Below are 115,343 nucleotides of genomic sequence, written 5' to 3' on the forward strand. Positions count from 1 at the left end.
ATTGTTTTAAAAGAGTCACTAAGGTTAAAGTTATTCATTTTTCTAAAATATACGATCATTTATTGGATTATAGATACTCAAGATTGTTTTTCAGAAATACTAAGTTACAAGAAAAATGAGAACCATTTAAAGAGTATTGAAATGATATTAGACATAAATATAATAAATACAAAATCAAAAGAAATATTAAAGAAAAGATGCCAAAAACTTCTGTAAAGTTTTTGGTAAATTCTTTTAAGAAATCTCACATTGGCTTTAGCCCTTCTGTTAGTTCAGTGTATAAAAAGATGCAATCCTTACCATTTTATCTAGATTATGAACATATAATTAGAAAATCAGAAGGTAAATATATTAGGAAAACAACCAAGAAGACTAAATTAGTAACATTGAATAACGCTACCGAAATAACTAAGAGACCAAATTATATTAACGATAGATCAGAAATGGGCCATTACGAACTTGATACTGTAATGGGCAAAATTGATGATAAAAAGTGTTTAGTAACTTTGTTAGAAAGACAAACTAGAAAGTCATATGCTACAATAACCAAAAGAGGTTCAAAATATATTCATCAAGCTTTAAATAATATGATTAAAAAGTTTGGTTTAAATATTAAATCCTTAACTGTCGATAATGGTAAGGAAAATGTTTTATTACACAAAATCATTCCTAAAGACAGATTGTTCAAATGTCTTCCATATAGTTCATGGCAAAAAGGCTCCATTGAAAATATGCATAGATTAATAAGGTATTTTATTCCTAAAGGTAAAAGTCTTGACAATTATACTCAAGAAGAAATTGATTTTATGATGGAATGAATAAATAACTATAGAAAAATTATTAATCAACCTTAGATTATTTTAACCCCCCGCCCTTGATTTCAGACAAGGGAGCCTTACTTTTTGAAAAAGTAAGCAAAAGCGGCGAGAAAACTTTTAAAGTTTTCTATTTTCCTATACCTTTTTGTAAATTTAAAATTTGATAAAATTATTTTACAGTTTTTTTATTACATCCTTGCAAATGACTTTTAGAATATTCAAAAAATATTTTTTTTTTTTTTTGCATTCTAAAAAAATATACTATAATATTCTCAGTGGTCATAGCAAGAGGGATCACCTGATACCATTCCGAACTCAGTAGTTAAGCCTCTTTACGCCGACGATAGCCGAAAGGTGAAAATAGGGAGCCGCTGTTTTTTTATACTTTTTTTATTAGCAAATAAACTAATATTGTGCTAAAATTATATTTATGAGTAACAAAAGAGATTATTATGATGTTTTAGGTGTTAAAAAGAATGCAACTGAACAAGAAATAAAAACAGCTTATAGAAGCCTTGCAAAAAAATATCATCCAGATAAATTAAAAGACGGTACAAGTGATAAAAAAATGCAAGAATTAAATGAAGCTTACGAAATTCTTTCAAACCCTGAAAAAAGAAATATTTATGACAATTATGGTCACGATGCAGCAAATGGAGGGGCTGGTGCTGGAGGAGGATTTAACTCTTCTGACTTTTCTGGTTTTGGCGGATTTGAAGATATATTCGAAAATATCTTTGGTGGATTTGGATCTTCAAGAAAAAGGAATGCAAACCAACCAATGAAGGGTTCTGATGTTAAAGTATCAAAGAGAATTTCGTTTATGCAAAGCATTAACGGAGATGAACTGAAAGAAACCATGGATAAATTTGACACTTGTTTACATTGTGGCGGATCTGGCGCCGAATCTAACCATGATATCGAAACTTGTTTGACATGTAATGGTTCAGGATATGTTAGCAAAAGAATGAGAAGTTTATTTGGTCTCACTCAACAACAAGTGGCTTGCGATACATGTGGAGGAACAGGTAAAAAAATTCTTAAAAAGTGTACAGTTTGCAAAGGGCATAAATATGTTAAAACCCAAAGAAGCGTTAAAATACCTATCGCTCCTGGTACTGAAAATGGAACATTATTAAAACTTCAAGGATATGGTGAAGCAGGAACAAATGGTGGTCCATCAGGTGACTTATATATACAAATTGTAGTTGAACCTCATAAACATTTCGAAAGAAGAGGAAACGACTTATACTTAGAATTCCCTGTTTCATTTATAGATTTGATGCTTGAAAAAAATGTTCAAGTGCCTACACCATACGGTAATGTTATAATCGCACTAAAAAGAACTTATGAAACTGGTCAAGTTATACGCCTTGATAAAAAAGGAGTTAAATCTAAACATTTCACTGGTGATCTAAAAATTATTTTAAAGGTTGTTAAACCTGAAATAAGCAAGTCTAATTTAAAAGAAATGATTAAAGTATTTGAAACATTAGAAGACACAACAAACGATAGTTTTGTTAAAGAAATTAACAAAACACTAAAGTAAAAAAACTTAAGCTAAAGAAATTAATCCTTTAGTTTATTTTTTTACAAAAAAATATAAAATTTATAATATGTATAAAAGTAAATTAAATATAAAAGAAACTCAAAAGGCAATTCAAGACTTAAAAAAATTTTTTCAAAAAGAATTGCAAAGGGAGCTAAATTTAACTAGGGCTACAGCACCATTATTTATTGAAAGAAAAACAGGGCTAAATGATGGTTTGAATGGCGAAAAAGCTGTTTCATTTAATCCAAAAGGACATGATAATATTAACTTGGAAGTTGTTCATTCGCTAGCAAAATGAAAGAGAAATGCCCTTAAACAATATAACTATGATGTTTACGAAGGTATTTATACTGACATGAACGCAATAAGAAGAGAAGAAGATTTAGATGACACTCATTCATATTATGTAGATCAATGAGATTGAGAAAGAATTATAAAAAAAGAAGATAGAAATCTAACTTTTTTATTTGATACTGTCAGAAAAATTTACAATGGTATTTATAATACAAAGGAAATGCTTGTAAAAGAATTTAAAACATTAACTAATGACTTAGCGAAAGAAGTATATTTTATATCATCACAAGATTTAGAAAATTTATATCCTAACCTAACATTATCAGAAAGAGAAGATCAAATAACTAAGGAGAAAGGTGCTGTTTTTGTATACCAAATTGGACACAAATTAAAGTCTGGATTAATTCATTCTTTAAGAGCCTTTGATTATGATGATTGAAACCTAAATGGTGATTTATTGGTTTACTCAAATGTTTTGAATAAAACAATAGAACTTTCTTCAATGGGTATTAGAGTAGATGAAAGGTCAATTGTTGAACAAAGCCAAAAAAGTGAAAAAGAAGTGAAATTATTGTCTAATTATCACAAAGATGTTGTCGAGAAAACATTGCCTCTTACAATAGGGGGTGGAATTGGCCAAAGTAGATTAAGTATGTTTCTTTTAGAAAAAATTCATATCGGAGAAGTTCAAGCTAGCTTTTGACCTGATGAATATAGGGGTGAATTAAAGAAAAAAGGAATCGAGTTATTATAATGCACACTGTGCATTTTTTTATATTTTTACAAACATTATTTTTAAATTAAAATATATGTTAATTTATTTGGAAAAAATGCATATTTTAATATTATATATTAAACATAAAAAAATATGCACGTGGAGAAATATGAAAAAAAATAAAAAAATAGCAATAATTACAAGTTTTTTAGGATTAGCACCATTTGTCGTTTTGTCATGCTCTAATCAACAGGCGCAAACGATAGAGCAACCTAAAGAAAAGAAAAATATTGAAAAAAAATATAACCCAAATAATGATTTCATAAATAAACTAAATATTGAAAAAAGTGAGAATCAAGAACAAGATTCTAAAGAAGACTATAACGTTAAGTTTAATGAGTTTGTAGTTAAAAACATTATAAAACTACAAGAAGGTGAAAAAATCGAATCTTCAAAGTTGCCTTCTGAAGTTATTGTTTTTAACTCAAAAGGTTTATATGAATCAAAAAAAGTTACTTGAGAAAATGTACAAGATTTATATGCTTCTAACGAGATGAAAATAAGCGGATCAGTAGAAGGTAGCGACAATTTAAGGGCTTTTGTCGAAGTTATAACAACTCCAGCTTTTAACTCAAGTGATTCTGAATTTACTCTTTTAGATGATAAATTAAAAATCAATGAAGCAAAAACTACAAAAGATGGATCAAAAAGGGGTTCAAGCATATTCAATTTAGTTGATAGAAGCGATTCATCTGAGAGTACTGGATCAGTATGACATAATTGATGAGTTTTTAATGCTAAACAAAATAACATAATTGCTTTCAATTCAGATGAGAGTATAAATGTAAATAGACTAAAACTTGTTTTTGGTAAAATGGGTGGGCAAATAAGCACTGAAGCCCCTGCAGAAGTAAGGATTAAATATTCAAATGATGGCGAAGAGTGGTTTGACGTAAAAAATCAAGATAAAGTATTTGCTAGTGATTTTGGTCCATTAGGAGATCACCATGAATGAAGAGGATCTTCAAAAGTTTTCACAATTAATTTTTCATCAGTAAAAGCAAAATGATTCAGTCTAACATGAAAAGCTCCTAAGAATTCATCAAACCAAGATATGTCTATAGCATTGACTGATTTAAAGTGATTTGGACCTTATTCTTCTTCAGGTTCAATAATTAATAACTTTGATAACACTATTAGCGCTATTCAATTTGGTGATTCAACAATAAATGTAGACTCAAATAATATAAGTATAAAAACAAATTCACTCACAAATGATTTTAAAGTTATTTCTAATGCAACCTTTGTACAAAAAGAATTAGTATTTGAAAATAGTAAATTTAAAACATTTAAGATTATTGCTTTTGATGACTTAAGCACAAAAAATATTTATACAATTAAAATTTCTAAGGAAGACAAATAATGAATAAAACAAAAGTTAAAAACAAATTATTAGCAATTCTTGCTGGATCTTCAATTTTAGCTTTAACAGCATGTACAACAAATAATGCAATAAACCCAAGTAAGGAAAGCAAAAAACAAGAATCTCAAGAATACAATGAAATAACCGCATACTTTGATCAACAAGATCGTTCACTTAATAATATTAAAGAAGTTGTTTTAGGAGACTATTTTAACCAAACATTCAATCAAAAAGAATTTAATAAAAATTTAATAAATTTCTTAAATTTTTATAAAAAAATACTTAATTTGCCTATCGAAAAAGCTAACATTGATAGCTATAATGATGAATCATTTAACAAAGATGAAATAAATGCTTCTTTAAAAAAGTTTGATGAAATTGTAAATACTAATATTTTAGATTTTTCTACAATAACCCTATCTTTAGTTAATGAAATTACTGAAACATATAATAAATTATTAAGTAAAAACAAAAAAATCGAAAACTTTAACTCAAGTTTATTAGATTTCAAATTAACTTTGGTCGATTTTGGTATTGATCCTAAAACATTTGAAAAATTCATTCAAAAAAATTTTTCAGAAATAGTAGGTAAAAAAGAGGAAGTTTTAAACAATATTTTAAATATAAATGTATTGTATGAAGAAATTTCAAGTATATTCACTGAATTTAGTTCTAATAAAGATGTATTACAATCTGAAATTACAAAATTTTCTTTATTGCAAGAAAAATTAAAAGAAACTTCTAATTTAGAAGAACTCAAAACAGAATTAGAAGCACTAAAAAAAGATATTCTAAATAATTTAAAAAATAATAATTTGGTTTCTAATGATGCAACAAAACTCAAAAAGTCAGTTCTTGATTTGATAGAAGAAAATAATAAGTTGACTGAAGACCAAAAAACTGAACTAAAAAATAAGTTAGAAAATTCAAGATCTTCTATTGAAGTAAAAAATATTAGAAAAGAAATTGAAGTAATCACAAGTAATATAAACTCAAAAATTAATGAAATAATTGATAGTTCTGCTTCACAATTTCTTTCTGAAGAAAATAAACAATATTTGAAGATATATTTACAAACATTCGATAATTTTAACGAAATAGAATCATTTGAAACATCTTTTGCTTTAGTTTCCGAAAACTTTAGTCAAGTTTTAGACAAAATAAATTCAATAAAAAATAAAATAAGTAATTCTCAATTGAAGCCTCAATCAATATTCGAATTTTACAAATTAAAAGCAGAATACGATAAATATATCAAAGACGAAAAAGTGTATAGTATTAAATTCTCAAACTTAGATGAAACTAAAGAAAAACTAACTCAACTCATCACTTCTCTTTCAACATTAAAAGAAAATGACAATACAATAACGGATACTTCTAAAACTGTTGAAAATTTATTCTCTGAAGAAGCGCAAAGTAAACTAAAATACAACTTAAATGATAATCTTTCTAATTTTGATTTAAAAACATATTTATTTTCTGCATCTATTAATAAAGAAAATAATAAAATGTATTTAGTTGAAGGTGATACAGATTTAATTGACTACGAAGTAAGAAATATTGCTCTAAAAGAAGATGATAAAAACACTTTGGTATTAACAATAGAAGCAACTTTAAAACCAAACCCTTCTATAAGAGCTACTTTAACAAAAGAAGTTAACGGTTTTACAAATGACATAAATACAGAAATAAGTAAGATTTCTTTTAGCAATCTAGATGAACTTTATAACATTAACTATGAATATGCGCAAAGTTTTACAAATGAAGAGATTAACTCACTGACTAACAATGAAGAGATTAATAAAATTTTAGACTCTAAACTAAATGGGGTAGCAAACTTTTTTGGTTACAAACTAAAAGATAACAGGATTCAAGTAGAAGCAAACAAGTTAAAATCAACTGTTTTGATAACATTTGGTGAACAGACAATTAAGGAAATAGAATTATCTAGTCAAAACGATTTAACTTTTAGAGATGCTTCAAAAACTAAAGAGCAATATCAAGATGAAAAAAACTTAGAAAAAGTAAACAAAATAATTAACGGTACTGCTGATTTATTTTTATCTGAAATAAAATTTAAAGAATCATCAACAAAAAATCATAGCTACTACTTAGCTAGCCAAGCCAAAGAAGCATTTGAAAACGAATATTACATGCCTAAATTTGGTAAGTATGAAATTTTTATTAAAAATGTTGCTACAGCTAACAATCAAATTGGTCATGCACAAGTTGAATTATGATACAAAGAAAATGGTGTTGAAGCACCTTTACCAACCGAAAATTATTTACGTAATAAAAGAAAAAATATTTATTACTTTAGAAGACAAAGCATAGATGATATCCAACCTATTAATCATAAATTTTTTACTGCTGATGATTTTACAACTACAACAAATAGCAGTGTTCCACAAGCTGATATAGATATGTTCAATAACATAACAGAAGCTAACTTTAATTTTAGAAAAGCATTTGGTAAAACTTATAATGATAAAACTTCAATCGGATATAGATCATTAAATATTGACGATTTTATCGAACAAGAAGCATTTAGAAAATTTGAATACTTTATTACTTTAGATAGAGCAACAAATAGGTCTGGTGCCAATCTAGATCAAGAGGAGTTTGTTCCTTTTAATGCACCTTTATACTCAAAAGAAATAACCATAACTAATGATAACGACAGAATCAATAGAATTAAAAATAATTATTATGTTTATGCTTTTGATTTTGAAAAGGTTGGTCGTAGAGGTCTTAATTTTAAATTAGGATTTATTAATAAGGCAAATAATTCGATTAGATACAAACTTGATAAAACTTTTTCTTTAATTAATATCGTTAATGATTATGAACAAATTTTATACCCTGAAATAATCTTAAACAATATAAAACGTAGCGATTTACAAATAAATAATGAATTACTTTCATCTAAGAGTGCCTATGACTTTTCAAATGACTTAGAAGCTTTAAATCAAGCCATTACAATTAATGCTCAAGATGGATTCTTAAAACACAATAACTTCAAAATCAAAAAAGATAAATTCAAAATTGTTGAAATTAAAAGAATTAACAATAATACAGCATTTGTAAGATTCGGGACAGAAAAATATGATCATTCTCTAAAAAATAATGAAGTTGTTCATGAAAAAGTAGATATCAAATCAAAAACTTGATTCAAAATATCAGGGTTTAAAAATTCTTTACCTGAACAAAATAACCCTATACAAAATCTTGATTTTGAAAATTCTAATCTCGAGACTACAGTCACTGAAACAGGCATTTTAAGAAAAAGAATTATTGAACAATATTGAAAAGATTTAAATTGAACATTAAATGAAGAAAAAAATATTGCTTCATGAACATTTGATAAAAAATATATTGAAAAAACATTTTTAAATAATTCTAGAAAAAGAAAATTAAATCTACATATATATGGATACAGATTTGTTAATGACTTCAGAAAAAACGATCGTATCAAATCGGAAATAGATGGACTTAATTTCCAACTTGATTTTGAAGAATTATTAACAAAACAAACAGTTATTAAAGAATATACAATACCATCAACAACAATTAAATCTAATCAAGTTCCAGAAATCAAGGTAAAAATTGTGTTTATTTGAAATCCGGAAAAAGGAATCGATGTTTCATTGATAATTCCTGGACGCGATAATAAAATCGTAATCTCACAGCCTGAAAGTGTTAAATTCTCAAGCGATACAGAAGTATTTAATAAGGATCGCGCCTTTGTAATGCTTCCTGGTGGTTCAAAAGTAAGTATAGAATATGAGAACGATGTTGAAGATGAAGATTTTGGGTTGATAACAAACAAATTTGATTATAATGATGTTGATTATAATCAATTAAACCAACCTATATTATTCTCAAACAAAATTGAAGACTTAATGAATAGAACAACTTATAATCCAAATCAAAATGTTAGCTTCAAACTAAATAATGGGTATAAAACAAATCTTGACCACATTAGACTAAAAGACCATAGAAAAGATCCTTATATAGCTAGCGTATGAGCAAGAACTATGAGATACACTCAAGGTACAGCTACTATGATAGGTAAGGTAAGTAAAGATCCAAAAGACGGAAGATTCTATATGCTTACAAATCACCATGTTCAAGGTATGGATGACAAGGTAAATAATTGAGAAGACTATAGCGGAGAGAATTTCTTAAAAGAATACACAAATACTGCTGATCGTCGCTTAAAACTTTACTTTAATGTTCCGTATGAATATGTTGGAAACAATATAAATCCAGGCCCAAACACAGATGGTAGAGGGTGAGGATATAGTTATGTTAGTGATAATGTTAGAAACCCTGGATTTAGCGTTTCTACAACACTAGTTTGAACAGGTAGAAAACAACTTGATAAATATACAGGAACAAAAACTATTGATGCAGACTTGACCGTAATTGTTTGAGATATTAACCCTATAATTAAAGCCTTAAAAGCTAGAGGTATGATGCATGTTGCTAAACATATAGAAAATTGATTTAATCTACCAGAACTAAAATTCAATTGACAAGGATCAAAATATTCATTCATCCCTGGGCCACACACAAAGGATATAGTTCATATAGGGTATCCACTTGGTGATCAATCAGGATATATTAACCATAGAGCAAAAACAACAGAAAATTCTGTTGCTGTGTCAATTCAAAATGATTATAGTTTTGTTCGTATTACTGGTGGTAATTCAGGATCAGGATTCTTTATCGGAGAAAATGAATATGCCTCAACTCTTTATGGTGGTCATTTAGGTAGAGAGCTTTATGGAAGAAATTATGATACTGAAGAGTTCAATTATTTTGGAATTAACTGAAATAATGAAGATCCACTTACATTAAAAAATAAAAGATCTTTTGGTTCAATGATATTAAGAGCGAATGTTAAAGATCCTAATGCATATGCATTACCATGATTTTTTAAAGAAGTAAAATAGAAAAAATGCACAAGAGTGCATTTTTTTATTTAATCTTTCATTCTAATTTTTCATCAGGGTTTCCCAATCTACCAAAGTAGTATGATCCAAAAGAATCCCTATCTTTTAAAATTATACTTTGTAATCTTAATTCTTTTGTTTCTGAATCAAGTAGTTTCTTAGAAGGTTTAATTTCTAAAATTGTATTTTCTTTATCCCCATTTGCCTTTGTAAGAACAGTTACATCAATTTCATCATCGTTCGCATTATTCCCTGGAGTTAAATCTTTTATAATTCCTAAAGCAAATTCTTTAGATTTTATATTGTCACTAAACTCTAAATATATCTTTTTATCAGAAATATAAGAGTCTACTATATTAGGGAATAAAGATTCTTCTGTCTTTGTATTTTTTGTAACAGGGTTTTCAAAAACATATTCTTTATCCATGTATTTTATACTTTTAATAAAGAAATCAGTAACTTTTTGCGATTCAGCATTTCCTTTTTGTGAACTTGCAGGTACTGGTAATATGCCTTTAGCAATCAATTTACCTTCATTTCATGATAAAAGAATGTCAATTGGTCTTTCTGTCTCATATGTTGGAACATTTTCATCCCCTACTTTTCCTAGACCATAAATTATTTTTGCAGGCTTCTCGGTTGGTGTGCTTGTTAAACCTTCTACACTTTCTGCATTAGAAACCCCATTAAAGTCAATTGTTACTAATTTTAAACTTCTTAATCTTTTACTTTCTTCGCTAACTCCCGGTAAATCCACTAATTTTAAATCATCTTTCAAATTAATGCGTAATTTAGATTTATCATTTTTAAACATTGGATCATCAAATAAATAAATATGATAATTTCCTGATTTTCTTAAAATAATTTTGTTCAATTCTGCATATAATGCCTTTTCATCTTTATAATTCTTGCTTACAGAAAGTTCCAATACAGAGTTTTTGTCTGATCCTTTTCTTTTTACAACTTTTCATGTTAAATCATCAAAACCAAGTTCTGATTTTTTATTACCGTTTTTCAAAGCAGTTAATGAAAATTCGTGTTTAGAAATATCCTCATCAAATTCTATATAAATTTTCTTGTTAATAGAATAAATATCAACAATATTGGCCGCATTTTCATAAGGCTTAGCAAGAATTTCGTTAGATACAACATATTTTTTGTTGTTGTATGTAATAGATTTTACTTTATATTCTTTCAAATCTAAAACTTTGCCATCTATATAAGATTGTTGTGGCAAGGAAACTATCCCTTTTACTTCTAGTTTGTTAATATCCTTTTTATATGTAAGGAAAACATATTCTGAAAGATCGATATTTTTTAATGTCTCTTCTTTATTATTTACCTTAACTTCAAAAGAAATGGAAATTTGTTTCTTTGAATTTGTTAATTGCTTTACATCTTCGAAATCATCTCCTTCAACATTAAATAAAAAATCTTTCAATGTCATTCTCAACGACTTAAACCTTGATGACTCATCTGCTAAATCTGGTAAGTCTACGCTATCATATGTTCTTGTTGGTGTAGATGATGAAGTACCTGGATTCTCATGAGTATTCCCTCCATTTGTTGGTGGTTGAGGTGTAGGTTTTGGTTCTTCAACAGGGGGTTGAGGCTTTTCAACCGGTGGTTGAGGTGTAGGTTTTGGTTCTTTGTCTTTGTTTGTTTCCGTTGGGCTACATGATATAAATAAAGGAAGTGAAGCACAACTTAAAGACCCTAATATTAAAATTTTTGATAATCTTTTTTTCATTTTTCTCTCCTATCATTATCTTTCTTTTTTATTATACGCTTTTTTCGATTTTTAAAACAAAACATGGAAATTACCATATTTTATAAAAAAGACCTAAAAACTTATTAATTTATTGATTTAAAAAGTTTTTTTGAATTAATTTTTAATTAATACTTAGATAAAAATAAAAGAAAATAAAAATATCCAGAATAATCTGAATATTTTCGTCCACTAAATAAATTTAATTATTTTTCTTTTTAGGCAAGTATTTTTTTACAAAAAAACCACCTAAAACACCTAGAGTGACAATCGTAAATAAAACCCCTAATACAATGAATGTTTTATTTGTTGTCTTGCTATATTCTTCATTCTTCGAATTTTCTTTATTATAAAGAATAATATCTTTTTTAATTTCATCTAATATATTATGATTATAAGCACGTTGAATTCTTTCCGAAAAAATATTATAAACATTCTTATTATCTATATTTTTTATGAGATTATTTAGAACTTCTTTATACTTAATTAGTTCATTTTTATAATTTATATCATTTAAATTATAAACATCATTTAAGAAGTTTAGAATATCATTTTCATTATTGCTTAAGCTATTTAATCTTTGAATCAATTGGTCTTCTATTATTTTATCTGAAATCATAGCTATCTTCGATCTAACAACATCTTTTTGAATTTTAAATTCTTTTTTAGAATTTTCGATTTCTTTTATAAAATCAAAAACCTTTTGTTCACTTATATTATTTTTTTGTATAGCGTTGTAAGCATTTGTTAAAGAATTATTATAACTAACTGTACTTTCTGGAACCATTAAATCAAAAAGGTGTAAATAATTATGTTCTAGATAGTTATCAAGCGGTTTTAATATACTTGTTTTTGTATTCTTATATTCATTTAAAGAAAGCACTAATTTGTTACTTTCTTGTTGAATAAAGCTTAAATCATTATTTTCTTTTTCTAAAATAGACTCTGTTTCAGATATTGCTTTATTAAGATTTCTAATTGCATTTTCTCAATTAACTGAATCTCTAGATGAGATTTCTTTTGCCTCTTTTAGTAACTTTTTAAGTGAAGATATCTCAAATCCAGTGTAGTTATACTCAAGAGAATTATAAACTCTATAATATTCTTGGATTAAATCAAAATAGTTAGCTGGCGTGAAATTACTTTCTAATAGCGATTTTCTCAAATCTTCTGCTTTAGAATCAAGTTCTTCTAAACCATTAGACTTATACATATCTCGGTTAATTTGTTTATGCATATTAAATAAATCACTAGCTATAGCTCTTTGTTTAACCGAAAATTCTAATGAATTCTTAGCTTCACCTAATAGATTTATACTTTCAGATTCATCATTGATTGAAAAATTGTCTAAATCTTTTAAAGATGTTTCTATCTTATTCACTAAATTTAAATACTTAGAAAAAGATTTTGATGTATAAAAGTTATTTTTATTGTTTATTTTTTCTTTGATTGCTTCTTCAAGTAAGGTTCCGTTAGATTTTAACTCCGCATGACTTATTATAAATCTTAAATTATTTTTTAAATCTTCAATTGAACTTTGAGAAACAAATCCAGAATCTATAACTTTTTTCGCTTTGTTTTTGACTAAATTAAACTTTTCTTTATCAACATTTATTCAATTAGTAAAATTTTCTGGTTCAGTTTCAATAAGATTTTGAAGTTCACTTTTATCAACAATTGATGAAGATTTATCAATAGGCAAGATTTCGTTAATAATTGGTAAATCATCTTTTCACGTTATTATTATTTCTAAAAGTTTTTTATTAATGTTAGTTGGTAATGCAAATGACATTAAATTGTTAACTATATATCCTAATTGGATAACCTCTTCAGAGTTAGTCTCTATATTAAATACCTTTGCACTTATAACAGTATCTAAAGATGTTTTCTCGCTAAAAATTTGGATATCCTTATTTTTAAATTTCTCATCATCAACTACAAGTTTTAGAATCCCGTTCGCACTTTCTGACTCAAAATTAGTTAATAAGTCTTTATCAAGGATATTAGAAGGATTTTTAGAAAGATCATTACCGATTGCATTTAGGTCAAAATCTTTTTCTGGCGAATCTTCGTTATTTATTATGATTTCATTAATCTCTAAATCACGATTCTCAGGATAATTTTCTCTAACTGATATTTTTATATATCTAATATTACTAATATCTAAATTGTCTTGGCCTCAGTATCTAAACCCAGTTTTATTTTCATCATATAATCCTGTAATTACGTTTTCAAGTTTTTCATTACTGTTATTTCTAGGTATTTCAAATACTCTTCATCAATTATTTTTATCCCTAGAAACTTCTACTAAGAGATTTCTGGGGAAATTATAGCTGTTTTCTGATGTGAATATTTTTAATGAATTTATATGGATATTTTGAGATAAATCATAAATAATATATTTTCCATTTGTTGGTGATTTAAAAATATTGCTTGTTTCTAAATCATTATCAAATTCATTATTTAATTTTGAGTCAATTTTATTATTAAAGTTTGTTTCAACAATATTTCCGAAATTTGTTTTTTCTGATGTTAGCACTTCTAAAGAATTAAAATTAATAGTAATTTGAGAATCTTGCGAATTCTTAATTATTAAATACCTTCCCTTAATACCTTTATATAGGTTATCTAAATTAGAAATTTCCTCTCAAACACTGCCGTTTGAAGAGACAAAGAATCTAAGTCCACTAGATTCAAAATTTGCTTTAATTTGATTTATTTTAAGTATTTGTTCAAAATCTAAACCAATAAATTCATTAGGTTGAATTGCAATTTCTTTAGATGTTGAAAAATCAGAATTTATAAGTTTATATAACCAAGCTTCCTTAATAGCACTAAATTCATTTTTCTTTGTTTCATCAGATATGTATACCAAATTATTTTGTGGTAGTTCTTTATCCACAATATCAACAGAACGTAACGCTCATCATCTATTACTATTTTGAGTAGAAAGAATCCTTATACCATTCATTTTTCCAACATTCTCTGGTACAGAAATTCATGTTTGAAGATTATCATTATCGCTAGATAACTCTTCAGTTATGTCAGTATAAGTGTCGTTTACGATTTTTTGTATTTTAAAATGTCTTAAAACTTCATCTCTACTTTGTAAAATTCTAATTGTTTTAATTTCTTTAAAATCATTAAACAAAATATCAAGATGATCATTTTGCATTATATTTCCATTATTACCAGCATGACTCATTCAAACGTATGATGATTCGTCGTTATCTGTTATGAATTCAAATCTATTGTTTCTTGCCGAGTCATTAATAGATGGGTTACTTGGTATAGCAAGATTTGTGCTTTTTACTGTAAAGGTTTGCTCTTGATGTTTTTGAGGACCCCCTGCTTTAAAGGTTCCTAAACGCCATCAAGCATTTCTCTCTGTATCAATAACTAATTTTATTTTTTGAGTAAAAGCATACCCAGTAACAATTTGTTTTCTACTACCATCTAGCTGATGTGATCCAAATCTTTTTCAACTATTTGAAGCTTCATCAAAATATTCAATATGAAAATTTGTGTGAACATCAGAAGATCTAGAAGCACCTTGTTCAACTAATACTCTAGTTATTTCTCTTTTTGAGGGGTAGGAAATACTTACTGATGAGTTTTGTCTCATTTTATCAATGCTATGAGATGTTAGTCATCATTCTGAATTAGGGTTATTATCAAAAATATTTCTATTTTCATGCCCGTTTCTCGTTTGTATATTTGGAGTATCTGCTGAATTGAGAGTTGCGTCAGTATATCATTTTTCCTCAATAATTTCTTGATCTCTATCATTAACTACAAAGTTAAATATTCTAATTCATCCATCATCGGGGTTTTGAGATAAGTTTCTAACTCTTACAGATTTAACATTTTTTATATTTAATGAATCAATAGTTACTGGACTAAATGTACCACGCGGAGCTCTCCTTACCTCTCCTATTTGTTGTCACTCTGTATCACCAAGCAATTTATATTCAAAAACATAATTGTAAAAGTGATCACTTCCATCGCCCATTTTAACATAAATTTTATTTAATGTGATTGGCTTTGAAAATTCGGTTCCAAAATAGTCGTTTTCTCTAATTTTATTTGAGTATCCATCAAAAACAGACACTTGATTATTAGATTTAAATAAAACTTTATCAGTTGAAGTACCATATGCTAAATTAGCATTTTTTCCTCTACTACTAATAAATTCGTGTTCAACCTCATCTATAGATCTATCGATTGAAAAACCATATGAATTCTTTATTAATACTCACAATTTTTTTAAGCTTGGTAAAAGTTTTTCTGCACCACCATTAAAGGTTAAGTTCTTTTTAGGTAACTTTAAATCATTAATTTCAGAAATTAATTTTTGTGCATAAAATACACTTTCATTTAATTCTGAAAAAAGATTGTTTTTATTGTATAAAAGTGCTGAGTCTAAGAATAAAAAGGCTTGACTAATCATTGATATTTTATTTAATCAAGGCTTAATAGAATCGGTGAACTCTACTTCATGTTTTTTTAATATATCAGTATCATTCTTTAATTTTGAAAAAATCTTTCTCAATTCTTTCAAGTCTTCTTCTTGATAGGTGTTGTTTTGAACTTTTTGATAAAAGACCTCAAAAAATGATTCAAAAGAAGAACTCTCAGAAACTGTTATAACTTCGTTTTCATGTTTGTTAAATTTTTTAATATGTTTTGAAACATTAATAAAACTATCTATTATAGGGTCATTAATGCTTTCAAGATTTAAAATTGATCTTATTTCTTTTCTAATTGAAAAACTAGACGTATCATTGTTTTCTTTAAAAATATTCGAAAACTGATGCACAAAAAAATCGTTAATTGATTTGTTTGATCCAAGATTCAATATATAAGAGTTGATATTTTCTAAATGGCTATATGAAAGAGAAAAAGAGTTGTGTAAATTTAGATTTAATAAACCTTCATTAAATGCTTCAGGCCAATTTAAGATAAGATTTGCCTTTTTATGTGTTTCTCTGTAAAAATTATCGATAAAGTCATTATTTATAACGTTATATTTCTTATCCCCAGACATTACAACAAATACGTTTTCATTGTAATTAGCTAAGTTACTTAGATTATTGATATCCGATTGATTATTGGTAAAGTAATAAATCTGATTATTTACGTGTTTTAAATCCTTAATTGAAGATAATCAATTTGTAATGTCATTTAAAAATCTTATTTCTAAATCACTATTAATTCTATTTCCATCAATTGAATTAAAAGCAAATGACTTAATACCAAGGTCAATTAATTGATTAATTTTACTCTTCACCAATTCTAAATCAAATTCATAATAACTGCCAGATGAAATAGGTTCGTTGCCAAAAACATTTAACCCGTAAATAAAATCAATATTCTCCGATAAAGCAAAATTATTTAGCTCTTTAACGTTCTTTAAATCTTCCTCATTGTAAAGAGTTCTTCAATCACTCCAGTTTTTTAAGTTTTGTTTATTAAAATAAGAATATTTGTTAAATCCGTGTTTTTTAGCATTTAAAATATTGCTTTTTATAACTTCATTAGAGAAAGTTGAAGAATCTTGAATTACTCTATTTTTTACAGCGAAGAAATCATTTAAAACAAAATCTTGAGTTACATTATTATCTAAACTTTCAATAATGTCTTTTATCTTTTCAAAAGAATAAAATAGACCATTATCACTATTTGATTGTATAAAAAATAAATTATTTTTAGATTCTATAAAGTACTCATCATTGTGTTCTGTTGAAAAATTAAATAAGATACTATTTGAAATGAATGTTGAATCAACAAGTTCGTTTTGGAAGCGCAAATCACTTATGAAAATGTTAGTTGCTTCATTATCAATTTTTTCTGAGATAGTAACATCAAATCCTTTAGAAGTTAAAAAGGCATTGAAAGAATCAAGTTCTTTTAGATTATTAGAAAATGCAATTATATTGATCTTATTTTTTAAAATGCTATAACTATTTTTATAAGAAATAGATTTTGCCAAAACATTTAAAGAAAAATTATTTTCTACATTTTTTTCAGATGAGTCGTTATTAGATGCGGAAATGAATAGTGGTGAAGCAAAAATTGGAGACAAAGCAAAAATAGTTTTAAAGATTCTTTTTTTACTAATTTTCATCTTATGCCTCCTTTTTGTCAACAATTATTGTATAAATTTTATATTCACCAAAATCATTATATGAAATAACTTTATAAGTTTTTTGCTTTTCTTTCTCACTAACCACATACTTAACTGTAGTTGTTGCATTTGTAAAAATCTTAAAGTTATCATCGAAATCTTGTGAATTAATATTAATTATTTCTGAATTACTTTTATATTTAACTCCGTTATACTCGTACTCGAAAATATCATTACTTTGACTGAAATTTAATATATCTTGTTTATCAATCCCTTTAAATGCAATATTTGTTATACCTAAAATGTGATTTCTTCCTTGGTTATCTTGAGCTGGTTCTCAATGAATTCTAATTCAATTTGTTTTAACGGTCTTAAAAGAAATTACCTTTGCATGAGCTGTATTTGCTAAAGTTCCGGACATTCCCACCATTGGCCCTAAATCTTCGTCTGTTATTTTATCTTGATTTTCTACATTAATTCAATTCTCTCCATCTTTTGAGTATTGAACAAAAATTCTCTTAGGTAACTTACCACTTGAGTTTCCTTGGCTAGCATGAAGTCAAAAATTTACTTCAAACCTCGAAATATTTGTTGGTTCTTCTCAATGAAAAACTAAATTTGTATCTTGTTCTTCACCAAATTTACCTCAGTTATCTCACCTAGAACCACTAAATCTATAATCACCTGAACGATCAATAAGCTTAGGTAAATTGCTACTATTACCGTCACGGGTGCTTTTTTCCAAATCAATAGTTCAACCTTCTTCCTTTGAAGAATAATCACTCTCATTTATATTTGATTTCAATTGAGTGATAACATAAGTTTTTACAGGAAAATCATGGCCTTCATAATTAACTATTCCATTAATAGTGGTATCAGAGAAAATTTGTATATCATTATCTACGGATCAGGAAACAGGATAGAACTTAGATTGATTTTGGCTATTAACAAATTTTAATTCTGAAGGTAATTTATCCTTAATTAGGATATCTCCACTAAATTGTTTTACTATAGGGAAAATAGGTATGTAGTCATTATTAGTGCTTTCCACTACTTCTGATAACTGTTTTTTAGGAGTTAAATTAGATAGTTTATTTGTAAATTTAATGTTTTCATCATATTCTCCATTATTTTTTTTATTGTGGTTACTAATTTCGCTATTTGAGCATGAAATAACCAAAAAAGAAGATACTGAGATTAAAGATGTAAGAGATAGAATTTTAAGCATTTTTTTCATGATAAGCCTCTTAAAATTTGAATATTTATAATATGTTATAAATTATAAAGAATTTTATGTTCTTTTTGATAAAAATAAATTATGAAATTTATAAAAGTTATCAATACTAAGAAAATAAAAATGATAAAATTTTATTATGAAAAAAATTAATAAAAAATTAGCTGTATATCTGCTCTTATCAGGAGCACTTATAACATCGACTTCTTTAGCAATATATTTCTATGCAAATAGTCAAAAGATTGAGAAAAAGAAGAAGAGCAATTCATTTTCTGATAGTCAAATTAATGGTTTTGAATTTAACATCCCTGAAAAAGATAATACTTTTGTTCCTAACAATAATAACCATAACGACTTTATTGAGCAACCTGAAAAAAGTGATGTCAAATTTTATAACTTTCAATTCAAAAAAAGTGATGTCGATGATTCTTCGTTTATAAGTTTAAATTTTGAAGGTACTAAACTTTTATCAGAATCAAGATTACAAATTGAACTTGAGGACAACAATAAAAATTTAGTCGTTTTAGATAAGTTTAAAATCAATAACGAGAACAAGGAAGTTATTTTTGATACTAGTGATCTAACTAATAATAGAAAGTTCAATGTCAAGACAATTACTTTAAATGATCAATTAATTAAAAATGATAACGACATTGATGATGATGCTGAGAAAATTTCATTTTCTACAATCCCATCAAATACTTTTATAGATTTCGAAAACAGTAGGATTATTGAATCAAATGAAAATTCAGCCACTATTGAAATAGAGTTAAAAACTCAAGATAATATAAAAGAAATTTCAAAAAGTGCAGTATCCCTTTCGTTTGCATACAAAAACAATAATTCTAAAAACTATCTTAATATAACTGGTATTTTAAATAAAAAACAAGACAAAATATTTATAACAGCTAATTTAAATAATTTAATACATGGGGAGTCATATTTTTTAGAAAAGGCAAAATTTATTAGTAAGCCAAAAGGATTGTTTTATAACATCAATAATAACTATGAAAACGCTTTTTATGACTTTAACAAATCAAATAATAAAGAACACGAATTCGTAATACACACAGATTCAGAAACATTGTTTAAAAATAACTCTAAATTTGAATTTGAGGTTATTGGTGAAATGAAAAGCGATCCATTTGAAAATGATCAAAATGAAATTAAATATCACTTAAGTGGTGTTGTTTTGGATAAAAGAAAAATTGATTTTTCTAAAATTAATGAAAATCTAAAACTAAAATTTTCTAAAGTCGGTAGCGAAGAAACTGATGTTTACGCCTCAAAAATAAGTTATGACCCAAATGAAAATAAGCTTTCTTTTGAGATAGAAAATTCAAATAGTGGTGACCAATTTATATTAAAAGAAATACAAGTAAAAAATAATGAAACAGAACAGTTTGAGAACTTAGATATAACTAATGTTGATAAAAAACTAATTATTGAATATCCGATTTCTAAATCGCTTGAAGTTGATTTGATAAATTCAAGATCATGAGAGTCTTCTTTATACCCGAGTTACGTATTTATTAATTTAAAATTAAAAAATAATTGAAATGATGAAAAAATCGAAAAGTTACTTGATCAATTAACGAAAGATGATTATTCGGAATCCAAAAAGAATTCAATAAAGAATGTTCTAGCAAATATTATTTATGATAATTATAAGAAAATAGTTAAGAATAATAATGTTGATATTGATAATAAAATAATAATTTTAAGACTTTCTGACCCAGCTGATGATAGCAACTTTTATAGTCAAGATAATAATATTTTTTATTTCCTATTAAATGAAACTAACAAACATTTCAAAAATACTAAAGATATTGACGAAAAATGAGATATAGTCAATAATAGCAACACAATTTCTATTTCAATGATTAAAAATCCATTTATAAGCAACAACAGAAATGGAACAGCAATTGAAAATGATCACTTTAAAATAAAAAGACTAAGTAGCGAAACATTATTTGCTCACAACGAAGACGGATCACACTCATATCGTATCCCAAATGTTACTAAACTTAAAAACGGAAAAATCCTTAGCGTTGTGGATAAAAGAGTAGAAAACATTAGTGACTATAATAACTCAATTTCACAAGTTTTTAAAGAATCATTAGATGGCGGAAAAACTTGAAGCCAAAATAAAGAAATCTTAAAAATAGCTGTTCCAAAGAAAAACAATCGTGGTATAGCTATAGATGGTATAATAACAGAAATTGAGTATTTTGATGAAGAAACACAAACTAATAAAACAAAGCTTCATTTTATTGTTGATATTTTTCCAGGAACAAATACTGGTGTTCCACATTTATCATCGGGTAACCCATGATTCTATATAGGTGATCAAGGTTATCTAAAAATGTGGACAAAATTAAATAACAGAAATAATTTTGATTCTAGATCATCAGTATTAAAGCGTGTAGAAGGAAGAGGAAATTGATTTAGAAGATATATACTACCAGCTGGTGTTTCATTTAACAATAATTTCACAGCAAGCACACAACTAGAAGAAACAAATACATATGTGGATATGAATTATCATCAAGATACAAAATCAATTTCTGGTAGAGTATATGAAAATGTCATGGAATCAGATTTTGATGATCCAATGGCATTAGATTCTAAAAAAACTGAGCACAGTGTTTTTGATGAACCAAGAAAAGTTACAAACGTAAACAATAATACATTTGAACCATTAAGAAATGAGCATGCTGTATATGCCTTAGCCATAAATAGCCACCTTGCAACACTAGAAAGTTATGATGAAGGTAGAACATGAACTAACTTACAATGGATTGATGAAAAACTTTCAAGACATAGAAATAATCATAAGTTTGTAGGTACTGGGGTAGGAAACGGAATACAACTTAAACACCAAGCAAATGCTTCTATAAATGGTAGAGTAATTATACCTATGTACTCTATGAATAACAATGATCATTATATGTTTTTCATATATAGCGATGATAAAGGAAAAACATGAACCAAATACACACCTAATGGATTTAAAACCAACCTATCTGAATCATCTTTTGTTGAAACAGAAGACGGTACTTTATATTGATTCGCAAGACATACAGGTAGTTTTGGACAAAATACATTTAGAACATTTATTTCAAAAAGTACAGATGGTGGTATGACTTGAAGCAGTCCTGATAATGACACATCTAGAAAAGGTAAAGATATGCAAATTGGTAATCCTTACGATGCAAATATTTTTTCAGGTATTGATCACTTTAGATGGAAAAATAAAGATTATTTTATTTTCTCTCTTTCAAAATCTGCAGTCAGAAGAAATGGTTATTTATTTATAGCAGATGCAACATTCGAGAATATTGTTGAACTATTTAGGTATGATGATAATCAAAGAGAGCATTTTGCTTATAGCTATGCGCTTGTTACTAATAAAACAGAAAACTATATAGATTTTATTAGTATTTATGAAGCTTCTGAAAGGTTTAAAATTATAGATGGTGGATTTGATAACTCTAGACCAAAAGGTGGAGAAATCCAATTAGACAAATTTAGATTATGAATTAAAGATTAACACCCTAATTATGGGTGTTTTTCTAATTAAAAACAACGAAATTTAGCTAAATTTATTTATAAATAAATAAAAAATAATATTTTATAATTTAAAGTATAAAAATTCTTTTATTGAGAGGCTTTAATAATGAAAAAACAAATTAAAAATATTTTTGTATTAACAAGTGGCGCAGCGGCTATACCAATGACTGCCTTATCTTGTTCTATAGATAACGCTCAGAACATTAATCAAAATAACGAAAATGCAAAAGAATTGCTCCAATATTTTGAAAAAGATGATAATAAAAGGTATTTCAAAAATATAGAAAATAACATTAAAAATAATCAAAATATCTCTTTATCTCCAAAACAAGTAAATACAATGATTTCGTTTTTGAATGAATATAAAAAAATAAATGATTTAAATATCGAACAAATATACGAAGGACTAGAAGATAATTTATTAAATAGCGACTTTATTTCAAATGAATTAAAAGCGTTTGATAAATTAATAAATACTAACTCAAATAGTTTTTTAGAGATTAATAATGAATCAGTAAAAAGAATTCAAGATGTATATAACTTGATTTTAGAAAGAAATGCAAGAGTAGTTAATAAAAATTCAGAATATGATCTTTTTATTAAAGAAATAAATAATTTGTCTCTTTCTAATAATTTAATTTGAAAATATCTTAAGAACCATTCTGTAGAAATATTTAACGACGTAAAACTAAAAAATGAAATCTTCGAATTAATTAAATCAATTGACATTAATTATAGTATTTTAAACAATTTAAAAAATCTATACAAAACTAAAGAAGAAGCTGAAATAAAAAAAATAATTGATGATATAGAAGTATTTTTAAATAATTCATTAACAAACAATTCATTAGTTGAATTTAACCCTAAAGCAAATGAATATATAGAAAAGTTAAAAAACAAAGTAATTGAAAAAGATTTAATATCTAATGACGTTAAACAAAAGAAAAATGAATTAACTGAAAAAATTAGATTATCTGAAAATATAGATGAAGAAAACAAAAAGTCTCTTTTAGAAAAAGCTGAAAAAATTGTTAGCCTTGCTGAAATATATAATTATAATGATTTATTTAAGAAGCTAGATTCAAATATAGAAGCAAAAAAAGCTGAATTTATACAATTTATAAATGATTCAGTGCTTAGTGATAAAAATAAAGAATATTTTAGTGAAATAATTCAAGGGTTAGAAGAAGAGACTGAATTAAAAAACATAAGCACGTCTTTCAAAAAAATGATGGATAAATTTAAACGTTTACAAAATAAAGTCAATGAGATAAAAGAAAAAATTTCAAACAATAACTTTAAATCTTCATATGCTCTAGAATTTTATAAAAAAATCACAAAATTTGTTGAATTATTTGATAATGACAATAAGTTAGAAAAAATTAACTTATTATATCCTGATGATAATCTTAAGTTGATTTCTGATATTTATATAGAAATCGAAAAAATCAACATTGAAGAAGAATTTGATATTAAACCACAAGAAGAAAGTGTTATAGATCTTTTCAAAAAAGAAACTATTTCTTTATTTAGTTTAAACACAACCGAAAATGGTACATTATATGATTTAGAAAAGTATTCTTATTCTGCATCATATAATCTAAAGAGTGCTGAAATTCTCTTTGATAATTTTGATACCGAAGAGGTTGATTACAAAATTGTTAATTTAAAGCTTGACGAAAGTAATTGAAATAATTTAATTGTTACAGTTAAAGTTTCGCTTAAATCAAATAGTGAAATTAACTATTTAATGGACATTTCAAAAGCATTTAGTGGTGATGTGACTCCCCAAATTAATTCATTAAATTTTAATAACTTAGACCAATTTTTTAATATTAATTATGATGATTTACAAAAACTTTCTTTGGAAGAATTTAGAAATTTATCAAATGATCAGAAAAAAGAATGATTCACAACTAATCAAACAAGAATTGGTAAATTCTTTAAGTTTGAATTAACTAATTATGAATACGTGAATAGAAAAGTTTTTGCTGATTTTTCTGTTTTATTCAATAAACAAGTTATTAAAAAATGAAGAATACCAACTATAAGAAATGTAAATTTCGTTAAAAATGAAGAGGAAAAAGAAAGCTATAGTGACGTTGTTGACAAAAGAAGAATAATGGAAATTATTAATGGGAATATTTCTACATTAATGACTAAAGTTAAATTCAAGGAAGGTGCAAAGCACTCTCACATGAATTACATAGCTTCTGATGTAAAAAAAGCTTTTGACGATTTATACATAATGCCAAAATATGGTAGATATGAAGTATTTATCAAGGATTATCATCATGTCAGTGATTACGATGGATGAGTCGACATTATTTTATGATACAAAAAAGATGGCAAAGAAGTTGAAATTAAGAACCCAGCTGATGTATACAGTAAAACTAAGAGATTACGTAGCTTTAAATTAATTAGCTCAGGTGATATAAAACCTACTGGAGAAATTTTTACCTCTGAAGACTTTCAAAGTAGTGAACAACCTAGCCAAGAATTTATTGATGCAATTAATTCAATAAATGAATCAAATTTCGGATTCAGGTATGCTGAAGCTCAAAATGGACAAAGAAACTTCAGAGCAGTTAATGTAAAAGACATAATTGACCAAAAAGCCTTTAGCGATATTGAGTATGTTTTACAAATCAAAAATACAAATAATAATAACTCACGTGGAGAAAGTCAAGATAATAACGCTTATGTAGAGTTAAATGCTCCATTATATAATAAAAATATTGAGTTTAATTCTACTAATTTAAACAACTTAAGGAATAACTTTTTTGTTTACTTCTATGACGTTAAACAAGTTGGTAAAAGAGGTATGTCATTTAAATTAGGATGAATTAACAAAAGAAACAAAAACATTCGATACACCAATAATCAAGAATACACTTTGATAAATATGGTGAATGACTATCAACAAACTCTTTATCCTGAAATAATGGTAAACAACATTAAATTAAGTGATATAGAAATAAATTATGAATTGCTTGCTCAAAAAACGGCCAGCGAATGAATAAATAATTTAGAAGAATTGAATAATGGAGTTATTCAACTTAAACATAACAAAAACAATGAAGTAGAATATCAAAATTATAGTCTTCCAGCTAATTTATTTAAGGTAGATCAAATTAAAAAAATATCAAATAATGAAGCTTATGTAAGATTTGCTGTTACAGGCAGAACTAATAATAAAATACTCGGAAATACTTGATACAAGATTAAGGGATTTGCTTTAAGTGAAATTAATACAATTAATGAAAATCTTGATTTTACTAACGAAAATCTAAAAACAATCCAAGAATCTGAAACTTCTATTATTCGTGAAAGGATTATTGAACCATTTTGAAAAGATCTTTTATGAGATTTAAACAAAAAAACCAACATCGCTTCTTGAACACTAGAAAAGAAATATTTAGAAAAAACTTTACTTAAAGAGAATTCTAGAAATAGAGTTATAAAATTTGAAATTCTAGCAAACTCATTATTAAATATACCAAGCAAAAATAGTAGAGTAAGAAACTTTGAAAGTGCCATCAACATTGAGGTTTCATTTGACAAACTAATAGAGCAAAAAACAATTAAAATTAAAAAGTCTGCAAGTGATGGTGATGGTGGCCGTTTCAATTATTTTGTTACTTTAAATTGAATCGAATCTCGTGGTGTTGACATTAAAATTTCAATGGAAGATAATACAAATAAAATAATAATTGATGAACCTGAAGTTCAAAGATTTTCAAATGGCGTTACATTTGATAAAGATAGAGCATTTATTATCTTGCCGGCCGCAGTTAAAACAACTATAAAATATACCAATGATGAAGAGCAAGAAAATTTTGGTATAAATCAAAATAGATTCGATTACAAACACATTGAAATGAATAGTTCTAATCAACCGATCTTATTCTATAGTGATATTGAATTCCAAAAAGATAAAACAGTATACTATCCAAATCAAAATGTTCATTATAAATTGCATGATGGATATAAATTGAACGTTGAATATTTAAGAGTAAGAGATTGAAGAGATTGAGATATAGTAGACTCTGCATATTCAAGGGCAGCACTAGTTGATGGTAATACTTGATTTGGTACATTAGGATTTTTAGGAAAAGTTAATGATGATCCAAATGATGCTACTTTTTACGTTTTAACTAATCGCCATGTCGAAGGTAGTCCAAATGAATTTTCCGGTATGCTAGATAATAATCTTCTGCAAGAAAGAGGAAATAAAGTTTTCACACTAGCGCCCGATAGAATAGGAAATTCTTTAGAAAGATATTATGATGTTAGAACTAGCGGAGAATTAAATTTAGGAAGAGGTGGGAGAGCTTTAACTATTAAATTGCTTTGAAGTGGTGTAGAGCAAATTTCTAAAGATGGAAGCATTAAAAATCGTGGTCAAGATTTAACATTATTTGTTGTTGATTTAAATCAAAAATTATCTGATGCGAGAGCAGCAGGTAATATGCAAATAGCTTGAAAAATAGAACATTTAATGAAAAAGGGAAATGTGAATATTGACATGAGCTACAAAAAAGGCGGGACAATGTCAGTGCCTAATATTAGAGAAATTTCTACATTAGGATGACCTGGAACACAATATGCTGGTTCAATCAATAGAAGACCAGTGACCCTAGGTGATGATGGAAGCCAATCTAGAGTAGTTATTGGAGCACCATACTTTAACCCTTACTCACAAATTTTTGTTGGTGGAGGGGCATCTGGAAGTGGTATGTATATTGTGGTGGAGATAATTATATAGCAACTTGAACAGCAGGTGCAAGTAATAATACACATAAGGCTTCACAAGGTTATGCTTATGACAATAGAAACTTTAACTTCTTCGGAGTTAATTGAGATAATGAAAATCCTTTAAAACTTAAAAATTACCATTCTATTGCTTCACAAATAATGAGAGCAAACTTAAGATTTCCAGAGAAATATGATCTTCCTTGATTCTTTAAAGAAATTAATGAATAAAAAAATCTGAACATTATTTGTTCAGATTTTTTAATATGACTATTCAATAACGTAATCAGACTCATTTAATTTTAGAGATCTAGTTTGTTCTTGTTTATCCATTGAAGAGTTAAATTTTGTTTTAATTTCTGTAAATAAAGACTTTATCTTTTCATATAAAGCATCAACCTGTTCTTTAGATGCTATTTGACTTTTATCTGATTTTACAATAGCTTGATTACCGTTCTCATCAAAAAAACTATTATTATATTCTCCACTTATATTATGTTCTTGAAATTTCTTTATAATTTCTTTCTCATCATTTTTTTGTTCTTCATTAAAAATATTTGATGATACATTTAGTTTGCTAAGAATTTCTTCCCCAAGTCTATCAAATATAAAATAAGATTTTCTTAATTTTGTTAAAGAATCAATATAGGATGAATCATTATTTTTGCTTGCAACGATTTCTACCCACTTAGATGCTTCATTCATAATATCAGATTGAGTGCGATCAGATTCTACTTGAATTTCTTTTGCTTTTTCTAAATCTTCGATTGAAATATTTGTATCTTTCTTAGCAATTAATTCTTCAATAACGAGTAAAATTCTTTTAAAATCCTCTGCTTCTTTATATAAATATTTTTTTGGTGTTAAATTAGTATTTATATAATTTGATATATCATTTTTCAAGGGAGTAAGTGATGTATCTACTAAGCTATTAAATTCTTTATTCCTCTCTTCTTGCTGGCTTTCTTGTGAACTATTTTGCTTACCTAAATTTGTGTTTCCTTCAGTTTTTGATAACTGTGAATTTCAAGTTAATACTTTATTATAAAACTCATTAGATTTTGAGTTGATTTCATCAAAATTTTTGTTTTCTTTGTTTAAAAAGTTACCTAAATCTGTTAAATAATTTGTAATTTCGCCTGTTAAAGCTCTTTGTTCATTTGAAGGGCTGTACAAATGATTAGAATTATATTTAAATAAAAGTTCTAAAGTCATTTTTTGTAGCATTTTTATTCCTACTAAACTTGTCTTAGCCTCAGGTTGATTAATTTTTTTAAGTTCATCTAAAGTTAAAAAACTAGATTGCTTCATTAGTTTATATGATTCATAAATATGACTCATGTTTTGTTCAATTGTTTGATTATCACTTCCTTCAACACCTTCATTAGTTAACATTGCTAAATTATTTAAAATTTCTTGATCAAAAGCTGGTATAGCAGCTAAAAAAATGTAATTTGACTTAATTATATTAGCTGCGTTTTTAAGATCTTTGATAAATGAATAAAATTTTTGTTTTGAATCATTAATTTGATCTGTTACTTCATTATTTTGTTGTTGACCAAAAGGTTTGTTAAATGTAGCGATAATTTGCTCATCAGTAACTCCGCTTGGTTCAGTTGTAACTTTTAATTTAGTTTCTAGTAAATTATCTAATTCTAATTTAGATAACTCAAGAGCAAAAGAATTTGTTAAAAAATCTAATACATTATTTTCTGCACCTTCCGACAAATCTTGATTATTCAAAGCTTCACTTAACTCTGTTAATTTTTGTTGAATAGAAGCATTATTTTTAAAAGATTCTTTGGCTGTTAAACTTGATAAATACAACTTAGCTATGCTATTAAATAAAACTGATTTTTCACTTTTATTTTTTTCTGGTTCCGGTTTATCTCCTGGTTTTCCACCATCCTCTGGATTCGAAGGATTTTCTACCGGTGGTTTAGGATCATTTTGCTCACCATTACCAGGGTTTATTGGATTAACATCTGGTTTATTAGTTTGATCTTTATTGTCTTTATTACCATTTGATTCTTTCGCTTGTTGTTGACAAGCAACAATTGTCATTGGAAGTATAATACTTGACATACCAAAGATACTAAACAATAAACTTTTTTTATTTTTTTTCATTTTTACCTCATTTTTTAATTTTCAAAATTATAGCACATAGCAAAAAAAGAATAAAAATTTAAAATCCCTTTTGTTAAGACATGAATTTATAAAAAAATACTTATACAAAGGACATATAATATTGGCTTTGATAAGTATTTTTGATCTATATTATTTTTGCTTTTTCTCTTTAAAGAATCAAGGGAGATCAAACTCAATTGGGTTTCTTAAGTTTGCTCTAACTATTTGAGCTCCAAGAGAATTTGTATTTTTAAGTGATAAAGGATCTTCTCCATCAAAGTTAACTCCAAAATAGTTATGGCTTCTTGTTCCGTATCTTGGTCCTTGTGATCAGTATCCGTCATTGTTTCCTGCTGAACCACTATTTCAAGCTCCGGCGTATGTTCCGTCTTCAAAGAATAAACCACTTCCTGATGCTCCTCCACCTCCAAAATATTGTGAATAGAAGTGTTTGTTGTTGTCAAACAATTCATGCATCACTAAAGTTTGTTCTACTATTTTGCGTAGAAATATATTGATTTTTTGAAAATCTTCTAAATATTTGACCAGCATATCTAATATTAGGTCATGAAACATTCGAGATTTCACGAATATTTGGCACTGACATAAACCCTTGCTTGTAATCGGCCTCAAGCTTTACATTAGGATTTTTCATTAGATTCTCAATTCTTCAAACAATTGTCATTGAACCATCTCTCTTAGCTCTTAAATAATCATCTTTAAGATCAATTACATAAACTGTAAAGTCCACTTGCCCATTTCCTACTTCATTACCGTTTTTATCTTTTTGAGATACTCCTGATCAAATAATATTAATTGTTTTTCTATCAATTTTATTTAAATTAGAATCTCTATAATTATGAGTTCTTAAAATATCATTTGTAGGACGGATTCAAGCAGAACCAGTGTTTATTCATGGTGAAGGTTGGAATAAACTTCCAACTGGTGCAAATGAGTATTTTTTATTTCTCACTTCTTTTAAGAAGTTATTTCCACTTATTTCATTTCAGTTAGAAACGGATTGAACATGCTTATTCGTTGAAACATAGAATTTATAATCATTAGGATCATTATTTACCTTACCAATAATTGATACAGTACCAAAAGAAGTGTTTTGATCATCGACTAAACTCCTTGAAAGAGCAACTTTAACTAAATCTCAATCTTTTTGTTTCTCTTTACGCATTTGTTCAATATTCATTTTAAATCCTTCATGTAATTTATAATGAACATTTTGGTTTGGATAGTAAACTGTCTTATCTTTTAGGAATGATAAATCGTTACTAAATAGAATTGGCTCTTGAAACTCTGTATACTCAACCTCATTATAATCAAATTTGTTAGATTCGATTCCAAAGTTTTCGTGTTCTCTATTATTTGTATATGAAATATAGATTTTTGAAGCTGCAGGTAGAATGATAAGAGCTCTGTTTCTGTCGAACTTAGTACCACTTGAAAAACTTTGTACTTCAGGTTCATCAAGAATAATTTTGTATGAAGAGTCTTCAGTATAAACTTTGAATGCAATTCCTGCATCTGTTCATTCAGCAATAACGTTATATCTAAATTGATTACCCTCAAGGTTTGGGGAAGTAAATTCAGTTTTTATTGCTTTATGCTTAATTAATTCGTTTAAATCTATATTTATCGAAATTACTTGATCTTCATTTCTAATTCTATTATTTTTATCTCCATCATTGAAAAGCATATTTCCAAAGATTTTAACAGTTATTTGTCTATCTTTTGTGTTTTCTTGTAATAAAGTTTTGTCGATATATTTTTTGTCCAATGTTCATGATGCGACATTGTTATCTTCATCTAGTTTTCATAAAAGATCTTTTCAATACGGCTCAATAATTCTTTTTCTCTTAATTTCAGTCGTAGATTCAAAAACTGTTTCTAAATTATTATCTCTAAATGATAAATCTTCTTTATTTGTTTTAGTTGAATCAGATTTGAATCCTGATATTCTATATCAAGTGTCACCAATCGCATTTCAATTATTTGCTGTATAAAGTGTTCTTGTATTGAATCTTATATAAGCTTCATTTTCATTGATACGCTTAATTTCATGCACATTAAATGAATCTCTATTCATTCAGAAGTTTTTGTAAACAACTCTGTTTCTTTCGTCACCTCTTACCTTAATATGTTGTCTTAAGGTGCCCATATTGTTTTTATATCATTCAATAGTGTGAGTAGCAAGCTCTTGAGTATTTATTTCAATGTCAGACATTTTAATATTATTAACCATGATTTCTGGATATAAAGTTTGCTCAAAATCATTAACTAAGTTGATTAAAGTAAATCTCTTATCGTTTGTATATCTTACTGAATTATTAGTCTTTTGGATATAACCTATTCTAAAACTTAAACTTCTATCATCTTCTAATCTAAAGTCATAGTAATATCTATAGAATTGTTCTTTTAATTTATTAATATTAGTTGGATTAACAGTTATTTCCTTATCGTAAAGAACTTGGTTTGCTCCAATAGGGTCATATTCGTCATTAACTCTATTTGTACCTTTAGAATTTTTTCCATTAACTAGTGTCATAAAGTACTCAAATCTTAGGTATGCTTGTTGGTCCATAAATGTTTTAGCATTTAATGTTCTAAACTTTCTATTTGAACGGTTATTTCAACCTCAAAACTGACCTGTTGCATATTTTCATTCAAAGTTGCTTTCATTTATGCTGTCAGCCAATGTTTTAATATCCTGACCAGGTTCTCTGAATTCATTTGATTTAAAGTCTTCAGCAGCAAAGTGTGTGCCTTTTGGTCTTATATCATAGAAGTTTTGCGCATTAAATCCACCAATATTGACTTTTCTGGATTTTCTTTGTTCAAAGTTATAACCTTGCGCTTCCACACCATCTATTTTATATCATAGCGTAAAATCAGCTCTACCATTTGCATGGTCTACATTATAGTAATCTTTTAAGAAAATTTGGTATCTACCAAAAGTTGGTAAGTTATAAAGATTATTAAATTTATCTATAACATCTGTTACAACATAATCGTTGTGTACTTCCATATTATTAAGATTTTTAAATGAAATGTTTTTAAAGAACAATTCTCTTCTTTGTCCTTCATTTGTGTTATTAATGATATTACGAACTTTTTCTAAGTTAATTCTATCTCAATAAGCTTCTCTTGTTTCATTTGAATTTCTGAAAGTAATATTATTGTTTGAACTTAAATCAATTACTCTAACTGTTTGATTGTTGAATAAAATTTCAACAGATGGTCTTATTTTATTTCCTGAAAGACTTGATTTTCTCTTAATTTCATAATTAAAATAATTGTTTAAACCAGGTTTATTCTTCTTGAATGCTTTACCTTGTTCTTCTATACTCAAGTTATTTCATTCTGCTTGTGTATATGAATTTATTAAATCATAATCAACATCAAACACTTGATCTAAATTTGAAAGATTAATTGCATCTAGTTTAGCTTTAGTCCCTTGAGAAAATGTTTTTCTCTTTGTAAATGTAACTTTTTTAGTTCTGTCAGATTTTAAATAAACATCAACTGTTACATTAAGGGTTTCTAAATTATTTCCAGTTAAAGTTAAACCACTTATTTCAAAGTCATATGTATCATTATCATAATGGTCAAATAATAATTTTGAATTTTTGAAATTAAATGATCCAGCATTCTCAAATTCGGATAAATTGTATGCTCTAGCACTTTCGGTTGTTTCTAAGTTAAATACATTTTCTGTTTCTTCAAGCATTAATTGGCTTCAAGTTTTTTGTGAACTTGAATTAGCTGCATTCCCTAGTCTTTCTAATGAATTTTTAAGATTATTTATTTCATTAATTGTATCTTGAATATTGTTGTAATTAATTTTTGCTAATTTATTATCTTTTGATAATTTTGTATATTTTACTAATTCTTTGTTGAAATTAAGAACTTTTGTTCCGTTTGTATTTGAAGGAGCTAAACGATTCTGAACTTGGTTCTTTGTTGCTACTAAACTATTGAATGCAGTATTCATTGTTTCTAATTTTGATTTAAATTCTCTAAATACTGCAATATCAGTATGAGACCTTACAATAGAAATTAATATTTTTGAAATTTCACTTTCAATTTGTCAACCAGAAATAGCGCTAATAAGTTGTGCTTTTAATTGCTCTAATTCACGATCATTTCTAACTGCGTTAAAAATATTATCAATTTCTACAAGTTTAGCATCATTAGGTAGTTTATTAGGCTCTACGTTTTGAATACTATTAATTTGTGCATAAATAGCATTTTTTTGTTCATCAGTTAGATGATTCATTGCTCTAATTTCATTATTTCTTGTAACTTTTTTAGTTTCTAAAACTTGGTACTCTAATTGAGTAATTGAAAAGTCATCTGTTCTCTCAGGTCTTGTTTGATCTAATCTTGCCAAAAGACCGTGGCTTGCACCAAAATGAGCTGTAATAATTCTGTTATAAGCTTCTAGATCAGCGGCTCAATTTTGTGGTAAGGCATTATTTACTGCTGCTGCGGTTGTAGCCTCATTTAGTAATCTAATAATAATATTTTTAGACTCTCTACCATTATCTGTATTTCTATATGCTAAGGATCTAGCTATAGCCGCTTTACCAGACATGGCACTTTCTAATTCATTAATAATTGTTTCCTTAGAGTTTAATGATTCTAGAGTATTAAGAGAATCAATTTCATTAATTAAAGTAGTTGCTGCTCTAGCATTGCTTCCATTAGGGAAATCAATTCTTCTTACCGTAGCTTTAAGAGAATCTTTCTTTTCTTTTATAGATTTAATTGTTTGAGCTCTTGAGATAATGCTATCTAGTTTTGGAATTTCATTACTACGTTCATTGTCATTTAATTCATTCTGTAAATTAGTTTTTTCTGTTCCATCACTTAACTCATTGATTAAGTCTTGAGCCTGGTTTCTCTTTGTATCCAGTGATGTTTTTTCGTTTACTAATTCATTTTTAAGAGCTTGGAATTGGTTATCGTTTAGATTATTTCTAATTCTACTTTCTAAATTAGCTTTTTTAGCATTTCCAGAAGGCAATTTATTTACTGCTGCTCTTAAAGCCTCATTATAAATGGAATCCATTTCTTGAAGTTGATTAGGTGCAGGTAAAATATTATTTCCAGTGTTATTGATGGCATTTAATCTTGAAACATAGTTAGCAATTTCTTCTTGAGTTAAAACAGATAATGCATTAATTCTAGTAACTAATGGATTTCTTTTTGTTGCTAAAGTTTGCAATATAAGTTCATTAATAGAGAAGTCATTTGTTATTTCAGGCTGCGTTTTATCAACTCTTACTAATAATCCGTGGTTTCTTCCGAATTGACTAGAGATAAGATTATAGTAACCACTTAATTCTGATTGTCAACTAGCAGGAAGAATTTGATTTACTCTTTCAGCAGTAGTTGCTCTATTTAAAGCATTTCTTATTGCACTTCTTGATGCATTACCGTCACGATTTCTTCTATATGATAAAGAATTTACTGCATCTCTTTTTCCCGACATTGCTATCTTTAAAGCATTAATTTGCTCTTCTTTTGTATTTAAAGAGTCAAAGCTATTAAGACTCTCTACTTCAGAAATAAGGGTATTAATTGCTGGGGCATTATTATCCGGGAATTGAATGCTTCTAATAAGTTGTTTTAAAGTTTCTTTCTTTGTTTCTATAGAAGCTGAGTTTAAAGCTCTATCTTTAATTCCTTGTAATTTATCAATCTCATTACTTTGCGAATTGTTATTTAACTCAGCTTGTAATTGTGTTTTTAAGGAACTATTTTGCATTGCTTCAACTGCTTGTGTAGCTTCAGAACGTTTGGTATCTAGGTTTCTCTTTTCAGTAACTACTTCTTGTTTTATAGCTTCAATAGCAGTTGAATTAGGGTTATTTGAAATTCTACTTTCAATATCAATTCTCTTTGCATTTCCCTCTGGTAACTTGTGAGCAAGAGCTCTTAAAGAATCTAAAAATATAGAATCAATTTCTTGTAATTTATCTGGTGCAGGTAATCTGTTAGGACCAATATTAGAAATAGCATTAATTCTACCAATGAACTCAGCTTTTTCACTATTTTCAAGTAAAGGAACTCCGTTTACTTTATCTCTAAAGTTAACTTTTTTAGTTTCTAATATTTGATGTTCAAGTTGTGAAATTGAATAATCATCATTTCTATCCGGTCTTGTTTGATCTAATCTTGCAAAAAGACCATGATTTGCGTCTCAATGAGTTGTTATTAAATTGCTATATGCTATTAAATCGTTTGGCCATGATTCAGGTAATACTTGATTTACTCTTTCGGCAGTAGTTGCTTCATTTAACAATCTTATAATTGTTTGTTTTGCTGCATTACCATTATCATTATTTCTATATGATAAATTATTAGCAATTTCTGCTTTATTACTCATGGCTTGTGATAAAGCTTGTATTTCTATTTCTTTGTTATTTAAATCTTGAATACTTGTTAAATTATCAATCGAAGTTTTTAAAGTTGCTTTAGCTTGTGCTGTTTCACTTGGATAAGCAATTCTATCAACAAGGTTTTTCAAGTTAACTTTCTTATCTTGGATTGCTTTTTCATTATTAGCTCTATTTTTTATTTCTTCAAGTTTTGTAACTTCATTTGTTAAAGAAATATTATCTAAATCTCTTAGTAATTCTGTTTTTACATTGCCATCTTCTAATCTTTCGATTGAAGCCCTTGCTAAATTTCTAGCTTGATCTAAAGCAGTTTTTTCTGTAATTAACTCTGCTTTAATAGCTTCTATTTCTGTATTATTAGAATTATTTGTTAATCTACTATTTAATTCGTTTCTCTTGTTATTTCCTTCAGGTAATTTTTCGATTGTGGCTCTAACTGCTTCGATATAAATATGATCAATTGATTGTAATTTTACACCTGAAGGTAATGGATTTACATCATCAATAGTTACTCCATTAACTCTTTCAGTAAAGTTTGCTCTTTCAGAACTTGTAAGTAATGTTAATCCCTCTAGTTTTGAATTAATTTGTACTTGTTTTGTTGCTAAAATTTGATTATTTAATTCATGGACTGTAAAGTTTTCGAATGTAATAGGTCTTGTTTTATCTAATCTATATAATAGACCACTAGACGCTCCAAAGTGACCAACAATTAAGTTTTTATATAGTGTTAAAGTACTTGCTCATGTAGAAGGTAAAATAACCCCTACTCTTGAAGCATCAGTTACATTATTTAACTCATTTCTAATTGCTGTTTTAGATGCATTACCTTCAGAGTTTGATCTGTAAATTAATGAGTCAAGAAGAGCTCTTTTCCCGTCCATAGCTCTTTTTAATGCATTAATTTGTTCCTCTTTTTGATCAAGTTCATCAGTTGTGCTTAATCTATCTATTTCATTATTTAATGTAGTAATAGCAGGTGCATTTCTATTAGGGTAATCAATTGTTGCTACAAGAGCTTTTAGGACATTTTTTCTATCATTTAAAGTTCTATTGTTTTGAGCTCTAACTTTAATACTTTCTAATTTAGAAACCTCATTACTTTGCTCTTCATTTGCTAATTCAGAAAGCAATCCTGATTTAACAGAACTCTCTGCTAGTAAATTAACAGCAGCTTCAGCTTCTCTTCTCTTTGAATCTAGCTGACTTTTCTCACTATCAATTTCATTCTTAATCTCTTGTAACCCTGAATATTGTGTGGCAGAGTTAAGTCTTTGTTCTAATTGAGTTCTCTTATTATTTCCTCTTGGTAACTTGCTTAATGAACTTCTTATTGCATTAATGTATATATTGTCTATATCATTTAATTTATTTGGATTTGGCAATAAGTTTTGACCAGTATTAGATACGTTTTCTATATTAGAAATGAAATTTCTTCTTTCTAAATCTGTTAGTAAGTTTAATTGATTTAGTTTTTGTGTAACTTCATTCTTTTTAGAAGTTAATATATCATTATCGAAAGTTTGAGCACTATTTTCTCTTTCGCCAGTAGGATATATTTGATTTAGTTTTTGTAATAGGGAATCTTTTGTTTCTATGTGTGAGTTAATTAAAGTTCTATATTGATTTAATTTAGAAGCTCAATTCTCAGGTAAAATTTGGTTTATAGATTCGATGTTTGTAGTTGAATCTAAGGCAGATTTAATTCTGTTAATAGCTATAACATTATTTCCGCCTGGATAATTTAAACTACTTGCTTCAGTTATTTTAGATTCTAAGTGTGATTTAAAAGCTATAATAGTATTTTTCTTATTTTCAACATCGCTAATAGTTCTTAATTCTTGAACTTCTTGCTTAAGTGTGTTTTTAGAATTTAAAGAAGTTGAATTGTTGTTTGGATAGCTAATTGTATCAATGATTCTTTTAACTTCTTCTTTTTTACCTTGGATATTGGCTTCTTCTTTTATTCTATTGATTGTTTCTTCGTTTTGCGCTTGATTAATTCTAGATCTAAAGCTATTTAAATCTGAATTTTCTAGGCTTAACGTTACTAAGTAATCTATAGTTCTTGCTTTTATAATTTCAAAATTAATTGCATCAAAATCATCAATATTATCTACTTGATCTAATAAATTATTTGCATTACTTAAAGCTTGTTGATCGTTTATATTAGAAATAGAAGCAACAACTTCAGCAATTCTTTGTTTAATTCTCTCATTTTCTAATCTTTTTGAATTTATCTGATTTAAGTTTAAACTTGCATCAATAGCTTGTTTAAGGGTGTTTCTGGCTGTAGAAGAATTGCTTTCTGAAGGATAACCAATTGAATCAACATGCACTTTTGCGTTTTCTTTTTGCGCCTTAAGTATAACAGCATCTAAATTAGCAATTTTTGCATTAAAATCATTGATTGGTTGAGTTTTACGTGACTCAGGAATTGTTTCGGCTTCTGCTTTTAATGATGTTTTTTGATCGCCTGATAATAAATCTAATCTATCAATAATCGGATTTAATGTGCCTTGTCTTTTGGTTTCGTAAAGATTTCACATTAAAATATTTTCATCTTCAGAATTAATGCTCGAAAGATTATTTATTCTAGTTTTAAGCCCGTATTCTCTTGGTTCACTAGGGAATGGATTTAATGGGGTATTTAAAATATCTTTATAATTTTGAATTCTGCTTGAAAGCTCTGTCAAGTTTAAATTTTCAATTTGATCTTGAGAAATTACGCCATTTAATCTGTTGCGAAGGGAAGTTGCTCCTGCAGCACTTCTTCCATCAGGGTATGGTAATTGATTAATTTGTTGCAAGGCAGCTTCAACGGAGGTTTTTAATTCTCTAATTTCTCTTAGTTTATTTTCTAATTCAGGGAGGTTATTTATCCCTTGCACAGAGTTTGTTAAATTAGTTTTTGCGCTAGCTGTAGAGTTTGGATATCCTATTGAAGTAATAATTGATTTTATTTCTTCTTTTTTATTTTGAATATTGGCTTCATTTTTTATAGATTCAAAACCTGATTCATCTGAAGCATTAATTCTATCAATGAAACCATTTCTTTGCGAAGTTGATAAATAAGTTAAGGTGCTTAAAAATTCAATAACTTTTTCTCTTTTAGCTCTAAGTATTAGTGAATTTGCATTAGTTTCTGATGTTTCTGATGCTATCAATTCTCTTAATCTAACTTTAACATTATTAGAATTTGATAACTTATTAATTTCAGCAATAGCTTTACCAACAGCGGCTGATAAATTTTGATTATTTTGTTTTAATACATTTAACTCATTAACATCTGAAGCATTATCGATTTGATTTTTCAATATAGAAACAGATGTATTTTTATTTTGCTGTTCGGTTGGTGTTTCGTTCGGAAAAGGTATATTATCAACTATATTCTTTGCTTCATTCTTAGCTTGATCCAATGAAAATAGTTTTAAAACAACATCTTCCTTAATTCTTTCAATAGTTTCTTCGTTTTGAGCAGATTCAAGATTTCTTTGGATTTCAGATTTTTCACTATTTCCGTTAGGTAGTTTGTTTAAAAATATGTTAACAATACCCTTGCGAATTTTTAACCTTAATAGATCTGCAGACTCTTTATTTTGAACAAAATTTAATTCTCTTAAATAACCACTTGCTATATTAGGATCATAATCAGTTGTTGATACATAATCATCATATGCTCTTTTTGTTAGTAGATATGAATCTTTAAATTCATTAACTTTTGTCTTTAATTCATTAATTTTATCAATATCAGCAGCTTGATTAATTAATGAATTCATTTCGCTTCTATTTGTTGATTCACCAAAAGAATCCAACGCTACTCTTGTTAAACGAATAATGCTTAAATATTGGTCTAAATCATTAGATACTTGATTAATAATGCTTGGTGTATCACTGCTCAATACTCTTGATGTAAAAGAGTTAATAGCTACTTGCGGTATTTCTGTTTTATCTTTTTTGCTAAACTCAATCATAGCCCTATATAATGGCATTTTTTGTAAGATATTTCTAATACCTTCGGCGGTAGTTTGGGTTTTTAACTCTCTTAAAAGCTCCGCATAACTCTTAAACTTATTTGATTCAGTTAAAATATAATTTTTATTATTATCAATAAATTCATTTAGATCAGATTGATTTCATCAAGTTTGTATTTCATTGAAAATTGGTAAAACTTTTTCTTTAATAACATTTACTTCGTTCGCATTTGAAGCGCCACTTAATTCTTGGGCAATTCCTTTTATTAATAAAGTATTATTAGGGTTTTCTGTAAATTTTTGTTTAGTAAAATCAAATGCAACTTGTATATTTTTTATTAATTCCAATAAGGTTCTTAAAGAAGCCTCTGAATCAGTGTTATTTGCTTTTTGAATTAATGAGTTTCTTAAGGATCTAATGCTTGAATTTACTTCATCAGCATCAGAGCTATTATTTTCAATATCAGTAAGTAATTTTATTTGTTCTAAAACTTCTAAATACTTATCTATTTCTGACTCTACACCTTGTAATTCTGTATGATTTGCAAGTGATAAAAGATTTTTAAAATAATTCTTTTTGTTATTATCAACAATTTGATTAAGTTTAGTGTTGATAGCATTAATTTTTTCTTTTATCGAATTTAATCTTCCTTCTAATTGGGCAAATCCGTTTAATGAAGAAATTGAATTAACCAAAGCTTGTTTAATTTCTGATTTTGACTGAGAAACGTTGTTTGCTAAATTGCTGTCTTCAGGGTATGAAAACGAGTCTATAAGGGTATTAAAGTTAACCTTATTTGTGTCAATTAAAACATTATCTATCGCAACTAAATAATCATCATTAAGCAGTACCCCATCATGATTATTACCAATTTGATTTACTTGATTAGTAAATCTTTCCTTATCTTCAGGAGATAAAGTTTTTAAATTCTTAATTACATTATTAATTATTAATTTTTTTGCTTTAAGAATTTCATTATTTAGTTGATTTACTGAGTAATTATTCTCTTTTGTTGGGTGTGTTAAATCTAATTTAGCAAATAAATCACTTGTATTAGGGAAGTGTGATGAAATAATTCTTTTATATGTATTAATTTGATTAGATCATGATGAAGGTAAAATGCGATTTAAGTCACTTTCATTTTCGGCTGTATTAAATAGGTTTTTAAGTTCTCTTTTTGCCGTTGCATTAGTTTCATGATAAGGTAAGGAATCTACCTCATTAATTTTAGCACTCATTAAGTTCTTAAAGCTTGTTAACTCATTTTGCTTATTATTTAGTTCATCAGAAGACAAGTTGTCAATTTCTGATTTTATTTTTGAAATAACATTCGAAGCATCGATCAAGTCTTTATTTGGATATGGAATTAAATCTACTAATCTTTTAACTTTTTCTCTTTCATTTTGTAAATTAGCATTTAACTTAATTCTTTCAATTTCTGAATTATTATTGCTTGAATTTATGTTTTGTGAAAAATCATTAACCTGTTCACTTGTTAAATAAGTTAGCGAAGTTAAATAATCCACAGCACGAGCTTTTTGGATTTCTAATTCGATATTATTAAAATCATCTATATGGTCAATATTGTTTAAAATATTTCTTAATCTTCTTAGCGCATTATCATTATGAATATCACGTATGCTATTCACAACTGAATGCATTCTTTCTTTAATTCTCTGATTTTCAGTTTTCTTAGAATTGATTTCAGTGATATCTCTTGCATTATCTATAGCTTGCTTTAATGAATTTCTTGCTTGAGCAGATTCGTTTGTTGATGGATACTCTATTGAATCAATATGAGCTTTTGCATTTTCTTTTTGCGCCTTGAGTATAATAGTATCTAGCTTTGCAATTTCTACATCAAAATTATCAAAGTTTTGTTCTTTTAATTCATCTCTTATTGAGATTACTTCATTTTTTAATGATGCTTTTTGTGTTGGATTTAATGAATCCAATCTATCAATTAGGGGCACAAAGGTATGTCTTCTTTTTGTTTCATATAAGTTTCACTTTAGAACATTTTCATCAACTGAATTAATGCTCGAAAGATTATTAATTCTTGTTTTAAGTCCGTATTCTCTTGAATCAGAAGGGAATGGATTTAAGTTGGTATTTAAAATATCTTTATATTTTTGAATTCTTTCGCTCAAGCCCGCTGGAACAAGATTCTCTATAGCAGTTTTATCCGTTAAAGAGTTTAATCTATTTTTGAGTTGACTAGCACCATTTGCATTTTGACCAGAAGGATAAGGTATTGAGTTAATTTGTCTTAATGAATTTTGAATTGCGATTTTAAGTAACTTGATCTCATTTAGCTTATTAGTAATTGCTTGATCATCTGATACCGAACTAATAGAAGATAGCAAACTAGCTTTTGCAGGCGCTGCTGTATTTGGGTATGGTAAATTATTTATCGCAGTTTCTAAGTCTTCTATTTTAGCTCTTTTTAATAATTGAGTTAACTCTTCAAAAGATTTATTATTAAGTTGACTTATATAATTATCTTTTCTAGATCTTGATAAAAATTCTAAGTTATTTATTTCTGTAAGAATTCTACCTTTTTCTTCATTAACCTTAGAATCAATTAATGAGTTTAAATCTCTAAAATTTTGATCAGTAAAAGCATTATTTAATTGGACATTTAAAAGATTTTGATTTTCTGATGATAATTTATTAATTCTTGAAATGGCATTAAGTATCTCATTATTTATGCTTGTAATTTTTGAATCCATTTCGGCTATATTGACATCACTAGTTATTAAAGCTTTAATATCATTTATAGCTTGAGCATTGCTACCTTGTGGGTAAGGAAGTTGATCAACTCTACTTCTTAATCTTTGTAATTCGCTATTTCTAAATTCCTCAATTGATTTATTTCTTGCATTTTCAATATTTCTTCTTAATATTTCAAATTCTTCGTTTGTATCGGCTCTATTTAATTCATCCTTAAGAACTTGTTTTCTTCTATTATTTTCTTCTGTAGAAACATTGCTATTTATTGAATCAATTGAATTTAATGCTTCTGAAATTTTGTTTGGAAGGCTAGATAAATCTCTTCTAAATGTTTCTAAGCTTGCATTAGAATCAATTCTTTCTATTCTTCTAAATAAATCAGTAACTGCTACAACATCCTCAGATTCATTTTTCCCTGGATATAATAAATTTTTTGATTCTTTTTTAAGCTTTTCTTTTTCAATCTCAATTTTAATTAGCTCAATATCATCAATAGAAGTTTTTGAACTCAATATATTAAATAATTTTAATTTGGAACTTTCTAAATTGATAACATCATTTGATGATAAATTATTAATTAAATCTCTAACTTCGTTTAATTTAGATTTTAATGAATTAAGTTTTGTTTCTTTTAAAGATAAGTCAGATTCATTAGTATTTTCTATATTAGATGAAATAATTTCAAGTGATGAATCTATTTTTTGATTAATCTCAGAAGATAATGCAACATCTGAATTATAATAATCAGATTTAACAATTATTTTTCTTAATTTGTCTTTTTTGTCAGCTAGTTTTGAAGCAGATATTATTTGTTCAATTCTTGAAAAGTTTTCTGAATCAATTATTTGATTTTTAAAATTAGTTTTCTTTGCTTCTGCTAAATCTAATAAGTTATCAACTGCTTGCTTAGCTTCAACTTTGTCTTTCTCTAATGCTGCATTTACTTTTGTTATTAAATCGCTAAATTCTTGAGCGGTATATGCATTTCTTAGCTCATTATACAAATTAATAGAATTTGAATTTGTGCTTCCATCACTAAAATTAAGTTTGTTTTTGCTTGAAACTTTTAATAATTCTGTTTTAGCATTAGCTATAGAATCTTTTATTCTTTGCAAATCATTTATAACAATATCCATTTGTTGTTCAGAATTATTTGCATAAATCTCTTTAATTCTAGTTATTGCTGGGGCATCATTATCACCTGTTACTTCATTACCGTTTGAATCCGGATAATCCAAAGCATTAACTTGTGCATCTAATTTAGACTTTTTATCAGCTAATCTTTGTTCTTCAAGAGCTCTTTCTAATAAAGAATTTAGATTTTCAAACTCTTCGTTTGTATCTGCTGAATTTACTAATCTAGTTAATTCTGCTGAAGGATTTAAAATTTCATCATACTTAGAGTTTAGTGTTAAAATTCTAGAATTAATTCGTGAAATTTCATTACTAAAACTCTCTATTTTATCTAGCGTATCAATTGCATTATCGCCTGTAGCATTAATTCTTTGAATAATATCTTGTATCCCTTGGGCAGTTACCCCCATTTTGTAACTAATAGTTTTAGACTTTAATTCCAAAGCTTTCTTTTGGTCGTTGAAACGTGCTTTTTCAACAATATCTTGTATTTTAGAGAATGTATTAGTTTTTGGATCATCAATTTTATTAATTTCTACTTGTTTTGCAGATGTATCAAGGCTAGTTAAATTTCTAATTATATTCTTAGCAGATTCTTTTTCAGAGTTTTTAGCAGAAGATATTGCGTTAAATAGATTATCAAACTCAATATTTGAATTAATTGAATTATTAGATATTAGGTTTGTTCTATTTAATTGTTCATTCAACAGATTTTGGTTTTCAGGTGAAAGTTTTATTATTTCGTTAATAGCAAAATTGACTTTATCTTCTAAAGCATAATATGTGTTTTTAATTTCATTTACAAGTCTAAGCTTTTCATCATTCTCTAATGATTCATTACTCTTGATTTGATCAATTCTTTCAATAATTTCTAAAATTGCAGGAACATTTGAGCCACCTGGATAAGGAATCCTAAAACCAAGAAGTCTTATTTGCTCTATATCATTAGCATCCTCAATAGCTTTTGCTTTTTTGGCATCATCAATAATTTCGTCTATACGAATTCTTGCATCACTTTCATTGTTAATAACGTTTTCTAGCCTTATTAATAATGCGTTTTTATTGTCTTCATTTCTTAATAAGTTAATTAACTCTAAAGCTTTTACTTTTTTGTCAAGAATATTTAATATTGCCACATTTGGAGAATCATTAATTTCGTTTATTAAATTAACATAACCTTCTCCGTTGGTTTTTATGTTTTCGTAAGAACTTATGATTTCGTTTTTTCTATTGTTATACAATAAAATTGCCCTATTAGAAATTTCTAATAGTTGGTCTTCTGCTAAGTCTGGAAGATTTGCGCTATTTACTAATTCGTCAAAAGATTCATGTCCAAATGCAATTTTAATGTCAATTAGAACTTTTTCTTTAAGGTTTTTTAAATATAAAAGAATTGAATCTTCAATTTCACTTAATTGGTTATCTTCTAATTCGCTCTCTAACATTTGGGTAAATTTGTTTTTGTCTAAGTTAGAATCTGAAAGTTTAGCAATTAGATTTTTAATTTTTTCTATTCATTCATTTCTTTCGATGTTGTTTTGTTCCATTGCTTGCGATTTAATTTCTAAAATAGTTTTTTGAGATCTAGCATTTTTTAATTTTTCGCTCAGCTCATTTTTTATTAAGTTATCCTTGATTCTTTGTATTTTTTGATTAACATCATTTTTTAAGTCTTCAATTATCTTCTTAACACTATTAACAATTAAATTTCATTCATTATCACTTGATTTAGGATCGTTTAAAATAGAAATATAGTTATCTTTAGTTTCTCCATCAAGCAATAAACCTACCGCTTCTTCCGCTTCTTCTCTTAATTTACTTTGCTTAAATGTATCTTTAAGTTTTGTTATTTCTTCGTTTATTGTTATTTCAGCAAAAATAAATGAAGAAAAGTTATTTATATCATTTAGTGTCTTGATGAAGTTTTCTTTTTGTTTATCGTTAATAAAACCTCTTCTTTGAGACTCTATAATCTTAAGGGTAAGAGCTTCTTTTTTAAGATTAATTAAAAGGGAAGAATCTAATGATACTAATTCACTATCTATTTTATTTTTAAATTCGATAAGATCATCTGCAGAATATTTAGTATATAAATTAAAATCCAAGTTTTTCAACTTGTTCCGGTTTTTTAAAGCATTTAATAGTCAAGATATTTCAATTTTTTCCAAATTGTAATCTAAGTTCTTTATAACTGAAATTAATTTCTTAGTATTGGATAAAATGTTTTCTCTCTGTAAATAATTTTCGGCTTTCTTTAATTCTTCAGATAAAGTATATTTGGTTAGTTCAATTGATACTTTATTTAATTCACTAACTATTAACTCAGTTTCGCTTAAAAGTAAAGATTTTAAATGATTGCTTAATTCAATCAATGAGTGCCAATTGTTATTTGAATAATGTTGAAAACTAGGCTCATCTAATTTTTCTTGAGCCTGATTTCTTTCTGTATCATTCATAATCAATTTACTTAGTTTTTTAGTTTCTTCTAAAAGTAAATTATAGTCATGTTTGTTTTTCTTTGATTTATTATTTAGCAAAATACCAGTAGTTGTCCCAGTACCTATAGAACCCAAAATACTAGCTACAATAATTCCTGCAATAATCTTCTTTTTAATCATGTTTTTTCTTCCTTATTTAATAAATAAATATATTATATATTTATTTCTAGAAAGTAGAAATATCGCAAAAACTAATGTTTTTGCGTAAAAAAACTTACTTTTATTCCGTAAAGCATAATTCTTTTAAGGCTTAAAAAAATACTTTTAACCCGTGTATATAATGTTAAATTATAAAAAAAGAATACGTTATTATAATTCGTTTTGTATAATTAAAATAAGTACTAAGGAATAAAAGATGAAAATTAGAAGGATATTAAAAACTGTTTTCAGCTTATTGCCAATAATTGCACCAATAAATTTTATTTCCACAATTACAGCTAATAATGAGAACAACTCTGACGTTTTAAAAAATAAATTAAATGAATTATTGAAAAATAATTTAGCAAAAGAATCAATAGGATCAAATTATAGTTTTAAATGAATAAACGGAATTGATTCGGTCAATTTTAATGGACTAAAGGTATATAAAACAGAATTGGAGGATAATTCAATTTCTGGATATTTATACCTTGAATCAAACGGCCAAGAAAAATGGTTCGATGCAAATAAAAATAAAAACGATATAGATCAATGACTATGTACTGCAGCTGTAGTATCAAATAGTTTGAATTGATTTGTTCAACAAAATAAATCAAATATTGAAAGTTTTTATAATGAAGATTTTAATAAAAATTCCGGAAAAAATATAACTAAATTATTCAAGTATAATTACGAAAATGGAGATAGTGGATTTTTTGAATATTTTCAAAATATCCTAGGAAAAAGAAGCTCTAATTATGACATATTAATTGATACAATGATTAACGGATATTCTTATCCGTATAATGAATATAAAGAAATTCCTGACAAAAAAGGTGGGTTCTTTAGGGATGTTTTCGAAAGAAACAGATTAACATCAAAAAGCGGATTTGGATTTCTAAGTGTTAAAGCATTGGATAATTATATTTCTAATGCAATTGATAGAAATAGCTCACTTGCATTGTCTTATAAAATAAATAATAATTTTGGACATATAGTTTCGTTATGAGGTGTCGATTACAAAAATGGAGTTTTAGACGCTGTTTACATTACTGATTCTGACGATAAATTAACACATGAAAAACCTACTTTAAAAAGATATCCAGTAAGGTTAATAAATGGTAAAATGCACATTTCCACCAATTACGGAAGTGACGGTCAGCAACTAAATGGAGCAGAAATTTACTGAGTTCATGAATTATCAAATGGTAAAAATTATTTTAATGATTATTTCAAAAATTTAGATAATAATAGAGAAAAATTCGTTCAAAAATATTCTCAAATGACAATGGAATTTAATAATAAAATTAATAATGATATTGAAAAATTCGAGAAAAAAGTCGATGAAATAAAGAATAATCCGTTTTTCTCTAGTTTAGAGCCTGAATTTGTTGAAAGACCTAATGATATTGAAAAATTTATAAAACTCATGAATGATCTAAAAGGGTATGCTTTTGAACCTTATGAATATAGTATATATACAAGTAAAATAAATGCAATTATACTAAAGTACGAAAATTTCTTTTCAACAAGTAAATCTCATTTAAATTGATTAAATGAATCATATAAAAACTTAATGACATTTTTAGAAAATATTTCTGTTTCTGAAGATGGTAACGATATACCAAAATCAAAAACATGAATACATAAAAAAGACAAAGAATTACTAGACAGTTTTAAAGAAAATGTATTTTTAAGTTTAAATGAATTGAAAACAATGAATTTTCAAACAAGCTTAAGTGGATACGAAAATAAAATAAGAAATTTTGAATTTGAGTTTGAAAATAATTTGAGAAGCAAAATATATTACGGATTCCAAGAAGATTTCAAAGAACAATACTTAAAAGAAGTTGATTCTATATGAAAGAATTTTTTATCCTACACTTTTATTTTTGATAAGTTTTTTGAAAACGAAGCAAACGATATTTATCAAACTTACTCAAAAAAGAAAAAAGATTTTGTTACAAAAGAAGAATATGAAAAATACATAGAACAGTATATATTAGAGCTCAAAAAAATGCTTTTATCATCCATTTATAGTGAAGCTCAAATTAAAATAAAAAGCTTAAAATATGAAAGTAATAAAACAGAATTTAATAATGAATATAATGATTTAATAAAATATATTAATGAAAACTTCGAAAATAATAAAGATGAAACTAAACATAAAGTGAAGGACTTTAGAAATAAATTTCAAATTCTTAAAAACAATGAAATAAATTTGGAAAACTTTAAAGATAATCAAATTAATATTTTAAGAAAGTATTTAAATTCAGTTTTCTATGAATATAAATCTGTAGATAGAAGAAATATCTTTTTAGCATTTAAAAATTGCGCCAATAAAATAGATTATCTTGAATCTAAAAGCGAAGTACAAAGAGAAATAGAAGAATTTAGTAAATACTTAAATAAAAAGAAACTATCAAAAATTAATCTAAGTATTTTTACAAAAATGTTTATCACTCTTTTATCCTTATTAACATCTTTATTAATATGTTTATTTGCAATTTATTTACGAAAATTAAAATAATTAAAGTTTTAATAGCCAAATAAAATTACTAAAAAGTAGACCACGAAAAATCATCCGGGGGTAGCGTAGATAATTTTGTGTAAATCTCCAAATAACAAATATTTATAATAAAATATTTAATATTAGGAGATTTTTTAATTTATGAAAAAAAGTGAAAATTCTTTAATGAGTTCTAAAGAACTTTATGAAAAATTTAAGCCAACTACAATAGAAGAAGTTTATGAAATAGTCAAAAATAATACTAAGAATCTTATTCAGCCGATTCTTTAAGAAAAAATGAAGAAACACCTAGGTTATGATAGATATGAACATGAAAATAAAATTAAGAATAATTATAGAAATGGTTCATATAAAAAATCAGTTAAATCTAGTTTTGGAAATGTTGAATTAGAAATCCCAAGATATAGAAATTCTGAGTTCGAACCTCATATTATTCCAAAATATCAGTATGATATTTCTAAAATAGAGAGCCAAATTATAAACTTATATTCAAAAGGTGTATCAACAAGAGATATATCTGATACCTTACATGAAATCTATGGAGTTGATGTTGATCCAAGTTTTGTTAGCAGAGTTACCGACAAAATAATACCACAAATAGTTGAGTGACAAAATAGACAGCTAGAAAGAACTTATGCAATGATATTTATTGACGGAATCAGATTTAAGGTTAAAGAAGAAAATAGGCTTGTAGAAAAGTCAGTTTATATTGTTATGGGTTATTCAATTGATGGTTATAAAAATGTTTTAGGGTTTGGATAGGTAAATCAGAAAGCGCAAAGTACTGAATGCAAGTGTTTAATGATATAAAATTAAGGAGTGTTCAGGAAATATATTTAATGTCTTATAAATACTCTTCTCCTTTTAAATATTTGAAAAAAATCATCCGGAAGTATCCGAATGATTTTTCATAGTCTAATTTGTTTCTTTTTTAATATAAAACCCAAAAACTGCTACTTTATTTTCGTTTTGATTAACAAAGTAATCTTCACTTAAATCATTAGATGTTACAACATCATCTTTTATATTTGTTCCATTATTATAAGCAGTTGTTAAATTTAATGAATTTAAATTATTTCTTTCGTTTTCATTTAAAGCATACTCTTTCGCACCTGCAACGAATACTGTAACATTATTGCTTCCCACTTGTCTATATAAAACAATACGTAAGATTATTGCTTTTGTTTCATCATCCGAAACCGCTGCGGTAAAAAATACATGTTTATGAGTTGCATTACTTTTTCTCGATGCAAAAAAGTCAGTTTTAAATGATCACTTATATCTCATTTCTCCATTCGCAAGTCTTGGGGAACCAATTAAAAGTCTTTTTTCTCTTGTTTTAAGAATTTCAAAAGCTTCATCCGAGTTAGGGTTCATATTTAAAAACTCTCTTGCATTAAATGAAACTCTTCAATTATTTTGGCCAGTGTCTGGGTTTGGATAATAAAATACATCACCATCATTGACAACTCCGGGTCTTCCTGAGACATTATATATACCCATTGTTGCGCTCTTTATAGAATTATTTGCAAAAAATGTTTGACCACCAGAAATATCTCCATTTATTCCAGTTAGAACTTTATACTCAATTTCGCCCTTTGATATAGTAACTTTATACTCTGTACCATATTGAAGATATTGAGTTAAGTCTTTTTCAAAATAATTTGAATTTTCTTTTGTTATTTCAAAAGTTTCAATTATAGGCTCAAAAGTTGGTTTTTCAGGTGTTGGGAAATAAATAGGGTATTCAACTTTTAATTGATAAGTTCCTATTGGCGCATTAATAAGTTTAATTTTTCTTGTTGTACTTTCTTCGCCTGAAACTGATTCTAATTCTGTAATTGGTTGAGTATCTTGAGGATTAGTAAAAGTATTGGTTGAATTACTATTAGCTATAAAACTCTTATCTTTAGTAACGAAACCAATTCCCGCAATTGCGGTACCATTAGAATTTAAATTCATGTATTTGTGAACTGAGTGTTTTGAAGCAAGTGTTATGAATTGGTCTCAAGTTATTGATTTAATATTTTGATTTGAATTTATGTCTAAATAATAAACAAAATCATCTAATTGACCAAGAACGGCACCGTCTCCGTTTTCGGCATCACTTAAAGTAATCCTTAACCCCTTCAATTGGTTACCATCTTTCCAAATTAATCTTTTTGCAAGAGGGAATTCAGTTAAATATTTTTCACTGTATGCATTAAATTCATCTTCAAACATAATAATGTCCTCACTATTTAATGAAATTCAATTTTTATTACTTACATCTGAACCATCAAATTTTATTTTTCCATTTTCTTTAAGTAATCTAAAAAATGTTTCTCTTAAATTTGGACCATATTCAATACCGGGTGTATAAATATTTTTGTCATTTTTTGCAAAATCACTATGCGGATAAATAGAAGCGTTGATTAAGAAATTACCGGTGAATGGTAATAATTTTCCGTTTTCAGAAATGTACTTATTATATGCGACATCATAATTCTCATCTAAATTACCATATTTTATCTTTTGTTTAGCGTTATTTAATTTGATAAATGAACCTGTTGTACTATTACCTTTAGAAACAGTAAATTTATTTGTGGCAATTTTTGCTGACTCTAAATTATATCTAAATATTTGTGGTACACTAAAGTCTCTAGGACTACGTTTTGCTGTAGATGCTTTAAATTTAAATCCTGATAAGTTTATATATCTACCAGGTATATCACCGTTACCTTGGTTTACTACACCACTTGTTGCTCCATAAACTAAATCATCTGTTAAATCACTTCAAGAATAATTTGATACAACTACACGTTTATCAACAACTTCTGGTTTCACTTTTGCTTCTATAATTTTTACTTGAATTGTATTACCTAGAAGTTGCAACATAAATTTAATACCCTTAACCTTGGCATTTTCACTTCCTACAGGTTGATTAGCTGTATCAACGAAAATGTATTCATAAACTAAATTACCATTTTCTTCTTTATAATATCTATGATTGCTTCCTTCTGAAATTAATTTATGTCATCCATATGCAGGACCTGCAGAGACTTGAGTACCAAAAATAGCAATTTCTATTAATGATTCTTTAACCTTATCTTTTCAATTTTTATGGTTTGCATAAATTTCTTGTAAAGTAGTTATAGTGTATCAACTATTTAAATCATAGTTTCCGAAAGTTCTGACATTTGTTGTAACTGTTTGATCACCGGCACTAGTGTATTTAGGACCTACTTCAAATTCTTTGGTATCTATAATTCTATCCACAGAATTATCTTCATTAAGTAAGTAAACATCATATTTATATTCTTTTTTAAATTCTAAATCTTCAATATCTCACAAGAATTCATCATTTTCATTTGTTAAAACTGTATTAATACTTTCCAATATCTTAGTAGAATTTTTTTCTTTGTATTCAATTCTTATTTTTCTTCCAACAAAATCTTCAAGATTAGTTAACTTAATTCTTCTATGTGGTTCATCAATTTTAATCATTCTAGCTTCAATTGTTGAAGTAGTTTTTGTTAAGAATTTTCCATTAGCTATTTTATCTTGAGAACCTGCAGGAGATAATGAAAATTCATACTCAGTTTCAGGAGATAAATTATTTACCTCAAAAATTACTTTTCCATCAACTATTGAATAATCAAATAAAATATCATAAATATTTGACTTATCAACTTTTTTAAAGTTTAATGAAAGTTGATTTGGGCCAGTAATATTATTAATATCTTCGAATATTATTCTTGAAGAATTTGTTGTAGATTCTACCTTAAATTTAGTATTTCAAGTAGTAAAGTTACCTGATAATAATGGTAAAGTTGTATTTAGTTCAACTACCGGCTCTTCAACTACTGATGAGGCTTGAATAATATTAGATTTAATTGTACCCTTAACTAATCTATAGTAATATTGAGTACCTGGTTTTAGATCTTGAAGTTTAATACTTAGAAGATTAACTTCATTTTCTGAAAGAGAAACAGAAAATTCTTTATATTCACCTTCAACAAAATTAGGATCTTCAGAATACTGCATTCTAATTACGTCAAGTACCATTTTATTTTCATCTGCACCTTGACCTTTCTTAGCTATACTATAAGACCCTTCTCTTAATTCGTAAGATGGATTTATTAATTTAATAATTGCAAAATCATTACCTATAACAGTTTCTTCACTTTGGGACTTATTGGTTTTGAATATATCATCATAGCCTAATAAAACATCATTATTTGCTATATTAACTAATTTATAATTATAAGTAGTATTTGGCACTAATCCTTCCAATAAAGTAAATACAAAGTTGCCTTCAAAAGATTGTAAATTAGTACTTTCATTAATTGTTATCTCATTTGAAGATAAATTATATGACTTGTCAGTACTGTAAATGATTTTATATGTTCCATTCGGAATTAAGTTCTGTGAACCTTTTAATTCTGAAAGTGTGTAACGCATAATTGTGTCACCAGATGTTGTTATTTTTAGTTTTGGATTGTTAGCTGTTTTTACATTTTCTCTTGTGAGAACTATATTATTGTCCTTGCCTAAAAATGCAAAATTATAAAAAGTATTTAATTCTAAGTTATCAAAAGAAATTTGCCCGGTTTGATCAGCATCATTCACTAATACATTACCAGCACTAATTCAATTAGAAGGGTTTGATGACGCTAGTGGATCATTGCTCTTTATGTAGAAAGCTTTTAAAATTTGAGGACTTTCATTTGTTGAAATATATTCTGATAAACTAGTTAATTTATATTCGACTTTCCCTACCACTTTTTTAGCATCTTTATCGCTTATTTTTGAAATATTTGTTGTTTCTGAATCATTAATCCTTGGTGATGAATGATTCACTAAGATTAAATCTGACCCTTGATTTGAAGCTATAATATAATGATTGCTACTGTTTTCGATAGTAAGGATGATTTGATATTTACTTTTATCAACAAATCATTGAGTTCAGTTTGAATCACTTGCACCTGTAAAATTTTTGATTCTTATAACATCACCTTGTTTCCCGAAATTGTCAGAAAGTCTTTTTGTTCATCTATATATACCAGACCAACCATTAGGATCATTAATTTCCTTAATAGAACCAGAGAAACTATCTGAAATTATTTCTTCATCAATTCTTTTGACTCTAAATACTACCGAAGCGTTATTGCCATATAAATCTTTTAATTCCTGTAAATTCTCTACTCTAAAACCAAAATCATGTGTATTTGAACCAATAATTTCTAATCTTTGAATATTAGGTTTGTTTATTACTGGTGTTGAAAAATCTCTTTCAGCAATTTTATTTCAATTATCGTCATCAACTTTAAAAACACCAATTTTATAATTAGTAGAACTAGGTAAGTTATCTCATCACTTAGCTCCTTCAGGACTATCAACAACACCAGATGCATTAACTGTTCCCACAGTCTTTCTTTCATCCGGTATTGATGAAGGATTTTTCATTTCTTCTTCAGATCCAATAACAATATTTACTTGTTGATTTGCTTCAGCAACAAAACCTTCTAATAATACATAAATACTAGTCATTTGTGTATAAAAGTTTGGTCTTACATGTTTAATTCTAATTGAGTTCTCTTGTTCCTCAGTTCTAAATACATCACTTAACACAAGGTTATTGTTCAAAATTTCATTGTCATAAAACTGACTTCTAGTAAACCCTGTTATTGAACTATTAAATTCGATATCATTTGAAAGAATCTCAAATTTAGCATTATATTCCACATTTGACCTTAAATTAGATAAAGGAATTTCTAATAAACCATTTGCAGAAACTGTGCCGGATACACTCAATTCTTCTTCTTCTCTTTCACCATCATTAGCTTTATACTTTAAAGTAACTGTCTTACCTGCTATAGACTCTAAATTACTTACAACTAGTTTCTTCTCGCTATTTTTAAATTCTATTACTGGTAATTTATAACTAATTTCGAACTTTTTAAGAACTTTTATTTCTTCGTTATTTTCATTAAATCCATTCAAGTATGAAACTTCAAAAATATATGGTGTTTCTGCAAAATCTTCAAACTTCTTGGTAAAGAATTTTTTATTTTTGATATCTTGAGATGAAACAACTATTCTTTCTGTTTCATATTCACTTTCACTATCTTTTGGATAGTATTTAATTAAAATTTCGGTTGGTGAATATTTTTCTGCTCCATCACCTGTTATATAACCAAATGTATTTTTAACTGAAACAACTACACCTTCAGTTAATCTGTTTTCAATAGCTATAACATCAGATTCATTTGTTTCATAAAAATTAGAGTTATCAGCTGATTTTGCAACATCAGTATCTGTACCAGTTTTAAATGTACCACTTGCAATAACTGACTCATCTTTATTAGAAATTAATGTTCAATTATAAGTTGTAGATTTTTCTAAATCACTAATTACTGATTGAACATAATTTGAGCTAGATAATGATTTTTTACTTAATGTTGCTGTTTTTAAATCTGCTTCACCATCTTTTACATATTTCAATGTAACACCTAAATCGCTACTTGTTGAATTACTGTTATCTTTGAATGAAAGTAAAACTTTTGTTGAAGCTGCAATAGATTTTGTGATATCAAAAACAAAATATTTGCTTGTTCTAAATTCAGCTTCTGTCAAAATCTTAGTTGAAGCGTTTTCTCCTTCACCTTGTTTATATATCAATTGTGCTTCATAATTTGTGTCTGAAGCTAAATCTTCAAAGTTTAACTTTCCTTCTGAAAATCCTGGTACTTCCTTAATTGGTTTTTCAATTCATTCATTTGAATTTTCTTTATCTCTATAACGAATAAATAAGTTATCTTGATTAATATTTGGACTTAATTTGCTAATTGAAATATCAAGCGAGTCATTTTTGTTTTGAACTTCAAAAGAAGGTGCCGCTTCTGTCTTGAATTCACCTTTTTTGCTTTCATCTTCAAAAGTTAAGTATTCTCCATCTTCATATTTAACTTGGAATTCATAGGTATTGTCAAGACCTAAATCACCTGAAATTAAAACCTCTGCTTTACCGCCTGTTACATTATCAATAGATTCTACTTCAGTGTGATCACCATTGAAACCACGAAGTCTATATTCAAGTTTTATTTTCTTTCCATCTTCTTTTAACCCATATAGAACAATTTTCACACCTTCTTTACTAATGTGTGAAGTATATGCAATATTTTTAGGTACAGGTGTTTCAATTACAATTGGTGTTGATAAATTTGTTTTTTCTTTATCACCATTAAATTGAACAACTGCTTCATATGTTGAGCCTGGTTCCAATCCTAAATTTTCTTCTTGTAAATTAATGATTGCTGAACCATTAGAAACTTTTAAGTCACTCGCTTTAATAACGATTGGCGCAGAACTAGGATTAGTTTTATTTGTAATAACAATTTGAACTTTTTCTAATTCGTCTTTGAAATCATTTATGTTACTAATAACAAATGATGCATTTGTTGCGGAAGGTGTACCTGCTGAAATTGCTGGTCTCTTCTTTGTTGTGAAAACATCTTTTAATACAATTTTTCCTTTGAATAAAATTGAAAGATTGTATTTTCTATCACTTTCTAATGAATCGAATTTAATATTAGTTGAATCACCATCAATTGTAATCGCTTTTTCATTTCTAATAGTAAAATCTCTTTTATTAGTTAAAACAGCAATAAATTCTTTGCCTTTATTTTGAGCAGCGTTTAAATTTGAAACTTCGAAACTTAACTCGTCAAATTTAGAATCTGTCAATTTAACCACTGGTTCAAATTTAGGTTCGTTACCAGTTTTAGGTTCGTCATTTTTTTTCTTTGAATTAACTTGAGATAAAATAACACCGGTAGCTACAATAGATCCAGCCAATAATGCTAAACCACTAGCTAATATTACTTTACCCTTTCTATTACGTTTTTTCTCTGACATAAATTTCTCCTTATATTTGTCTATATATAAATTATTAATTTATATAGGTCAATTATATCATTTTAGACAATATTTTTTACACTTTTAAAAATGAATACCAAAATAATAGAAAAAATGGTCATTAAAGAAAATAACTAAAATATAATAATGTGATAAATAAATTCAAAAATAAGTAAAAAATACGCTTTTTGTAATTTTAAACTCAAAAAGTGTAGTTTTTCAAAATATGAAAATTTATGAAAAATATAGTATTTACTTACTTAAAATCAAAAAACATTTAAGTATAATTATTAATGCAAAAGGAGAATTTTATGGATAGAAGAAAATTAGATCAAATGTTTAATAACACTGGTGCTGAAGTACTAATTTCTGAAGCCCCACAAACAAGATTATGATATGCAGGTATACAAACAACTGATGGTTTTATAGCTATTGAGAAAGACAAAGCTACATTATTTGTTGATGGTAGATATATTGAATACGCAAAAAACAATGCAAAAAATGTTGACATTGTCCTAATACAAGGAAATAGTATGTCTGAATGATTTAAGAAAAGAAATTTTTCTAAAATTGCATTAGAAAAAGATTATTTAATAAAAGAAGTTCAAGACAGAATTATCAAACTTGTAGAACCTAAAGAAATTTTTTGAATAAGCGCTCAAGAATTGCGTATTATTAAATCAAAAGAAGAGCTTAAAATAATGCAAAAGGTTGTTGATATTTCTATGGCAGCCCTTGAAGAGTTTAAAAAGTGAGTTAAACCTGGTATTTCAGAAAAAGATGCAGCTGCTATGTTAAACTTTTTGTTAAAAAAACACGGTGGGGACAAAGAAGGTTTTGATGAAATCATAGCTACAGCTTCTTCATCAGCTGAACCTCATCACCACCCAACTGATAAATTATTAGAAAATAATCAATTGTTAAAAGTTGATTTTGGTGCAAGATATAAAGGTTACACAGCAGATATAACAAGAACATTCATTCTTGGCAATGAAGCAAAAGCTAATCCAGAAGCCAAAAAAATTCTTGAAATAGTTAAAGAAGCAGCTGCTGAAGGAAGAAAAGCAGTAAAACCTGGAATAAAAGCAAGTGAAATTGATAAAATTTGTCGTGATTACATAGCTGAAAAAGGGTATGCACAATACTTTACACACTCAACAGGTCATGGGCTTGGAATAGATGTTCATGAAATGCCTTCAGTTTCTTCAAGATCTGAAATTATTCTTGAACCTGGAATGATCATTACTGTTGAACCTGGAATTTACATTGAAGGTCTTGGTGGTGCAAGAATTGAAGATGATGTTTTAGTAACTGAAAATAGTTATTATGTATTTTCAAGACCAAATGAAACAAATGAAAAACCATTCTAATTTTGAAAATTATATATCTCAAGAGTTTATAAAAGTTTCTAAATTACATTCTGTTTACTATGAAATACATGGTAACCCAAATGGAGATCCTGTTTTTATCATACACGGAGGTCCAGGCGGAGGAAGTTCATATGTTCTTAAAAAACTCTTTAATTTAGATATATTTAAATTAATTTTTATAGATCAAAGAGGTTGCGGTAAAAGCCAACCTTTTTTACAATTAAAAGAAAATACAACACAAGATTTAGTTGAAGATATTGAAAAAATCAGAAAACATTTAAGCATAGACAAAATTACATTATTTGGCGGAAGTTGAGGCACCACTCTATCACTTGCATATAGCATTAAATATCCTAAAAACGTTAAAAGAATACTGCTTAGAGCAGTATTTTTAGGAAGGCAAGAAGATATAGATTTTTTATATGAAGAAAATGGGGCAAGCAACTATTATCCTGATGTTTTTGATGAATACAAAAACTTTGTAAAGAATTTACCTGGAAAAAATATTCTACACAAATACTACAATATCTTTAAAGGTGAAAGAAACAATTTTCAAGAAGAAGCTGCTAAGATATTTTCTAATTGAGAAAGCTCTTTAGTCTCAATAAAAAAATTTAAACCTAAAAAAAGATTATCAAAAGAAGAAATTAATTCTAACTTAGCTATTTCTTTATTTGAAACCCATTATTTTGTAAATAATTGTTTTTTTCAAAGCGATAATTATTTGTTAGAAAATGCAAAAGTTATTTCAAACATACCAACTTTTATTGTACATGGTCGACAAGATATTGACTGTAGACCTATCGGGGCTTACTTGTTACATAAGTCACTCATAAACTCAAAACTATTTTTAGTTGATGGAGCAAGTCATACATCTCTTGAAAAAAATATGTGGAAAACATTAAAAAAAGTCATTAATGAATGAGAAAATAGTGACAAATAAATTTTATATTATTTAAATAAAGCAAAAACAAGCATACTTTCTATGCTTGTTTTTGCTAATTAAAACTAAAATATTTAACTATTCTTCATCAAATAATTTGATTAAATCTTGATAACCTTCTTCAGCCATTTTTTCAAAAGGAATAAATCTTAGCGATCCAGAATTAATACAGTATCTTAAACCACCTTTATCTCTAGGACCATCATTAAATACATGTCCTAGATGAGAATCAGCATTAGAACTTTTGACTTCTACTCTTTTCATATTATGAGAGTAATCCATGAATTCGCTTATTACTTTATCATTAATAGGTCTACTAAAAGCTGGTCATCCACAACCAGAATTATATTTATCAGTTGATTTAAAAAGAGGTGTGCCATCAACAATATCAACATAAATACCTTTTTCAAAGTGATTATCAAATTCATTTGTAAATGGTCTTTCTGTAAACCCTTCTTGAGTTATTTTGTATTGTAATTCTGTTAATTCTTTTAATCTTTTATTTTTATCAAACATAACAATACCTCCTTTTTTTAAATTATAAAGTAAAAATAATAAAAATCATTTTTTTAATTAAATTTACTTTAAAAAATAATGTTTTTTTATAAATTTTAAAAAAATGTAATTGATTAGTTATCTCATAAAGACTTTTAAAATCGCCTAATAAATGGTATAATTAGGCGAAAAAATTTGGAGGTAGGAGAAATGAGAATTTTTAATTATGAAAAACTTAAAAAAATTAAGTGAGACACAGAAATCATAAATCTTTTAACTAAAATACATGAACATAAAGGAAAACAAAATCTTTTTTCAAAACAAAAAACTGTTATATTAAAAAGATTAATAGAAATAGCAAAAATACAAAGCATAGAGGATTCTAATAAAATAGAAGGTATTGTAACTACTTCAGCAAGGATAAAAGATTTAATATCTCAGAAAACAACTCCGAAAAATAGGGATGAAAAAGAAATTCTTGGGTATAAAGATGTATTAGATATCATTAATGAAAGTTTTGAATATATTCCAATTAATAGTAATCACATATTACAATTACATAAATACTTATACAAGTATAGCGAAAAAGCTATAGGAGGAAAGTATAAAAATACACAAAACTCTATAATTGAAAAGCATGAAAATGGTATAAATATCGAAATTTTTAAACCATCAGACCCTTATGAAACACCTAATGCAATCGAAAGTATTTGCGAAGAATTAAATAAAGTGCTTGATAGATCAGAAATCGATCCTTTAATATTAATACCAGTTTTTATCCATGATTTTCTTTCAATTCATCCATTTAATGATGGTAATGGAAGAATGAGTAGATTACTAACTACTTTACTACTGTACAAACAAGGATATATGGTTGGTAAATACATAAGTTTAGAAAGCCAAATAGAAAAAAGTAAAGAAAAATACTACCTTTCGTTAAGACAAAGTAGTTCTGGATGACATGATAATAACGAAGATGTATTACCATTTGTTAAATATACTCTTAGAGTAATATTGGCCGCATATATTAGTTTTGAAGAAAGAATGAAATATGTAGATGAAAAAGCGCCTAAAAAGGAGCTTGTAAAAAACATTATTAATAGCAAAATAGGTAAATTTACTAAAACCGAGATAATGAATTTACTCCCAAACGTAGGAAAAGCAACAATAGAAAATACACTTAAGAAACTATTAGAACAAAATTACATTGAACGGTTTGGAAAAGGCCGTGCTACATTTTATGTTAAGAAAAATTAATTTAGTATATTTTTAATTTAAAAAAATTTACTCAGGTAATTTCTAAAAAAATAATTAATAAAATTACCTAGAAAGGTTAATAAATTCTTAAGCTTAATATATAAAATGTTTTTTAAAAAGAAAAGAATATAATTATTATATGAAAAGATTAAAAAGATTTTTATTACTAACCTCTATTTCTTCTTTATATTCATTAGGAATAGCTTGCAATACACAAAATAGTCATAATGAAGAAAAAAATAATAACCAAAGATTTAATGTTACAAATATTGAAAAAGAAATTAGTGAAACAAACGCAAAAATAATTGTACATTTAGAAGATAGTGTTAACGTGCTGAGCGCTTTTTTATCAGTTGAAGGGGTTAATAATAAAATTAAATCAAATAAAATTATAGGAAAAGAAATTCATTTCTTTATAGATAATTTAAATCCTGAAACTGAATATTTAATTAAAGAAATTGAACTAAATTCAGAAAAAATTAATTTATCAGATAAATTTATTACTAACAAAAAGAAACTACCTAATTTTAATTCTGAGGATAAACCTAATGAAGGTTCAAATTCAAAACCAAAACCAATTACCGAGCCTGTACCATCTGAACCAATTGTAGTAGGGCCAGGCGAAAATCCTTTTCCAGATGATGATTTTGCTTATGAACCTCCTAAATTTGACAGGGAAAACGATAATTCATACCCTAGCTATGCAGACAAATTTAAAAAAGTTGATGAACAAGTTCTTTATCAAGAATTATATGATAGAACTTTTTCAGTAAAAGTTGGTGTTCATATGACTCCAAACGAAAGTAATAAACATTTTATATCTAATGACACTGGAACGACTTGAATATTAGACTACCACAGGTATAATGAGAATAAATACAAATTATTCTTCGCTTCAAATCTTCATGTTTTGAATAAATTTTCAAATTCTTTATCACCAGAGTTAAATGAAAAATTAAATTACCAAGATTCTAGGGGATATAAAGTAGATTCAATAACTATAGGTAAAACAAAAAATAGATTTACTTCCTTCCCTACAGTTCCAAATAATCACCCTTATTCTATGCAAGAAAAATATGAATCAATATTCTATACTTCTGGAAGAGAATTTACCGAAATTAGTAGTACTGATACTTCTGCTCAAAGAACAAAACTAAGTCAAGGATTTATAAGTAAACCTAAACTTGTTTTTGCTGCTTATGATTTTATTGATAAAAGTTATTTACAAGATACTCAAGATGATCTTAAATCTAAAATAAAAGACAGAATTAAATATTTAGAAGGAAATGATCCAGAAAGTGAAGAACTAAACATTTTAAAATTATACAAAAACGATTTTATATCACCTTATAATGATTTTGGTGTTTTTGAAATCGATGTTGATTTAACGAAAATGGATGAAACTTTAAGAAATTGAATAGAAAATGCCATTACAGCACTTGACAGTTACTTACTAAGATTGAAACAAACAAATAGTTTACCAAATCAAGATAAAAATATTTCAACATTTATGCAAACAACAGATTATTTAACCGCTTCTAGATTGCCTGAAAACCAAAATAACCTAACTAATGCTAAAGATGTTTATATTTTAGGATATCCAGGCGGAAATCATGGAAAAACATATTTAGTAAAAAATAATCCAAAAGAAAGAAATTCTGAACTTAGCAACGATTATAGAACCGGATTTCAAAGTAATGCAAAGTCTTTTGCATATCCAACAAATGGTTACGAATCTAATTTTGCAACAAATAATTCACAACCCTATACAAAGGTTTTTGGCAAGGTCTTATCTGATTATTATGGATATAACATGGAGGCCAAGTTTTCTTCACTAACTTATGGTTCTTCTGGATCTCTTGTTTATAATGAGTTTGGACAAATGATAGGGATTTATAACTCAGTTAGCGCAGATGTGAGAGATGATGATTTAATGAGAGTTGCTAGATTTGGAAGCTTCTTGTTATCTAAGGATTATGTCTTAGGAAACAAAGTAATGAAAGCATTTAATTTGATTGATGGTACAAATAAAAATTTATACCCAGCACAAACCCATTCTTATAGAGATAACTTAAAAATTATTTATCCGGATGGATTCGAAGGAAATAATTTTAAAACAGCTCTATTCCCTGAGGGCTTTAAATAAAAAAATAAACAAAAATCATAAAAATGTATATAATAAAGTTGTGATTAGAACATACCGTTCTCCTGAGCCGGGCACATTAAAATAATTGGTCATATTTATTAACCAACTACCGGGTATGCGGTTTATCGGTTGGTTTTTTTATTGCTTTTTGCAATGTTTTATGACTGATTTACGAAATTAGTTAAAATATTATTTTTAAAAAATATCAATACATTTAACATATTCATCAAATATAGATTTATTCTTTTTATTTATTAAAATCGAAATTGATTTATATGTTTCTAATGAATACCTTGTCCTCTAATAAGAGAATAACAAAATCCCCAACCGAACACACGTTTTTACGTGTTCAGGTGGGGATTTTTTAATTAAGTTGTTGTATTTAATTTTGCAATTAAACGATGATTTTTCCGGCTTAATCTCCGTATTTTAATTAAATTTTTTCATAATTTCAGAAAAGTTTAATTCTGCTGTGCTTGTTAATACAAGATCTGCATTACTGAAATCTTCAGAAGAATTGTGTGTTATAGCAATAGCGGGCATATTAGCGTCTTTAATACCTTTAACACCTGCAGGAGCGTCTTCAAAACCAACACATTCTGTTGTTTTTAAACCAATTCCTTCTGCAGCTTGAATAAATATATCTGGAGCAGGTTTCCCTTTTTTAACATCCCCAGGATAAACTATAAAATCAAATAATTCAATAATCCCTAATTTCTTAAGAATTGTTGGACCGTTATAGCTACTTGAAGCAATAGAAAGTTTTATACCGTTTCTTTTAGCTTCATTAAGTAATTCTAAAACACCTGGCAAAATTGAAGATTCATTAATTTCTGTTTCTAAAAGTTTTTTATAAACTTCATTTTTCTCATCAGCAATTTTAATTAATTCTTCTTCTGATAGTCTTAAATCAGGTTTTTTTAATTTTATTATTTCTTTAAGAGTTTCTAGTCTTGGAATTCCTCTTAATTTTTCATTATCCTCTTCAATATAATTTATACCTAATTCTTTAACTTTTTCTTGCCATGATTTAAAGTGTAATACAGCAGTATCTGTAATTACACCATCAAGATCGAATACAAAACCCTTAACCATTAATTACCTCGAATTCGTGAACTTGATTATCTTTGAATTCTACTTTTCTGCCGTGAATTCATAATGATCCTTTGAATTCTTCTGAAAGCATTTGAATACTAAATTTATTTTTATTAATTACTGCTTCAAAGTTAGCATTTTGGTATTTAAATCTATATGTTAATTTATTTCATCCTTTAGGTAAAATAGGGTCTACATGTAATTTATTATTGTGTCAATCTAATCCACCAAAACCAAATACAATCATTTGGTAAATAGCGGCTAATGAACCAGCATGGATTCCTGCATCTGAGGTATGCATTGCTGGACCTAAGTCAATGTTAATTCCGTATTTGAAAATATCATATGCCTTATCAATCATTTTTAATCTAGCAGCTTCAATTGCGTATGTAGCTGGAGATAAAGAAGAATCATGAGTTGTTAATGGTTCATAGTAATTAAAGTTTGCTAATCTAACTTCTTTTGAATATAGGTGTGGAAGAATATTTAATAATAATACTACGTCAGCTTGTTTAACTAATTGTGAACCAAGTCTAATGTGTCCTTCTTTTGTGTTGAATAGTTTTTTACCAGCATCACCAAGCATTTGGAATGGTAAAACATCAACTTTTGGTAATGCTAAGAATTGATCATTTTCAGCAATAACAAGGTCTTTATTTGGTTCTTGTTGCTTAAGGTTTTTTGAAACTAATTTAAGTTTTGAATAGTTAATTTTGTAAGGTATTTTGTTTTCTATGTTGCTTCAAATAAGAGGTTTTTTCTCTTTTAAATAATCAATATATTTAATAGCTAAATCAATATTATGTTTAGCAAACATGTTAATATATGCGTTGTTGTCAATGTTCCCTTTATATTCGTTTGGTCCCATAACATCTTTAATTTCATATGAACCATCTGCTTGCAGCTCTGCTCTATTTGAATAATAAATAGCAGTATCAATAATCATTTCATAACCCATTCTTTCCATAAATTTGTAATCTCTTGTAATTTGGAAATATTGGTTTACTGCATAAGCGACGTCAGCTGATACGTGAATTTCTTGACGTCTTGAAGCAATAGGAACTTGTTGCCCAGTTACAACATCTGCTTGCCCTCAGTATGCACACACTTCACCTTCTGTTGGTCAAGCCATTTCTCATGGGAATTGTGCACCTTGTAAGTTACTTTCTTCATCTCTTTCTTTAACTTCTCTAGCCTTTGCTCTAGCGCCTTCAATACCTTTGTATCTGTATGTTAAAAGATTTCTAACAATTTTTGGTTCATTAAATAAGTAAATTGGGTTAATAAAGAATTCAGTATCTCAATATGTATGTCCTTGGTAACCTTCTCCTGAAAGACCCTTTGCACCAACGTTCATATTTGTTGAATGTCTTGGAACAAATCCATTTAAGTGGAAAATACCAAAATCAAGCGCTAAAGAATCGTATTTAGAAGCTTCATCACCTTCAATTTGTACATAAAATTGGTTTCACACACTTGAATGCATTTTTTCAACTGAAGCTTTTTTAAGATCTTCATAATTAACAGTTAATAAATAGTCATGTTTTTGTTTTGCTATTTCTTTTATTTCTTCAGGTTTTAATAATCTTTTTTCGTCAACTGAAGTATGAACAGACATTACTTTTTCTAAAGTTAAAACATCACCTGTTTTAAGTTGTTCTTTAACTTTAAATCCAATGTAACGACGCTTCATTTCAACAACATAATCATCAGTTCCGCCCTTAATCAATTTATCATTAACAAAAACTTTTGTTACCATGTTGTGCACTACAAAACGTTTTGAAATTGTTGTTGTTTGATCCATTTGCACTGATTCAGTTGTAGGTCTAGATTTTTTACCTTCACCAAAGTGTTGTGTACCACTATTTGTAACTTGACCATTAATTCCTGGTCTTAATAAAACAGCAACACCATTTGCGTTTTTAACTTCTAAAGCTTTAATTTGAATTCTTTGTCCATATACATTTGCATCATCTCTTGATACAAAACGCTCAAAAGTTAGCTCAAATCTTCCAGATTCTCTTTCAATTTCAACTGTTCTTTTTAAAACACCTTCTCTAATGAATAATGTTTTATTGTATTTATCTTTTTTAGATACTTCAAACTCTACACCGTCAAAATAAATTGGTGTAGTCATTAAATCAGCTAAGTTAGCTAACTCGGAAACATCTTCTCTTGTGTCCTTGTTAAAGATACCATTAACAAAGAAATCTTCTTTGTTGTAAGAAGTTCTTTCTTCGTCGGCACTTCTAATTCCTAAATAACCGTTACCTAATGCAAAAATACTTTCTGTTTTTGCTGTAACGCTTTTATCAAATTTAACTTGAGAAACAGTTTTTTTCTCAACATCATATTTTAAAAAGTCCATGATTCTCCTTTTTATAATTTAATTAATATAGACTCGAAAGGTCTTAATTTGTTTTTTGGTTGTTTATTATCTCTATATGTTGAAAGTAATTGTGATCCGCTTTTTGCTTCTAATGATAATTCATTTTTAGTTGGATTAATATATGCAACTAAATGTTCGTTCTTAAATTTTCTTTCAATCACAATTACACCATTTTTATCCACGTAAATTTTTGACTTACCTTCAACTAATACGTTTCTTAATTTTGTTTTTCTTAAGCTAATTAGTTCTTTGTAGAAGTAAAAGATACTTTGTTTATCTTTTAAAGCAGAAAAAACATTAATTTCTTCTTTATTTCTTCCGTTTTTAATTCATGGAGTTCTATTTTTGTTAAATCCTGCATTTTTCCCTTTTGTTCATTGCATTAAACCACGACCAGCATCTCTAGAATTTATATTTAAGTATTTAACAAATTCATCTTCGCTGTATACAGGGTTATCATCCACCAACCCTTTGAAACCATTTTTGATATCAACATCACGGAATTCTGAGCGATCATTAAATTTAACGTTAAGCATACCAATTTCTTCACCGTAATAAATACATGGAATACCTTTTAATGTTAATAACATAAGAGCATGTGTTTTTGCGGATTCTTCTCTGTATAACCCCTCATCTCCTCATCTTGAAATACTTCTTGATGTGTCGTGATTTGATAGGAAGTTTGTAAACATATAAGGTTTAATTTTCTCATTTTCTTGGAATGGAGCTTGTTGATAAGCAAATTGCTTATAATCTCAATTTGCGTCAAAACCATTTCTTCCTGTTTCGTTGCTTCAACCAATTCATCATCATGAGAAGTTAAAGTAATTTTGTGATACTTTATTTTCACCTGAACCATATTTTAATAATTCTTCAGCAGTAATACCACTTGCTTCTCCCAATGTATAAGCATCTGGTTTGTCTTTAAACGCCAATGAGTTAAATTCTTTAAGGAATTCAACAGCACCTTTATTTCAGGCGAAATATGGATTTTTATCAACTTCATCAAAAGTTTTAGCAACGTGTTTAATTGCATCCAATCTAAAACCACGTACACCTAAGTCATATCAAAAATTAATAACATCGACCATAGCAGCTATTGTATCTGGATGTTCTCAATTTAAATCAACTTGTTCTTTTGAAAATAAGTGGAAGTAGTATCTATTAACACTTGGTACATATTCTCATGCTGATCCACCAAAAATACTTTGAGCCTTTTGTTCCTCTGCACTTAATTGGTCTCTTCAAATAAAGTAATTATGTTCTTTGTTTTCTCTAGATTCAATTGCTTTTTTAAATCAATCATGTTCATTTGAAACGTGATTTAGGACAATATCCATAATGATATCAATACCTAGTTTTTTAGCCTTAGAAGCCATTTCTTTAAAATCTTCTAATGTACCAAACTGTTCTCAAACAGATTTGTAATCTAAAACATCATATCCAGCATCAACAAAGTTTGTTGAATATGTAGGACATAATCAAATTCCATTAATTCCTAGTTTTTTAAGATATCCTAATTTTTTTGTTATACCCTTTAAATCACCATCTCCATCATTATTTGAATCGTAAAATGAACGAGGGAAAATTTGATAAAAGATTTTATCTTCTAATTTAACTGTTTTCATATTATTTTTCTCTTTCTATAATTTGTGTTGAATGTGCTTGCAAAATATTTTTTAATGATTTAATTTTTGAATCAAACAATAAGTTACCCATAAATTTTGAAGAATCAAAATCCTTGTCTCCAAAGTTGTGTAATGCTAACATTTCTTTAGTATTATCATTGTTTTGAATTGAATAAATTAAAATACCGTTCTTAATGTCATGATATTCAAATTTTATTCTTTTAAAAACTTTTTCATTTGAATCTAACCTTAAGTAGTCTGTTGTTTGTCTAAATTTATTTAATTGACCAAAAAATTTGAAAACATATTCTTTAACTTCTTTTTTATCTAAGTGGCTTCATTTAATACCATTTGTATAATCTGTTGTTTTATATGAATTTGGAGAAAAGGCATTGTTATCTGGTTTTTCATTAAAGTCATCATAAGCACTGACTTGACATTTAAATCCTTCTTCACCACTCATATCACAAGGTTTTGATTGTAATAATTCTGTACCAGCTAAAACTAATTGTCTACCTTGAGTCAAAATTGTCATCATTAAACCTTGACGATACATTTCTATTCTTTCAATAAATGATTTGTTTTCAGCAAAAATATTAATTTTGTCTCACAACGTCATTCCATCATGACAAGCTGCATAACTCAAGTTTACTGCAACATCATTATTAAATAGGTCATATTTTGAATTTGCGTGTGGAACATCTTTAAAGTCATAATTCCTTAATCCAGCAACAACTGAAGAAACATATTTTTTAAAGTGTTCTTCTGAATATTCGTGAATTAAACCTTTATGATATCCTTCGTGCTCTGATCCTTTTATAGCATCTCTTAATGTGTCATTAAAATAACCAAATTTAACATCATTCCCAGTAGCACCTTTTATATATGAATCTTCAAATTTTAAATCACTAAATGGTCAAGCTTCACCATGTAAGATAATATTTGGATTAATATTCCTTAGTTCATTTGAAATTTCATCAATGGTTTCTTTATGATGGAAGCATGAAAGGTCAAATCTAAATCCATCAACATTAAATTCATTGACAAAATGCTTAAGAGAATCAACCATGATTTTTTTAGTCATTTCTCTTTCATCTGCTAATGGTGCATAACTTACTGGTCTAACTTCTGCATTATCTCTATAATAGTATCCTGGAAGAATATTATCATATGATGAGTTTGTCATCATATGATTATAAACAACGTCAACTATTATTCCAATGCCATGTTTGTGAGCTTCATCAACAAATTCTTTAAAGTCTTTTATTCTTGAATATGGATCACTAGGTTTTGAAGAATATAGTCCATTTATAGTGAAATAATTATGCGGATCATAACCTCAATTGTAATTTGTGGTTCAACCTTGTCCTTCGCCTTTTTTGAAAATCTTTTTATTTTTATCATTAACTGTATAAGCTGAATGAATAGGTAATAATTGTAAGTGTGTTATATTTAAGTCTTTCAAGTATTTAAATATTCCAGCATCAATTAGATTCTTAAATGAAGCTTTTCTTTTGTGAAATGATGTATTTTTCAATAAACTTGTAAAATCTCTTACATGCATTTCGTAAATATTTGCATCTACCGAGTTATTTCACTTTGCTTTAAGGTCTCTTGGTTTTTTACCTGCTCTTGAAGAATTTAAATCAACAAAAGCACCCTTCCCAACTCTATCTTCATGTCCTCCTCAATTAAATGGAGCCATTGATTTAGCATAAGGATCTAATGCAACTGTTTTTTCACCATTTTCATGCGTTATTAAAAACTGATAAAAAGCATTTCTGTAGTCCATTGCTTTAATTTCTATTTTTCATAAAAAAGTCTTGTTTCCTTTTGAATTTGTAACTTCTTCCTTTTGCATTTCTAATTTTGCAAACGGATCAGTGTCGTTATGTTTTTTAAATAAAATTAATTCAACTTTTTTTGCTAAAGGTTGCCATAATTTAACTTGAATATTTTTACCCAAAAATGATGCTCCTAAATCACCTTTTTTATAGGCAAATTTTGCATCAAATTCTTTGAAAAAATTTGTATCTTTTTTAACTAAATTCATAATGCATAAATTATAAAATATTGACTTTTTATATTTACAAAAAATAACAATAACTTGATAGGTCAATACCGTTGATTCAGTTTTTTTTATTTCTAGAATATAGATAATTATGTATTATTTAATTATGTTAAATTCTAGAAATTTTCAAGTATTTCAAAAACAAAAAAATGATTATCTACAAAATGGTGAAATTCCAATTAATAAAAGAATCGAAATTTTAAAGAAACTTAAAGAAATTTTATTAGAAAATCAAGGCAAAATAGAAAAAGCTTTATGAGATGATTTAAGGAGAACTGAGAATCAATCATTTTATTCCGAGTTATCTCTAGTTTTTCTTTCATTAAAAAACACTTTAAAAAATATCAAAAAGTGAACAAAAAAACAAAAAATTAAAACACCTTGGTTTTTAAAACCATCTAAAAGCTTTGTTAATTATGAAGCACATGGCGTTGTGGGAATTTATAGTCCTTGAAATTTTCCATTTATTCTTGCTTTAGATCCTTTGATTGCTTCAATTGCAGCAGGAAATAGAACTATGTTAAAATTATCTGAATTTTCTATTAATTCATCTAAATTAATATTCGAGTTGATAAATCAAAATTTTGATAAGAAATTAATTTACTGCTCTTCAAATGAGCAAAATGAGTTTGAAGTCTTTAACAAATTAAAATTTGATTTCATATTTTTCACTGGATCAACTAATGTAGGTAAAATAATAGCAAAAAGAGCAGCAGAAGATTTGATTCCGGTGGTTCTGGAATTAGGAGGAAAATCTCCTACTATTATTTTTGAGGATGCAAATCTAAAAAACGCAGCTAAAACTATTGCTTTTGGTAAATTTATTAATTCTGGTCAAATTTGCGTTACTCATGACTTCTTAGTTGTGCATGAAAATATTGTTGACAAATTTAAGCAATATTTAATTAGTGAATTTAAGTATTTGAAAAATATTTCTGGAAATGGAAAAATAATTTCTAGTAAACATTTTCAAAGATTGATTGATTTACTTCCTGAAAATCTAAGCAAAACTATAAGTAAAAACCTAGAAATTAATCAAATTGATCCGATCGTTTTTGAATCATCAATTGATGATAAAGTTATGAAAGAAGAAATATTTGGCCCTTTTTTACCTTTGATAAAATTCAAAAACACGCAAGATTTAAAAGATATTTTATCTAAATATCCTAACCCTTTAGCTTTATATATATTCACTAAAAGTTCTAAAAATCTAGAAATTCAAAAATCTTTTAAAGCAGGAACAGTTATTGTAAATGATACTATTTCTTTTTTATCAAATTATAATTTACCTTTTGGAGGCATTCAAAATTCAGGGTTAGGTAAATACCATGGTTATGAAGGTTTTAAGGCATTTAGTAACGCAAAAAGCTTTTATAAAACACCACACTTTATGAAACCAAATCCTTTGGTATATTCAAAAGAAACAAAAGTAAAAAAGAAAATTCTGGAGTGAATTTTCAAGTAATAAAAAACACAATATAATAAAGCAAGAAAAATCATCCGGACAATTCCGGATGATTTTTCTACTTTAAACTTTATATTTAAGTTTTTTATTAATAATAACTTTAAATAAAGTTCTTGTCTTAAGTACTAATTCTTAATAAATAGATAACATCTTTCTTTTATCTATTAAATTATGAAAGGACGAAAGTTATTAACAAATATTTTTTCTCTATGCATGTATAAATCAGTTCATATAGCGAGTGTAACACTTTTTCTCAAAAATTTTCAAAAGTATATTATCTCTCTGCTTTATTTAGTATTTATTTAACCTTAGTAGTAACCAAAATCTCTATTTTTAAAATAGCAAACACGGTAAAGTAATCTAGCCTTACAAAAAATTAATTAAAACTAATTCACCAAATTATATTTTTAAACAATACACTCAAACCATTTGATTGCTAGAGAAAAAAAGTTTCAAAATGTTATAATGTATAAAAGATTTTTTATCATGAATAAAAAACATTTAAAAGAGGTTAAAATATGGAAATTGATAAACAAAATAATCTATCTGCCTATGAAGATATAAAATTATTACTTAATGAAGCTAGAAGTACAGTTGTTACACAAGTAAATAATATTTTATTGAAAACATATTGGGAGATTGGAAAAATTATTGTTTTGGATGAACAAAATAATTCAGACAGAGCAGAATATGGAGCAAGTTTATTAAAGAATTTGTCAAAACAATTAACAAAAGAATTTGGTAGGGGATTTTCAAAATCTAATTTATTTAACATGAGGAGATTCTACTTAACTTACCAAAAATTCCAGACAGTGTCTGGAAAATTGAGTTGGTCTCATTACAGCGAACTTTTATCTATTAGCGAGAATAAAAAAGGTCTTTTTATGAAAGAGAATGCGAAAATTCCAATTGGTCTGTAAGAGAATTGAAACGGCAAATTAATACTTCTTTATATGAAAGGTTATTACTATCTCAAGGTAAAGAGAATAAAAATAAAATCTTAGAACTTTCTTTAAAAGGGCAAGAAATCCAAAATTCAAATGATATTATTAAAGACCCTTATGTGTTTGAATTTTTAGGAATTCCGGAAGAAAAAGCTATAATGGAGAGCGATTTAGAAAAAGCTCTTATCAACCATATTGAAAAGTTTTTATTGGAACTTGGCCGTGGATTTATGTTTGTTGGTTCACAACAAAGAGTAACACTAGCGAATACTCATTACTATGTAGATATGGTATTTTACAATAAGATTTTAAGAAGTTACGTTCTGATAGAATTAAAAACCGGGAAACTTATGCCAGAAGCAGTAGGACAACTAAATATGTACTTAAATTACTACAAAGAAGAAGTGAATGATGAAATGGATCAAGAACCAATCGGAATCATTTTATGCACAGATAAAGACAATATTCAAGCAGAATATGCTTTAGGCGGAATTTTAAATACAATCTTTGCCTCGAAATATAATCTTTATATCCTAAATAAAGAACTGCTAGAGGAAGAAGCAAGAAAAGTAATAGAAAAATATCAAAAATAAAAATTAAATATCCTAAATAGTTGTGCTGTAAGATATTTTGCGTAATTTTCTTTTACTAACAAAAATGTTAGGGATTTGGAAATAACAAACACGAATCTGAATAAAGTAAAACAAAAAACAAACATACTCTGCAATTAAGTACAGGGCAAACCCTGATTTAAAGAGTATGTTTTTTAAATGCAATTTTTAACTGATTTTAGGCTAGGAAAAAATCATTTGAACACTTTTAAAGCAAATCTTTCCAGTCTATATTAAATATTTTATTATAAATATTTGTTATTTGGAGATTTACACAAAATTATTTAGACTACCCTGCGTTGGTATTTTTAATACTTTCAAACTTGTTTTTCAATTCATTAAATGATTCAGTAAACTGATTAAATGATGCTTCTTTATCTGGATTATCAGCATTATCGGTTCTATTCAATGCTTGAATCTCTTCTTTGTGTTTTTCTTTTAATGTTTGATCACTAATATTATTTTCAACTCATGATAAGGCATTGTTTTTGTAAGTTAAGTAAATGTTATGTCTTAAATCATTGATTGTGTATTCTTGAAAAATATTTCTAGCACTAGAGATGTTAAATCTATTTAATAAATTAGTTTTTTGTTGTCCTTCAAAATTATCTTCAATTAATTTTTTGTAAATTGTAAAATGTTCCACTCATGTATCAGGCACTAAAATATTTAAATCTTTAATACTTTTTGCTTCATTTATTAATTTAGCTATTTCAACTCTACCTTCAGCGTTTTCAATAGTGTAAGGAACCATTTTCAATATTTCTACTTTCTTTTTTAAAGCGTTCCCATACTCTTTTATTTCATTTTCTTTATTAGCAATGTTTTCTAAAGTTGTAGACTCAACTTGTGACTTGAAATACTCTTTTGTTTCATTCTCTTTATCTTTATTTATACCTGGGTAAGTAAATGAGTCTATTAATAGTTTTAAACTTTCTTTTTTAGCTTTAAAATCGTTTTGATTTTTAGCTTTATTCTTTACTAATTCTACTTCTTCTTTTGTTTTTGAATTTACTATTTCTTCTTGGAACGCTATTTTTTCTTCATTAGATAAATAATTTAATGAATTTATAAAGTTTTTTGATTCTTCAAAAAATAATTTTTGTTCAACTTCATCAGTAAGGTTTTTAAATTCTTCACTCGTATTTGCTTCATTTAATTTATTGTTTAATGATTCATGATTTTCTTCTGAGAGTTTAGAAATTTTTTCTTTTAAAGACGATACTTGCGTGTCTATTTCTTCTAATGATTTTTTAAAATCATTCATTTCCTCACTTGTTGTGATTCCATCAAGTAGAATCTTAAGCTCTTGCTTAGCTGAAGCAGCCATTGAAGGATAAGGTAACAATTCTATCATTTTTGCAAGTTCTTCTTTTCTATTTTTTAAATCATTTGACTCGTTTACCTCTTGTTTTGAATCTTTTTTATTTTTAGTTTTTAAGTTTGCAACTGTTATTGCTGTAACAATGGATCCGCCAAGCAATAAAGCAGAAGCCCCTATAATTCATGCTTTATGTTTATTTTTCATAATATCCTTTCGTTTCGGGGCATATTATATCAATATATAAAAAAATGTGAAAACTTTTTCATGCTACATTTGTGTAAAAAAATCAAGAACAAAAAATTCTTGATTTTTTAATTATAACAATGAAAATTCTTGGTGGTAAAACTTAAAGTGTTCAGGTTTTATATAGTATTTTGCAGCTATACATATACTATCATCATCATAACCAAACAACATTAAAACCATCATATCCTCATAACCTAATCTATTAGCATTCTTTTCAAAATGAATGTCATAAACAATATTTTTAATTGGCTCTCTTTCAGAAAGGATATCGATTAATGGTTTTGATAAATCTACTGGTTCAAATTTATCTAAATTCTTTGTAGAAATTCAAATATCTGCTTCAGCAATAACTTCACCTTTTTTGTAGAAAGATTTTTTAAACATTCTTGTTCCATCAACAAAAATAATGTTTCTTTCTTCAAACCATTCTGGCAGTACAAAATCATGCATTTCTTCACCTCATTGTTTGTCTACTTTTAATAAAAAACTAACGGGTTTAATCAAGTTATGAAAGTTTTCCGCAACAAAATGTCCTCTTTTAGAAATTGAGTAAACAGCTCCTAGAGCATTTAATTTTTGGTACGCTGAAACAACAACACTTCTAGAACAGTTAAATCTCTCCATTAAAGCGTGCTCTGAGGGCATAATTTTGTTCACTGGCACTTTTTTAGACTTTATCAAATCAATTAAGTATAAAATAATGCTATTTGTTTTTGTATTATCTTCTTCGTTTAAAGGGTTACGTTTAATTGCTTTTTTAATTTCAGGAAAATTGTCTATATTTTTCTTATATGTTTTACTCATAATAAGAATTATACTATACTTTATTTTCTTATTAATTCAAAAATAACAATTCCACCTTGCTCTATTTCGATATTTCAGCTATTGTTTTTTGCTTTATACATATATAAAGGTTTAAAATGGAATTTTCTAGAGATCTTTCCAGCGTGTAAAAAAGGGTTTTGATAATTACAAAAACCAAACAATAAAAGTCTGTTTGCATTTTTTGAATCAGCACGCACAGTAAAACTAGAATAGTCTTGAGAATCAATCACTTCGTAAGGATTAATTATTGTATTAACATCAGTTTTAGAAATAAAACTATTTGCATTTCTTAGTTCAATCATAAATTTTATAAAGTTAAATAACGAGTCTTTATCTTTTTGCGCTTCGTCTGCTGATTGTAAACTTAATGCTGAAGTGAGAAGCACATGATCTTTTGTAGATTCTTTAACTTTATTATCAAAAATATAGCTATTTTCTTCTACTTTATCTCATTTCATAGGTTCTCTTAAAGACGGATCACCATATTCTCTTGTACCGTAATACATTAATTCATTACCATAATAAACTAAAGGTGTTCCAGGAAGCACTAATAATTGCATCATTGCAATTTTATGAGCATCTTTTTCTGATTGTGTTAGTTTTTTATCATTTTGATAACCTTTCAACTTAGAAACTTGCATTCTATATGAATCTAATCATCTTAAAACGTCATGATTATCTAAAAAAGGTATTCATTTTGACTTTGTAGAAGCATCTTGATACATTTTTGTAACTCTATATAATTCTTCGAAAGGTACTCTAACATCTGGATTATGTCTAAAAAATTTAAAACCATCATAAACTGTATCTAAAGCAAACTCATCATTATACTTAGTATACTCTAAAGCTTTTAATGAATCCGTATGAACTCATTCACCCATCATGAATACTTCATCTCTACCATTTTCTTGATTTGTTATTTCGTTGCTTGCTTTTCTTAATAGTGAGAAGATTTTTGCTTCATTAAAATTATTTTTCGTTTCCTGCTCACTTGAATAAAACTCTGCAAAGGCGTCGTATCTAAATCCGTCAACACCTACTGCTGTTCAAAACTTTTGAACTCCTATAAGTTGATCTATAACATCCTTATTATCTAAATTGAGATCAGGCATACCATAAGTAAATCTACCCAAATATCTTCTATTTGTTGCTTTCTTGTTTTGATCTAACTTAATATATTTTGATCTAACTTCTGGTGTGTCAGTTTTCACATCGTGATCTATATAGTTTGGTTCAAATCTGTAGAATGGTTCAAACTTTTTGTTTCCATAAAGAGCTTCTTGAAATCAAGGGTGTTCATATGAGGTGTGGTTAAAAACTAGATCAAGATAAACTTTTATCCCGTTTTTATGTGCTTCTGATAAAAAGTCTATAAAAGCAGTCATTCCACCAAGTTGTTCTGCCACATCGCAGTAATCAATAACAGAATATCCATGATATGAAGAAGCAGAGTGAATAGGACTTAACCATAATTGGTCAACCCCTAAATCGACAAGGTATGGTATTTTATTTTTAAGACCAATAAAATCTCCTATACCATCATTATTTCCATCCGCAAAGTTATAAACTAAAATCTGATAAATTACATTAGTGTCTCTTTTTTTAATAAACGGAGATGCTTTAGGAGCAGTCTTTCAAAGTTCAATATAATCTAAATTGTAATTTTGTTTGTTAAACTTAACATCATCTCAAATTGCATATTCTTTTCTAATTTGATTTTTTAAATATTTTTTAAAAATTAATTCTTTCTTTATATTTTCATAAAACTTTTTCATATCAATATTTTACTTGTTTTTTCTTTGGTTTTATTTTGACCAATCAAGTTTAAAGCAAGGCAATTCTATAAAATAAAATGATTAAAATAGTGAATCAAAAAACTTAACAACAAATGGATGTTAAGTTTTTTGATTATTTGCTAAACCAAATTCTATTTTTTACTTTTGATAGCGAATTATTATATTTGGTTAAATCAGTTTTTTCAGAAATTTTGTTAATTAAAATAGAATTTATATTTGGAATATTCTTTTTTTCAATAAAAATTAAATATTGTCCTGAAATAAGTTGCTTTTCATAATCACCATAAGTAATATGGTGAATTTTAACAGTGTTGACATTCACTTCAACTGAGTCAATTGGTTCTCTTGAACTATAATTAGAATAATAAATAATATAATACTTATTCATAAAATCTTTTTCAAAAATTTTATTAAATTGCTTAGAAAAATCATATCAATTATTATTAATTTTTGTTTTCTGCTCTTGTGAGTGTATTTCAGAAATTATTTTACTTTTAAACATTTCCGTACTTTCTACTAAAAATGATACTTTTCTATTTCTAAAATCTGTTGAATTTCATAAATTATTATTTAATTTATAAATATTTTCAACAATTGTTTTTTCTGAATCATAAGATTCTAAATTTTGGTATTTATTTTGGTTACAAGAAATTACGGAAAGACTTATTGCTGAACTTAATACTTTTAGTAAGATTCATTTCATTGATTTCATTTTGTCCTCGCTTATTTAATAATTTTTATAATTAAATTATATAAAAACTATAATAAAAAAACAATAATCACTAAATGATAATTGTTTTTGCATATAAATTAGTTTTTGCTATCTATTTTCTAATTTTGCTTCAATCAATTTCTTTAAATTTTCAGTCTCGTTTGATTTTTTAGCAAGTATTTGATCTTTTGTAATGAATCCGAAAGATTTTCTTGATAATACTACAAAGAAAATGTTAAAGAATCCTAAGAACATACTAATTCATGTTAGTATGTAGCTAAATTGACCGCCAAATTCTTTTACTGGAGAGTCAACAAGTTCTCCAAATTCATCTTCTTGTTTACCTATATTTTCTTTATAAACTTCAACTGGTTGAAGTGAAATAATAAAGAATAATAATATAAATATAACTGGAATAATTCAAGTTAATACTCTTAAATATAAATCGCCATTTCCTTGGTTCTTAAACAATTTATATAAAACGATTGAAATCAATATTAAAGAAATTAATGTAAGAAATAACATTACTGAGTTTAAACTCATAAAAACAGCTAGCAATTGATATGTAGGTGAGTTTTTACGAACTAGTTCGTCACTTCAATTTTTACTTAGTTCACCACTTTTAATATATTCATATTCAAAGTCAATTCGATCAAGAAACAACTTGATCATTGTTAATTGAAAAACAAAAATAATAAAAAGTGATAATAATAAAATTATTGAAAAAGTTTTTCTTTTAAAATAATTTGATTCTGCAAATTTCATTTTAATTAATTCTATCTTCAGTTTCTTTATCAAAGATATGAATTCTTGAAGTAACAAATTCTACATAAACTTGTGAAAATAATTCAAATTCTTCACTATTTGAAGCATTAACAATAAACTCAGTATCCTCATTGATTTTAACAACAACTAATTGATCTTTACCAATTAATTCCACATTTGAAATCTTACCTTGAACTGAATTTGGTAATTGTTTATATTGAATTCTTAAATCTTCACTTCTAAAACCAATTACTAATTTTTGTCCATCTAAAAGTTTTGATTTAGTTTCTTCATCTAATGAAATTTGGATTTTTTCTGTTGCATCAACTATCAATCCATTTTTAAATGTTGCATCAAAAGTATTCATAGTTGGTGAACCAATGAATTTTGCAACAAAGACATTAGCAGGTTTAAAGTATAATTCTTTACCCTTTCCGTTTTGTTGAATTTTTCCATCATTGAACACGACAATTTGGTCACCCATAGTCATAGCTTCTAACTGGTCATGAGTAACATAAATACTTGTTGTATTTAACATACGGTGAATATTTACAATTTCACGTCTCATGTTTTCTCTAAGTTTTGCATCAAGGTTTGAAAGAGGTTCATCCATTAAGAATACAAGAGGTTTTCTAGCGATAGCACGACCGATTGCAACACGTTGTCTTTGACCACCAGATAAGTCCCTAGGTTTTCTGTATAAATAATTGTCTATTTTTAAAATCTTTGCAACATCTTTAACACGCTTATCAATGACGTCCTTTCTTTCTTTAGCAATTTTTAAACCAAAAGAAATATTATTATAAACGTTCATGTGTGGGTATAAAGCGTATGATTGAAAGACCATAGCTATATTACGTTCGTTTGGGAGTAAGTTATTATATCTTTTGTTGTTGAATAATAAATCTCCCTTAGTAATTGAGTTTAAACCAGCAATCATTCTTAGCAATGTTGTTTTACCACATCCTGATGGTCCTAAAAAGATACAGAATGTACCAGGTTTAATTTCTAAATTTATATTATTCAAAGTGTAATGCTCATTACCTTCATATTTTTTTGAAATATTCACAAGTTTAATATGAGCACCACTATTTGAGTTGTAAACTTCACCAACTTCTGAAATCATTTGATCAATATCAATTGTTTCAAACCCTTCATCAGCTAGTTCAAGTTCTGAGTTTGGTTTAATTACGTTATCATTTAAGTCTTTTTGTGATTTTTTGTCTTTTTTAAATAGCATTTCTATCCTTTCACAGCTCCATCACTTAGTCCACCAACTATGTATCTTTGTAAATACATAAATAAGGCGAATGCTGGAAGTGAAGCTAAAATTGAACCAGCTGAATAAGCACCAAAGTTAACATGTTTTTGTTCTGCGGTAATAAATGTGTCTAAACCTATTGCAAGTGTTTTTTGATCATTTTCAATTAAAACAAATTTAGGCAATATAACATCAGTAAATGGTGTTAAGAATGATCATAATGCAACCATTATTAAAGCAGGTTTAATAACAGGTAAAAGTATTTTGAAGAATAAACCTCAGTTGCTGCATCCGTCAATTTTTCCTGAATCATCTAATTCTGATGAAACAGTATCTAAATAACTTTTTAGCATAAATGTATTACCTGCTATGGCTCCACCTGAATAAATTAAGATTAACATTCCTACACCAGAAATACCTAAGGTACCTCCAAGTTTAACAAGAATGTATAACGAAATAAGTGATGATGTTGCAGGAATCATTTGTAACATCATAATAATTGTTAATGAATGTTTTGAACCGGTAAATTTAAATCTTGAATATGCATATCCGTTTAATGCAACGGCTAATGTAGAAATAACTGAAGTTGTCCCTGCAATAATTAAAGTATTAGCATATCATGTAGTGAATAAACTACGTTCACTTTCAAATAAATATCTAAAGTTATCAAAACCAAATTCAAACGGTGTTAAACCAATGATACGGTTGTTTGCAATATTAAATGATGAAGTAACAAGAGAAACGATTGGGAATAAAATTATGATTGCTCAAAATATAAGAATAATGTAATTAAAAAATAGTCAAATAATTTCTAAAAATGTAGGCGGTTTAGAATCTGATTCATTAAATTTTAAACGTTTTGGAGAAAGTTTTTTTTCTGATACTTTTAATGAATCAAATTTATGTCTATAAAATAATTGTCTTTTTAATTTATTTATCATACTTAATCTCTCCTTGACATTGATTTAATAAATCCTCTAGCACTAACTGCTATACTAAATGAAGCAGCAAGTGTTGTTAAGGCAGCAGCAAAAGCTTGGTTACCTTCAATGTTTCCTGATGATGTTGTTAATTTGTAAACTCAAGAAATAATAATATCTGTTGAAGCTTCACCAAATGATGTTGATTCTGCGTAGCTTGGGCCTCCACCTGTAAAAATAGAAATTGTTGTAAAGTTGTTAAATGCTCCTACAAATTGACCAATAAGCATAGGCGCAATTGAAATTAATAATGATGGTAGTGTAAGATATCAGAATAATTGTCTTCCTTTTGCACCATCAACTGAACCCGCTTCATAAATATCTTTTGGAATTGATTGTAAGTTTCCTGTAACTAACATGAATATTCAAGCGTAACCAATTCATGTTTGCACAAGAACAACTAGCACTCTTGCTGTCCCGATTTCGTTAAGTCAGTTCTTAGATTGACTAATAAGTCCCATTCCAAGTAAAATAACGTTAATAACACCTTCATCACCACCTCTAAATAAACTTCTGATGAATGTTAGTGTTACGAATGCAGGAATAGCTCATGGAAGAATGTAAATAAGTCTAAATAGTTTTTTAAATCTAATTCTATGGTTATTTGTTAAAACCGAAATTATGATACCCAATGAAATAGGCAATATTGTCGAAGCAACAGTTCAAACCAATGTTCATAAAATAACTCTTTGCAATGATAAAAATAGATTTTGTTCTCTAAATATTCATCATTTTCCTCATTGTTTAAGTCCTACTCAATCAACTGATTGTGCTGGAGCTTCATGTTTGAAACCATAGTTTGTGAATGAAACTAAAATAGAAGTAATAACTGGAGTTGCCACAATAAACACCATTAAAATTCATCCTAAAAGAGAAATCATTCAAGGGAATCCGCTTGTATTTAATCATCTCTTAGTATGAGCTCATTTACTTGGTCTTGATCCATACTCTAGTTGTTTAGCGACTCTATATGCTCCTAATGATGAAACTGTATGGAATACAGTAATAAACACCATCAAGATAACAGAGATAACACCTCCAAATAAATATATTCTAGCATCAGGGAAGACACCATTTTCAAAGCTATATAAATGGGCTCCTAGATCACTAAACCCTGGTATACCACCCATTTCTTGTCAATAAAACCCAAATGAAAAAGGAATAATTAATGTTAATGAAATTAATGAAACTAAACTCATTAAAATACCTTTTGCATATTGTTTAAAGAAGATTAATTCTGATAGCCCTGGGAATATAAAGTTAAGGAAAGCAGTTAATCAACGTAAGTTTCTCATGGTTTCAACAGGTATTGATTTTTGAGCTTCGGTAATTTTACTTTCATAAAGTTTTTTATTGATTTTTGTTTCGGCTAATTCTCTTCAAAATAATGATTTAAGAATTTCTTTATTAGATTGAATTCTTGATTTTAGTTTTTCTTCATTAATTGCTTCTTTTTTATATATATTAAGTTCAATTAATTTATTTTTATATGCCGGTTTAGAAATTTCTTTTGATTTAAGTTTTTCTTTTGCTTCTTTTAAATTGTGTTTATGTTCATTAAGAATTTTCTCTTTAGCAGCTTTAAAATCATTTTGTTCTTTCTTATAAACGCCTTCTTTTTTAAGTTCATCTAATTTAGTGGTTGCTTCAATTTTTTCATAACGATATTTTAATCTTGTTAATCTAGAGTCAATAAACGCTTCTTTTAATGCCTTAGATTCCTCTTTATTAAAATGTCCTTCATATGTGTATTTTTCACGAGCCAATCCAACAAGATTTTTGTATTGTGATTTAATTAATAATTTACCTTCTTTAACAGATCTATAAAAGTTTGTTTTTGTCAAGAAGAATCTAATAGCATTTTGAGCTAACTTACTGTTAAATTTATTTTCTGAATAATACTTAGATAATTCATTTTCTTTATTTTGGAGTTCTTCAAAAGAAAGTTTGTTTAAAGAAAAATCAAATTTATTTACTTCAACTTTATGTTTCAATAAATAGTTTGTTAAATCTTTATATACTTGTATTCTTGATCTTACTTTTTGAATTTTTAATTCATTTTTGTAATTTGATTTTATTTGTGCTACCTTGCTTTTAGAACTTTCGATAATAGAATTTGAAATATTATTATTCTTGTTTTCATTAGACTTAATTAGAGATTCTTGTTCTTTAATTTTTGCTAATGCTTCTTTTTTACTTATTTTTGCTTGCAATCTTTGTTGTTTTAAATTTTCATTATATTCGTATTCAAGTTTTAAAATCTTTTGTTGAGTTTCTAATTTAATATTTTGTTGTTCTTTAATAAATAATTCTTTTTGTAATTTGTGAGTTTCGTTATATTGTCTTAATAACTCACTTTTTTTAGCTTGAAGAGATTCTCTTTGCTTTTCTAAATTGCTATATATATTTTTAAAGTATTCAGAAATATTTGATGATTCTTTAAATTTATTTACTCAATTTAACTCAATAGGTAATAATAAATGTTCAATTTTAGAAATATCAAAATCCAAGTCTTTATAATTAGAAATATATAAAAGAATTATGTTGTAAATAGTATATTTTTTAAATAATTCTTGTTCATCAACAAAGGTTCTTTCTTGTAACTTGTGAATATTTTCAATTTTGTATTCTACTTCATCAGCTGATTTTGTTAATGAATAAACAAAATCTTGTGCATAACTTTGAATATCTTTTTTACTTTTGTTTAGTTTTTTAATCTCAAACTTCAATAGTGATTCCATTGAATCAAAATATGAAAGTTTTTTGATTGAATCCTTTAGCACTACAACTTTATTTTTGTATGCTACTTTATGACTTGCTAATTCTCTTTTTAGGTTGTCATTTAATTTTGTTCTTGCTCTTAAGAACAAATCTTTGTCAACCTTTTCTTGAGACTTAATTCTATCATTAGTTCTCATAAAAATGTTTCTTACTTGTTTTTTGTAAGCTTTTAAGTTGTTTACGGAGCTAGGTAAGATACTATCAAAAGATTCGCCATATCAATTATAAAGTTTTAATTCTTTCATAATTATTTGCTCCTTCCTTTATGTATTTTATATAACTCATAGTTGTGGAATTTTCTTTGAATATGGAATTGTACTGTCATTCATAATAAATTTAAAATAATTGTTATTGTAATTGCTGATATGATGCTCCCAAACACAATTTGAATGCTTGAAAGTAACTTTGTGCCTTGGTAAAATGGCATAAATGCAATTGCTGAGAAAACAATTATTCAAGAAATAAGGAATATGTAGCCATATTTTAATTTATGCCTTAAAAGAACAGCATAAAACATATAAAAGACAATAACTAGTGTATTCGATAAATATGAAATTAATGTTTTCGTTGCAACTTGTTGCCCTAGTTGAGCTACTTCTTCTTCACTTAAACCATGTGTGATTTTTTCATATTCAGATGTTTTAATACCCATTCCAAAGGGTATTAATAGTCAAACAAGTAACGCCACTGTTAGTAGCGCTACTTGTGTTAGTATTATATAAAAATTATTTTTATTTATGTGTGATTTGTATTTATACATTATTAAAATTCAACTGATGTTGTTGAGTTAGAAACGTTTAATTTTCCAGCAACTTCGTCAAATTTTTGGCTTAATACATTAGCGATTTCATCAACAAATTTATCGATTGAATCAACTTTTTTCTCAGCCATTTGTTTGTATAATTCGGCATTACCAAATGTTTGATCATTCATGAATCCTCAAACAGGTGTGAATTGTGGGTTTGAATTGTCTGGACGTGTTTTTTGTGCTTTAAGAACACCTAACCCACCTTCAGCAATTGATTGAGTTGATGAAAATACTTTTAATAATTTGTTAAATGTTAATTTCTTTTCAAATTGAGTAATTTTTTCATCAACTTCTTTGAATGTTGCTTCTTTTCCTGTTACATATTTACTATTTTCATAAATTCCTAAAACAGCTGCTCTAACTTTTGCTGGGTTAAGGTATGTATTTAAGTATAAGCCAACAACTCTTGTTAAGTTTTCATCTGTTATTGTGGTTTCGTTTTTGCTAAATTCTGAAATAAATTCTTTAGCTTTTGCAAGCACTTCTGATTTAATAGTGTTAATTTTTTCGCTGTTACCTGCTTTTTTATCTTCTAAAAGAGCATTTGTTAATTTTTGAATTAATGCTTCTTTTTCTTCGCCAGAATCACCATTAGCTCCAAAGATGAATTTTTCTACTTTTCTCATATGGAAAGCAATTGCACCTTCTTTTAATTCAGCTGCTTTTTCACTTTTTAAAGCGTTTTCTTTTAATAATTGGTTTCCAACTAATCATTGTTGGTTATCTGTTGCATCTGCTGCTAATTTACCAACCAAATCATCAACATTAGAAACTCCTAGAATATATGCAACAGTATTTCTTAAAGGTAAAATATCTAAAACTTCAATACCGTTGTATTCTTCATCTGACAATGCAGATGGTTTTTTAATTTCGTTTTTAAGTTCTGATCCTTTTAATTGGTTGCTCTCAGCATCTGCAGCTGTTTTATCGTTTTCTGCAGATCATGAGTTTCCTCAATTACCTCTTGTTGCTAATGAAGAGATTTCACTAATTTTTGTTTGAGCATCTGTTCTAAGAGCATCATAATCTTTGAATCCTAAAGATTTTGCGAATTCTGTAACTAAATTAAGTTCTGCTTCATTTTCTTTTCTAACATCATCTACAAGAGCTTGTTGAACTTTTCCAGAAAATGGAATTTTTGAATCTTTTTTAAAGTATTCTTTGTATGAAGATACTTCGAACATTGCTTTAAATAAATCTTTGAAAGCTTGCTTTCTTTCAGGAGATGAACCATTGTTTCTTGAGTTAATTCCATATGCTCATGCACCTGGACCTTGAAGGTATTCGTTATCATTATCTGTTTTTACAACATTGAAGAATGATTGAGCTTTTGCTGATTTTTCAGCGTTTTGAGTATCTCAAGAACCAATAACTGTATAATCTGCTTTTCCACTAGTCATTAAACTGAAGATTTTTGCTTGAGCATTACCAACATCTTTAGATAAAACTTCTTTTAAATCACCTTGTGTAATACCCTTTTGTCCTCAAACTGTTTTAGAAAAATCTGATTCTGATTTTAGGTATGCTGCTTCATAAATTGGGTAGAATAATCCAGCCATTACTTTTAAGGCTGATTTAAAGTTATCGTGGTATTGATTAGTTTTAATAAATCCTGATGTAATTTTTGCTGTTTTAGCATCAGTATATAAAATTCTTTGCATTAAATTTGTTTTCTTCAAAGTTTCATCATTAGATGTAGTTCTAATTTTTTCAAATGCACCTGCTAAAACTCCGTTTCCAAACCAGAAATCTTGGAATCTTAATAATGCTTTTCCTTGTACAACTAATTCTTGTAGTGTGTCAGTACTTGCATTTTTTAACTCGTTTGCAGCTTCTGTTTCTGATAACCTTGAAGCTAGAATTAAACCTTCTGTGTTATGTCTAATAGCCATTAATTTAGATTGAGATTTACCATCTTTACGACCCCTGATTGTTCCGAATTGTTTCATAAGATCAATTTCTTCTTTTGTTGCACCGATTTTTTGTGCAACTTCTTCAAATAATTCAGGAATAAAGTCTTCGATATATGCTAATTTTTTAGATTGAGTGAAATCTGTTACACGGTCAGCTGGCATATAAAAGATATCAGCTACATCTTTACTATTAATACCTTGAACATTAATGTCTAATGCTCCTCAAACGTCTTTTTGGAATGTTTTAATCTTGAATTTTTTTGCTGATTCTGTTTTTTCGTAAAGTTTAATAACTTCGTCATAAAATTCTTTTTGAACCCCATCAACAGCAATGATAATTTCTTTGCTTTCTTCTTTTTGTTTTGATGATGGTGTACATGAAATTGCTGCTGCAAATGATCCTGCAGTTAATAATCCGACAGCTGGTAAAATAAATTTACTTTTTTTCATTTTGATTTTTTCCTTCTGCGTTATTCAAACGCTAATTCATTTTTTTGATATGCAATAATAAGAAAGATGATTGCAATTGGTGACAATAATAAAAGAGATGATAACGCACCAAAGATAGCAAATATTTTATTAAATTCGGTTTTCTTTAATATATAGAAAACATGAATTGATAAAACGAAATTAATAATATAAGCAATAAGTAAAACTGATATAAAAATTCTGTTTTCATATGAATTAAATTTTGTGAAAAGATTTTCATAAAAATTCGTCTCATTACTTATATTTTTTACATCTTTTACAACGTAGAATAATATAATACTAAGAATCATTATTAAAATATTCGAAAATATCATAAATAAATATTCTAAAATTTTTGGTTTATAACGTCTTTCGACTGGATATTTACCTAAAAATACGTATCTTAACTTCGTTTTAAAAGGAATTTTTTTAAAATGAATTTGCTTTTTCATATTTCTTAATAATATTTTATCAAAATTGTAAAAAAAATGGCTTTTTCGCCATTTTGTACACCATAGGTAATGATGTTTTACCTTGACTAGTCAAGTTACTTTTTCTCTATCAAGAATGCTGCGTATTTACCTATTCCAGTTCCTTTAATAATCTCTCTATTTTCTTTTATATAGTTTGTGAAATTATCTCCAAAGAACTTTTTCTTGATTTTATATTTTTCACCAAGCATTATTTTAGATTCTTCACTAGTTGATGAAGAATAAATTATTAAAATATAAGTTCCATCATCATTTTTTCTTAATGTGGTATTATATTCCGAAAAATCATCTCTGTGTGGCAGAAACTCAACAACTTCATTAATGGCAGGTACAACATACTTTGCATCCATTTCACTTAAAGATTTATAGTCTTTTCTTAAAGAAATTAATTGTGAAAGAAGGTTATATGATGATTTCTTATTACTTATAATGCTTTCAACTGTTCCTTCACCTGTTGATGCTTTAGTTTGAATATGATCGTCAGGATTTCTTTTTTCATAAAAGTTAACATTTTTAGAAACATCTTTTCATCAAAATGCTTCACGAACATTTACATCTCTCGGTCTTGGAGCACCCTGCATTAGTATTTCATTACCATTGTATAATGTTGGAAGACCCCCTCTTGATAATAACGAAAATAAAGCTGAAATATATGCATTTCTTTCTTTATCTGTTAATTTATGAGGTTGATCGTTGATTTCATTATCGAAATTTTCGGCTCTAAACTTATTAATTCATCTATCCACATCGTGGTTATCTAAAAAAGGTATTCATTCTCTTTTTCTACCATTTTTATCAGTTAATCTATTAATAAGATCAACTTCGTTGTCAGAATTCAATATCAAGAATGTTGAGTCTTTTCATCTAGCACCGTCAATTAAGCTACTTAAAGCGACTTCGCCGCTATTATTGAATCAATTGTTTTGCGCATATGAATCAGAAGAATCACCTCATCATTCTCCAAACATAAATGCATCTAATGATGAACGAGATATTCCGTTTTCTTCTGCCTTTTTATATTCTTCATTCATTTCTTTTCTGAATTTAGCAAACAATTCTCTCTCTTCACCCTTAGAAGAATTTCCTTTGATTTTGTTTTTTGAATCAAAAATGTGGTAAAAAGCATCATACCTAAACCCATCAATACCTTTAGCTGCCCAAAATTTATGCATGTTAGTAATTTCTTTAATTACTTCTGGGTTTTTTAAATTTAAATCTGGCATTCCGGCTCAAAATTCGCCTACTCACTTTAGATCACTTTTAGGAGGGTTTTTTTCAGGGTTTTTTGCATCATAAACATTTCTAAAAAAATGTCTTATGTCATCTTTTTGCTCCTTTTCGCCTCCATTAATATTTTTATCGTACATATAATAAAAATTTCTATATTTAGGGTCATTTTGAAGTGCTTTTTGGAACCATGGATGCTCATAAGATGTATGATTTATTACAACGTCCATAATAACTCTTATACCTCTTTTATGTGCTTCTATTAAAAATTCATCAAAAGCTTTCATTCCACCTAATTCAGGAGCCACATCTGTATAATCAATGACATCATATCCATGATATGATGAAGAGGGGTGAAATGGAGAAAGATATAATGTGTCAATACCTAAATTAGAAAAATAATCCAAATTATTTTTTAACCCAATAAAATCACCAATACCGTCATTGTTTCCATCCGCAAATGAATATACAGTTAATTGATACATAACATTTGATCTTTTTAAATCTTTATTAAAAGGCGCAATGTTTTTAACATTTTTTAACTCATCTTCATATGATAAATTATTTAAGTTATTAGTTTTGATGTAATCAACAAAATTATCATCACCTCAATTAAGTAATGTTTTTGACTTTTTTAACTTTTTGTATTCAGTTTCCTTATCAAATTTTTCAGAATTACACGAAATAGTTATAAATGGTAGTGATAATAATGGCGCAATACCAAATAAATGTTTTTTTATTTTTTTCATAATTCAAATTTTAATTAAATATTTTAAAAAAGAATGTTTAATGTAAATTTCTTGATAAGTCAAGTACTACTTTAACCACTTCTTAAAGGGCTTAATTTATTGAATTTGTGAAAAATATTTTTTTAAATATTATAGATATATTCATTATATTAATGTTAATCTATATGCTTTATAAATGTTGGAAGTACTCACAAAAAATCTTAATTGTTTCAAAAAAACCAAATACAATTCATTTTGCTTTTGGTTTTTTAATTTGATTAGATTTTAAATATAAAATAAAAAAGTAAACTAAAAAATATACGTTATTATGCGTACTGAAATATATTGCAATATAATAAAATATGAAAATGTTATCATAAAATGATATAATTTAAATATTAAGAAAACAATAAAGGATAAATAACATGAAAAAGAAATTTTGATCACTATTCGTTTTACCATTTTTCCTATCTGTCGGGTGTTCTAATAATGAAATAAATACGCATCAAGATAAAAAAGTCATCAATGAAAGTGATGAAATTGTCCATAAATATAAAGTTGATAAACGTTGATATAACTTATTAAACACTTATTACAAGGATAATTTTGATAATAAAGAAAAATTGCAATATCTTTCAAATGATCAATCATGGGTAATTATAAGAATATTAATACACCCTTTATACAGTTTAGATTACAAAAAAATTGTTGAGAATTTTTTAGATAATATTAATCCAAATGAATTAAAAGACTTTAACACAGAATCGCTTAAACTTAATTATCTAATTTATATTTGAAAAACACTTTCGTTTAACTCCGAAATTAAAAGTGAACCATTTCAGTTTGATACTTTTGATTCAGATAACGTTACAAAAATAAATAGAGAAAAGCTAGACATTGATTCTATTGCGAGGCAAATTTTAGATAATAAAGATAAAGAAAGAACATTATTAGAAAATAGTTACGCACCTTTTTTATTTGAGAGCATTAGACACAACTCAGACTACACGGATGATTATTTATATAATGATTACGACTCATTTAAAAAACACCCATATGACTTTGAAAAATTTTGGTTCCATATCTTGTATAACCATAAGGTGGGACCTTTCTCCGAAATAGTTGAAACAAATTCTGTAGATGAAGGTAGAGAATTTATTAATAGCTCTACATATAGAGCTTTTTCTGAGTTATGAAATTATAAGCTATCAGATGATGAAAATATAAATAATGTCTTATTTAATATTTATAATAAAGGAGAGTTTCTTTCAATAAAAAATGTAAACACAATTAATCATGAATCAGCAAAAGAAAATGAAATAAATATAATATTTAATTCGAATCAAGAATTAAATATTAAAGAAAAATTTAGCATAGAAACTAAAGAAATAATTTTAAATAATGAATTTCTTATACGAATAATTAATATTATTGAAAAACCTAAATTACACACCTTTGGAGAATTTAGAAACATTTATCAATTAAATAATAGAAAATGATTTACTAATACAAAACCTTCCGAAAATAAAGATTATAAATATATAATTAATACTAAAAAGATATTTACTAAAGATCATTCTAATCTAAAAAAAATTTATTTAGTGAAAAATGATAATATTTTTACTTATTCTCATAACTCATCATATCCATTCATGTTAAAAAAGTTTATTAAATATTATTACGAAAAGTATGACATTAAGGAAAATTCATTAGTGTTATCTTTAGATGATTTTTTTCCAAAATTAAAAAATGCTCAAGAGTATGAAAAATTATTGTATACGTTTATAATAAAAGTTAATAACTGATAATTTCTTTTTCCTTATAAAACTCATAGTTTTAAACCTATACATTTTATTAGAACAAAAAAACATTTAGGATTATCTAAATGTTTTTTTGTTATTTTTTATTTCTTTAATTCTAATTTTTCTACTTTTACATTTTCTAAGTATTTTTGAGTTTTGAACAAATCACCGACTCACTCAGAAGCAACAGTCCCCATTGCTGCTGAATTAGAAAGTTTGAAAGATTCATTTGCATTATTACTTTTTAAATAATTTGCACTAAAAATAGAAATCATTGTGTCACCTGCACCTGTTGAAGAAACAACATTAATAGGCTTAATTATGCTTGCTTTGAATATTTCATTTTGATCAGTTAATAAATATGAACCGTTTTTATCCATAGAAACTATAACGTTTTTTGCGCCTAGTTCTTGTATTTCTTTCATGCTATTAATTAAGTCATTTTCGCTTTTAATTTGAACTTGTAAATTTCTTTGTAATTCGTCAATATTAGGTTTAACAACAAAAGGTTTAAATGATAAGAATTCTTTAAATTTAGATGAGTCTACATCTATAACAAAATTCACTTTATTCTTATTTAAAATATTTAGTATGTCAAATAAAAATTCTTCATCACTAATTCCCATTATTAATAAAATATCTTGAGAAGTTAATTTATTTAGTTTTTCAGAAATTTGTGATTTTAAATTTGAGTTTAAAACGGTTCTAGGTCCATTTAATTCAAAAGAATTTTGAGCACCATAATATTTAATATTAATTCTAGTTTTCTCAGGATGATCAATATTTTGTATTTTTACATTTTCTTTTTCAAAAATTTCTTTAAAAGAATCTAATGTATTTTTATCAAAAACGCTTAAAGCAATATTATTAAAACCATGTCTTTCAAGAATAACAGATGCGTTTATACCCTTACCACCTGGTAAAAGCATAAAATCTTTGTATCTATTAACTTCTTCTAATTCAAACTTATCTGATTTAATTAATAAGTCACTAGAAGGAGATAAAGTTAATGTATAAATCATAATTAAGCTTTTTTCTTCTTAATAATTAATTTTTTTGTTCAATTAGGATATTTTTTATTAATGTGACTAAATAAAATGATTGAGCCTGCCTGTGCTAAAGCACCTAATAAAATAGCTAATACTCAAAATGTTATTCCTAAACCTAAAGAAGCTCCGAATCCTGAAACAAGGTTCGTTCTTGCTAAGAAAGCAACAAATATTCCTCCATGTGGAGCAATTATATTTACTCCTAGAGTTGCTGAAATAATACCTGCAACTGCACCACCAATAATATTAGCTGGAACTAATACTTTTGGGTTTTTACTTGTATATGGAATTGCTCCTTCAGAAATGAATGAAAGTCCAAAAATAATATTTGAGTATTTTCCTGAACTTATTTCTTCTTTTGTTCAAAGTTTTTTACTAATAAACATTGAAATTGCAATACCTAGTGGAGGTACCATACCTGCAGCCATTACAGCAGCCATAGATACTGATGAAGTACCGTTAGCAATTGTTAATGTACCGAAAATATATGCAGCTTTGTTGATTGGACCACCTAAATCAATAGCCATCATAGCACCTAAGATAAGCCCTAAGATTCATGCTATTTCTTTTTTGTTTTGGAATAATTGTAAGAATAAAACTAATCCTAAGTTAACAAATATTAAAACAATATTAACAGCTCAGAAAGTAACTGCAATAGTTAATGTACCAATTAAAGGTATAAATAAAATATTTTTAATACCTTGCATTGTTTGTGGTAATTTTCCAAAAACATATTTTGAAAATACTATTACCATAGCTGCGGCAAAAAATGCACCTAAAATTCCACCTATAAATCCTGAACCTGTTCCTAAGAATGCTCCTGGATTATTAACTCCTGATCTTACTATTGCTGATTCTAAAAAGCCATAGGTACCTGCTATTTGTCCGCTTGCTATTGCTCCTACAACAAACCCAGGTAAAAGACCTTGTCTACCTACTAACGAGAATGTTATATAAGCAGATAAAACAGGGACAGCTAAACCTAAACCTAATTTCCCGATATCAAAAACAATTTTTGATACAGGTTTATTAAATCCAAAACTACTTAAAAATGCTGGAGAATTAACATCAACTCCTGAAGCAGTTCCTGCAATAATATCTATTAAGAAACCAATTGCTAATAAAATTCCGCCAAAAACAATAAATGGAAGCATATGTGATATCCCTGACATCAATGAACGACGCATTTTTTTAGCAAAACCATCAAATGTCATTTCAGCATCAGATGAATCATCTTGTTTCGAAGATGAGCTAATCTTTAATTTAGCACCTTTTTTATCAAGTAAGTCTTGAATATATTTGTGTGGGTTATGAATTGCTTTTTGAGTAGAGATTTCTAAAACATTATTTGCATCAGCAAATTTGTTTTTTTCTATTTCTCTATCAACTGCTAATAAAACACCTTTAGCTTTTTGGATATCTTCTACTGTTAATTTATTTTTAACACCCTCAGCACCTTGTGTTTCGACTTTGATTTTAAGATTCATTCTTTTAGCTTCTTCAATCAATTTTTCTTTAGCTAAAAATGTATGTGCTATTCCTGTTGGGCAAGCTGTAACAGCAACTATATCGTAATAATCATCATCATTCGAATCTTTGATTTCTTCTTTTTGGTCAAACCGATTTAATAAGTCTACAAAAGCTTCAGCGCTATCAACTTTTCTTAATTCACTAACAAATTTTTCATTTATTAATAATGTTGATAATTTTTGCATCACTTCAATATGCCCTGATTCTCTTTCATTTTTTGATAATGCAATACCAAAAATAAAATCTACAGGTTTGTTATCTAATGATTCTCATTCTAAGTTATTAACTTTTGCAAAAAGTAATGTACTTTTTGAAATTACGTCATCACCTAAATGAGGCATAGCGATTTTATCACCAATACCTGTTGAACCTTGTTTTTCTCTAGCTTGGAAAAGTTCTAAAATTTTTCCTTCGTTACTTCCGTAACCTTTTGATACTAATTCACTTGCAAAAAACTCTAAAACTTCACTCTTAGAATCAAATTTCTTATTTAAATAAATAGTATCTTTATTTTTAAATAGATTTTTTATGTTCATAAATTCCTTTCTAAATCTTGCTAAAAATTTTATTATATTTAAGTGACCAAAACAAAATTTTAAATAAAAAAACATGGTAACATTTACATAAAATAGTCAAAATTAATTAAGATTTTGTCTATTTTATTTCTTTAAATTAAAAAATTCTTGACTACTCATTTTTTAATTATTTTTATTAGTTTTTTTTGATATTAAAAGTAAAATTTTATTTATGGTACAAAATTTAAAAATAAGTAAATATGCAGCTGTTGATATAGGCGGAACTAATGTAAGGTTTGCTCTTTTTAGTCAAGAAGGGCAAATAGTTTCAAAGGTTAAAACCGCTACAAACTATGAATCTGCAGAAACAACATGTGATTGAATTAAAGAACAAATAATTAAAAATAATATTGAATACTTAGCTCTTTGCATCCCAGGGCCTAGCGATTATAAAAACGGTATTGTTCTAAAAAGCCCTAATCTTGGAGGTACATGAGAAAATTTCGATGTTAAGTCATACTTAATGAAAAACACAAACCTTAAAGATATTGTTTTTGAAAATGACGCAAACGCCATGGCTTTAGCTAATCACATTCATTTCAACAAAACAGAAGTTGAAGTCAGCCAATTTTTCACAATAAGCACAGGTTTTGGCGCTGGACTAGTGGTTAATAATAAAATTTTTCACGGTAATAATTATTATGCTCAAGAAATTGCGCAAATACCTGTTTCAAAGATTGCTTTTGAGGGACAAAGTCGTTTAAAAAATGCTTTCGCTTTAGAATTACATTGCTCTGGAAGCGGAATAGAAACAAAAGCAAAATTTTATGGTATAGCCAATTCTGCTAAAGAAGTTTTTGACTTAGCTAAAAATAATAATTCAAAAGCAATGCAACTTGTGAACGAAGCAAAAGAGGCTTTAACAAATATGTTTGCAATTACAGCGGGTATGATAGCTCCACACAATTTCTTTGTTGGCGGGAGTGTCGCATTGGCTCAAAAAGAACTTGTAAAAGAGGCTTTTGAAAATGCAAAAAAAATCAGTGATTTTAATCACTTCAATAATATTAATTTGTATTTTGATGAACTTGGTGATGACTCGGCTTTAATGGGGCTTTACCATTTATCTAAATTAAGAAATGGATAAGTATGGAAGTTAAACCTTTAACAAAATATGAAAAAAAGAAATTTAAGCATTTAAATTATATTATTGAACACCCAAATGATTCAAATGAATATTTAGCAAAAAAATTTAAAGTATCAACAAGAACAATAACAAGATATAGAACTTTTTTAAAACAAAATCCAAATCAAAATTTGAATGAAATTAAACATGGAAATAGGAGAATTAAAAATGAGAAATAAATCAAACAGAAGTTGAATAGCATTAGTATTACTTTCATTTTTCTTAGGAGTACTGGGAATAGATAGATTTTATGCAGGTAGAACGCTTTTAGGCCTACTAAAACTATTTACAGCAGGTGGTTTTGGTATACTAGCGTTTATTGACTTTATACTTGCTTTATTAGGATTAATGAAAGATTCAGATGGTCTTTACATTAGACCATAAAAAATAAAATCACTAACTTTATTTGTTAGTGATTTTATTTTTTATCACTTGCAATTTTGTATTTTGAAACAACTATTGCAATGCATAATAAAAGAATAATAATTGAATAAACTATGAACATAAATACAAATCCTACATAAATATAGAGCGCTGTTAATATAAGAATTAAACCACTATAATATAAGATTCTAAAAAGTAATATTAATGAATTTTGTTTTGTAAATTCTTTTTTATCAAATATCATAAAAATATAACTATTTCCGATATTTGTTATTATTGAAAATATAAATTGTATTAATGAATTTAAAATTAAATAAGTTATTAAAATTAATTTGCTATTATTAGATAAATTAATTGGTAATCAAATTAAATTTAATCCAGCTATTAAAATAATTCCTGAATAAAAACCTTTGGACTTAAGAGAACTACTAAATTTATTAATTAAAAACGAAAACAAAGAAGCTAAAAGCGCAAAACCAAAAATACATATTGAAAAAATAAATGTTCAATCTTTGTAATCATAATGTATATAATTAAAAAAGTTGTTTACTCCACTTTGCTTTGGAAATAGCAATGTAGCAGTCAATATCCCAAAAGAAGTCGCAAAAATTCACTTAGTAATTCTTGAGGCATTTGTGTGATTTATTTCAACATCTTTTTCTTTTGAAAATTCTAAATGGTTCTTTTTTACTTTTAAAGACATGTATAACGAAGTTGAAACAATATATGTTAGCATATTTAAAGATAATGTAACTCATAATGGTAAAAACTTAAATAGAAAAATACCAAGAATTGGAGCTAAAAAAGAAGCGAATATTAAACCAAAAGAGTTCAATATGTTATAGAGTTTCATATCGTTATTATTATTTGATAAGTGAAAAATAATATTTCTAACAGCTAAAAATCGGATACTATTAAAAAAACTATAAAAAGCATTTGCCACTAGTAGAAGAATAGAGAAACTATGACCATTATGATTTAAGTCAGTAGATAAAAACGTTATCAAGACAGAAGTAACTATAATAAAACTTGAAAAGTCAGCAAAAAATATCATTTGCTTGTCTTTAAACCGGTTGACAATTTTTGAACCAAAAAAGAAAACAAAAATTGATGGAATTTGCATTGCTAAGTAAAATAATGTTACGAACCAAAAACTCTCTGTTAACTTAAAAGCGTAAACAGAAGCACTTAATTTCATTATTTCTGTCCCTAAAACCGAAATAATCAAAGCTGAAGTATATTTTGTTCTATTAAAAATATTCATTTTTTTCGTAATTACTAAATCCATAAAAATCCTTAAATTTAATTATATAACTTTAACTAAATATTCTAAATATTTAAGCTTCCTTGTTAATAAAATCAAAAAATTATAATACAATATATTCATGGGATTTTTTAAAAATTTAGTTAACAAAGTTTTCAAAAAAGAAAACAAAGATGTAGAAACATTAAAAGACGAATTAAAAGAACAGCATTCTAAAGAAGTTTTAAATAGTGATAAATTTAAAAAATATTCAAATGGTCTTGAGAATAGTTCATCTTTCGGAAAAAAACTACTCGAAATTCAAAATAGATATAACACAATTGATGAAGACTTTTTTGATGAGCTAGAAGAATTATTGATAATGTCTGATATTAATTTAAAACTTGTAGATGTTATAATCGAAAAGATTAAACAAGAAGTAAGAACAAACGATATCGATGATCCAAAACTAATTGGGGAATTAATTGCTGATCAATTATTTGTAATTTATACAGCAAATACAATAGTAGATACAAATTTAAATTTCAAAAGTGACAGATTAAATGTTTTTATATTTGTAGGAGTAAATGGTTCAGGAAAAACAACTTCTATAGCAAAAATGGCTAACAAATATATTAAAGAAGGTAAAAAAGTTTTAATTGCTGCTGCAGATACATTTAGAGCAGGAGCTGTAAACCAGTTAGCTGTATGGGCTGATAGAATAGGTGCACAAATTGTTAAGCCTCAAAAAGAAGGTGCTGATCCTGCTTCTGTTGTTTTTGAAGCTTTAGAAAAAGCTACAAATGAAAGCTATGATCTATTAATTATAGATACTGCTGGTAGACTTCAAAACAAGGTTAATTTAATGAATGAGTTATCTAAAATGGTTTCAATTATTCAAAGATTCATTCCAGATGCTCCTCACGAATCACTTTTAGTTTTAGATGCAACAACTGGACAAAACGGTTTATCGCAAGCAAAGAACTTTAAGGAAATAGCTAATTTAACAGGTGTTATTCTAACAAAACTCGATGGTACCTCAAAAGGTGGTATAGTGCTTTCTATTAAAGATGAATATAACTTAAATGTTAAATATGTAGGGCTAGGTGAAAAGCTTGATGACCTACAAGAATTTGATTTAGAACTCTTTATTTATCAAATGACTAAGGACTTAATTGATAATGTCTAGAAAAAATTTAGAAAATATTGAAAAATATACTTTCTTATTTGAAAAATATAAAAATTTACTAACTCAAACACAAAAACAAATTTTTGAACTTTATTTTTATCAAGATTTGTCTTATGCAGAGATCGCTGAAATCACTGCCACCACAAGAACTGCGGCATATGATGCAATAAAAAAAGCAACTAAAAAGCTTGAGAAACTTGAGAAAGACGTTTATTCAGAAACATAATAAAAAACTTCCTGCTGGAAGTTTTTTTCATTATGATGGAATATCACATCCATCGAATGCATCGAAGTTAAAGTAAATTTTTTCAAATTTCTTACGGTCTTCTTCGTTTTTGAAAATATCAAATTCATCAGCTAAAATAACTACATCGCTTGCGCTTCCATCTAGTTTTGCTAGTTTAAAAATATTTTTAGCTTCTTCTACAATAGCTGATGCATTCTTGTTTTCTTCATATGAAGAATTATCTTCTTTTAATAAGTTTAAAATCTTTTCAAATGACGCACTTCTTTTTGTGTTGTTACCAATATATTTTTTGTTACTTAAAAATTTAAATAGGTCAAAAATATATTTATTCACAACTGGTGAAAATCTGTCATTTCTTGTGAAATTATTTCATGTTAGCTCGTTGAAAAATTCATCACCTTCTGCAAGAGCTGCTGTAAATACTTTTCTAAAAGCATTATAAACTGATACTGAATCAATTGATCTAATTGTAATTACATCTACATCATCTATTATATCTCTATATTTATACATATTATTTTCCTTCACTTTCTAATTCGAAAATTAAATCTTTGATTTCTTGGGCGCGAACATAATCACGCTCTTTTGCTGCTTTGAGCATTTGTTTAGTTAAATCTTCAATTACTTCCTTCTTACTTAGTTCTTTTGGTCCTTTCTTCTTGCTTAAAAGCAAGTCAAGTGCATTATTAATTTCTTTCCCTTCAATAATTTCAGGGATTTTTTTAATAATTGTTTGAGGAATAATGTTGTGAATTTTATTGTACTCTTCTTGAATCTTTCTTTTCTGTTCATTATCCTCTATGCACTTTTTCATTGCCTCTGATATTTCATCAGCATACAAGATAGCTTGTCCACCAGCATTTCTAGACGCTCTACCAACAATCTGAATTAAATTAGTTTCACTTCTCATGAAACCACCTTTATCAGCATCTAGAATAATCACCTTGGAGACCTCTGGAATATCAACACCTTCTCTTAAAAGATTTATACCTATAATGACTTCATAAAAACCTAATCTTAGTTTTCTGATAATTTCATTTCTTTGGAAAATTGTGTGTTCAGAGTGAATGTAAGCTGCTTTAACATTTCTTTTTTGCATATATTCCGACAATTTTTCCGATGACTCTTTAGTTGTTGTTAATATAATTGTTCTTTCATTCTTAAATCGCTGTTCAATTATTGTTTGATAGATATCATCAATTTGATTTTTTGTAGGTTTAATAATGATTTTAGGATCCATTAATCCTGTAGGTCTAACATACATTCTAAATACATTATTTTTAGATTTATCCAACTCATATTGATTTGGAGTTGCGGAAACATAAATTTTTTTAAACGAAAATTCATTTTCGAATTCCTCTAATGATAATGGTCTATTTTCAAGGGCTGATGGTAATCTAAACCCATATTCTACTAAACTTCTTTTTCTTGACTGGTCTCCGCTTATCATAGCATTAATTTGCGGAACAGTTAAGTGAGATTCATCAATAAATATTAAAGAGTCTTTTGGGAAATAGTCCAATAATGTATAAGGTCTTTCACCAAAATCCCTACCATCTAAGTACATTGAATAATTTTCGATACCTTTGCACATTCTAAATTCACGCATATCATTTATATCATTACGAACTCTTTGCGCAAGTCTTTGGTGTTCAATTAACTTATTTTCTGAAGCGAATTTTTGTAATTGATTTTCTAATTCTTGTTCAATTTTAGGGATAATATTATCATAAACTGAATTATCTGTTGCGTAAGCATCACCGGGTGATAAAACAAATATATTAAAAGTTTTTAAGGTGTCTTTTGTTAAAGCATCAACTAAAGATATTTCTTCTATTTCATCTCCAAAAAAACTTACTTGAATAGCAGTTTCTTCAGAATCAGCAGGTCTAATTAATATAACATCACCCTTAACAGTAAATTGACCAGGAAGCGGTGCAATATCGTTTCTATCATATTTTATATTTACTAATTTACGTATAAAATCTTTTGTTGAGATTTGTTGCGTTTTATAAAATCTGAAAAAACTTTGTGAATAAATTTCTGGGTTTAATGCACCATAAATGGCACTAACAGATGCTACCACTATTGTATCTTTTCTAGTTAATAAAGAGTTTATAGTACTCATTCTAAGAATTTCTATTTGTTGATTTGTTTTAGAATCTTTTTCAATATACGTATCTGTACTTGAAATATATGCTTCTGGTCTATAATAATCGAAATATGAAATATAATACTCTACAGCATTTTCGGGGAAAAAACCTTTTAATTCACTGTATAACTGACTGGCTAAAGTCTTATTATGTGATAATATTAAAACAGGTTTATCAAAATTTTGTATAACATTTGCTATCGTAAATGTTTTTCCAGACCCTGTAACCCCTAAAAGAACTTGATGTTCTTGGTTATTTTGAATTCCATTGCTTAAAAATGAAATTGCCTCGGGTTGATGTCCAGAAGGTTTATATTCTGAATTCAATTTATAGATCATTTGATAAAATTATAATACTTTATTAAAAAACAAAAAACTATGAAAAATATATTTTTTTATATAAAAAAACAAGTTTTTAGATGTATTTTATCTAAGAACTTGTTTTTTGGTTTGGTAAATTATTATCAGATAATGTTTTTAATAATAATTTATATTTTCGAAATGCAACAAAAGAAAATATAAAAAATGGAATTGATAACAAGATGTAAATAATTATAATGATTCAATAAGGGAAAATAACAAAAAGATTAAAAGCTAATCAATAAAACAATGTGTTACAAATAACTATATTCACCAAATGTAAACATGAAAATCAAATATAAAGTCTTCAATTGATTTTGTAAACAGTGTCTTTTAATTTTTCATCAATATTTTCTTGCGGAATATTATCAATTAATTTGTTTAATTTAAAATATTGAATTGTTCATAATGTTTTTTTAAATTCATTATTATATGCATTATAACCTTCTCTTTTATAACTCTTAAGTCCCAAAATTAAATATAAATAAGAGATTAAGGAAAAAAGTGTAATTACCCCTGCGAAAATTTTTATTATTAAATTTTGAAATAATAAGTAATTATCATTTTCAAATATTAACTGTGGTAAATTCATTAACACTAAAAAGCTTAAAAATATAAATAGAAAACTAAAAGCAATATAATAGAAATATTTCTTCTTCAATCATACATTCATATAAAAAATAACTGATTTTAAATAAATTTGTTTATGTTCCATATAATAATTTTACTACTTTTTATTTTATAAAATAAAAAAAACCAACTCATATATTGAGTTGGTGTGAATAAAATTATTATTAAAGCTTTATAAAATATTAAACAAGTTCAATGATCGCCATACGTGAGTTATCACCTTGACGTTTAGGTAATTTAATAATTCTTGTGTATCCACCGTTTCTATCTTTGTATTTAGGTGCGATTGAATCAAATAAGTGTTTTAAAACATCTTTATCTGTTCCTTGTACATTAATTTTACGTAAATATGCAGCAACAATACGTCTGTTTGCTAAAGTAGGGTTTTTTGCTTTTTGAATCATTTTTTCTGCATGTCTTCTAACTTCTTTTGCTCTAATTAAAGTTGTTGTTATATGTCCGTTAGCGTATAATTCACTAACTAATGAACGCATTACACCTGTTCTTCATTTTGTATCACGTGAGTAAATTTGTGTAGGATTTGCCATATTATTCTCCTCCTTGTTTTAATTCATAACCATGTTCACGAAGTTTTTCAATAATTTCATCTATTGATTTTCTTCCTAAGTTTTTTGTACTTTCAAGTTCTTCTAAAGTCATATTTGCAATTTGACTAATTTTTCTCTTATTGCTTTTTCTTAAAGCATTAAGTGAACGAACTGATAATCCAAGTTGTGTAATATCTAAATCATCTTCTTCTTGTTGAGGTTCTTCTTCTTGTGGTTCTTCAAAAATCTTAATTTCTTCCATATTATCAACATCACCAATAACTTGGAACATTCCAATTAAAATTTTTGACCCTTCTTTAATAGCCTCTTTAGCTGTTATTGTTCCGTCAGTTACTACTGTAAATTCTAGCTCTTCTTCGATTTTTGGTGAAGATGAGTTTAATTCTTTAAAATTATATGCTACTTTTTTAACTGGTGAGAAATCAGAGTCTACTGCGATAAATTCTGATTTTCCGCTAACTATGTCTGTAAGTGTTTGCAATTTACTTTTTACATTTGAATCATCTATATATGTTTTATTTTCTTCAAAAGACATAAATCCACGTCCAGCTCTTAAATACATTTCTAATTTTAAAGCATTTGGTTTTGAAGTTTCAGCAATATGAATTGAAGGATCAATAACTTGAATTCCAGGGTTACTTACTTCCATCAATGAAGAAGTAACGATACCAGCTTCATTAGAAGATAATTTGACTTTTATAATTTCATTTTCTGAAACGAAATCTGGATTATATGTAAAACGAACTTTTCTTAGGTTCATAATAATTGATGGAACATCTTCTACAACATCCTTAACAGTTGTAAACTCATGTTCAGCACCTTCGATTCTTACACAAAATGGTGCTAAAGTAGTTATGTTTGATAGGATAACTCTTCTTAATGCAACACCAAGTGTGTTACCGAATCCTCTTTCAAGTCCAGATAATGAGAAAGTAACTTCGTTTTTCATTACTTCTTTAAATTCTAATTTTTCTCTATAAGATAAAGGTTTCATTTTTTCCATTATCATCTCCTTTATTTAAAATGTTATGAATTATTTTCTTGCACGTTCACGTTTTAAAACACGTTTTGGTGGTCTTGTACCGTTGTGTGGGATTGGTGTAACATCTTTAATTTCTGTAACAGTAATTCCTGAAACTTCAATTTGTTTTTTAGCAGCATCTTTACCTGCTCCTAAACCTTTTAATTCAACTTTAACTGTTTTAATACCATGCTCTTTAGCAGCTTCTGCAGCTGCTGCTGCAGCTAAACCAGCTGCATATGGAGTTTTTTTCTTAGTTCCTTTGTAACCAATAGCTCCAGCAGATGATCAAGCAATAACATCACCTTTTTCGTCAGCAAATGTAACAATAGTATTTTGGTTTGTTGAGTGAATGTGCACAACACCGCTAACTATATTTTTTTTCTTAGTTTTACGAGCCATTATTATTTACCTTTCTTTCCAGCAACAGTTTTTCTTGGACCTTTACGTGTACGAGCATTCTTTTGAGTTGATTGTCCACGTACTGGTAATCCTTTACGGTGTCTTATTCCACGGTAGCATTTAATTTCCATTAAACGTTTAATGTTTAATGTTGTTTCTCTACGTAAATCACCTTCTGTTAAATAAACTTTTGCTTCTTCACGAATTCTTGATAACTCTTCTTCAGTTAAGTTTTGAACACGAGTATCTTCGTTAATGTTTGCTTTTTTACAAATTTCTTTTGCTAATGATTTTCCAATACCATAAATGTATGTTAATGAAATAACAACACGTTTATTATTTGGAATTTCGACGTTTAAAATTCTAGCCATTCTCTATATTTCCTTTCAATTACCCTTGTCTTTGTTTGTGTTTTGGTTGAACACAAATTACACGATTCACACCTTTACGTTTAATCATTTTACAGTCTTTACACATTCTTTTAACACTTGCTCTAACTTTCATGTTTTACTCCTTAATTATTTATGTCTGTAAACAATTCTTCCTTGAGTCAAATCATAAGGACTAATTTCTACATCTACAACATCACCAGGTAAAATTCTAATATGATTAACTCTCATTTTACCTGAAATATGAGCTTTAATAAGTGCACCGTTATCTTCTAGCTCAACAGTATATAAATCTGTTGTGTGAGCTTCTTTTACAGTTGCTTTAAATTTTATTGCATCTTTTGCCAAATTAAATTCCTTTCGTAAGAACAATACCTTTTCCATCTTTTATCAAAACAGTATGTTCATAATGAGCTGTATTTTTTTTGTCAGCGCTAATAACAGTTCAGCCATCTTTAAGTATTTTTATTCCACTGCTTTGAGTTATCATTGGTTCAATACAAATAACCATTCCATCTTTCAATAATGGTCCAGTACCTTTTCTTCCGTCATTTGGTATATATGGATCTTCATGTAGTTCTAATCCAATTCCATGACCAGAAAATTCATCAGGTGTATATAAATTGTTCTTTTTGATGTATTGACCTATTGCAGCTGCTATATCACCTACTCTGGCACCTTTTTTAATAGCTTTTACTCCAGCTCAAAACGAACCTTCAGCAACAGCTATCAACTTCTTATCCATTTCAGAAACGTTACCAACAGCTTTAGTAAATGCACTATCGCTATTATAACCTTCTCATATGCAGCCTAGATCAACACTAACTAAATCCCCATCCTTAACAATATAGTTAGATGGAATACCATGGATCAATTCTTCATTAACAGATATACAAGCTGTCGCAGGGAAACCATATAAACCTAAAAAGGCTGGCTTTGCCCCCCGCTTTACAATTTCTTTAAAAGCTAATTGATCAATATCTTTTAAAGAAACCCCTGGTCTTATAAAGTCTCAAACTACTTTTTTAACCTCTGCCAAGATTTCGCAACTTTTAGTTATCTTCTCAATCTCTATATTTGTTTTAATTTTTATAGCCATAAATACCTCCACAAATCGCAATAAAAAAGATACTTTTACTAAAAGTATCTAAATTTTATCATTTTTTTATATTTTTTCAAGAACTTTTTTGGCAACTGTGTTTGGATCTTCTAAGGCTACTATTGATATTAATTCATCTTTTTCTTCATAATATTTTAGCAGTGGTTGCGTTTGTTCTTGATAAATTTTTAACCTATTTTTAATTTTCTCTGGGTTATCATCTTCTCTAGTTATTAATGCTGATCCATCAATATCGCAAACACCTTCTATTTTAGAAGGCTGGAATTTAACATGATAACCAGTACCGCATTGAGAACACATTCTTCTACCGCTTAATCTTTCAATAATAACCTCGTGTGGTACTGTTAATTGGATAGTTTTAAAATCAAAATCTTTTTGGTTTTTTAAAAACTCAGCTTGAGCAATTGTTCTTGGAAATCCATCAAGTATGAAGTATTTTCCTTCATTTTTTAATTTTGTAATAGCATTAAGCACTATCTCGTTTGTTACTTCATCAGGAACATATCCACCTGAATGAACATAGAACTCAACTTTCTTACCTAACTCAGCAGTTTTATTTTTAATTTCGTTTCTAAAAATATTACCTGTTGATAAGTGTATTAAATTTGTTTCTTGAGCAATAATACCAGCAACTGTTCCTTTTCCAGCTCCAGGTTCACCCATAAAAATTAAATTAGTTTTTATCATAATAATCCCTCGTCTTTTTTGATTTGATCATCACCTAAATCAGCTAGTTCCACATTTTTATAAGTTTCTTTCTTGGCTAATGAAAGTTTATGTGATTTTCTTCTCGCTTGTAATTGACTAACAGTTTCTAAAGCAGTTGATACAAGAATCATTAAACTAGTTCCTCCGAAAGCTATACTTTGAGGTAATATACCAGTCATGATTTGTACGAATTGCATACTTGCCAATATAACTAAGTAAAAAGCTGAAAATACACTCAATCTAAATACAACTGCTATTAAGTAATCTTGAGTATCCTCACCAGGACGTACACCAGGTATATATGTAGAGTTTTTAGTAAAGTCCTCAGCTACCTTATCTACTTTTGATTGTTGAATACCCATAAGAAGAGAAAATACAAAAACAATACCTACTAAAAGACTAAAACCTAATGGAGCGGTAAATTGTAAATTAATATTAATTCATTGTTTAGCAGCATTTGTGTCTGGTAATATATTTGCGATCATTGAAGGGAATGAAAGCACCATCATCGCAAAAATAATTGGCATAATTCCACCAGGATTTAGTTTTATTGGTAACTTTCCTATTTCTTTCTTTGTTTTTGATCTACCAGCACCAACTTGTTGAATTGGGATGTGTCTTTCCGCAACATAAACAATTGCTATAATTAATAGAATTAATAAATATGCAAATATATAAGCAATAAAGCTTAAAATACTTGATGTTAAACTGTTTCCCTTTAAGTCACCAATATAATAAATATACGCTGATTGAAATTGAAACGGAAGTCTTGAAGCTATACCTGTAAAAATGATTAAACTTGTTCCGTTTCCAATTCCTTTATTTGTTATTTGCTCAGAAATAAATAAAGCAAATAATGAAGCGGCAGTTAATATCATTGGAACCAAGAAATAAACAATTGTACTTTCTGAAAAAGCATCAGTACCTACTATTTGTATGAAGCTTGATCTTTGATTTCCACTTGATAAAGATCTTGTAAGAAAAACTGCTTGCGGGTAAGCTATTATTAATGTTACAAATCTTGTAATAACATTTATTTTTTTTCTTCCTTGTGGTCCTGATTGACTCATTTTATAAATTGGTGGTACCAATTTAGATTGTAAAATCATCATTATTAATGAAGCGTTAATAAAAGGACTTATACCTAAAGCAAATAATGAAAATTGACGTAATCCTCCACCACCAATTAAATTTAGTGTATTTAAAAATGAATTATCATTAATTTGATTGATGTTCGCCACTTTGATAAAAGGTGCGGTAATAGTTGTTCCTAGAACAAAAATTATTAATAAGATTGATGTATAAATACCTTTTTTTAAGATTTCTCTTTTGCTTCAAAATTCTTTTCAATTATTACTAAATTTATAACCAAATTTAGATAATGTAAATATTAAATTTTGCAAAATGTCTCCTTAATTAATACATATTTAATTATATAAAAAAATATTGTTTTTTCTAATAGTTTATGAAAAAGCAATATTATTATTTTTAATATATAAAAATACTTAATTATTTAAAAATGATACTTGCTAATTTTTATCTTTAAAATCATCTTTTTTAAAATACAAATCCCATTTTTCTTCTAAGGTTTTTGCTATATTGTACGCTAATAAACAAGGGACTGCATTGCCAATTATTTTATATGCTGAGCTTGCACTAACTGGTACATATTCACCGCTTTTAGCGAGAATAAATTGAAAATCATCAGGAAATGTTTGTAATCTTGCACACTCTCTAACTGTTAATCTTCTTTCTTTCATACCTTTCTTTATCTCTTCTATTTTTTCTCCACCATTTTCTATTTTTAATCTTCTAAACTCTATATTTCCATGATGCTCAGAACGTATTGTAGGTGATACAAACTTACTTTTAACTTCTTTATTTCCTTGACCTTTTGAAATTTTCGCTTTCGAATACATTTGTTGTGATAAATCTTTTGTTTTGTCAGGTTCTAATAATTCAATGAATGCATCATCAGTTGTTACAAATGGAGATAGTTCTATGTTTCTTATATCAAAATTATGTGTTGGTTTTGGATAAGGATTATAGTCATCATTATTTTCTAGATTATTCAAAGCTTCAATAGTTTTGTAATTTAAAGCGCTTTTTTTAAAACCATAAAAGAATACTCTTTCTCTAGATTGCGGAACTCCATAATTAGCTGCTTGCAATACTTTAGCAGGTATAACAATGTATTCTTCATTCGCTGAGTTTGAAAAATCTTTTTCAATAATTTTCTTAGCATCTTTTAGATTTACTAACCCTTTTACATTTTCTGCTATAAACACTAATGGTTTAACAATTCCTACAACTTCTTTCATTCATAAGTATAATTGTCCTCTATTTTCTGTTTTTTGGTCAAAATCCTTTGTATTATTGTGACTTCTTTTTGAATTAAACCCTTCTCTTTTGCCAGCAACAGAAAAGTCTTGGCAAGGAAATCCTCCTGTTATAACATCGATATTTTCTGGAAAAATTTTTACCCCTTTATTATGTTTCTTTACTAAATTAACAATACTTTCTAATTTATAAATATTATCTTTCGGATTCATATAATTCATTCATGCATGCATAGCTGAAGGGTTAATATCATTAGCAAAAACAGTGTTAAAAATTGTTGACTTCAATTCTATTCAGTTATCTTCTTCTTTTTCTATTCAGTCTGGGTGTAATTCTTTGTTTACTGATTTTTTTAAAACCTTAAAACCACCATGAAAACCTAAATCCATACCACCAGCACCACTAAAAAGTGATAATACTCTTTTAGTTTTTATTTTCATCTTTTATTTCTCCTATGGTTCTTCTTAGATAATTCTTAAAAATTAACTTTTGATCTTTATTTCAATTTTCATATTTTAATAAAAAATTTAGTAAGAAAAATCTAATGTATGTATAAAATCATTTTTCATTTTTCTTTTTATTTATTAGAATGTCACTTCATTCATTAATTAAAATATTTTTAAAATATGAATCACATGAAAAACAACTTGTATTATTCTTAGAAATCATAAAGTTATTACCTTTTACTAATTCTTCATAATTAATTTTACTTTTTTCTTTTAAGTTTTTAAAAGAAATAATTGGTCTGATTTGTCTATCTGGAAATGTAGTTGTATTTGTTAAAGCATCAATATATAAACCAATGCAAATATCTATAAAATTATTTTTTCTCAATATAAATATTAACCATAAATCGTTTTTTATTTTAGAAATACTGGATCCAAACATGGTGAAACTATCTTTTCTTGTTTTAATTTCAATTTCTTTAACAAAAATTTGATTATTGTAATTTATTTCAATTGTAATATCATTTTTTTCTTTCATTTTATTGTTATTAATTTTAAATTCTAAAAATTTCAATATTATTGGATTATCAGTGAAAAGTTTTTTGTAAAATACATTTTTTTCTTTTAATAACCAATTTTTAAAATCGATAAATGAATTCTTGAGTTCATCAATTATTATTTCTTTTAATTCGAAATCTAAATTAGCTTCGCCATTTTGATATTTTATTTTTTTAAATCTTACTATTTTAATTTCTTTTAACAAATATTTATTAAAAAAATACATAAATAGATAAAATAAAGTGTCTATTTTTTCTTTTGTATTCATATAACATAGATAACATTTTTTTATCAAAGAAACTAAAAAAATAAAAAAACGCTCCTAATGGAGCTTGTTCTCTGAAAACTGAATAGTAAATAATAATCTATTAAAATGTCTTGAATACATTTCTTTTAAACCTATCAATTTATTAGTAATGGTCAGCTGAATGTATTACTACACTTACACTTCCATCCTATCAACCTCGTAGTCTACAAGGAATTTCAAGGGAATACTTATCTCTGAGGAGGCTTCCCACTTAGATGCTTTCAGCGGTTATCCCTTCCGTACTTAGCTACCCAGCTATGCTCCTGGCGGAACAACTGGAACACCAGCGGTACGTCCACTCCGGTCCTCTCGTACTAAGAGCAGCTCTCATCAATATTCCAACGCCCACATCAGATAGGGACCGAACTGTCTCACGACGTTCTGAACCCAGCTCGCGTACCGCTTTAATTGGCGAACAGCCAAACCCTTGGAACCGACTCCAGCTCCAGGATGCGATGAGCCGACATCGAGGTGCCAAACCTTGCCGTCGATGTGATCTCTTGGGCAAGATAAGCCTGTTATCCCCAGGGTAACTTTTATCCGTTGAGCGACTGCCGTTCCATGACGTACAGCCGGATCACTAAGTCCTGCTTTCGCACCTGCTCGACTTGTAGGTCTCGCAGTCAAGCACACTTCTACCTTTGCGCTCTACATACGGTTTCTGACCGTATTGAGTGTACCTTTGAACGCCTCCGTTACCTTTTAGGAGGCGACCGCCCCAGTCAAACTACCCACCACGCACTGTCTCCCCGCCGGATAACGGCGGCAGGTTAGAAACTCAACATACCAAGGGTGGTATTTCAAGGTCGACTCCTCTAAGGCTAGCGCCTCAGCATCACAGTCTCCCACCTATCCTACACATGTTAGGCCAAGTTCCAATACGAAGTTGTAGTAAAGCTCCATGGGGTCTTTTCGTCTTGATGCGGGTACCCAGCGTTTTCACTGGGACCATAATTTCACCGAGTCCAATGTTGAGACAGTTGAGAGATCATTGCGCCTTTCGTGCAGGTCAGTATTTAGCCGACAAGGAATTTCGCTACCTTAGGACCGTTATAGTTACGGCCGCCGTTCACCCGGGCTTCATTTCAACGCTTCGCATAAAGCTAACGCATCCACTTAACCTTCGGGCACTGGGCAGGCTTCACCCCCTATACATCACCTTGCGGTTTAGCAGAGAGCTGTGTTTTTGATAAACAGTTGCCCCTCACAATTTACTGTGGCCAACTTTTTAGGGTTGGCACCCCTTTTCGCGAACTTACGGGGTTAATTTGCAGAGTTCCTTAACATTGGTTTTCTCGCTCGCCTTAGAATACTCATCTTGGGAACGTGTGTCCGTTCTCGGTACAGGCACCCTGACATTTAAACGTTTAGAAGCTTTTCTTGGAAGCATGAAATCACACAATTCAAACCTAAGTTCTATGCATCATAACTCCCGGTTATAGAATACGCATTTAACTATATTCACCAGTTGTTATTTACCCCTAAATCCAATAATAGGTAGTGTTATCCTTCTCCGTCACTCCATCACTATGCCAAGGTGGTACAGGAATATTAACCTGTTGTCCATCGGATACGCTTTTCAGCCTCTCCTTAGGCCCTGACTAACCCTGGGTGGACGAACCTTCCCCAGGAAACCTTTCCCAATAGGCGTCGTGGATTCTCACCACGAATCGTTACTCATACCGGCATTCTCACTTCTTAGCGCTCCACCAGTCCTCACGGTCTGACTTCGCCGCACTAAGAACGCTCCTCTAACGTACTTTCGTACCCGTGGCTTCGGTATTATGTTTTACTCCCGTTACATTATTGGCGCAAGATCTCTTGACTAGTGAGCTATTACGCACTCTTTAAAGGGTGGCTGCTTCTAAGCCAACCTCCTAGTTGTTTATGAAATCTCACAACCTTTCTGACTTAACATAATTTTGGGACCTTAGCCGACGATCTGGGTTGTTGCCCTCGCGAGCCGGGACGTTAGCACCCCGGTTCCGACTGCATGACAATACACAATGGTATTCGGAGTTTGATTATAGTCAGTACCGCTAGGCGCGGCCATTCCATATTCAGTGCTCTACCACCAAAGTTTAACATCACACGCTAGCCCTAAAGCTATTTCGAGGAGAACCAGCTATCTCCAAGTTCGATTGGAATTTCTCCACTATTCACAAGTCATCCGGGCACTTTTCAGCGTACTACGGTTCGGCCCTCCACTTGGTGTTATCCAAGCTTCAGCCTGCTCATGAATAGATCACATGGTTTCGGGTATATATCAACATACTAAACGCCCTATTAAGACTCGATTTCTCTACGGCTCCGCTTTTTTCTGCTTAACCTCGCATGTTAACATAACTCGCCGGTCCATACTGCAAGATGTACGCCATCAGCCATTAACGGCCTCTGACTAATTGTAAGTAAGTGGTTTCAGATTCTATTTCACTCCCCTCCTGGGGTTCTTTTCACCTTTCCCTCACGGTACTAGTTCACTATCGGTGTCTGGTTAGTATTTAGCCTTACCGGATGGTCCCGGCAGATTCAGACAGGGTTTCACGTGCCCCGCCCTACTCAGGATACTATCAGAAGTTTTTGCCATTTCGCATACGGGAGTATCACCCTCTATGCTAAAGTTTCCCAACTTTTTCTGCTATAACAAAAATTTGTAACTTCGTGTAGATAGTCCTACAACCCCATCATATAGATGGTTTGGGCTCTTCCACGTTCGCTCGCCGCTACTGATGGAATCATTATTTATTTTCTCTTCCTGTTGCTACTAAGATGTTTCAGTTCACAACGTGTCTCGCTATCAAGACTATTTATTCATCTTGATGCAGTTAGAAATTACTCTAACTAGGTTTCCCCATTCGGAAATCCCCGTATCGTAGCTTATATCCAGCTCCACGAGGCTTATCGCAGGTAATCACGTCCTTCATCGACTTCCAGACCCAAGGCATCCACCACAAACTCTTACTTATTTAAAAGATCAATATTTTCCTATTGTTGTTGATGTATTCAAAGACATTTTAATAAATTATTTAAAAAATAATTACTCGGTATCACAAAACAAATTGACTAATTTATTTTTATTGATGTCGTTGTTATATTAATTTATCTTTACTATTCAGTTTTCAAAGAACAAAGAGAGAAATTCTCTCAAAACTAGATATACTGTCGGGTTATCTCGACACATGACATTTAAAATAATAATTGATAACCATGTAAAATAGGTAATTGTTACTAAAATGAATTGTAACTTAATGTACTCCGTAGAAAGGAGGTAATCCATCCCCACGTTCTCGTAGGGATACCTTGTTACGACTTCACCCCAGTCACCGGCCCTGCCTTAGGCAGTTGTCTCCGTAGTTAACAAAACCGACTTCGGGCATTACCAGCTCCCATGGTGTGACGGGCGGTGTGTACAAGACCCGAGAACGTATTCACCGTAGCGTAGCTGATCTACGATTACTAGCGATTCCGACTTCATGTAGTCGAGTTGCAGACTACAATCCGAACTGAGAATGGTTTTTTGAGATTTGCTTGACGTCGCCGTTTTGCTTCTCTTTGTACCATCCATTGTAGCACGTGTGTTGCCCCACTCGTAAGAGGCATGATGATTTGACGTCGTCCCCACCTTCCTCCCAATTACTCGGGCAGTCTCCCTAGAAAATTAACTAAGGACAAGGGTTGCGCTCGTTGCAGGACTTAACCGAACATCTCACGACACGAGCTGACGACAACCATGCACCATCTGTCATTCCGTTAGCCTCCACTATATCTCTATAGTTTTGCGGAAGATGTCAAGAGTGGGTAAGGTTCTACGAGTATCTTCAAATTAAACCACATGCTCCACCGCTTGTGCGGATCCCCGTCAATTCCTTTAAGTTTCACTCTTGCGAGCATACTACTCAGGCGGATGATTTAATGCGTTAGCTGTGCCGATAGTTCTACTATCAGCTAATCATCATCGTTTACAGCGTGGACTACCAGGGTATCTAATCCTGTTTGCTCCCCACGCTTTCGTCTCTCAGTGTCAATATGTGCCCAGTTAGCTGCCTTCGCCATGTTGATGTTCTTCCTAATATCTACGCATTTCACCGCTTCACTAGGAATTCCGCTAACCTCTACACAATTCTAGCATGCCAGTATCCAACGCAATTTGGGGTTGAGCCCCAAGTTTTCACGCCAGACTTAACATACAACCTACAGACGCTTTACGCCCAATAATTCCGGATAACGCTTGCAACCTATGTATTACCGCGGCTGCTGGCACATAGTTAGCCGTTGCTTTCTGACAAGGTACCGTCAAGGCAATAGCATTTCCTCTACTGCTTTTTCTTCCCTTATAACAGCAGTTTACAACCCGAAGGCCTTCATCCTGCACGCTGTGTCGCTCCATCAGACTTTCGTCCATTGTGGAAAATTCCCTACTGCTGCCTCCCGTAGGAGTCTGGGCCGTATCTCAGTCCCAGTGTGGCGGATCAGTCTCTCAACCCCGCTAAACATCATCGCCTTGGTAAGCCATTATCTTACCAACTAGCTAATGTTCCGCACCCCAATCTTTTAGTGAAGCTTTAAAGGCTTCTTTTATATATAGTTCATGCGAACCATATAAGTATCCGGTATTAGCGATAATTTCTCATCGTTGTCCCAATCTAAAAGGCATGTTAAGTACGTGTTACTCACCCATTCGCCGCTAAGTTCCGAAGAACTCCGCTCGACATGCATGTATTAGGCACACAGCCAGCGTTCATCCTGAGCCAGGATCAAACTCTCGAAAAAATTGACTGTCATGTTTTGTGTATATCTAGTTTTCAAAGAACTTCATTCGCTTATTTAAAAGCGCAAGATTATTATAACACATAAAAAAAATATCAAAGAAATAATTTTATTTTTTTAATGAATATTCTAAAAGTCATTTGCAAGGATGTAATAAAAAAACTGTAAAATAATTTTATCAAATTTTAAATTTACAAAAAGGTATAGGAAAATAGAAAACTTTAAAAGTTTTCTCGCCGCTTTTGCTTACTTTTTCAAAAAGTAAGGCTCCCTTGTCTGAAATCAAGGGCGGGGGGTTAAAATAATCTAAGGTTGATTAATAATTTTTCTATAGTTATTTATTCATTCCATCATAAAATCAATTTCTTCTTGAGTATAATTGTCAAGACTTTTACCTTTAGGAATAAAATACCTTATTAATCTATGCATATTTTCAATGGAGCCTTTTTGCCATGAACTATATGGAAGACATTTGAACAATCTGTCTTTAGGAATGATTTTGTGTAATAAAACATTTTCCTTACCATTATCGACAGTTAAGGATTTAATATTTAAACCAAACTTTTTAATCATATTATTTAAAGCTTGATGAATATATTTTGAACCTCTTTTGGTTATTGTAGCATATGACTTTCTAGTTTGTCTTTCTAACAAAGTTACTAAACACTTTTTATCATCAATTTTGCCCATTACAGTATCAAGTTCGTAATGGCCCATTTCTGATCTATCGTTAATATAATTTGGTCTCTTAGTTATTTCGGTAGCGTTATTCAATGTTACTAATTTAGTCTTCTTGGTTGTTTTCCTAATATATTTACCTTCTGATTTTCTAATTATATGTTCATAATCTAGATAAAATGGTAAGGATTGCATCTTTTTATACACTGAACTAACAGAAGGGCTAAAGCCAATGTGAGATTTCTTAAAAGAATTTACCAAAAACTTTACAGAAGTTTTTGGCATCTTTTCTTTAATATTTCTTTTGATTTTGTATTTATTATATTTATGTCTAATATCATTTCA

63 protein-coding genes, 3 rRNA genes and 1 pseudogene (2 of these 67 running past the window's edge) are annotated in these 115,343 nt (G+C 27.8%); 23 read left to right on the forward strand and 44 right to left on the reverse strand.

Translation table 4 applies throughout. The annotated features are described in order from the left end of the window. The 6 genes from AXW82_RS02280 to AXW82_RS02305 all read left to right on the forward strand — a co-directional run. Positions 1-854 carry the 3' portion of an IS30 family transposase gene (locus tag AXW82_RS02280; protein ID WP_052746216.1) on the forward strand. 319 nt of this gene lie to the left of the window's left edge, so the window shows 854 of its 1,173 coding nt (coding positions 320-1,173); its start codon lies off the left edge, out of view; the stop codon is at positions 852-854. A gap of 235 nt (positions 855-1,089) precedes the next feature. Beyond that, positions 1,090-1,195, forward strand: a 5S ribosomal RNA gene (gene rrf / locus AXW82_RS02285). 53 nt (positions 1,196-1,248) lie between these two features. After that, positions 1,249-2,367 carry a molecular chaperone DnaJ gene (dnaJ, locus tag AXW82_RS02290; protein WP_004794260.1) on the forward strand — a complete coding sequence of 373 codons (1,119 nt, stop codon included), beginning with the start codon at positions 1,249-1,251 and terminating at the stop codon, positions 2,365-2,367. Positions 2,368-2,434: 67 nt separating this feature from the next. After that, positions 2,435-3,418 carry an aspartate--ammonia ligase gene (asnA, locus tag AXW82_RS02295; RefSeq protein ID WP_004794262.1) on the forward strand — a complete coding sequence of 328 codons (984 nt, stop codon included), beginning with the start codon at positions 2,435-2,437 and terminating at the stop codon, positions 3,416-3,418. Positions 3,419-3,548: 130 nt separating this feature from the next. Continuing rightward, positions 3,549-4,802: a hypothetical protein gene (locus tag AXW82_RS02300; RefSeq protein ID WP_004794266.1), complete on the forward strand. Its 1,254-nt coding sequence runs from the start codon at positions 3,549-3,551 to the stop codon at positions 4,800-4,802. After that, complete coding sequence (locus tag AXW82_RS02305) at positions 4,802-9,760, forward strand: MGA_1079 family surface serine endopeptidase (RefSeq protein WP_004794267.1); 4,959 nt, start codon at positions 4,802-4,804, stop codon at positions 9,758-9,760. The genes AXW82_RS02300 and AXW82_RS02305 overlap by 1 nt, the downstream gene beginning before the upstream one ends. 25 nt (positions 9,761-9,785) lie before the next feature. Here the strand turns inward: AXW82_RS02305 and AXW82_RS02310 are convergent, their stop codons facing one another. The 3 genes from AXW82_RS02310 to AXW82_RS02320 form a co-directional block, all read right to left on the reverse strand. Further along, positions 9,786-11,510, reverse strand: coding sequence for a hypothetical protein (locus AXW82_RS02310; RefSeq protein ID WP_004794270.1), 1,725 nt, complete (start codon positions 11,508-11,510; stop codon positions 9,786-9,788). Between the two features lie 220 nt (positions 11,511-11,730). Next, positions 11,731-17,655, reverse strand: coding sequence for a beta-N-acetylglucosaminidase domain-containing protein (locus tag AXW82_RS02315; protein WP_004794274.1), 5,925 nt, complete (start codon positions 17,653-17,655; stop codon positions 11,731-11,733). A gap of 1 nt (position 17,656) precedes the next feature. Next, positions 17,657-18,892, reverse strand: a complete 1,236-nt coding sequence (locus AXW82_RS02320; RefSeq protein ID WP_004794275.1) for a hypothetical protein — start codon at positions 18,890-18,892, stop codon at positions 17,657-17,659. Between the two features lie 136 nt (positions 18,893-19,028). Here AXW82_RS02320 and AXW82_RS02325 point away from each other — a divergent pair, with 136 nt between their 5' ends. Together AXW82_RS02325 and AXW82_RS02330 are read left to right on the forward strand one after the other, a co-directional pair. Continuing rightward, positions 19,029-22,442, forward strand: coding sequence for a sialidase family protein (locus AXW82_RS02325; protein WP_004794278.1), 3,414 nt, complete (start codon positions 19,029-19,031; stop codon positions 22,440-22,442). 126 nt (positions 22,443-22,568) lie between these two features. Further along, a complete protein-coding gene (locus AXW82_RS02330; protein ID WP_004794280.1) occupies positions 22,569-27,230 on the forward strand; it encodes an MGA_1079 family surface serine endopeptidase in 4,662 nt (1,553 codons plus the stop codon). Between the two features lie 257 nt (positions 27,231-27,487). Here the strand turns inward: AXW82_RS02330 and AXW82_RS02335 are convergent, their stop codons facing one another. The 3 genes from AXW82_RS02335 to AXW82_RS02340 all read right to left on the reverse strand — a co-directional run bounded on the left by AXW82_RS02335 (position 27,488) and on the right by AXW82_RS02340 (position 46,220). Then, positions 27,488-29,344, reverse strand: a complete 1,857-nt coding sequence (locus AXW82_RS02335) for a hypothetical protein (RefSeq protein WP_004794281.1) — start codon at positions 29,342-29,344, stop codon at positions 27,488-27,490. Positions 29,345-29,494: 150 nt separating this feature from the next. After that, on the reverse strand, positions 29,495-29,812 hold the full coding sequence (locus AXW82_RS03740) for a hypothetical protein (protein WP_237076666.1): 318 nt from the start codon (positions 29,810-29,812) through the stop codon (positions 29,495-29,497). Continuing rightward, the gene (locus tag AXW82_RS02340; RefSeq protein ID WP_004794283.1) at positions 29,706-46,220 is read right to left on the reverse strand and encodes an MGA_1079 family surface serine endopeptidase; all 16,515 of its coding nucleotides are present in this window, start codon (positions 46,218-46,220) and stop codon (positions 29,706-29,708) included. Before AXW82_RS02340 ends, AXW82_RS03740 begins: the two co-directional genes overlap by 107 nt. Before the next feature lie 235 nt (positions 46,221-46,455). On the opposite strand from AXW82_RS02340, the gene AXW82_RS02345 reads away from it, so the two are divergent. Together AXW82_RS02345 and AXW82_RS02350 are read left to right on the forward strand one after the other, a co-directional pair. After that, complete coding sequence (locus tag AXW82_RS02345; protein WP_004794285.1) at positions 46,456-48,768, forward strand: IdeS/Mac family cysteine endopeptidase; 2,313 nt, start codon at positions 46,456-46,458, stop codon at positions 48,766-48,768. 141 nt (positions 48,769-48,909) lie between these two features. Then, a pseudogene (locus AXW82_RS02350) lies at positions 48,910-49,613 on the forward strand (IS256 family transposase); the annotation flags it as partial. A gap of 70 nt (positions 49,614-49,683) precedes the next feature. On the opposite strand, the gene AXW82_RS02355 reads toward AXW82_RS02350, so the two are convergent. After that, positions 49,684-56,667 carry a hypothetical protein gene (locus AXW82_RS02355; RefSeq protein ID WP_060913337.1) on the reverse strand — a complete coding sequence of 2,328 codons (6,984 nt, stop codon included), beginning with the start codon at positions 56,665-56,667 and terminating at the stop codon, positions 49,684-49,686. 311 nt (positions 56,668-56,978) lie between these two features. Between AXW82_RS02355 and AXW82_RS02360 the strand changes: the two genes are divergently transcribed. After that, complete coding sequence (locus AXW82_RS02360; RefSeq protein WP_004794295.1) at positions 56,979-58,037, forward strand: M24 family metallopeptidase; 1,059 nt, start codon at positions 56,979-56,981, stop codon at positions 58,035-58,037. Next, on the forward strand, positions 57,994-58,980 hold the full coding sequence (gene pip / locus AXW82_RS02365) for a prolyl aminopeptidase (RefSeq protein ID WP_004794298.1): 987 nt from the start codon (positions 57,994-57,996) through the stop codon (positions 58,978-58,980). Before AXW82_RS02360 ends, pip begins: the two co-directional genes overlap by 44 nt. Positions 58,981-59,058: 78 nt before the next feature. Here pip and msrB read toward each other — a convergent pair whose 3' ends face one another. After that, positions 59,059-59,496, reverse strand: a complete 438-nt coding sequence (gene msrB / locus AXW82_RS02370; RefSeq protein WP_004794300.1) for a peptide-methionine (R)-S-oxide reductase MsrB — start codon at positions 59,494-59,496, stop codon at positions 59,059-59,061. A 189-nt stretch (positions 59,497-59,685) separates the two neighbouring features. On the opposite strand from msrB, the gene AXW82_RS02375 reads away from it, so the two are divergent. Together AXW82_RS02375 and AXW82_RS02380 are read left to right on the forward strand one after the other, a co-directional pair. Next, positions 59,686-60,732: a Fic family protein gene (locus tag AXW82_RS02375; protein ID WP_004794302.1), complete on the forward strand. Its 1,047-nt coding sequence runs from the start codon at positions 59,686-59,688 to the stop codon at positions 60,730-60,732. Positions 60,733-60,871: 139 nt separating this feature from the next. After that, positions 60,872-62,878 carry an MIP family Ig-specific serine endopeptidase gene (locus tag AXW82_RS02380; RefSeq protein ID WP_004794303.1) on the forward strand — a complete coding sequence of 669 codons (2,007 nt, stop codon included), beginning with the start codon at positions 60,872-60,874 and terminating at the stop codon, positions 62,876-62,878. A 429-nt stretch (positions 62,879-63,307) separates the two neighbouring features. On the opposite strand, the gene pgmB is transcribed toward AXW82_RS02380, so the two are convergent. From pgmB to AXW82_RS02400, 4 genes are read right to left on the reverse strand one after another with little or no spacing between them, the layout of a single operon-like run. Then, positions 63,308-63,973, reverse strand: a complete 666-nt coding sequence (gene pgmB, locus AXW82_RS02385) for a beta-phosphoglucomutase (RefSeq protein WP_004794305.1) — start codon at positions 63,971-63,973, stop codon at positions 63,308-63,310. Further along, positions 63,966-66,341, reverse strand: coding sequence for a glycosyl hydrolase family 65 protein (locus AXW82_RS02390; protein WP_004794307.1), 2,376 nt, complete (start codon positions 66,339-66,341; stop codon positions 63,966-63,968). The genes pgmB and AXW82_RS02390 overlap by 8 nt, the downstream gene beginning before the upstream one ends. An 11-nt stretch (positions 66,342-66,352) precedes the next feature. Then, a complete protein-coding gene (locus tag AXW82_RS02395) occupies positions 66,353-67,990 on the reverse strand; it encodes an alpha-amylase family glycosyl hydrolase (RefSeq protein ID WP_004794309.1) in 1,638 nt (545 codons plus the stop codon). Position 67,991: 1 nt separating this feature from the next. Next, positions 67,992-70,043 (reverse strand): alpha-amylase family glycosyl hydrolase, encoded by a 2,052-nt coding sequence (locus tag AXW82_RS02400; RefSeq protein WP_004794311.1) that lies wholly within the window; start codon positions 70,041-70,043, stop codon positions 67,992-67,994. 124 nt (positions 70,044-70,167) lie between these two features. Between AXW82_RS02400 and AXW82_RS02405 the strand changes: the two genes are divergently transcribed. The 3 genes from AXW82_RS02405 (at position 70,168) to AXW82_RS03750 (ending at position 73,063) form a co-directional block, all read left to right on the forward strand. Then, positions 70,168-71,526, forward strand: coding sequence for an aldehyde dehydrogenase family protein (locus AXW82_RS02405; RefSeq protein WP_223212166.1), 1,359 nt, complete (start codon positions 70,168-70,170; stop codon positions 71,524-71,526). A 518-nt stretch (positions 71,527-72,044) separates the two neighbouring features. Then, positions 72,045-72,446, forward strand: a complete 402-nt coding sequence (locus AXW82_RS03745; protein WP_223212165.1) for a DUF1016 N-terminal domain-containing protein — start codon at positions 72,045-72,047, stop codon at positions 72,444-72,446. Positions 72,447-72,451: 5 nt separating this feature from the next. Then, positions 72,452-73,063 (forward strand): DUF1016 domain-containing protein, encoded by a 612-nt coding sequence (locus AXW82_RS03750; protein ID WP_223212164.1) that lies wholly within the window; start codon positions 72,452-72,454, stop codon positions 73,061-73,063. 307 nt (positions 73,064-73,370) lie between these two features. Here the strand turns inward: AXW82_RS03750 and AXW82_RS02415 are convergent, their stop codons facing one another. From AXW82_RS02415 to AXW82_RS02470, 12 genes are all read right to left on the reverse strand, one after another. Beyond that, positions 73,371-74,609: a GA module-containing protein gene (locus AXW82_RS02415; protein ID WP_004794315.1), complete on the reverse strand. Its 1,239-nt coding sequence runs from the start codon at positions 74,607-74,609 to the stop codon at positions 73,371-73,373. A gap of 111 nt (positions 74,610-74,720) precedes the next feature. Beyond that, positions 74,721-75,455, reverse strand: coding sequence for a winged helix-turn-helix domain-containing protein (locus AXW82_RS02420; RefSeq protein WP_004794317.1), 735 nt, complete (start codon positions 75,453-75,455; stop codon positions 74,721-74,723). A 20-nt stretch (positions 75,456-75,475) separates the two neighbouring features. Then, positions 75,476-77,251, reverse strand: coding sequence for an alpha-amylase family glycosyl hydrolase (locus tag AXW82_RS02425; RefSeq protein WP_004794318.1), 1,776 nt, complete (start codon positions 77,249-77,251; stop codon positions 75,476-75,478). A 133-nt stretch (positions 77,252-77,384) separates the two neighbouring features. Next, the gene (locus AXW82_RS02430; RefSeq protein WP_004794320.1) at positions 77,385-77,984 is read right to left on the reverse strand and encodes a hypothetical protein; all 600 of its coding nucleotides are present in this window, start codon (positions 77,982-77,984) and stop codon (positions 77,385-77,387) included. A 108-nt stretch (positions 77,985-78,092) separates the two neighbouring features. Then, positions 78,093-78,749: a hypothetical protein gene (locus AXW82_RS02435; RefSeq protein ID WP_223212163.1), complete on the reverse strand. Its 657-nt coding sequence runs from the start codon at positions 78,747-78,749 to the stop codon at positions 78,093-78,095. A 1-nt stretch (position 78,750) separates the two neighbouring features. Next, positions 78,751-79,989, reverse strand: a complete 1,239-nt coding sequence (locus tag AXW82_RS02440) for an ABC transporter ATP-binding protein (RefSeq protein WP_004794323.1) — start codon at positions 79,987-79,989, stop codon at positions 78,751-78,753. A 2-nt stretch (positions 79,990-79,991) separates the two neighbouring features. After that, entirely contained in the window at positions 79,992-80,951 is a 960-nt protein-coding gene (locus tag AXW82_RS02445) for a sugar ABC transporter permease (RefSeq protein WP_004794325.1), read from the reverse strand. A 2-nt stretch (positions 80,952-80,953) separates the two neighbouring features. After that, entirely contained in the window at positions 80,954-84,016 is a 3,063-nt protein-coding gene (locus AXW82_RS02450; protein WP_004794327.1) for an ABC transporter permease subunit, read from the reverse strand. 2 nt (positions 84,017-84,018) lie between these two features. After that, positions 84,019-84,531: a hypothetical protein gene (locus tag AXW82_RS02455; RefSeq protein WP_004794329.1), complete on the reverse strand. Its 513-nt coding sequence runs from the start codon at positions 84,529-84,531 to the stop codon at positions 84,019-84,021. A 2-nt stretch (positions 84,532-84,533) separates the two neighbouring features. Beyond that, entirely contained in the window at positions 84,534-86,942 is a 2,409-nt protein-coding gene (locus AXW82_RS02460) for a hypothetical protein (protein ID WP_004794330.1), read from the reverse strand. 20 nt (positions 86,943-86,962) lie between these two features. Next, a complete protein-coding gene (locus AXW82_RS02465) occupies positions 86,963-87,412 on the reverse strand; it encodes a hypothetical protein (RefSeq protein WP_044084296.1) in 450 nt (149 codons plus the stop codon). Positions 87,413-87,507: 95 nt separating this feature from the next. Next, the gene (locus AXW82_RS02470) at positions 87,508-89,490 is read right to left on the reverse strand and encodes an alpha-amylase family glycosyl hydrolase (protein WP_004794332.1); all 1,983 of its coding nucleotides are present in this window, start codon (positions 89,488-89,490) and stop codon (positions 87,508-87,510) included. A gap of 341 nt (positions 89,491-89,831) precedes the next feature. Here AXW82_RS02470 and AXW82_RS02480 point away from each other — a divergent pair, with 341 nt between their 5' ends. Further along, positions 89,832-91,214, forward strand: a complete 1,383-nt coding sequence (locus AXW82_RS02480; protein ID WP_223212161.1) for a hypothetical protein — start codon at positions 89,832-89,834, stop codon at positions 91,212-91,214. Between the two features lie 95 nt (positions 91,215-91,309). Here the strand turns inward: AXW82_RS02480 and AXW82_RS02485 are convergent, their stop codons facing one another. Then, a complete protein-coding gene (locus tag AXW82_RS02485) occupies positions 91,310-92,230 on the reverse strand; it encodes a 1-phosphofructokinase (RefSeq protein ID WP_004794343.1) in 921 nt (306 codons plus the stop codon). A gap of 2 nt (positions 92,231-92,232) precedes the next feature. Further along, entirely contained in the window at positions 92,233-94,323 is a 2,091-nt protein-coding gene (locus tag AXW82_RS02490) for a PTS fructose transporter subunit IIABC (protein ID WP_044084297.1), read from the reverse strand. Between the two features lie 211 nt (positions 94,324-94,534). Here AXW82_RS02490 and AXW82_RS02495 point away from each other — a divergent pair, with 211 nt between their 5' ends. From AXW82_RS02495 to AXW82_RS02505, 3 genes are read left to right on the forward strand one after another with little or no spacing between them, the layout of a single operon-like run. Then, positions 94,535-95,449, forward strand: coding sequence for an ROK family protein (locus AXW82_RS02495; RefSeq protein WP_004794346.1), 915 nt, complete (start codon positions 94,535-94,537; stop codon positions 95,447-95,449). 2 nt (positions 95,450-95,451) lie between these two features. Further along, positions 95,452-95,667 (forward strand): hypothetical protein, encoded by a 216-nt coding sequence (locus AXW82_RS02500; RefSeq protein WP_004794348.1) that lies wholly within the window; start codon positions 95,452-95,454, stop codon positions 95,665-95,667. Further along, entirely contained in the window at positions 95,657-95,872 is a 216-nt protein-coding gene (locus AXW82_RS02505; RefSeq protein WP_004794349.1) for a TM2 domain-containing protein, read from the forward strand. Before AXW82_RS02500 ends, AXW82_RS02505 begins: the two co-directional genes overlap by 11 nt. Before the next feature lie 34 nt (positions 95,873-95,906). Here the strand turns inward: AXW82_RS02505 and AXW82_RS02510 are convergent, their stop codons facing one another. Continuing rightward, on the reverse strand, positions 95,907-97,160 hold the full coding sequence (locus AXW82_RS02510; protein ID WP_004794351.1) for an MFS transporter: 1,254 nt from the start codon (positions 97,158-97,160) through the stop codon (positions 95,907-95,909). Positions 97,161-97,257: 97 nt separating this feature from the next. Between AXW82_RS02510 and ftsY the strand changes: the two genes are divergently transcribed. After that, positions 97,258-98,304 (forward strand): signal recognition particle-docking protein FtsY, encoded by a 1,047-nt coding sequence (ftsY, locus tag AXW82_RS02515; protein ID WP_004794353.1) that lies wholly within the window; start codon positions 97,258-97,260, stop codon positions 98,302-98,304. After that, positions 98,297-98,530: a sigma factor-like helix-turn-helix DNA-binding protein gene (locus AXW82_RS02520; RefSeq protein ID WP_046643165.1), complete on the forward strand. Its 234-nt coding sequence runs from the start codon at positions 98,297-98,299 to the stop codon at positions 98,528-98,530. Before ftsY ends, AXW82_RS02520 begins: the two co-directional genes overlap by 8 nt. Before the next feature lie 30 nt (positions 98,531-98,560). Here the strand turns inward: AXW82_RS02520 and AXW82_RS02525 are convergent, their stop codons facing one another. From AXW82_RS02525 to AXW82_RS02605, 17 genes are all read right to left on the reverse strand, one after another. Next, complete coding sequence (locus AXW82_RS02525; RefSeq protein WP_004794360.1) at positions 98,561-99,064, reverse strand: hypothetical protein; 504 nt, start codon at positions 99,062-99,064, stop codon at positions 98,561-98,563. Position 99,065: 1 nt separating this feature from the next. Next, positions 99,066-101,030: an excinuclease ABC subunit UvrB gene (gene uvrB / locus AXW82_RS02530; protein ID WP_004794361.1), complete on the reverse strand. Its 1,965-nt coding sequence runs from the start codon at positions 101,028-101,030 to the stop codon at positions 99,066-99,068. 103 nt (positions 101,031-101,133) lie between these two features. Beyond that, a complete protein-coding gene (locus AXW82_RS02535; protein ID WP_004794363.1) occupies positions 101,134-101,778 on the reverse strand; it encodes a hypothetical protein in 645 nt (214 codons plus the stop codon). 97 nt (positions 101,779-101,875) lie between these two features. Then, the gene (gene rplQ / locus AXW82_RS02540; protein ID WP_004794367.1) at positions 101,876-102,241 is read right to left on the reverse strand and encodes a 50S ribosomal protein L17; all 366 of its coding nucleotides are present in this window, start codon (positions 102,239-102,241) and stop codon (positions 101,876-101,878) included. A 1-nt stretch (position 102,242) separates the two neighbouring features. Continuing rightward, complete coding sequence (locus AXW82_RS02545; protein WP_004794369.1) at positions 102,243-103,265, reverse strand: DNA-directed RNA polymerase subunit alpha; 1,023 nt, start codon at positions 103,263-103,265, stop codon at positions 102,243-102,245. A 30-nt stretch (positions 103,266-103,295) separates the two neighbouring features. Next, a complete protein-coding gene (rpsK, locus tag AXW82_RS02550; RefSeq protein ID WP_004794370.1) occupies positions 103,296-103,685 on the reverse strand; it encodes a 30S ribosomal protein S11 in 390 nt (129 codons plus the stop codon). Between the two features lie 2 nt (positions 103,686-103,687). Further along, entirely contained in the window at positions 103,688-104,056 is a 369-nt protein-coding gene (gene rpsM / locus AXW82_RS02555; protein ID WP_004794372.1) for a 30S ribosomal protein S13, read from the reverse strand. Between the two features lie 19 nt (positions 104,057-104,075). Beyond that, complete coding sequence (rpmJ, locus tag AXW82_RS02560) at positions 104,076-104,189, reverse strand: 50S ribosomal protein L36 (protein WP_004794374.1); 114 nt, start codon at positions 104,187-104,189, stop codon at positions 104,076-104,078. Positions 104,190-104,203: 14 nt separating this feature from the next. Then, entirely contained in the window at positions 104,204-104,422 is a 219-nt protein-coding gene (gene infA / locus AXW82_RS02565) for a translation initiation factor IF-1 (RefSeq protein WP_004794375.1), read from the reverse strand. Position 104,423: 1 nt separating this feature from the next. Beyond that, positions 104,424-105,173, reverse strand: coding sequence for a type I methionyl aminopeptidase (map, locus tag AXW82_RS02570; RefSeq protein WP_004794378.1), 750 nt, complete (start codon positions 105,171-105,173; stop codon positions 104,424-104,426). Positions 105,174-105,239: 66 nt separating this feature from the next. Beyond that, complete coding sequence (locus AXW82_RS02575; protein WP_004794380.1) at positions 105,240-105,881, reverse strand: adenylate kinase family protein; 642 nt, start codon at positions 105,879-105,881, stop codon at positions 105,240-105,242. Continuing rightward, positions 105,875-107,305, reverse strand: coding sequence for a preprotein translocase subunit SecY (gene secY / locus AXW82_RS02580; protein WP_004794381.1), 1,431 nt, complete (start codon positions 107,303-107,305; stop codon positions 105,875-105,877). The genes AXW82_RS02575 and secY overlap by 7 nt, the downstream gene beginning before the upstream one ends. A gap of 126 nt (positions 107,306-107,431) precedes the next feature. Further along, positions 107,432-108,682: a DNA cytosine methyltransferase gene (locus AXW82_RS02585; RefSeq protein ID WP_004794384.1), complete on the reverse strand. Its 1,251-nt coding sequence runs from the start codon at positions 108,680-108,682 to the stop codon at positions 107,432-107,434. Further along, the gene (locus tag AXW82_RS02590) at positions 108,666-109,451 is read right to left on the reverse strand and encodes a hypothetical protein (protein ID WP_129721206.1); all 786 of its coding nucleotides are present in this window, start codon (positions 109,449-109,451) and stop codon (positions 108,666-108,668) included. Before AXW82_RS02590 ends, AXW82_RS02585 begins: the two co-directional genes overlap by 17 nt. Before the next feature lie 184 nt (positions 109,452-109,635). Next, positions 109,636-112,525 (reverse strand): 23S ribosomal RNA (locus AXW82_RS02595). 289 nt (positions 112,526-112,814) lie between these two features. Continuing rightward, a 16S ribosomal RNA gene (locus tag AXW82_RS02600) occupies positions 112,815-114,323 on the reverse strand. A 303-nt stretch (positions 114,324-114,626) separates the two neighbouring features. Then, a protein-coding gene (locus tag AXW82_RS02605; protein WP_052746216.1) for an IS30 family transposase crosses the window boundary here: on the reverse strand, positions 114,627-115,343 show its 3' portion. It continues 456 nt past the right edge of the window; the window shows 717 of its 1,173 coding nt (coding positions 457-1,173); the start codon falls outside the window, past its right edge — the gene reads right to left on this strand; the stop codon is at positions 114,627-114,629.

Source organism: Mycoplasmopsis canis PG 14 (assembly GCF_001553195.1).
Classification (GTDB): Bacteria; Bacillota_I; Bacilli_A; order Mycoplasmatales; family Metamycoplasmataceae; genus Mycoplasmopsis; species Mycoplasmopsis canis.